General features: G+C 68.4%; 125 protein-coding genes, 4 tRNA genes and 1 other RNA gene (2 of these 130 cut by a window edge). 72 read left to right on the top strand and 58 right to left on the bottom strand.

Translation table 11 applies throughout. From position 1 onward, the window contains the following. Positions 1-239: the 3' portion of a hypothetical protein gene (locus tag ABTU82_RS02295; RefSeq protein WP_407171441.1), read on the top strand. Its footprint begins 37 nt before the window's first position; 239 of the gene's 276 nt are visible here — the last part of the coding sequence; its start codon lies off the left edge, out of view; its stop codon occupies positions 237-239. Between the two features lie 4 nt (positions 240-243). Here ABTU82_RS02295 and ABTU82_RS02290 read toward each other — a convergent pair whose 3' ends face one another. The 15 genes from ABTU82_RS02290 to ABTU82_RS02220 form a co-directional block, all read right to left on the bottom strand. Then, entirely contained in the window at positions 244-1,065 is an 822-nt protein-coding gene (locus ABTU82_RS02290; protein WP_407171438.1) for a hypothetical protein, read from the bottom strand. A gap of 223 nt (positions 1,066-1,288) precedes the next feature. Further along, complete coding sequence (locus tag ABTU82_RS02285) at positions 1,289-2,791, bottom strand: hypothetical protein (RefSeq protein WP_407171436.1); 1,503 nt, start codon at positions 2,789-2,791, stop codon at positions 1,289-1,291. After that, entirely contained in the window at positions 2,772-3,092 is a 321-nt protein-coding gene (locus tag ABTU82_RS02280; RefSeq protein WP_407171433.1) for a hypothetical protein, read from the bottom strand. Before ABTU82_RS02280 ends, ABTU82_RS02285 begins: the two co-directional genes overlap by 20 nt. Then, positions 3,089-3,538: a transposase gene (locus ABTU82_RS02275; RefSeq protein WP_407171430.1), complete on the bottom strand. Its 450-nt coding sequence runs from the start codon at positions 3,536-3,538 to the stop codon at positions 3,089-3,091. The genes ABTU82_RS02280 and ABTU82_RS02275 overlap by 4 nt, the downstream gene beginning before the upstream one ends. 108 nt (positions 3,539-3,646) lie before the next feature. Then, positions 3,647-3,910 carry a hypothetical protein gene (locus ABTU82_RS02270; protein WP_407171428.1) on the bottom strand — a complete coding sequence of 88 codons (264 nt, stop codon included), beginning with the start codon at positions 3,908-3,910 and terminating at the stop codon, positions 3,647-3,649. A 1-nt stretch (position 3,911) separates the two neighbouring features. Beyond that, positions 3,912-4,403 carry a hypothetical protein gene (locus ABTU82_RS02265; protein ID WP_407171427.1) on the bottom strand — a complete coding sequence of 164 codons (492 nt, stop codon included), beginning with the start codon at positions 4,401-4,403 and terminating at the stop codon, positions 3,912-3,914. A 14-nt stretch (positions 4,404-4,417) separates the two neighbouring features. Continuing rightward, positions 4,418-4,957, bottom strand: a complete 540-nt coding sequence (locus ABTU82_RS02260) for a hypothetical protein (RefSeq protein WP_407171426.1) — start codon at positions 4,955-4,957, stop codon at positions 4,418-4,420. Positions 4,958-4,967: 10 nt separating this feature from the next. After that, positions 4,968-5,375 (bottom strand): helix-turn-helix domain-containing protein, encoded by a 408-nt coding sequence (locus ABTU82_RS02255; RefSeq protein WP_407171424.1) that lies wholly within the window; start codon positions 5,373-5,375, stop codon positions 4,968-4,970. Next, complete coding sequence (locus tag ABTU82_RS02250; protein ID WP_407171422.1) at positions 5,339-7,270, bottom strand: AAA family ATPase; 1,932 nt, start codon at positions 7,268-7,270, stop codon at positions 5,339-5,341. The genes ABTU82_RS02255 and ABTU82_RS02250 overlap by 37 nt, the downstream gene beginning before the upstream one ends. 537 nt (positions 7,271-7,807) lie before the next feature. Continuing rightward, positions 7,808-8,011: a hypothetical protein gene (locus tag ABTU82_RS02245; RefSeq protein WP_407171420.1), complete on the bottom strand. Its 204-nt coding sequence runs from the start codon at positions 8,009-8,011 to the stop codon at positions 7,808-7,810. Between the two features lie 534 nt (positions 8,012-8,545). Then, positions 8,546-8,617 (bottom strand) — tRNA-Arg (locus ABTU82_RS02240). 34 nt (positions 8,618-8,651) lie between these two features. Continuing rightward, a complete protein-coding gene (locus ABTU82_RS02235) occupies positions 8,652-9,308 on the bottom strand; it encodes a helix-turn-helix domain-containing protein (RefSeq protein ID WP_407171418.1) in 657 nt (218 codons plus the stop codon). A gap of 355 nt (positions 9,309-9,663) precedes the next feature. After that, a complete protein-coding gene (locus ABTU82_RS02230) occupies positions 9,664-10,011 on the bottom strand; it encodes a hypothetical protein (protein WP_407171415.1) in 348 nt (115 codons plus the stop codon). Continuing rightward, positions 10,008-10,610 carry a hypothetical protein gene (locus ABTU82_RS02225; protein ID WP_407171413.1) on the bottom strand — a complete coding sequence of 201 codons (603 nt, stop codon included), beginning with the start codon at positions 10,608-10,610 and terminating at the stop codon, positions 10,008-10,010. The genes ABTU82_RS02230 and ABTU82_RS02225 overlap by 4 nt, the downstream gene beginning before the upstream one ends. A gap of 90 nt (positions 10,611-10,700) precedes the next feature. Then, positions 10,701-12,095, bottom strand: coding sequence for a recombinase family protein (locus ABTU82_RS02220; protein ID WP_407171411.1), 1,395 nt, complete (start codon positions 12,093-12,095; stop codon positions 10,701-10,703). Between the two features lie 138 nt (positions 12,096-12,233). On the opposite strand from ABTU82_RS02220, the gene ABTU82_RS02215 reads away from it, so the two are divergent. The 5 genes from ABTU82_RS02215 (at position 12,234) to ABTU82_RS02195 (ending at position 14,801) form a co-directional block, all read left to right on the top strand. Beyond that, the gene (locus ABTU82_RS02215) at positions 12,234-12,431 is read left to right on the top strand and encodes a hypothetical protein (protein WP_407171410.1); all 198 of its coding nucleotides are present in this window, start codon (positions 12,234-12,236) and stop codon (positions 12,429-12,431) included. Position 12,432: 1 nt separating this feature from the next. After that, positions 12,433-12,819 (top strand): TadE/TadG family type IV pilus assembly protein, encoded by a 387-nt coding sequence (locus tag ABTU82_RS02210; RefSeq protein ID WP_407171408.1) that lies wholly within the window; start codon positions 12,433-12,435, stop codon positions 12,817-12,819. Further along, positions 12,794-13,276, top strand: coding sequence for a TadE/TadG family type IV pilus assembly protein (locus ABTU82_RS02205; protein WP_407171405.1), 483 nt, complete (start codon positions 12,794-12,796; stop codon positions 13,274-13,276). The genes ABTU82_RS02210 and ABTU82_RS02205 overlap by 26 nt, the downstream gene beginning before the upstream one ends. Further along, complete coding sequence (locus ABTU82_RS02200) at positions 13,276-13,686, top strand: pilus assembly protein TadG-related protein (protein WP_407173277.1); 411 nt, start codon at positions 13,276-13,278, stop codon at positions 13,684-13,686. The genes ABTU82_RS02205 and ABTU82_RS02200 overlap by 1 nt, the downstream gene beginning before the upstream one ends. A gap of 95 nt (positions 13,687-13,781) precedes the next feature. Continuing rightward, positions 13,782-14,801 (top strand): CPBP family intramembrane glutamic endopeptidase, encoded by a 1,020-nt coding sequence (locus ABTU82_RS02195; RefSeq protein ID WP_407171403.1) that lies wholly within the window; start codon positions 13,782-13,784, stop codon positions 14,799-14,801. A gap of 9 nt (positions 14,802-14,810) precedes the next feature. Here the strand turns inward: ABTU82_RS02195 and ABTU82_RS02190 are convergent, their stop codons facing one another. Then, the gene (locus ABTU82_RS02190; protein ID WP_407171401.1) at positions 14,811-16,097 is read right to left on the bottom strand and encodes an MFS transporter; all 1,287 of its coding nucleotides are present in this window, start codon (positions 16,095-16,097) and stop codon (positions 14,811-14,813) included. Positions 16,098-16,188: 91 nt separating this feature from the next. On the opposite strand from ABTU82_RS02190, the gene prfB reads away from it, so the two are divergent. The 4 genes from prfB to smpB all read left to right on the top strand — a co-directional run bounded on the left by prfB (position 16,189) and on the right by smpB (position 19,885). Beyond that, a complete protein-coding gene (gene prfB / locus ABTU82_RS02185) occupies positions 16,189-17,301 on the top strand; it encodes a peptide chain release factor 2 (RefSeq protein WP_116646284.1) in 1,113 nt (370 codons plus the stop codon). A gap of 141 nt (positions 17,302-17,442) precedes the next feature. Beyond that, the gene (gene ftsE, locus ABTU82_RS02180) at positions 17,443-18,438 is read left to right on the top strand and encodes a cell division ATP-binding protein FtsE (RefSeq protein WP_121149175.1); all 996 of its coding nucleotides are present in this window, start codon (positions 17,443-17,445) and stop codon (positions 18,436-18,438) included. Then, on the top strand, positions 18,435-19,346 hold the full coding sequence (gene ftsX / locus ABTU82_RS02175) for a permease-like cell division protein FtsX (RefSeq protein ID WP_116646286.1): 912 nt from the start codon (positions 18,435-18,437) through the stop codon (positions 19,344-19,346). Before ftsE ends, ftsX begins: the two co-directional genes overlap by 4 nt. 62 nt (positions 19,347-19,408) lie before the next feature. Beyond that, positions 19,409-19,885 carry an SsrA-binding protein SmpB gene (smpB, locus tag ABTU82_RS02170; RefSeq protein WP_116646287.1) on the top strand — a complete coding sequence of 159 codons (477 nt, stop codon included), beginning with the start codon at positions 19,409-19,411 and terminating at the stop codon, positions 19,883-19,885. A 3-nt stretch (positions 19,886-19,888) separates the two neighbouring features. Here the strand turns inward: smpB and ABTU82_RS02165 are convergent, their stop codons facing one another. Then, positions 19,889-20,548 (bottom strand): SIMPL domain-containing protein, encoded by a 660-nt coding sequence (locus ABTU82_RS02165; RefSeq protein ID WP_407171399.1) that lies wholly within the window; start codon positions 20,546-20,548, stop codon positions 19,889-19,891. A 54-nt stretch (positions 20,549-20,602) separates the two neighbouring features. After that, positions 20,603-21,424 (bottom strand): siderophore-interacting protein, encoded by an 822-nt coding sequence (locus ABTU82_RS02160; protein WP_116646289.1) that lies wholly within the window; start codon positions 21,422-21,424, stop codon positions 20,603-20,605. A gap of 155 nt (positions 21,425-21,579) precedes the next feature. Between ABTU82_RS02160 and ssrA the strand changes: the two genes are divergently transcribed. Both ssrA and ABTU82_RS02150 read left to right on the top strand, forming a co-directional pair. After that, positions 21,580-21,949, top strand: a transfer-messenger RNA (tmRNA) gene (gene ssrA, locus ABTU82_RS02155). 140 nt (positions 21,950-22,089) lie between these two features. After that, complete coding sequence (locus tag ABTU82_RS02150) at positions 22,090-22,323, top strand: hypothetical protein (protein ID WP_407171396.1); 234 nt, start codon at positions 22,090-22,092, stop codon at positions 22,321-22,323. 9 nt (positions 22,324-22,332) lie between these two features. Here ABTU82_RS02150 and ABTU82_RS02145 read toward each other — a convergent pair whose 3' ends face one another. Together ABTU82_RS02145 and ABTU82_RS02140 are read right to left on the bottom strand one after the other, a co-directional pair. Then, complete coding sequence (locus ABTU82_RS02145; protein ID WP_407173276.1) at positions 22,333-22,692, bottom strand: hypothetical protein; 360 nt, start codon at positions 22,690-22,692, stop codon at positions 22,333-22,335. A 64-nt stretch (positions 22,693-22,756) separates the two neighbouring features. Beyond that, the gene (locus ABTU82_RS02140; protein ID WP_407171393.1) at positions 22,757-23,368 is read right to left on the bottom strand and encodes a DUF433 domain-containing protein; all 612 of its coding nucleotides are present in this window, start codon (positions 23,366-23,368) and stop codon (positions 22,757-22,759) included. Between the two features lie 147 nt (positions 23,369-23,515). Between ABTU82_RS02140 and ABTU82_RS02135 the strand changes: the two genes are divergently transcribed. Continuing rightward, positions 23,516-24,175, top strand: a complete 660-nt coding sequence (locus tag ABTU82_RS02135) for a DUF4145 domain-containing protein (protein WP_407171391.1) — start codon at positions 23,516-23,518, stop codon at positions 24,173-24,175. Here the strand turns inward: ABTU82_RS02135 and ABTU82_RS02130 are convergent. The 3 genes from ABTU82_RS02130 to ABTU82_RS02120 form a co-directional block, all read right to left on the bottom strand. Next, entirely contained in the window at positions 24,172-24,498 is a 327-nt protein-coding gene (locus ABTU82_RS02130) for a hypothetical protein (protein ID WP_407171389.1), read from the bottom strand. The genes ABTU82_RS02135 and ABTU82_RS02130 overlap by 4 nt on opposite strands. Positions 24,499-24,535: 37 nt before the next feature. Next, entirely contained in the window at positions 24,536-27,169 is a 2,634-nt protein-coding gene (locus tag ABTU82_RS02125; RefSeq protein WP_407171388.1) for a phage tail tape measure protein, read from the bottom strand. A gap of 102 nt (positions 27,170-27,271) precedes the next feature. After that, positions 27,272-27,688 carry a hypothetical protein gene (locus ABTU82_RS02120; RefSeq protein WP_407171386.1) on the bottom strand — a complete coding sequence of 139 codons (417 nt, stop codon included), beginning with the start codon at positions 27,686-27,688 and terminating at the stop codon, positions 27,272-27,274. A 266-nt stretch (positions 27,689-27,954) separates the two neighbouring features. Between ABTU82_RS02120 and ABTU82_RS02115 the strand changes: the two genes are divergently transcribed. After that, positions 27,955-28,149: a YegP family protein gene (locus ABTU82_RS02115; RefSeq protein ID WP_407171384.1), complete on the top strand. Its 195-nt coding sequence runs from the start codon at positions 27,955-27,957 to the stop codon at positions 28,147-28,149. A gap of 104 nt (positions 28,150-28,253) precedes the next feature. Here the strand turns inward: ABTU82_RS02115 and ABTU82_RS02110 are convergent, their stop codons facing one another. From ABTU82_RS02110 to ABTU82_RS02080, 7 genes are all read right to left on the bottom strand, one after another. Beyond that, positions 28,254-28,508 carry a hypothetical protein gene (locus tag ABTU82_RS02110; protein WP_407171382.1) on the bottom strand — a complete coding sequence of 85 codons (255 nt, stop codon included), beginning with the start codon at positions 28,506-28,508 and terminating at the stop codon, positions 28,254-28,256. Position 28,509: 1 nt separating this feature from the next. Further along, the gene (locus ABTU82_RS02105) at positions 28,510-28,686 is read right to left on the bottom strand and encodes a hypothetical protein (RefSeq protein WP_407171380.1); all 177 of its coding nucleotides are present in this window, start codon (positions 28,684-28,686) and stop codon (positions 28,510-28,512) included. Beyond that, complete coding sequence (locus ABTU82_RS02100; RefSeq protein ID WP_407171379.1) at positions 28,683-29,672, bottom strand: hypothetical protein; 990 nt, start codon at positions 29,670-29,672, stop codon at positions 28,683-28,685. The genes ABTU82_RS02105 and ABTU82_RS02100 overlap by 4 nt, the downstream gene beginning before the upstream one ends. After that, positions 29,669-30,022: a hypothetical protein gene (locus ABTU82_RS02095; RefSeq protein ID WP_407171377.1), complete on the bottom strand. Its 354-nt coding sequence runs from the start codon at positions 30,020-30,022 to the stop codon at positions 29,669-29,671. Before ABTU82_RS02095 ends, ABTU82_RS02100 begins: the two co-directional genes overlap by 4 nt. A gap of 85 nt (positions 30,023-30,107) precedes the next feature. Next, entirely contained in the window at positions 30,108-30,653 is a 546-nt protein-coding gene (locus tag ABTU82_RS02090; protein ID WP_407171375.1) for a hypothetical protein, read from the bottom strand. A 288-nt stretch (positions 30,654-30,941) separates the two neighbouring features. Then, positions 30,942-31,463 (bottom strand): helix-turn-helix domain-containing protein, encoded by a 522-nt coding sequence (locus ABTU82_RS02085; RefSeq protein ID WP_407171373.1) that lies wholly within the window; start codon positions 31,461-31,463, stop codon positions 30,942-30,944. Then, complete coding sequence (locus ABTU82_RS02080) at positions 31,460-31,645, bottom strand: DNA-binding protein (RefSeq protein ID WP_407171371.1); 186 nt, start codon at positions 31,643-31,645, stop codon at positions 31,460-31,462. The genes ABTU82_RS02085 and ABTU82_RS02080 overlap by 4 nt, the downstream gene beginning before the upstream one ends. Before the next feature lie 291 nt (positions 31,646-31,936). Between ABTU82_RS02080 and ABTU82_RS02075 the strand changes: the two genes are divergently transcribed. From ABTU82_RS02075 to ABTU82_RS02065, 3 genes are all read left to right on the top strand, one after another. Further along, positions 31,937-32,185 (top strand): hypothetical protein, encoded by a 249-nt coding sequence (locus tag ABTU82_RS02075; RefSeq protein WP_407171369.1) that lies wholly within the window; start codon positions 31,937-31,939, stop codon positions 32,183-32,185. Next, positions 32,160-33,347: a tyrosine-type recombinase/integrase gene (locus ABTU82_RS02070; protein ID WP_407171368.1), complete on the top strand. Its 1,188-nt coding sequence runs from the start codon at positions 32,160-32,162 to the stop codon at positions 33,345-33,347. The genes ABTU82_RS02075 and ABTU82_RS02070 overlap by 26 nt, the downstream gene beginning before the upstream one ends. 502 nt (positions 33,348-33,849) lie before the next feature. Beyond that, a complete protein-coding gene (locus ABTU82_RS02065; protein ID WP_407171366.1) occupies positions 33,850-34,092 on the top strand; it encodes a hypothetical protein in 243 nt (80 codons plus the stop codon). Between the two features lie 57 nt (positions 34,093-34,149). Here the strand turns inward: ABTU82_RS02065 and ABTU82_RS02060 are convergent, their stop codons facing one another. Next, positions 34,150-34,977, bottom strand: coding sequence for a MarR family winged helix-turn-helix transcriptional regulator (locus ABTU82_RS02060; RefSeq protein WP_407171365.1), 828 nt, complete (start codon positions 34,975-34,977; stop codon positions 34,150-34,152). A gap of 193 nt (positions 34,978-35,170) precedes the next feature. Here ABTU82_RS02060 and ABTU82_RS02055 point away from each other — a divergent pair, with 193 nt between their 5' ends. The 5 genes from ABTU82_RS02055 to ABTU82_RS02035 all read left to right on the top strand — a co-directional run bounded on the left by ABTU82_RS02055 (position 35,171) and on the right by ABTU82_RS02035 (position 37,822). Continuing rightward, positions 35,171-35,683 (top strand): hypothetical protein, encoded by a 513-nt coding sequence (locus tag ABTU82_RS02055; RefSeq protein ID WP_407171363.1) that lies wholly within the window; start codon positions 35,171-35,173, stop codon positions 35,681-35,683. Further along, positions 35,683-36,054 carry a hypothetical protein gene (locus tag ABTU82_RS02050; protein ID WP_407171360.1) on the top strand — a complete coding sequence of 124 codons (372 nt, stop codon included), beginning with the start codon at positions 35,683-35,685 and terminating at the stop codon, positions 36,052-36,054. The genes ABTU82_RS02055 and ABTU82_RS02050 overlap by 1 nt, the downstream gene beginning before the upstream one ends. Before the next feature lie 79 nt (positions 36,055-36,133). Next, positions 36,134-36,928 (top strand): CPBP family intramembrane glutamic endopeptidase, encoded by a 795-nt coding sequence (locus tag ABTU82_RS02045; RefSeq protein ID WP_116646294.1) that lies wholly within the window; start codon positions 36,134-36,136, stop codon positions 36,926-36,928. Next, positions 36,925-37,374 carry a DoxX family protein gene (locus ABTU82_RS02040; RefSeq protein ID WP_116646295.1) on the top strand — a complete coding sequence of 150 codons (450 nt, stop codon included), beginning with the start codon at positions 36,925-36,927 and terminating at the stop codon, positions 37,372-37,374. The genes ABTU82_RS02045 and ABTU82_RS02040 overlap by 4 nt, the downstream gene beginning before the upstream one ends. A 10-nt stretch (positions 37,375-37,384) precedes the next feature. After that, complete coding sequence (locus ABTU82_RS02035; protein ID WP_116646296.1) at positions 37,385-37,822, top strand: VOC family protein; 438 nt, start codon at positions 37,385-37,387, stop codon at positions 37,820-37,822. Between the two features lie 11 nt (positions 37,823-37,833). Here ABTU82_RS02035 and ABTU82_RS02030 read toward each other — a convergent pair whose 3' ends face one another. Beyond that, a complete protein-coding gene (locus tag ABTU82_RS02030; protein ID WP_407171357.1) occupies positions 37,834-38,223 on the bottom strand; it encodes a barstar family protein in 390 nt (129 codons plus the stop codon). Positions 38,224-38,484: 261 nt separating this feature from the next. On the opposite strand from ABTU82_RS02030, the gene ABTU82_RS02025 reads away from it, so the two are divergent. The 4 genes from ABTU82_RS02025 (at position 38,485) to ABTU82_RS02010 (ending at position 41,530) form a co-directional block, all read left to right on the top strand. After that, positions 38,485-39,141 (top strand): SatD family protein, encoded by a 657-nt coding sequence (locus ABTU82_RS02025; RefSeq protein WP_116646298.1) that lies wholly within the window; start codon positions 38,485-38,487, stop codon positions 39,139-39,141. Then, on the top strand, positions 39,138-39,929 hold the full coding sequence (locus tag ABTU82_RS02020; protein WP_407171353.1) for a hypothetical protein: 792 nt from the start codon (positions 39,138-39,140) through the stop codon (positions 39,927-39,929). The genes ABTU82_RS02025 and ABTU82_RS02020 overlap by 4 nt, the downstream gene beginning before the upstream one ends. A gap of 59 nt (positions 39,930-39,988) precedes the next feature. Further along, complete coding sequence (locus tag ABTU82_RS02015; RefSeq protein WP_407171351.1) at positions 39,989-40,255, top strand: hypothetical protein; 267 nt, start codon at positions 39,989-39,991, stop codon at positions 40,253-40,255. A gap of 180 nt (positions 40,256-40,435) precedes the next feature. After that, on the top strand, positions 40,436-41,530 hold the full coding sequence (locus ABTU82_RS02010) for an acyltransferase family protein (protein ID WP_407171348.1): 1,095 nt from the start codon (positions 40,436-40,438) through the stop codon (positions 41,528-41,530). Here the strand turns inward: ABTU82_RS02010 and ABTU82_RS02005 are convergent. Then, positions 41,508-42,083 (bottom strand): hypothetical protein, encoded by a 576-nt coding sequence (locus ABTU82_RS02005; RefSeq protein WP_407171346.1) that lies wholly within the window; start codon positions 42,081-42,083, stop codon positions 41,508-41,510. The two genes, ABTU82_RS02010 and ABTU82_RS02005, sit on opposite strands and share 23 nt — an antisense overlap. After that, positions 42,080-42,889: an inositol monophosphatase family protein gene (locus tag ABTU82_RS02000; protein ID WP_407171344.1), complete on the bottom strand. Its 810-nt coding sequence runs from the start codon at positions 42,887-42,889 to the stop codon at positions 42,080-42,082. Before ABTU82_RS02000 ends, ABTU82_RS02005 begins: the two co-directional genes overlap by 4 nt. Positions 42,890-43,015: 126 nt before the next feature. Here ABTU82_RS02000 and ABTU82_RS01995 point away from each other — a divergent pair. Then, a tRNA-Lys gene (locus tag ABTU82_RS01995) sits at positions 43,016-43,088 on the top strand. Between the two features lie 166 nt (positions 43,089-43,254). On the opposite strand, the gene ABTU82_RS01990 is transcribed toward ABTU82_RS01995, so the two are convergent. From ABTU82_RS01990 to ABTU82_RS01980, 3 genes are read right to left on the bottom strand one after another with little or no spacing between them, the layout of a single operon-like run. Next, positions 43,255-44,481 (bottom strand): MFS transporter, encoded by a 1,227-nt coding sequence (locus ABTU82_RS01990; RefSeq protein ID WP_407171343.1) that lies wholly within the window; start codon positions 44,479-44,481, stop codon positions 43,255-43,257. Then, positions 44,478-44,909, bottom strand: a complete 432-nt coding sequence (locus tag ABTU82_RS01985; RefSeq protein WP_407171340.1) for a MarR family winged helix-turn-helix transcriptional regulator — start codon at positions 44,907-44,909, stop codon at positions 44,478-44,480. Before ABTU82_RS01985 ends, ABTU82_RS01990 begins: the two co-directional genes overlap by 4 nt. A gap of 38 nt (positions 44,910-44,947) precedes the next feature. Further along, entirely contained in the window at positions 44,948-45,205 is a 258-nt protein-coding gene (locus ABTU82_RS01980) for a cytochrome c-type biogenesis protein (protein WP_116646304.1), read from the bottom strand. A gap of 114 nt (positions 45,206-45,319) precedes the next feature. On the opposite strand from ABTU82_RS01980, the gene otsA reads away from it, so the two are divergent. From otsA to serA, 10 genes are all read left to right on the top strand, one after another. Further along, the gene (otsA, locus tag ABTU82_RS01975) at positions 45,320-46,735 is read left to right on the top strand and encodes an alpha,alpha-trehalose-phosphate synthase (UDP-forming) (RefSeq protein WP_116646305.1); all 1,416 of its coding nucleotides are present in this window, start codon (positions 45,320-45,322) and stop codon (positions 46,733-46,735) included. Positions 46,736-46,740: 5 nt separating this feature from the next. Further along, the gene (otsB, locus tag ABTU82_RS01970) at positions 46,741-47,523 is read left to right on the top strand and encodes a trehalose-phosphatase (RefSeq protein ID WP_407171335.1); all 783 of its coding nucleotides are present in this window, start codon (positions 46,741-46,743) and stop codon (positions 47,521-47,523) included. A 9-nt stretch (positions 47,524-47,532) separates the two neighbouring features. After that, positions 47,533-49,239 (top strand): dihydroxy-acid dehydratase, encoded by a 1,707-nt coding sequence (gene ilvD / locus ABTU82_RS01965; RefSeq protein WP_116646307.1) that lies wholly within the window; start codon positions 47,533-47,535, stop codon positions 49,237-49,239. A 37-nt stretch (positions 49,240-49,276) separates the two neighbouring features. Then, a complete protein-coding gene (locus tag ABTU82_RS01960; RefSeq protein ID WP_116646308.1) occupies positions 49,277-51,085 on the top strand; it encodes an acetolactate synthase large subunit in 1,809 nt (602 codons plus the stop codon). Positions 51,086-51,096: 11 nt separating this feature from the next. After that, the gene (gene ilvN, locus ABTU82_RS01955) at positions 51,097-51,606 is read left to right on the top strand and encodes an acetolactate synthase small subunit (RefSeq protein ID WP_116646309.1); all 510 of its coding nucleotides are present in this window, start codon (positions 51,097-51,099) and stop codon (positions 51,604-51,606) included. Positions 51,607-51,713: 107 nt separating this feature from the next. Then, positions 51,714-52,739, top strand: a complete 1,026-nt coding sequence (gene ilvC / locus ABTU82_RS01950; protein WP_116646310.1) for a ketol-acid reductoisomerase — start codon at positions 51,714-51,716, stop codon at positions 52,737-52,739. Between the two features lie 100 nt (positions 52,740-52,839). Then, complete coding sequence (locus ABTU82_RS01945) at positions 52,840-53,457, top strand: cyclodeaminase/cyclohydrolase family protein (protein WP_407171332.1); 618 nt, start codon at positions 52,840-52,842, stop codon at positions 53,455-53,457. A 27-nt stretch (positions 53,458-53,484) separates the two neighbouring features. Beyond that, a complete protein-coding gene (locus tag ABTU82_RS01940) occupies positions 53,485-53,991 on the top strand; it encodes a DNA polymerase III subunit gamma/tau (RefSeq protein WP_116646312.1) in 507 nt (168 codons plus the stop codon). Next, positions 53,988-54,335: a bacitracin resistance protein gene (locus ABTU82_RS01935; protein WP_116646313.1), complete on the top strand. Its 348-nt coding sequence runs from the start codon at positions 53,988-53,990 to the stop codon at positions 54,333-54,335. Before ABTU82_RS01940 ends, ABTU82_RS01935 begins: the two co-directional genes overlap by 4 nt. 154 nt (positions 54,336-54,489) lie before the next feature. Continuing rightward, complete coding sequence (gene serA / locus ABTU82_RS01930; RefSeq protein WP_116646314.1) at positions 54,490-56,094, top strand: phosphoglycerate dehydrogenase; 1,605 nt, start codon at positions 54,490-54,492, stop codon at positions 56,092-56,094. A 42-nt stretch (positions 56,095-56,136) separates the two neighbouring features. Here the strand turns inward: serA and ABTU82_RS01925 are convergent, their stop codons facing one another. Next, positions 56,137-56,697: a TetR/AcrR family transcriptional regulator gene (locus ABTU82_RS01925; RefSeq protein WP_116646315.1), complete on the bottom strand. Its 561-nt coding sequence runs from the start codon at positions 56,695-56,697 to the stop codon at positions 56,137-56,139. A gap of 80 nt (positions 56,698-56,777) precedes the next feature. Here ABTU82_RS01925 and ABTU82_RS01920 point away from each other — a divergent pair, with 80 nt between their 5' ends. The 12 genes from ABTU82_RS01920 (at position 56,778) to ABTU82_RS01865 (ending at position 69,890) form a co-directional block, all read left to right on the top strand. Further along, the gene (locus ABTU82_RS01920; RefSeq protein WP_116646316.1) at positions 56,778-58,331 is read left to right on the top strand and encodes an MFS transporter; all 1,554 of its coding nucleotides are present in this window, start codon (positions 56,778-56,780) and stop codon (positions 58,329-58,331) included. A gap of 34 nt (positions 58,332-58,365) precedes the next feature. Next, the gene (locus ABTU82_RS01915; protein WP_407171329.1) at positions 58,366-59,430 is read left to right on the top strand and encodes a 3-isopropylmalate dehydrogenase; all 1,065 of its coding nucleotides are present in this window, start codon (positions 58,366-58,368) and stop codon (positions 59,428-59,430) included. A gap of 64 nt (positions 59,431-59,494) precedes the next feature. Next, positions 59,495-60,601, top strand: coding sequence for a branched-chain amino acid aminotransferase (locus tag ABTU82_RS01910; RefSeq protein ID WP_116646318.1), 1,107 nt, complete (start codon positions 59,495-59,497; stop codon positions 60,599-60,601). Between the two features lie 134 nt (positions 60,602-60,735). Beyond that, positions 60,736-61,500 (top strand): fumarylacetoacetate hydrolase family protein, encoded by a 765-nt coding sequence (locus ABTU82_RS01905; protein WP_116646319.1) that lies wholly within the window; start codon positions 60,736-60,738, stop codon positions 61,498-61,500. Further along, positions 61,497-62,741: an MFS transporter gene (locus ABTU82_RS01900; RefSeq protein WP_407171326.1), complete on the top strand. Its 1,245-nt coding sequence runs from the start codon at positions 61,497-61,499 to the stop codon at positions 62,739-62,741. The genes ABTU82_RS01905 and ABTU82_RS01900 overlap by 4 nt, the downstream gene beginning before the upstream one ends. 11 nt (positions 62,742-62,752) lie before the next feature. After that, on the top strand, positions 62,753-64,267 hold the full coding sequence (gene gltX / locus ABTU82_RS01895; RefSeq protein WP_407171324.1) for a glutamate--tRNA ligase: 1,515 nt from the start codon (positions 62,753-62,755) through the stop codon (positions 64,265-64,267). Positions 64,268-64,337: 70 nt separating this feature from the next. Beyond that, positions 64,338-64,409: transfer RNA gene (locus ABTU82_RS01890), tRNA-Gln, on the top strand. 178 nt (positions 64,410-64,587) lie between these two features. Beyond that, positions 64,588-65,688: a fatty acid desaturase family protein gene (locus tag ABTU82_RS01885; RefSeq protein ID WP_116646322.1), complete on the top strand. Its 1,101-nt coding sequence runs from the start codon at positions 64,588-64,590 to the stop codon at positions 65,686-65,688. 91 nt (positions 65,689-65,779) lie between these two features. After that, complete coding sequence (locus ABTU82_RS01880) at positions 65,780-66,562, top strand: DeoR/GlpR family DNA-binding transcription regulator (protein ID WP_116646323.1); 783 nt, start codon at positions 65,780-65,782, stop codon at positions 66,560-66,562. Beyond that, positions 66,559-67,515: a 1-phosphofructokinase family hexose kinase gene (locus tag ABTU82_RS01875; RefSeq protein ID WP_407171321.1), complete on the top strand. Its 957-nt coding sequence runs from the start codon at positions 66,559-66,561 to the stop codon at positions 67,513-67,515. The genes ABTU82_RS01880 and ABTU82_RS01875 overlap by 4 nt, the downstream gene beginning before the upstream one ends. A 27-nt stretch (positions 67,516-67,542) precedes the next feature. After that, the gene (locus ABTU82_RS01870) at positions 67,543-69,591 is read left to right on the top strand and encodes a PTS fructose transporter subunit IIABC (RefSeq protein ID WP_407171320.1); all 2,049 of its coding nucleotides are present in this window, start codon (positions 67,543-67,545) and stop codon (positions 69,589-69,591) included. Positions 69,592-69,620: 29 nt separating this feature from the next. Next, the gene (locus ABTU82_RS01865; protein WP_116646326.1) at positions 69,621-69,890 is read left to right on the top strand and encodes an HPr family phosphocarrier protein; all 270 of its coding nucleotides are present in this window, start codon (positions 69,621-69,623) and stop codon (positions 69,888-69,890) included. A 59-nt stretch (positions 69,891-69,949) separates the two neighbouring features. Here ABTU82_RS01865 and ABTU82_RS01860 read toward each other — a convergent pair whose 3' ends face one another. Continuing rightward, positions 69,950-70,600, bottom strand: a complete 651-nt coding sequence (locus ABTU82_RS01860; RefSeq protein ID WP_407171317.1) for a class F sortase — start codon at positions 70,598-70,600, stop codon at positions 69,950-69,952. Continuing rightward, on the bottom strand, positions 70,597-71,307 hold the full coding sequence (locus ABTU82_RS01855) for a CHRD domain-containing protein (RefSeq protein ID WP_407171315.1): 711 nt from the start codon (positions 71,305-71,307) through the stop codon (positions 70,597-70,599). Before ABTU82_RS01855 ends, ABTU82_RS01860 begins: the two co-directional genes overlap by 4 nt. Positions 71,308-71,493: 186 nt before the next feature. Between ABTU82_RS01855 and ABTU82_RS01850 the strand changes: the two genes are divergently transcribed. Further along, positions 71,494-72,042: an RNA polymerase sigma factor gene (locus ABTU82_RS01850; protein ID WP_407171312.1), complete on the top strand. Its 549-nt coding sequence runs from the start codon at positions 71,494-71,496 to the stop codon at positions 72,040-72,042. After that, positions 72,029-72,712, top strand: a complete 684-nt coding sequence (locus tag ABTU82_RS01845; protein WP_407171309.1) for an anti-sigma factor — start codon at positions 72,029-72,031, stop codon at positions 72,710-72,712. Before ABTU82_RS01850 ends, ABTU82_RS01845 begins: the two co-directional genes overlap by 14 nt. 167 nt (positions 72,713-72,879) lie before the next feature. Here ABTU82_RS01845 and ABTU82_RS01840 read toward each other — a convergent pair whose 3' ends face one another. Beyond that, positions 72,880-73,518, bottom strand: coding sequence for an MBL fold metallo-hydrolase (locus ABTU82_RS01840; protein ID WP_407171307.1), 639 nt, complete (start codon positions 73,516-73,518; stop codon positions 72,880-72,882). A 107-nt stretch (positions 73,519-73,625) separates the two neighbouring features. Here ABTU82_RS01840 and ABTU82_RS01835 point away from each other — a divergent pair. Beyond that, positions 73,626-73,698: transfer RNA gene (locus tag ABTU82_RS01835), tRNA-Glu, on the top strand. A gap of 88 nt (positions 73,699-73,786) precedes the next feature. On the opposite strand, the gene ABTU82_RS01830 is transcribed toward ABTU82_RS01835, so the two are convergent. The 6 genes from ABTU82_RS01830 to ABTU82_RS01805 all read right to left on the bottom strand — a co-directional run bounded on the left by ABTU82_RS01830 (position 73,787) and on the right by ABTU82_RS01805 (position 75,900). Next, positions 73,787-73,975 carry a hypothetical protein gene (locus ABTU82_RS01830; RefSeq protein ID WP_116646330.1) on the bottom strand — a complete coding sequence of 63 codons (189 nt, stop codon included), beginning with the start codon at positions 73,973-73,975 and terminating at the stop codon, positions 73,787-73,789. 30 nt (positions 73,976-74,005) lie between these two features. After that, on the bottom strand, positions 74,006-74,173 hold the full coding sequence (locus ABTU82_RS01825) for a hypothetical protein (protein WP_165817902.1): 168 nt from the start codon (positions 74,171-74,173) through the stop codon (positions 74,006-74,008). 92 nt (positions 74,174-74,265) lie between these two features. After that, complete coding sequence (locus ABTU82_RS01820) at positions 74,266-74,742, bottom strand: DUF1990 family protein (protein WP_407171305.1); 477 nt, start codon at positions 74,740-74,742, stop codon at positions 74,266-74,268. Continuing rightward, positions 74,735-75,199 carry an SRPBCC family protein gene (locus ABTU82_RS01815; RefSeq protein WP_407171303.1) on the bottom strand — a complete coding sequence of 155 codons (465 nt, stop codon included), beginning with the start codon at positions 75,197-75,199 and terminating at the stop codon, positions 74,735-74,737. Before ABTU82_RS01815 ends, ABTU82_RS01820 begins: the two co-directional genes overlap by 8 nt. Next, a complete protein-coding gene (locus ABTU82_RS01810) occupies positions 75,196-75,618 on the bottom strand; it encodes a RidA family protein (protein WP_407171302.1) in 423 nt (140 codons plus the stop codon). The genes ABTU82_RS01815 and ABTU82_RS01810 overlap by 4 nt, the downstream gene beginning before the upstream one ends. Positions 75,619-75,642: 24 nt before the next feature. Next, the gene (locus ABTU82_RS01805) at positions 75,643-75,900 is read right to left on the bottom strand and encodes a hypothetical protein (RefSeq protein ID WP_240606773.1); all 258 of its coding nucleotides are present in this window, start codon (positions 75,898-75,900) and stop codon (positions 75,643-75,645) included. Between the two features lie 139 nt (positions 75,901-76,039). Here ABTU82_RS01805 and ABTU82_RS01800 point away from each other — a divergent pair, with 139 nt between their 5' ends. Further along, the gene (locus ABTU82_RS01800; RefSeq protein ID WP_407171299.1) at positions 76,040-76,432 is read left to right on the top strand and encodes a glucose-6-phosphate dehydrogenase; all 393 of its coding nucleotides are present in this window, start codon (positions 76,040-76,042) and stop codon (positions 76,430-76,432) included. Positions 76,433-76,457: 25 nt separating this feature from the next. On the opposite strand, the gene ABTU82_RS01795 is transcribed toward ABTU82_RS01800, so the two are convergent. Both ABTU82_RS01795 and ABTU82_RS01790 read right to left on the bottom strand, forming a co-directional pair. Beyond that, on the bottom strand, positions 76,458-77,573 hold the full coding sequence (locus tag ABTU82_RS01795) for a DUF4349 domain-containing protein (protein ID WP_407171298.1): 1,116 nt from the start codon (positions 77,571-77,573) through the stop codon (positions 76,458-76,460). Then, positions 77,570-78,124 (bottom strand): RNA polymerase sigma factor, encoded by a 555-nt coding sequence (locus ABTU82_RS01790; protein ID WP_116646797.1) that lies wholly within the window; start codon positions 78,122-78,124, stop codon positions 77,570-77,572. Before ABTU82_RS01790 ends, ABTU82_RS01795 begins: the two co-directional genes overlap by 4 nt. A 159-nt stretch (positions 78,125-78,283) precedes the next feature. Between ABTU82_RS01790 and ABTU82_RS01785 the strand changes: the two genes are divergently transcribed. Further along, positions 78,284-79,363 carry a TerC family protein gene (locus ABTU82_RS01785; protein WP_407171296.1) on the top strand — a complete coding sequence of 360 codons (1,080 nt, stop codon included), beginning with the start codon at positions 78,284-78,286 and terminating at the stop codon, positions 79,361-79,363. Between the two features lie 32 nt (positions 79,364-79,395). Here the strand turns inward: ABTU82_RS01785 and ABTU82_RS01780 are convergent, their stop codons facing one another. The 3 genes from ABTU82_RS01780 to ABTU82_RS01770 all read right to left on the bottom strand — a co-directional run bounded on the left by ABTU82_RS01780 (position 79,396) and on the right by ABTU82_RS01770 (position 82,417). Then, complete coding sequence (locus ABTU82_RS01780; RefSeq protein WP_407171293.1) at positions 79,396-80,709, bottom strand: LLM class flavin-dependent oxidoreductase; 1,314 nt, start codon at positions 80,707-80,709, stop codon at positions 79,396-79,398. Beyond that, positions 80,706-82,016, bottom strand: coding sequence for an O-acetylhomoserine aminocarboxypropyltransferase/cysteine synthase family protein (locus ABTU82_RS01775; protein ID WP_407171291.1), 1,311 nt, complete (start codon positions 82,014-82,016; stop codon positions 80,706-80,708). Before ABTU82_RS01775 ends, ABTU82_RS01780 begins: the two co-directional genes overlap by 4 nt. A 137-nt stretch (positions 82,017-82,153) precedes the next feature. Next, the gene (locus ABTU82_RS01770) at positions 82,154-82,417 is read right to left on the bottom strand and encodes a GlsB/YeaQ/YmgE family stress response membrane protein (protein WP_116646338.1); all 264 of its coding nucleotides are present in this window, start codon (positions 82,415-82,417) and stop codon (positions 82,154-82,156) included. A gap of 350 nt (positions 82,418-82,767) precedes the next feature. Here ABTU82_RS01770 and leuC point away from each other — a divergent pair, with 350 nt between their 5' ends. The 6 genes from leuC (at position 82,768) to ABTU82_RS01740 (ending at position 89,165) form a co-directional block, all read left to right on the top strand. Further along, positions 82,768-84,261 carry a 3-isopropylmalate dehydratase large subunit gene (gene leuC, locus ABTU82_RS01765; RefSeq protein WP_116646339.1) on the top strand — a complete coding sequence of 498 codons (1,494 nt, stop codon included), beginning with the start codon at positions 82,768-82,770 and terminating at the stop codon, positions 84,259-84,261. Between the two features lies 1 nt (position 84,262). Next, entirely contained in the window at positions 84,263-84,859 is a 597-nt protein-coding gene (leuD, locus tag ABTU82_RS01760; RefSeq protein ID WP_116646340.1) for a 3-isopropylmalate dehydratase small subunit, read from the top strand. Positions 84,860-84,922: 63 nt separating this feature from the next. Beyond that, positions 84,923-86,287, top strand: a complete 1,365-nt coding sequence (murA, locus tag ABTU82_RS01755) for a UDP-N-acetylglucosamine 1-carboxyvinyltransferase (RefSeq protein ID WP_116646341.1) — start codon at positions 84,923-84,925, stop codon at positions 86,285-86,287. Further along, positions 86,284-87,054, top strand: coding sequence for a lysophospholipid acyltransferase family protein (locus ABTU82_RS01750; protein WP_407173274.1), 771 nt, complete (start codon positions 86,284-86,286; stop codon positions 87,052-87,054). Before murA ends, ABTU82_RS01750 begins: the two co-directional genes overlap by 4 nt. Further along, positions 87,044-88,174 (top strand): NAD(P)H-dependent glycerol-3-phosphate dehydrogenase, encoded by a 1,131-nt coding sequence (locus ABTU82_RS01745; RefSeq protein ID WP_116646798.1) that lies wholly within the window; start codon positions 87,044-87,046, stop codon positions 88,172-88,174. The genes ABTU82_RS01750 and ABTU82_RS01745 overlap by 11 nt, the downstream gene beginning before the upstream one ends. Then, positions 88,080-89,165 carry a D-alanine--D-alanine ligase family protein gene (locus tag ABTU82_RS01740; RefSeq protein ID WP_116646342.1) on the top strand — a complete coding sequence of 362 codons (1,086 nt, stop codon included), beginning with the start codon at positions 88,080-88,082 and terminating at the stop codon, positions 89,163-89,165. Before ABTU82_RS01745 ends, ABTU82_RS01740 begins: the two co-directional genes overlap by 95 nt. 95 nt (positions 89,166-89,260) lie before the next feature. Here ABTU82_RS01740 and ABTU82_RS01735 read toward each other — a convergent pair whose 3' ends face one another. Beyond that, complete coding sequence (locus tag ABTU82_RS01735; protein ID WP_116646343.1) at positions 89,261-89,740, bottom strand: DUF3515 family protein; 480 nt, start codon at positions 89,738-89,740, stop codon at positions 89,261-89,263. Between the two features lie 57 nt (positions 89,741-89,797). Here ABTU82_RS01735 and thiL point away from each other — a divergent pair, with 57 nt between their 5' ends. Beyond that, positions 89,798-90,790, top strand: a complete 993-nt coding sequence (thiL, locus tag ABTU82_RS01730) for a thiamine-phosphate kinase (protein ID WP_407171288.1) — start codon at positions 89,798-89,800, stop codon at positions 90,788-90,790. Here thiL and ABTU82_RS01725 read toward each other — a convergent pair. Continuing rightward, a complete protein-coding gene (locus tag ABTU82_RS01725; protein WP_116646345.1) occupies positions 90,760-91,341 on the bottom strand; it encodes an RsmD family RNA methyltransferase in 582 nt (193 codons plus the stop codon). The two genes, thiL and ABTU82_RS01725, sit on opposite strands and share 31 nt — an antisense overlap. Positions 91,342-91,421: 80 nt before the next feature. Between ABTU82_RS01725 and ABTU82_RS01720 the strand changes: the two genes are divergently transcribed. From ABTU82_RS01720 to mutM, 6 genes are all read left to right on the top strand, one after another. Further along, the gene (locus ABTU82_RS01720; RefSeq protein WP_407171285.1) at positions 91,422-93,590 is read left to right on the top strand and encodes an ATP-dependent DNA helicase RecG; all 2,169 of its coding nucleotides are present in this window, start codon (positions 91,422-91,424) and stop codon (positions 93,588-93,590) included. A gap of 55 nt (positions 93,591-93,645) precedes the next feature. Beyond that, positions 93,646-94,143 carry a pantetheine-phosphate adenylyltransferase gene (gene coaD, locus ABTU82_RS01715; protein ID WP_116646347.1) on the top strand — a complete coding sequence of 166 codons (498 nt, stop codon included), beginning with the start codon at positions 93,646-93,648 and terminating at the stop codon, positions 94,141-94,143. Between the two features lie 66 nt (positions 94,144-94,209). After that, positions 94,210-94,764: a YceD family protein gene (locus ABTU82_RS01710; RefSeq protein WP_407171284.1), complete on the top strand. Its 555-nt coding sequence runs from the start codon at positions 94,210-94,212 to the stop codon at positions 94,762-94,764. Between the two features lie 2 nt (positions 94,765-94,766). Then, positions 94,767-94,976, top strand: a complete 210-nt coding sequence (gene rpmF / locus ABTU82_RS01705; RefSeq protein ID WP_028495421.1) for a 50S ribosomal protein L32 — start codon at positions 94,767-94,769, stop codon at positions 94,974-94,976. A gap of 17 nt (positions 94,977-94,993) precedes the next feature. Further along, positions 94,994-95,686: a ribonuclease III gene (rnc, locus tag ABTU82_RS01700; protein ID WP_116646348.1), complete on the top strand. Its 693-nt coding sequence runs from the start codon at positions 94,994-94,996 to the stop codon at positions 95,684-95,686. After that, positions 95,679-96,596 (top strand): bifunctional DNA-formamidopyrimidine glycosylase/DNA-(apurinic or apyrimidinic site) lyase, encoded by a 918-nt coding sequence (gene mutM, locus ABTU82_RS01695; protein WP_116646349.1) that lies wholly within the window; start codon positions 95,679-95,681, stop codon positions 96,594-96,596. The genes rnc and mutM overlap by 8 nt, the downstream gene beginning before the upstream one ends. Here the strand turns inward: mutM and ABTU82_RS01690 are convergent. Both ABTU82_RS01690 and ABTU82_RS01685 read right to left on the bottom strand, forming a co-directional pair. Next, entirely contained in the window at positions 96,532-97,671 is a 1,140-nt protein-coding gene (locus tag ABTU82_RS01690; RefSeq protein WP_407171282.1) for a GNAT family N-acetyltransferase, read from the bottom strand. The genes mutM and ABTU82_RS01690 overlap by 65 nt on opposite strands. 57 nt (positions 97,672-97,728) lie before the next feature. Continuing rightward, positions 97,729-97,995, bottom strand: a complete 267-nt coding sequence (locus ABTU82_RS01685) for a hypothetical protein (protein ID WP_116646351.1) — start codon at positions 97,993-97,995, stop codon at positions 97,729-97,731. A 431-nt stretch (positions 97,996-98,426) separates the two neighbouring features. Here ABTU82_RS01685 and smc point away from each other — a divergent pair, with 431 nt between their 5' ends. From smc to ABTU82_RS01670, 3 genes are all read left to right on the top strand, one after another. Continuing rightward, on the top strand, positions 98,427-101,954 hold the full coding sequence (gene smc, locus ABTU82_RS01680) for a chromosome segregation protein SMC (RefSeq protein ID WP_407171279.1): 3,528 nt from the start codon (positions 98,427-98,429) through the stop codon (positions 101,952-101,954). A gap of 15 nt (positions 101,955-101,969) precedes the next feature. Next, complete coding sequence (gene ftsY / locus ABTU82_RS01675) at positions 101,970-102,842, top strand: signal recognition particle-docking protein FtsY (RefSeq protein WP_116646353.1); 873 nt, start codon at positions 101,970-101,972, stop codon at positions 102,840-102,842. A gap of 78 nt (positions 102,843-102,920) precedes the next feature. Then, positions 102,921-103,421: a DUF2004 domain-containing protein gene (locus ABTU82_RS01670; RefSeq protein WP_116646354.1), complete on the top strand. Its 501-nt coding sequence runs from the start codon at positions 102,921-102,923 to the stop codon at positions 103,419-103,421. Between the two features lie 64 nt (positions 103,422-103,485). Here ABTU82_RS01670 and lipA read toward each other — a convergent pair whose 3' ends face one another. Both lipA and lipB read right to left on the bottom strand, forming a co-directional pair. Continuing rightward, positions 103,486-104,457 carry a lipoyl synthase gene (gene lipA, locus ABTU82_RS01665; RefSeq protein ID WP_407173273.1) on the bottom strand — a complete coding sequence of 324 codons (972 nt, stop codon included), beginning with the start codon at positions 104,455-104,457 and terminating at the stop codon, positions 103,486-103,488. 26 nt (positions 104,458-104,483) lie between these two features. Further along, a complete protein-coding gene (lipB, locus tag ABTU82_RS01660) occupies positions 104,484-105,122 on the bottom strand; it encodes a lipoyl(octanoyl) transferase LipB (protein ID WP_116646356.1) in 639 nt (212 codons plus the stop codon). Positions 105,123-105,208: 86 nt separating this feature from the next. Between lipB and ABTU82_RS01655 the strand changes: the two genes are divergently transcribed. Then, the gene (locus tag ABTU82_RS01655; protein ID WP_407171275.1) at positions 105,209-106,189 is read left to right on the top strand and encodes a TetR family transcriptional regulator; all 981 of its coding nucleotides are present in this window, start codon (positions 105,209-105,211) and stop codon (positions 106,187-106,189) included. A 63-nt stretch (positions 106,190-106,252) separates the two neighbouring features. Then, positions 106,253-106,861: the start of a signal recognition particle protein gene (gene ffh, locus ABTU82_RS01650; protein ID WP_407171273.1), read on the top strand. Its footprint extends 954 nt past the window's final position; only the first 609 of its 1,563 coding nucleotides appear in the window; the start codon lies at positions 106,253-106,255; its stop codon lies beyond the right edge, outside the window.

Genomic DNA, 106,861 nt, shown 5'->3' with positions numbered 1-106,861 from the left:
CCTTCGACGTCGAAGGCAAGTCCCTCGACGACATCCAGGAGAAGCTCGAGGCGCTGCGCCCCGAGGGGTTCGACCTCGTGAAGTCCACCGCGCACCCGGTGAAGGGGACCATGCTCCTGTCATCCGTGGGCACGTTCGCTCGCCGCGACGGTGCCCGCGAGATCGAAGCCGACAACCGTGCCACGCTCGACGCGAAGGTGCCCGACGGCTACGAGCTCCTTACCCTCAGAGCTCTCTGAACCCTCACGGTGTTGGCGCAGGGCCAGGGGCGAAGTCTCCCGTGAAGTACGCGGTCAAGTAGGCGCCGAGGAACGTTGTCGGGATAGTCGCTACCGCGGTCCAGAAGATTGTGCGAGCGGTCGCGCCGCGAGCAGCACGGTCGCGCCAAGTCTCCTCGCGGGATTGGCCGCGGAAATGGAAGGAGTTCTGTTTGACGCGCGACTGCCGGGCGAGGCCCATCGACCACTTGCGAACGCCGACCACGGCCGCGATGAAGACGACACCGGCGAGCAGGTGTGCGGGAGCCGGCATGGTCACAAGACTGCTCAGCCACACCCATAGAGCTAACGCCGCTGCCGGAAACAGCCACACTGCCAGGGAGCTCACCCGCACCCACGACGTGCGTGGACTACCCGAGCTGATAAGTCGCCGGATCGCTGTCTCCCGCATCTGACTGGCGAACATCGCCGCCATGTCATCGCCGTACGGGAAAGCGCTCACAGCGGCTTCCTGACACTGAATCTGCAGGGTTACCGGACCGTCCGCATCAGGCCCCGACCCGTTCACCACCATGGCGAAGTCGATTCTGTCCCGGTCGAGGATGCCCAGCTTGAAGGCCTTCTCCTCGGCCATCTGACGTCCGCCGACGCTGTACGTCACCGAAGTAGCTGTCGCCCCGCCGAGGAACGCGCCACCCATCTGCTTCGCCTGGTGCTCGATGTCCTCGCGGATGTCGCGGAGAACTTCAACGTCCAGCGTCATCGAGCGCAGGAAGTCCCGGCGCACGTTCGCGTCCGCCTTACCGGTCTCAGTTCGCTCTGGGCCGTACAGCCAATCCATCCCCATGTCACTGATCCTGGCAGATGCCTTTGTGCGCGGGGCGATGGTGTCCCGTACCAACGAAACGCCCCCTCGAACCCGCCGTGGCGAGCCCGAGGGGGAGGACCCCCACCCGCGGAATGACGGCAACCTCCGGGTATTGGGCCTTTTCACACACGGATCGCGTCAGGTTCGCGGAGGCGGTGATTTGCGTTGGCCCGAGTGGCCGCCTCCGCGGCAGCGCGCCATGTCAGAACACCTGATTTCCAGCGCGAGTGTTCACCATTACGGTGACCGCACCACGGTTCGCACGGTCACGAATGGCGGCCAGCGTGCGGTCCATAGCGCCCTGGTCGAAATAGGGACGGATGGCAACATCAAAGGCCGGGGGCCTGAAACTATTGACGCCTGCGTTCGCGGCGTTAACAAAGCCCTGCGCAGCCCGGTTACCCGCTGCCTGCCCCTGGGCCCCGGCGAGGCCTTCCAGCTTCGCCTTCGTCGTACCGTCAGCGCTCTGGTAGCCATCCACGTAAGCGTCGGCAGCGGCGACCCCCTGCTCGTTCCAGATGCGCTCAGCTTCGGCTTGGATGGAAGGCGGGACGAGGAGGAGGTCCGCTTGTATCTCGTTCGCCTGGGCTACCTGCGCCTCCATATCGGCGATGTACTGACCGACATCGAAGGTCGTGAGCCCGTCTTCGCCCTTGGTGAAGTAGTCCTCAACCTGAACGCCGGCGTTAGCCCAAGCGGTAGCCAGGTCGTTCACGCGCTGGTCGTTCAGCATGTCGGGAGTGACAAGCTGATCGATCAACTCGAACTGGGTGATGATGCCTTCGAGCTCAGTCTTCGCAGTCGAAAGAGCCTGATACTCCGGAGCCCACACGGGCGTGAACTCGGCAAGCCCGTCAAGCTGTTCCGTGACATCCGCGAGGATCTCGCGGGTCTGCTCAATGTCGCCGCCCGAGAGAGCATCGGTCATCTCCTCAAGAGGACGACCGGTAAGAGAAGCCGCCCGCTCAAGCTGCTCCAGGACGGTGCCGAAGTCGGCCCACTGGTCTATGTAACCCTGGAGCTGCGTCCCAGTCTTCGCCTCACGGCCCAGGATCTCGAAGAGGTTGGTGGCTTTCTCGGCGAGAGGCAGCACGCCCTTGTTTTCGTACAGTTGCTCGGCGAGATCGATCGCTGCCGAACGGGCGTCATTCAGTCGTTCTTGCGCCTGCTCCGCCCCCGACATCGCGATACCGATCGCCGCGGCGACAGCGATACCCGCGGCTGCACCGATCGGCCCGAACCCCGCGAACGCGTTCGCCGCGGTCTCCTGGACGAAGTCGACAACACCATCAAAACCACCGGAGAATGACGCTGCGGCCTCACGCCCAGACTGTCCAGCTTCGCTACCAGCCTCGTCGAGACCGCCCTTGATCTTCCGCTTCAGCTCATCGCCGGTGCTGTTCGCCTTCCGCGAGACCTCCTCAAGGGCGTCCTCAATTTGCTCCCCAGACGTGCCGCCTTCGCGACCTGCAGCGTCGAGAGCATCCTCAAGGTTCCTCACGGCCGTGCGCGCACGATCGATCGGTGTACCGAATGCCCGGGAAATGTCGCGCGCCATCTCCTCCGACGACTTCCCTGCACGCCGGCCTGCATCGACGATCGTGAGGATCTCGGAGCCGACCTCCTCGAAGGTGCGCCCGAGACCTTCAACCTGGGACTGCGCCTGACGCGTGTTCGCGGTGATATCAACGGAAAGTGCAGGCATTGTCGTCTTCCTTCTTGTCAGGGTTGAAGCGTGGGTCGTACGGGGGGAGCTCGACGCCCTCGTTGCGAGCAATTCGTGCCGCGCGGAGGTAGTTGATCTCGTCTTGGAGTGGGGTCGACTCTGCGTAGACCTCCCGCGTGTGATTCATGAGGGCCTCAAGCGCGGCTGTCGCCGGAACGAGATGCACAGGCATGTCCGGAGCAACACACAACTGCGCGAGGGAGACTGCCACGCGCCGCAGATCACCCTCCGCTACTCCCAACCTGTCCAGCTCTCGGCTGACCAGCGCAACGATGTTCATATCGCCCCCGCGTCGAACGGTTCGTCGTCGACGCCGGCGAGAACGCCCATCTCTGACTCGCGGGTCCGCGCCTCGTCGATCTCAAGCAACGTTTCTTTGAGCAGGCGAGCGTTCGCAGGCAGATCGCGTGCCGCGATCCCGTTCTCGATCTGAGAAGCGATCTCGTCGCGCAGAGCCACCAAGACAGCGAGACGCGAACCCGAGGTAGCCGCCGCCGCGATCCCGGTCTGCGGCGATCGCGAAGCGGAAGAATCGACGGTCCCCATCCACGACTTCAATGTGTTCCGCGCCAGGCCCAAGTCGCGGGCAACTTGCGCAACGGGCTGACCACCTCGAACGCGCATCACCGCCGCGAGGCGAAACGCATCACCGTACGGAGGACGACTCGTTTTCACCTGATCCTCCCTGGACTCCACCACGTGCAGATAGGGCGTCTCAGCGACCATCAGGCGCCCCCAGGGTGGTCAATGGCTCCCGCGGGGGGAGAGATAACGGCAATACCCGGAGGTCTTGGTGACGTTGGGGTGGGGGTCCTCCCCCTGGGGTGGTCGCGTTCACAGCGTGATTCCGTTTCGTCCTGATCGCCATGCGTTGATGCCGCCGTCTGAGATGAAGGCGGCGTGTTCTTCGGCGAAGGTTCCGTTGGTGGTGATGCTGATGGGTGTTTGCGGGCCGACAGCGATGACGGTGTCGGGCGACACGGGCGCGAGTCCACCCTTCTTGGCGGTGGCCGTGATGGCGGAGAAGAGTGCCTTGGCTTGTGGTTCGGGTAGTTCGATGGTGTGCTCGCCGACTCGGACCGTTGCGGTGGCGGTCACGTCAGTAGGTTCCGTTGCTGGACTGAAGAGCGTCGAGGAACTCGCGCATCTCTCTGTCCATCGAGCGGCCCGTAGTGCGGGTGAAGCCTTCCCGAGGTGCCACGTTGCCCTCCACCAAGTGCATGGCACGCAGCCGTTCTGCTTGCATCGTGACGGTCGCTTCATCTGCACCACTCAGGAGAATGCGATCTTCGGGCGCGAGTCCGCGTTCCTCCATCAGCTGGACAATGAACTCCGCGTCGGCGGGCCGGGCATCGGGGATGGGCACCGCTGTCCCCGTAGGAGTGCCCGCTTCGAGCTGTGCTTCGATCTCTGCGATACGCGCCTGCGCCTGCTCTGCTCTCTGCGCCTGCGCACGCACGTCTTCGTACTCGGCGTGCTGTTGCCTGGCGATCCGGTCCGCGCGATCCTTGATGATTCCGTCCACTTCGCCTTGCGTGAACGTTCGGGGGGCGGTGAGGGCGGCGACATCTGCGGGCGTTGGGGTGCTCATGTTCTGCTCCTCGTTCATCGGGCCGGTGCGTAGGCGAGCGTTCGCTCGAGGAAGTCGTCCCTGAACCGTTCGAGGGTCGCGATCTCGTCGACGGCTGTGCGGACCTCCGGCTTCTCGGCCGTGAAGGTGCTGATGACGTTCTGGTAGCGGCGTTCGACTCCGACGCGGAAGATCGCGTGGGCGAGGGAAGTGTCGTTCTGGCGCAGGGACCGCTCGAGCACACGGTTCGCTTCGTCGGCGTCTTTGATGCGTTCGGCGCGGTCCTGCGCATCGCGGAAGGCAATGATGCTGTCCGGCGTCGCGCCGGCGGGGGATTCGATTTCAGCGCGTCGGCGACTGATGGCGTCCTTGATGAGCTTCTTCTCCTGCTCTCGAAGCTCGGCGAGCTTCGGCAGGTAGGTTTCCTCTGCCTTTTTCTTAGCGGCGGTCTTGCCTTCGGGGCTGAGGTTCGCGTCCGCGTCGATGTCCGCCGTTGTGTTGGCGTGTGCGCGGTGGGCGGTCGCGACGTCCGCCCTTACGCGGTCTACTTCCCGCTCGAAGATGTCGAGTGACATGGTGTGCCTTTCAGTTCTTGCGCTTGCTGGCGATGTAGGTGGTGGCTGCGTCCCGGTGAATGACCCAGGGTCGACCGATCTTCTTGGCGTTCAGTTGTTTGCTTTCGCAGTCGTTCCGAACCGTGCGTTCAGAGACATTGGCTGCTCTAGCGACTTGTGAAACCGTCCAGTACTCACGTTCGTCGGTTTCCGATAGTTGCCGCGGGTCGATGCCGCTATCGGCAGGCAGGTGGAACGCGCACTGAGTTATCGCGTTCAGTACCTGCCAGCCCTGGGTCTGCGAGCTCAGTCGGGTGCGCGTCTCCTTCACCGGCAGCATCTGGTAGATGATCCGGGCTGCGTGAGGTGTGAGGACGATCGATCCTTCAGGTATCCCCGTGATCATGAGGTCGCCGCCCGACCGCCGCACTTCGTGCATCGAGCTCCGAGGGTCGTTCCGTGGGTGCAGTAGCCAGGGTCGGTTTTGTCTTGGCGGGGTTCGCTTTCAACTACCTCTAACCCCAACCCCGTCTTATATACGGGGGTTGGCGGGGTTAGAACCTCGCCCTGGCTGGGTTGGGGCGGGGTTGGCGGGGTTGAGGGGAAGTAAGCGAACCCTCCGCCCTTCCCTGCCCGGTTCCGCTTCTCGACACGTCCCTCGGCGACTAGGGCATCGCGAGCCACGCGCGTCACTTGCTTGCCTCCAGGTACCCCCGCCTGAATCTGCTCCCCGCTCGAACCAGGGTTGGCGGTGACAAACGTGAGCACGGCGGCCTTCGCTTCGTCGACCGCTTCGAAGTCGCGGGCTTCCTTGCGCGAGCCCTCACCGTAGGTCAGCGCTCGAGTGGGGTGGTCGTAGCTCAGTCGGCCCTCCTTGACCTCGACGTCGCGACCGAAGGCGGAGAAGTAGCGTGGTGAGGAGGGTTCGTCGTTCTCTCGGACGATGCGCCATGACACGTCAGGCCAGTCGAGGATGCGGGAGTCGCCTCGCGATCGTTCCCCGCTGTGCCCCATGTGGTGGACGACAACCGCTTCGTCGATCTGCGCTTCCGCTTTCAGTGCATCAAAGGCGACGAGGAACCGACCTGCGTCCTTGTTCTCGTCGAGTCCGAGAGCGTCGAGAACGGGTCGCAGGCAGTCGAGGATCAGTACGTCGCATGCCCCGATAACGTCGGCCCACGCAGCCCTCGTGGCGGGGTCGAGGATGTTGAACGTCGACAGGTGCCCCCGAAGCGAAACGAGCTCGACCCTTTCGGGGTGGTCGATAGTGTGGTCGCGGAGCCACCGACGCATCGTCCTCGGGTCCAGCTCGTCATCGATCAGAACGACACGGCCGGCCGCGTTCGCAGGAAACTGCCCGAGGAAGTCCCCACCATCCGCCAACGACCCGAGAAGGTTGCCGATCAGCGTCGACTTGCCAGCCTTGAACTGAGCCGCGACGATCACGTTCCCGCCCGTGGGCATGAGGCCTTCGACGCGGTATTCGGCGTCCTCATCGGGCTCAGCGAGGAACTCGTCGAGCCGCCGTAGCGGCGGGGGGATCGTGGGCGGTGCCGCCTCGTCGGCGAGCCGTTTACGGGCGTCCTGCTGTGCGCGAAGCCTTGCGAGTTCGCGTTCAACGTTCTGCTCGTGCTCGATGGTCGCGGAGTTCACGAACGCGTCGAGCCCGTGTCCGGACGCAACGTGGTCGGCGGCGTCGTTCCCTGTCCTGGACAGAAGCGTGCCGGCATAACGAACACCCATCTGGCGAAGGTGCTCGGCGAGGTCGCGAGCTCGTGCGGCGCCCGCTTCGTCACGATCGGCGACGACATAGACGTTTCCTGCGCCCAGGACGGGGGAGTAGTCGACCTTATCCCAGTTCTTCGCGCCCATCGGGTTGGTGGTCGCGGTGACGCCGAGCGCTTCAAGCGCGCGCACGTCCTCCTCTCCCTCGCAGATGTAGATATCGGACCCGGCTGCCGACGCTTGACGCACCTTGGCGAGCTTGAACAGCTCGACGGGCCTGTCGGTGTGCTGCTGCCGGAAGTCCTTCTTTCCGTCAGCGGTGTACTGGCGGATGACGGTGCGTCCGCTGTCGTAGTGGTACTCGCGGTCCCGCGGGGTGTCCCAGAGGTCTGCCATCTTCAGTCCCAGAGCCGCCATGACGACATCAGTGGGGTCACTATGGCTGTAGACGAGCGCTTTGCCGTCCACAGCCTTCAGGGAGACGCTGAGATCCTTTGCGGAGTGCCCGGGGGCTTGAGCTGACGCAGTGTCCCGGCCCGTTTCCATCACCTTGAGCCCCTGGTCGCGGAACTTGTCCAGAACGCGCTGGTACGCGATCCCGGCGGTCACTTATCGCTCACCTTCTCGAGCCGACCGCACGTGAAGCACAGAGATCCGGCAAGGATGAGAGTTCCTGCCTGCGCCTTAATCTCCATCACGAGCGGCTCGCTCGCGTAGGCCCCACACCGAGCGCATCGCGCCGGGTCGTCTCCCATCCTCGCCATGATGCGAGGGGGGAAGCCGTGCTCGCGCCACAACTCGACGGCTTCAGCCATTCGCCCTCGAAGCCATGAGGAATGTTCCTGCTGTCCGGTGGAGATGGTCACAGAGCGTCACCTCCGTCGAAGTGGCGAGCATCGACGGGGACGAGCTTGACGAGGACCATCTCCGCGTTGTCGCCCCGGTTGCGTGCTCTGGCTACGGTCCGGGTCGCGGCCGGCAGGTTGAAGTACAGGTGCCGGCGAACAGTCTTGCCGCGGACGAGGACAGCGAACGACTCGCGGAAAAACTCTTCGGCGGAGGCGGTGTCGGAGGTAGAATCGGGGTTAGATCTGCTGGCCGGCTGATCCCCGATCCCCTCGCTTCGGCGGGGGGTTTCGTTTGCGGTCACTCGGCGCCACCTGCTCGCATGATGGCGGCGAGGCGGTCGCGTTGTTCCTGAGCAAGGGGTGGGGCGGAATCGACAATCCGTTGGATGTACTCGGCGAGACGTTCCTCCTTGAGCTGAAGCTTCAGGTCGGTGACGTCGGCATTTGGGTCGGCGCGCTTGGCGTGGGCAATGCGGGAACGAGTCTTCGTCCAAGAAGACATCTGCTACCTCCGGGCATGAGTAACTCACGCTCCGGTGGGAGTGTCTTATCGCTAGGTCCGTTATCGGCCCTCTAGCTGGACCGGCGTTCCGCCCGGGGGCGGTGCTATTACTAACGAAGTTTAGCGTCCGGCGCTGACAGGTCAAGGAAGGACACGCCGCCCGCGTAGGCGCGCCCGAACAGCTCCGCATCTCGATCAGCGCGTACGGGGCGATCCAGGCCGCACAACGGGCACCGGTAGGAGTAGGTCGAGAATTCGGAGGCTGGGGTAAGGACGTCTACTCCGCCGAGCCGCTCCCGGCGTACCGGACTGCGCTCGTCGGGCACCTGTACTTCATTTTGCTCGGAGCCCCTGTGGTGCGCGTTATGCCGAACCCGCACATATTGCTCGCCCCGGGTGTCTGTGCCGACGGACAGCTCGACCGTGTCGAAGACCAGACGAGTGTGCTGGCTGCGCCCGGTGCATCCCACCTTCAACAGCCACTCGCTGGTTGGCTTCCTTCTGCGGCTCATTCTGCCTCCATCTTGCAGCACGTCCTGGTGGCTGGATTCGAACCAGCGGCATCCGACTTAGAAGGTCGTTGCTCTTCCTCTGAGCTACACCAGGGGGAGGGGTACTCACTGGGCGAGTACCCCTGCATTCAGTTGTCGTTCTCCTCGAGCCAACGCTCCACTTCGTCCCGCCGATACATCGTCTCCCTACTTGCCTTGACGAAGGGTGGCCCCACCCGACGACGCCGCATCTCGGCGAGCACATCTACCGGTCGGCCAGTGAACCGCGCGGTCTGCTCCGGGGTGAGCCACTCGGCGTGGTTCTCGCTCGTCAAGGCGCTTCGGCCAATCTGTGCTAGCCGCGCGAACTCCTCGGCGGGATCGTCCGAGATGGCTTCGGCGATCTTGTAGAGGTCGGTCACCGTCCAGCGTGTCTGCCCGCACACGAGGTTCCCAAAGCGTCCCAGCTCGATACCGAACTCGGCGGCGGCCTGGCGGAACGTCCATTCCCGGTCTGCCAACAGAACACGTATCTCGTCGGAGAACGCTTGGTCTGCTGTGACGGTCTTGGTGGGCTTGTTTAGGAGCGTCACCGCGTCCGCAGCTTTCCTCACCGCGGCAGCAATTTCGTCTTGTGCGTGACGCGGTATCTCGGCGTCGGTGATATCGACCTGGATGTGCCACCACTTGTCGCCGGTGATCCGGCTCACGGTCGCCGTGACCCATTCGTTCGAGAAATCATGGATCTCTAGGCGGGTACCTGGCCCCTCCTTGACGGTCGGGGGGTTCTCGGTTAGGTCTGACATGCGCAGTGGAGGTGCCCAGACCATCAGGCCACCTCGATCCGTCGAGCGAGATCCAGCCGTCCAGCCCGGTAGAGCGCTTTTTGTACCGCGCTGGGAGACATCTGCAGGGCCACGCACATGTGACCAGTCGTCTCACCCATCGCGAGGAGAAACTCGATCTCCTCGACCACTACCGCTGACGGCTGCTGCGACCTAACCCTTGTATCCCTCAGCTCGTGCAGTCCACCGCTGTAAACCCATTCCCGGGCGATCTCTCGGCTGGGGAACCGTCGCTCATTGTGCCGGCCCGCCATGCGGAACTGCACTCGCCATGTCGTCTTCCCGCTGGGGAGTGTGCGGGATGTGATGCTGACCATCAGTTCTCCACCTCCGCAAGTTCCCGTGTGACGTTGTGGTCGCGCCGCAGGGTAGGGGTGACGTCGCGCACGAACGCGTCGTATATGTCAGCGGCCCGCCGGTAGAGATCGCTCAAGTTGCGAAGAGTGTTGGTCGACTCATCTGGCTCGAGCCATACCTCGCCGACGTCGAGCACTGCTTCAAGTCGGGGTCGTCCCTTGTCGTCGATCTCGAGCATGAACTCCTGCGCCGAGTCGCCGACGGTCAGGGTCACATGACGCTCGTGCACGTTCGGAAACTCGGCGTTGGCAGGATCGAAGTGGTCATACTCGCACCACATGAACTTGGCGCACGTTGAGGCAGTCATCGCGCCGTCTCCACGTCCGAAACAGCCGAGAGCTTCGCCATGAACTCTGAGAAGTCCATACCGATAGCGTCGGCGATGAAAGAGGCGTCGCCCGCCGTAAGCTTCTTCGCGATGCTGGCCTTCGTGCCGGAGCCAATCATCAGGTTGACGGCGTCCATCATGGCCGAAACCATTATCGACACGTCGCCCTCATCGGTGACTGCCAGCGCCGTTGCCTGTCCGAGTACGCTCGCTGCGGCTTCCCAGTCGCGGGGCTCTAGCCAGATCTCGTCGTCAGTGTTTGCCATGACGAGCGTCGGGCCGTCGACGCGCTCAAGTTGTGAGCTGGCGATATCGATAAGCCACCGCTGCTCGACCCGAGCGCGCACGGGGCCTTCCGAGAACGATGCGGACCTGGCTGTGACGCAGACCGTCACCCGGTCTCCGACTGCCTCGTCGTTTCTGATCTCATAGGTCGCCATCCACGACGGGTAGCGCAGCGGAGGCCGGCCCTCCCACTCCAGCTCCTCCGAGGAGCGGCTCGCGTCGTACTCCTGGGAGCACCACGCGTTGAATGCGTCGTTGTCTGTAATTACGGACGGTACGGTGGAACTGATCATTTTCAGCGCTTTCCTTGTTGTAATGATCCCGCCCTCGTCGAGTTGCCGCTCGACGGGGGCTTCTTTCTTGCCGGCGGGTGCCGGAAGTGGTTAGGTAGCTCGCCACTCAATCGCGACCAATTGGGGGTCGAACGATTTACCGCGGCCGCTGGGCTGGATGGTGATGGTCATTAACGTCTCGACGACCTCGCGCTTCGCTGCAAGAGGGAGCTTGTCCCACCGCTCGCCAGCTTTGGGTCCAGCGAGGCTTGTGAACGCGGTTCGGGGCTGAGCGGCCTCAAGCCGTCGCGTTGCCTGTTCTCGGCGCTCACGAAGCTGTGCGGAGATTCGTTTCAGTTGGGGTGCGGTGATCTCGTCGCTTGCGAACTGTCCCGCGGCAAGATCGAGCTTCGCGTCGATGCCAGCGATCTCCTTGCGACATTCGTCTGCGACGCCAGAGTCGCCCGAGGCGAACAGTTCCGCAGCGTCGGGTTTCGAGAGTCGACCCACTATGGACCGCACTACGACCTCGTCAACAAGGTCTTGCCGGCGGCGAACCCGGAAGCATGTCGAGCATTGGTATGCAGGCGGCTGACGTTTCTGGGCTCCGGTACGAGCGTTGGTCTCCAGCCTTCCCACTGTTCGACGCATGCGGCTACCGCATAGGCCGCAGAGCACAATCCCAGCGAGTAGGTACTTCGGTGTTGGACCGTCTCCGTTGCTCTTGCGAGAAGGATCGGTGAGTAGTGCCGTGAGCTCGCTGTGCGTGTCCTCCGTCAAGATCGGGACGGTCGTGGCCTTGCCGATGATCTTGCCGCGGTGCTGGCGAAGCCCAGCGTTCGAAGGGCGGAGAAGCATCTGACGAATGATGGTCGTGTTCCAGCGGTCGGATTTCGGGCCCGGGACGCCTCGCCTGTTGAGGTCGGCGGCGATGGAGCGCAGGGACTCGAAAGCGAGCGTGCGGCGTGCACACTCCTGGACGATGCTTGCTTGCGCCTCAACGGGGATGTCACGACCATCCACTCGGGTGTATCCGTACGGGGAGTACCCGTGAGGCTCGCCCTTCTCCGCCTTCTCCTGGAACTTCCGGCGCAGACGCTTCGCGGAATTCTCCACCTCCAGGCGAGCGAACGTGCCCATCTGCCGTGCCATGGCTCGGCCCTCAGGTGTTCCGAGGTCGATGGTGCCGCCTACATTCGCGAAGACGAGCCCATGCCGGTCGGCGAGGTCGATGACATCCTCTAGCTCGCGCGGGGTGCGAGTGAGGCGATCAACTGCCCAGACGACGATGGCTTGCAGGTAACCGGATCGGATGTCCTGCAACATGCGCTCATATGCTGGACGGCTCTTCGATCGTGTGGCGCTCACGTCGTTGTCGGTATAGACCTGGGCAACATCCCATCCGCGACGCTCCGCTTCCTTGCGGCAGTCGTCTTCTTGGCGTTTAACGCCCAGTTGGTCGCCCTCGCTGTCTTTCGAGATCCGGGTGTAGATGCCTGCGCGCATATTAGGAGGTTACAACTAGCTCCCGACACCGCTGGTGTTCCTGATCCTCCCGCTGAGCGTGCTGTTCGCGGTGTTCCCGGGGATCTTCATGCTGCGGCTCGGAATCGGCTGATCGCCCACGCTCGGAAGGAGAACGACATGGATGCTGCGAAGGTGCTCGCGCGCAGACTGCGCACCGCCTGGGGAAACGCCCTCGACGACGAGGTCGGAGACGTGCCCGGGTGGGTGCTGATCACGCTCATGACCGCGGGGCTCGTGGTGGTGATCTGGGCGCTCGCCGGGCCTGCGCTGGCCCAGCTGTTCGAGCAGGCGATCTCGCGCGTCTCGGGTCTCTGAGATGCAAAGGCTCCGCCAGGCCCTCGACGACGAGGAGGGGTCGAGCCCCGTCGAGTTCGTGCTGGTCGGCGGCCTCTTGACGCTTCTGACGGTCGCCGTGCTGCAGTTGGCCCTCGCCGTGTACGTGCGCAACGTGGTGCACGACGCCGCGGTCGAGGGGGCTTTCCACGCGGCGCTCGCCGACACGACTCTCGCGGAGGGCGCCGCCCGCACGCGCGATCTCATCGGTCGCGCGGTGGCGACGTCGTACGCCGAAGATGTGACAGCGGTCGAGCAGGGCGAGACGGTTCGCGTCACGGTGCGCACGACGCTGCCCCTCCTCGGGCTATGGGGGAGTCCGCGAGCACTGGAGGTGACCGCTCATGCACCGAGCGAGTCGCTGGGGTGAGGCGTTTCGGCGAGCACTCGGCGACGACGACGAGGGATCGGCGGCGATCGAGTTCATCTTCGTCGGCCTCCTGCTGCTGGTCCCGACGGTCTACCTGGTGATCGCGCTCGGCATGGTGCAGCACCAGTCGCTCGGGGCCGAGGCGGGAGCCCGGCACATCGCCCGCGCGATCTCGACGGCGACCGATGCCGCCGACGCCGATGCGCGCGCTCGGGAGGTGCTGGCGACGGTCGTCGAAGAATACGGGCTCGATGCAGATGCGGTGGATATCGAGATCGACTGTCCGGGCGCAGCATCCGGGTGTCCGTCTGCCGGCGCGAACGTGGTGGTGACGGTGCGCACAGCCGTAGCGCTGCCGCTGGCTCCGCCGGTGCTCGGTCTCGACCGGTTGGCGCGCCTCCCCGTCGAGGCGGTCGCGGTGCAGAAGGTCTCCCGGTTCTGGGGTGCGACATCATGATGCGGCGACTCGACGACGACGGGAGCGTGCTGTTGCTCACGCTGGGCTACGCGCTGCTCGCCCTGGCGCTCGTGCTCGTCTGCGCCAACGCCACATCGCTCTATCTGGCGCAGAAGCGCCTCGACAGTGCGGCGGATGCTGCGGCGCTCGCCGGTGCCGACGGATTCACCCTCACGGTGACCGACGGTCGAGCGATGGCCGTGCTGACCGACGACGACGTCCGCGCGCAGGCGGAGGAGGTCGTCGACGCGATGGGGGAGACCGTCACGGTGGTCGAGGCCTCGACTCCCGACGGCGTCTCGGCCCGAGTGACCGTGACAGGGGTGTGGCACCCGCCGATCGTGTCGCTGTTCGTGCCCGACGGGGTGCCGCTGGGCGCGACCGCGACCAGCCGCACCGCGCTGCTGTAGGTCGGCGACCAGCCGCGCAGCGCTGCCTCTCAATGAGGCGCGCGCGCACCGCATGGCCGAGCGAACGTGAGCGAGGCGCTCGTTACGCTCGAAGCATGGCCGAAGAACCTCGCGATGACATCCCTGCGCCCGTCGTCCCTCCCGCGCAGGCGTGGCCGACAGGTGCGCCCGGCGCCTACATTCCGGCGAGGGCGCCGATGCCCGACCCGCGCAGCCCGCTGCCGGGTCTGCCGTTCGGGTCGAGCTACCGCACACCCCGCACCCGGTGGTGGAAGGGGCTGCTCAGCATCCTCATCGTGATCGTCGGCATCCTGCTGTTCACCACGATCGGTGGCCTCGTCGCGACGATCGTCGATCTCGTGATCGGCGCGCAGGACGCCGACGCCCTCATGTCGGGCCTGATCGTCATGACCCCGGTCGTGCTGCTCGCGACGAACCTCAGCATCGTCGCGGCCGCGGCGCTGTCGATCATCGCCCACCGCTTCGTCAGCGGGGTGCGGATGGGCTTCTTCCACTCGCTGCGCCCCGGCTTCCGGTGGCGGTGGCTGTGGATCTCGACCGCCATCGCCGCGCCGTTCTACCTGGCCTTCGCCGCACTCAACCTGCTCGACCCCGCGTACCGCATCGAGATGTCGTCAACGGCCCTCGCCTTCCTCGCCGTGATCGTGCTCACCACACCCCTGCAGGCGGCTGCCGAAGAGTACATGTTCCGCGGCGTGGTGCAGCGGGCGGCCGGTTCGTGGCTGCGCTCGCCGCGCTGGGCGCTCATCGTAGGAACGATCGTGAGCGCGTCGATCTTCTCGGCTGTGCACTTCGCCGCCGACCCGTGGCTGATCGCCTACTACTTCCTGTTCGGCGTCGGCCTGTCGATCCTCGCCCAGCTCACGGGCGGTCTCGAGAGTGGCATCGCGATCCACACCGCGAACAACCTCTTCCTGCTCGCCGTCTCGGCGTTCACGGGCTCGATGGATGCGGGCTTCGACCGTTCTGCCGGAGTCGGAAGCCCGGTGCTGCTGCTGCCGATCGTCATGCTCGCGATCGTGATCGCCATCCTGGCGGCGGTCGCGCGCCGGAGGCGTCTCGCGCGGGTCACACCCGAGCCTCCGCTCGTCTGAGCGTCGTTTCTACTTCGCCCGCGGCACGAACCGCGGCACCCAGCGCACGAACCCGAGCGCGCCCAGCAGCCCGATGACGCCCATCGCCCCGGCGGCGAACGACAATGACAGCACGGCGGCGATCCCCGAGATCAGGAGCGGGGCCGTCGCGCCCCCGGCGTCGGTCAGGGTTCGCCACGACCCGAGGAAGGGCGCCGGGTCGGTCGGGGGCGCCACGTCGGCGCCGAGGGTGAGAAGGATGCCGCTCGAGAGCCCGTTGCCGACTCCGAGAACCGCGGCGAACATCGCGAACCACATGCTCGCGTTCGTCAGGTCATGGGTGATCGAGAGCGCGAAGAACCCCGCACCCATGAGCACCATCGCGGGCAGGGCCGCCCACAGCCGGCCGAACCTGTCCATGACCTGACCGCTGGCGTAGAACAGCGCGAAGTCGATCGCCCCCGAGATGCCGACGACGAGCGCGATGGTCTGCGCGTCGAGACCGATCGAGACGCCCCACAGGGGCAGCATCACCTGACGCGCCGACCGCAGGGCCGACAGCGACGCGGCCGCGAGCCCCAGGCGTGCGAGCACGTCGCGGTGCCGCCACATGGTGCGGAACACGCCCGCGCGCACCGCTCCCGAGCCGGGTGCGGGCAGCGGAATCGAGCCGGTCACGGGCTCGCCGGTGTCTTCGCGCGGCTCGGGGGCCGCAGCATCCGCCCCGTTCTTCGTCAGCGCCAGTTCAGGATCGGGTCCCAGCAGCACGAGCAGCACCGTCGCCACCAGGCAGACGCCGAAGAACCAGATCGCCGCGCTCTCGCTACCGAAGACGGTGAGGAGCACCGCCGCGATGAACGGTCCGACGAACATGCCCAGGCGGAACGTGCCGCCGAGCAGAGACAGTGCCCGCGCGCGGAACGACAGGGGCACGCGCGTCGTCATGAACGAGTGACGCGCGAGTCCGAAGGCGGCCGCGCACAGCCCGATCACGAAGACGGCTGCGGCGAACAGCACCAGGGTCGGGGCGAGGGCGAGACAGATCGTCGCGACGAGGGCCACCACCCCGGCGACGCCCATCGTGATGCGCTCACCGAAGCGGGCGACCGCCCAGCCGGCCGGAATGTTGCCGCAGAGCTGACCGACGACGAGGGCGGAGGCGACGAGTGCGGCGACGGCGATATCGGCGCCCAGGCGCGACGCGATGATGGGGATGAGCGGGATGACCGCCCCCTCGCCGATGGCGAACAACAGCGTCGGGCCGTAGATCATCGGGGCGAAGCGGACGAGGATGCGGCGGGGGGAGTCGTCAGCCATGTCGCCTCCAACATACGCCCGGCGTTCGTGGCGCCGGTCGGTCCGCCCGGCGCCGGATACCGGCGGACGGAGGACGGTAGGCTGGGGAGCCATGCTTGAACTCGATCTGACCGCCGATATCCAGGCGCTGCGCTCCACCTTCGGCGACATCCGCGCCGTGGTGGACGTCGACGCGCTCACCGCCGACATCGCACGCCTCAGCGAGGAGGCCGGCGCCCCCGACCTCTGGGACGACGTCGACAAGGCGCAGAAGGTGACGAGCGCGCTGAGTCACCGGCAGTCCGAGCTCAAGCGCATCTCCGACGTGGAGGCGCGCCTCGACGACCTCGAGGTGCTCGTCGAGCTCGCCCTCGAGGCGGAGGACGAGGAGTCGGCGGCCGAGGCCCGCAAGGAGCTCGCCGACCTGACGAAGGTGATCAACTCGCTCGAGGTGCAGACGCTCCTCGACGGTGAGTACGACCCGCGGTCCGCGGTCGTGACGATCCGTTCCGGTGCCGGCGGCGACGACGCGACCGATTTCGCCGAGATGCTGCTGCGCATGTACCTGCGCTGGGCCGAGCGCCACAAGTACCCCGTGAAGGTCATGGACACCTCCTACGCCGAAGGTGCGGGCATCAAGTCGGCCACCTTCGAGGTCGACGTGCCGTACGCCTTCGGAACCCTGAGCGTCGAGGCCGGTACGCACCGTCTCGCCCGCATCAGCCCCTTCGGCTCCGCCGACAAGCGGCAGACGAGCTTCGCCGCGGTCGAGGTCATCCCCGTGATGGAAGAGGCGCAGGAGGTCGAGGTGCCCGAGGGCGACATCCGCGTCGACGTCTTCCGCTCTTCGGGTCCTGGTGGCCAGTCGGTCAACACGACCGACTCCGCGGTGCGCATCACCCACCTCCCGACCGGCCTCGTCGTGTCGATGCAGAACGAGAAGTCGCAGATCCAGAACCGCGCCGCCGCGATGCGCGTTCTGCAGACGCGCCTGATGCTGCTGCAGCGCGAGGAAGAGGCTGCGAAGAAGAAGGAGCTCGCTGGCACGATCACCGCGAGCTGGGGCGACCAGATGCGCTCGTACTTCCTCTACGGACAGCAGCTCGTCAAAGACCTGCGCACCGGCTACGAGGTCGGCAACCCCGCATCCGTCTTCGACGGCGACCTCGACGGCCTGATCGCCGCGGGAATCCGCTGGCGCAAGCGCAAGACCGAAGACGACTGACCGCGAGACCCGTTCTGCGTGTCGAGACCACCGCCTGATGTGGCGGTCTCGTCGGCCAGGCGCGGTTTCGTCGAACGGATGCTGCGCGGCGGGCGCGTCACGACCGGATGCGGCGGGGGAGCCGCTTAGGCTTCTTGCGCCATGATCCGGTTCGAGAACGTCAGCAAGCGGTATCGCGGCACCTCCAAGCCCGCCCTCAACGAGGTCGACTTCGAGGTGCAGCGCGGAGAGTTCGTCTTCCTCGTCGGTCAGTCGGGTTCGGGAAAATCCTCGTGCCTTCGTCTGATCCTGCGTGAAGAGACGCCGAGCAAGGGGCGCGTCGTCGTCCTCGGCAGAGACCTCCGCACTCTCTCGAATCGCAAGGTGCCCTACTTCCGTCGGCACGTGGGTGCGGTCTTCCAGGACTTCCGGCTGCTGCCGACGAAGACGGTGTTCCAGAACGTCGCGTTCACCCTGCAGGTGACCGGCGCCTCGCGCGGCTTCATCTCGCAGGCCGTGCCCGAGGCCCTCGCCCTCGTCGGCCTCGCCGGCAAGGAGAAGCGCCTGCCCCACGAGCTCTCGGGTGGTGAGCAGCAACGCGTCGCCATCGCGCGTGCTCTCGTCAACCGCCCGCAGGTGCTGCTCGCCGACGAGCCCACCGGAAACCTCGACCCGGCAACCTCGATCGACATCATGCAGTTGCTCGCACGCATCAACGCCGGAGGCACCACGGTCGTCATGGCCACGCACGAGGCCGGCTTCGTCGACCAGATGCAGCGTCGCGTGATCGAGCTGCAGAACGGCGAGATGGTGCGCGACGAGCGTCACGGCGGCTACGGCGACACGTCGGGTCTTCCCCGCCTCGCCCCCCAGGTCGAGAAGGGCGCGGCAGCGGTCGCGGCCCTCACCGCGGTGCTCGAGGTGCAGCGAGAGGTCGCACAGGTCAACCCCGCCGCCGGTGCCGCGCTGGAGGAAGCCGCGGAGCGGCTCACGCCGGCCGCCGAAGAAGCCATGGCTCCCGTCATCGCCGAGCAGACGCCGGAACCGGCATACACCCAGCGGGCCGAGGGCTCCGGCGAGATCGACGAACTCGGACTCGCCGACCGCCTCGGCCTCAGCGGCAACCGTCGCGACGATGAAGTGGGGCCCACCTCGTGAGGATCGGACTCATCCTCGGCGAGGCCTTCACCGGTCTTCGCCGCAACGCCTCGATGGTCATCTCCGTCGTGCTGGTGACCTTCGTCTCGCTGACCTTTGTCGGCGCCGCGATGCTCATGCAGATGCAGATCGGCAAGATGCAGGAGTTCTGGGCGGATCGCGCCCAGGTCGCGGTCTACATGTGCTCCTCGGTCTCCGATACCGCCACGTGTTCGGATGGTCTGGCGACGCAGGATCAGATCGACGCGGTGACGGCGTCGCTCGAGGGTGGTGCGCTTGCGCCGCTCATTCGCGACTACACCTACGAGAACAACCAGCAGGTGTACGACCGCACGATCGCGCAGCTGCCGGAATACGCCGACGTGCTCACCCCCGACCAGGTCGGTGCGACGTTCTCTATCAACCTCGTCGACCAAAGCCAGTCAGACGTCATCGCCGAGGCCTTCGGCGGCCTCGAAGGCGTGGAAGACGTCGCCGACCAGCTGCAGTACCTCGACCCGCTCTTTGACGCTCTGCGAATCGCGAGCTACGTCGCGATCGGAATCGCTGCGTTGATGCTCATCGCTGCCGTCCTGCTCATCGCCACGACCATCCGCCTGTCGGCCTTCGCCCGCAGGCGCGAGATCGGCATCATGCGCCTCGTCGGAGCATCCAACCGCTTCATCCAGACCCCCTTCGTGCTGGAGGGCGTGCTCGCCGCGCTCATCGGGTCGGCGCTGGCGAGCGTCACGATGTGGGGCATCGTGACCTTCGGGGTCGAAGACTACCTGCGCGACAGAGTCGCCTTCATCACCGCATGGGTCGGGCCCGGCGACCTCGGCGTGGTGATTCCGGTGATCGTCGCGCTGGGCGTGGTGCTATCGGCTCTGTCGGCCGGCTTCGCCATCAGGCGCTGGCTGCGCACCTGAGGTCGGCGTCGGCCTTGTAGACTGATGGGCTTGCATGAGCCCGACAGCCGGAGGAGGTTGCCATGCCCCGCGAACAAGGCGAGAAGGTCGTCGCGACCAACCGTCGCGCGCGTCACGAGTACGCCATCGAGAAGACGTACGAGGCGGGCCTCGTGCTCACCGGCACCGAGGTGAAGTCGCTCCGGCAGGGGCGGGCGAACCTCAGCGACGGCTACGCCTACATCAACGGGGGAGAGGCGTTCCTCGACGCCGTCAACATCCCCGAGTACTCGCAGGGGCACTGGACCAACCACTCCGCCAAGCGCATCCGCAAGCTCCTCCTGCACAAGGAGGAGATCGTGAAGCTCTCGCACGCGATCTCGGCGGGCGGCTACACGCTGGTGCCGCTGAAGCTCTACTTCCTCGACGGACGTGCCAAGGTCGAGATCGCGGTCGCCAAGGGCAAGCGCGAGTTCGAGAAGCGTCAGACGATCCGCGAGCGCGAAGACAAGCGCGAGGCCGAGCGCGCGATGCGCACGCGCAACCGCACGGGCGAGTAGGCCCTACGACGCGCGGAACCGCGCCTCCACCGCCGCGCCGACCACGATGTCGGCCGGCTGGAGCGCGAGTGCCGGGCCCGCAGCATCCGACGCGGCCATCCGCATCATGCGAGGAGCGGATGCTGCAGCCTCCGTCTGTCCGGCGAGAAGCCCCACGTCGGCGATCTCGATCGGCGCCACCGTGCCGAGCCCGATGGCCTCCGCATAGGCCTCGGCGCGGGTGACGGCTACGCGCACAGCGTCGGAGGCGACGTCGCGCTCGACGATCGCGCGGGTGCCGGGGGTGAGCTGCCACGAGATCGACGCGACCTGAACCTCGTCGGCGTCGGCGGTCTCGCCGAGCCACCACGACAGCGCGGTGAAGTCGGCGAACGACGCCGAGATGTCGACGGAGGCGTGGTGCACCGGCGGCAGCTGTCGTCCCTCGTTGTTCCAGGGGCGTTCCGACCAGACCGAGACGCGTCCGCTCGACCACTCGGCGACCTCGCCGGAGCGCTGGTGGGCGTCGAGACCATCGCGTATCGGTGCCGCGGCCGCGTTCACACGCTCGACCACGGGTCCGCGTTCGGGCCCGTCCGCTCTCACGGACAGCTGCACGACGGCCCGCTCAGGAGCGACCCGGCGCTCCGACTCGCCTCGGACGGTGATGACGACCTCGCTCATGCGCCGAGCCTACGGGCTCTGCCTGAGCGGGCGCGCGGTGCGTCGGTCGGAGAGTCAGGCGGGGAAGATCTGCCCCACGGGCAGGCGCTTCTCAGCCTGGAACGCGTCTTCGGTGCGGCCGGCCGCCCAGTACGCCGAGAGCGACAGGTCGGAGCGCTCGACGCCTCGCTCGACGAGGATCGGACGCAGGGCCTTCATCGCCCCTCGCTCACCATGCGCGAAGACCTGCACGCGACCCGCGGGCCAGTCGAGCGCGGCCACCGCGTCGACGAGACGCGCGCCCGGAGCATCGTGATCTTCGTCGATCCAGGTCACCTTTGCGGGAGAGGCGGGCAGCTCGGCGCGATGCTCGGCCGACCGGGCCTCGAGCAGCACGGTGACCTGAGCATCATCGTGCAGCGACTCGAGCGCGGCGGAGATCGCGGGAATCGCCGATTCGTCGCCGATGAGCAGGATGCTGTCGACCTCCGGGTCGGGGGAGAAACCCCCGCCGGGGGCGGACATCGTGAGTTCGTCGCCGGGCTGCGCGTTCGCCGCCCACGGGCCTGCGACTCCGGTGTCACCGTGCACGACGAAGTCGATCTCCATCACGCCACGGTCGAGGTCGACGCGGCGGATCGTGTAAGTGCGGACCGTGGGCAGCTCGTCGAAAGCGACCTCGTCGCGCAGAGCCGCGAGGTCGTACGGCGGGCGCAGAGCGCTGCCGGCCGGGGGGAAGAACAGCTTCGCGTACGCGTCGGTCTCGGGGCGGTCGGGGAAATCGACCAGCTCCGCACCTCCGAGCACCACCCGCACCAGTCCGGGCGTGAGCCGGATCGTCTCGACCACCTGGAGGGTGGTCTGCGTGGGGGCGGGTCGACGAGAAGGTGAGGGCACCCTTACATCGTACGGGGCGGTCCGAGGGGCGAGCTGGTCCGCGGAGCCGGGAATGCGCCGAGGCGAGAACCGTTATAGTCTGTAGGGCTCGGGTGCTTCGGCAGCCGGGTTGGCAACTCCACAGTGTGACAGCGGTCCCTCCGACGGAGGACCACGGGGATGATCGGTTTCGACATCGCTTGTGATTCTGCGTGAAGCGGGCCGAGGATGCAGGGTTATCTCGTTAACGATCTCTGCAAAACAATAAGTGCCGAAACCAAGCGCACTGACTTCGCCCTCGCTGCATAAGCGAGCCCGATAGTCCGTCGGACCGTAGGTGTTCCCGCTACGGATCCCGGCGTCATTTAGGGGACTAGCTGCGTGACGGCGCCTCGACGTCACGCGGGACTCTTCCGGGGCTGGGCTCGTCGACTTAGGTGTCTGTGACAAAGGTCGGAGCCGAGCAGAACGTCTGCACAGACTGCGCCCGGAGAAACCGCACTTTCCCAGTGATGGACGGGGGTTCGATTCCCCCCATCTCCACTATGGCTGCTGTCACTTCACGTACAGTGCGGGAACCGCGAGATTTCAACGGTTTCCGCACTGTGCGTTAAGGCCAGTTCGAGTTTGTTCGTGGCCGTTCTGCGGACTGTGCGCGGACTCAGGACCTCTGGCACACTCCTCGCATGGAACCGACCTGGCACACCTACACGAGCGCTGCAAAGAGGGTCGGCCGATCGCGCCGCACCATCCGTCACTGGGGCGCGCAGGGCATGCCGATGAGCTGGCACACGATCGATGGTCAGCCCACGCGCGTGGTCCTCGAGCAGGTGCTCCTGAAGTGGTACCGGGAGCGATTGAAGAACGACCCGGTTCACCAGCAACGGATGCGTGTCAGGCGACGCGCCCAGGCAACCTGAGCGCACGACTCAAATGGGCTCGGCGACGACGGTTCGCAAGGCCTTGCTGTGGTCCGGAGTCACGTAGAAAGCGTGGGGTGTCGCGAGGGTGGATCCGATGAGATCCGGCAACACGGTCGCGAGAGCACTGAGCGCCTGGGAATGGAACCGAATCCCTTTGCCCTTCACGTCGACGAGCCCGACCCAGTGCAGGCCGGCCTCGCGGAGACCGCGGCGCTCTTCTTCGTAGAACAGCTGGTTGCGGTCCTGCGTAATGATGGCGGTGAATCCTCGCTGCTGCAGGACCGGGAAGATGTCGACATCGTCCGTACGTCGCAGATCCTCGTCGATGTACGACCGGTAGAGGCCCGCTTTGAAGGGTCGGCGCAGCGATGCGGCGTAGTCGGCGGGCAGGTTCTCGTCGATGAAGAACTTCGGTCGCGTATTCAGGTCCTCACACTGCCTCTAGCGATCGGCTGAACGCGACCGCATCGCGCGCGGCCTCGACCGATACGCGGGGAAACATCTCGGGGATGTCCTCTGCGAACACCGTCTCGTCGTCGACAAGCTGTGCGATCGTGTCGAACGGCACACGGGTGCCAGCGATCACGGGATACCCGCCGAGAGTGCGTGGGCTGACGAAGAGATACGGTGCCGGTCGCTCGAACGGCACCACGGCGTTCCCGCGGAAGTTGTTGAACTCGGCGAACAGCTCCTCGAACGAGTACTCGCCGACGAGGTGGCCCGGCTTGCGGGTGAGGTCGACCACGTCGCCGTCCGGCGTCTTCACGAAGATCCGCTTGCCGTCTGTGCCGAAGATGAACTCCGAGGGGTGATCAGCGACCGCCACCATGTCGAGGTTTCCCCACGCGGCGCGGAGCTTCTGAGCGGACGTCTTCGCGCGAAGGAAGACCATGGCGCGCAGGGCGACGACATCCCGGAACGAATAGATCGGCGGGCGGCCGCTGTGTACCTCGGGAACGAGCAGGCCTGTACGGCGCCACTTCGCCAGTTGGAACGGTGTCGCGCCGGACAGCTTCACGGCAAGCTCGGGCGTATACGTCACCCTCTGACCCCCCGATCCATGATCACAGCATAGGGGCGGCGCCGACATTCTCCGGGAGATGCCCGTCCCCGGCCGCGTGCGCCTCGCCGATGTGCGCACCAGGGGGGGCGAGGGTGGATACCCGGCACGGCCGCTAGCATCCCGTCTATGGCATCCACCACCTGCGGACACTGCGGTCATCTCACACACATGACGATCATCACCGCGGACACCCAGGAGAAGGAGATCGTGTTCCGGGGCGCCCCGACGAGCGTGTGGATCTCCGACGCGGCCTACCGATGTGACGGGTGCAAGCGCCTGAGCGTCGCTGAAACCTGGACCAAGAGCCATCCGGGCCACAACGATCACCACATCGACGAGGCAATCGACGCGGCTGGGACCGTTCGATGGGAACCGAAGTCAGTAAACCGCGTCTCTTACGCCGACGTACCTCCCGAGACAGCATCGGCGGCCAGCGAGGCCCACGCATGCGCGAGCATCTCGGCACGGCGAGGGGCGATCATCCTCGCTCGGGCTGTCGTTGAGGCCGCAGCGAAAACGCAGAAGGCGCAGGGGTCGGATCTGTACAAGAAGCTCGACTGGCTCCGCGAGCAGCGACTCCTACTCCCCGGCATCGTCGATGCGGCGCACGAAGTCCGCCACTTCGGCAACGACATGGCACATGGTGACTTCGGCGATGAGGTGACGGCCGAGGATGTCGAGGAGATCCTCGGAATCATGGACGACGTCCTCGACGCCCTCTTCATCCAGCCCGCGCGAACTCTCCGTCGCGCCGAGGCGCGCGCGGCGAGGAAAACCGGAAGCTAGTCGGTAGTTGCCTGCTCGTCGGCGAACGCCGCGAGGCCCAGTTCCATCCGCGTGTCCTTGATGAACTGGGCAATCCGGGTAGCGGGGGGCCCGACGATGGAGATCGCCAACTCGTCGCTCAGAAGGTAGCTCGCAGCACGCGCGATAGTGCGCTCCGCGATGATGCGCGTGTACATCGCCGATCCCGACTCCCGTCGAATCCGACGAATCTCGGCCCTCGGGTTGGCCGTCGGATCGGCGAAAGCGATCAACATTCCGGCGAGATTGTTGACCTCCCGCTCGGCAGTGTCTTCGTCGATCGCGAACAGCTCGTCGTCGGTCATGCGCTCATCCTGGCACCAGGTACCGACGCTTGAGAGTTCATCGCGAGGCCGATCCGCTCGACAGTGTCACGGCGGAGGACTGACGAGACATCGTGATCCGGCCATCGATGATCCGGCCGAGACCGTCCCCGCCGATCCGAAGCTCACCGGTGATCGATGCGCCCTCGAGCGTCATCGCAGGCTGAGGCGAGGACACCTGACCGTACGCAGCGGGAGCAGCCCGACCGGCTCCGAACCGGCGGCCGACCTCGCTCCAGATATCCCAGGACCGCTGCCGGTACTTCGGGTCCATCGTGATGTAGGCCTCGTCGTGGCCAGCTTCCGCGAACTTGTGGATCCCGCCCGGGGTTGCCGGGTAGATACCCGACGCGAACCCGCCGGCGGCGAAGGCCTTGACCTTCCCCTTCTCGTAGAAGTTGCCCATCTCGTTGAAGCGGACTGTCGTTCCGGCGACCTGGTACGAGGTCTGCCCGAACATCTCCACGCCGACCCGGATCGACCGCTGCTGCTCGGTGAACCTGCGCAGACGCTCCTCCGCCGCGTCGACGCCGACCAGGCCCACCGCGGTCGGGATGTTCCCCGGGATGAGCCCGAGCGTGTCGGCGTACTCCTCGGCCGCCTGGCCCGTGATGCCGAACTGGCCGAGCATCTCGATCAGCCGCTGGCGCCCCTCCGCCAGCACCCGGGTCGCTTCCGCTTCACTACCGGTCCGGATCCCGGTGGCAGCGGCCAGATCCAGCGCGCCCTGCGCGAGGTCGTCGATGGCGGACTCGTTCGCGCGACCGGCTTCAGTGCTGCGGTCCAGCGTCGACCCGTTCTCCGAGACCGACGCCGACAGGTCATCGAGAGCCGCCTCGAATTCGCGCGACGCAGCTCGAACATCGAACTCGGCGGACCCGAACCCTCGGATGGTGTCAGCCAGCTCGTCGATGCTGCCCATGGTGTCGTTCGCCTGGCCAGCGAGCGACGCGAGCGCGCGTTCCTGGTCGGAGGTCGCCGACTCGGCAACACCGCTCGCATCCGCACCCTCGAGCTCAGCCGCCGCCAGATCGCTGTGTCGCTGGCCGGCGTCCTGCAGCTGAACGTTCATGTCCTTCACCGCGTTGATGCCGTTTCCGATCGTGAAGTTGAACCCGAGGGACGCGTCATGAGCGTCCCGCAGCTTCCCCATCACCGCTTCGTAGGCATCGCCGCCGGCGTACAGCGCGTCGGTAAGTTCCTTCTGGCTCACACCCGCCTGACGGGCGGCCTCGAACGCTCCCGTGTCGGCGAGCTTCTTCGCGATCATCTCGCGCGTGTTCCGGGTGACGGCTCCGGTCGTCGCATCGAGGGTGTCGGCGAACTCAGCCGCCGACGCGGCCATGCTGGCCTGCTTCGCCGCGAGCTCGCCCACCACGGCCATCAGCACACCGAGCGCGACCCCGACGCCGGCGCCCTGCAGCGCGATCCGCCCCATCGACAGACCCGACGCGGTGATGGCTGAGCGCATCTCCAGCCACTTCGGAACCGCGATGAGCGCGGCGCCGCCGGCGAGAGCCACGGCGGCCGCGGCGGCACCGATCAGGAGCGTCGCGGACTGCACCGGCTGCGGGAGGTCGTTGTACATCCCGACGAGACCGGTGAGCATCTGCACCATGTCGCGGAGCACGTCGTTCGCGGCCGACCCGGTCTGGATGAGCGCGGTATCGAACGCGCCGCTCAGCCCCTCCAGATCGCCGGCGAGGTTGTCGAGCCGGTCCCGGGCGGTCTGCGCCGCATACCCGCTGTCATCGACCGCCTGCGTCCACTGAGCCACTCCCTGCGCACCCGCCTGGTAGAGCGCCGTCGCCGCAGTGACCGTCTCGCGGCCGAAGATGACACCGAGCGACGCATCACGGGATGCGCCGTCCATGGTCTTGTACGCCCCGGAGAGCTGAGCTGCAGCGTTCTCCAGTCCGAGGAACTCGCCCTGCGAGTCGTACAGGGTGAGACCGAGCCGCTCGATCTCCTTCCGCGCGGTCGCGGATGGCGAGGTGAGAGAAGCGAGCACACCACGCAGCGAGGTACCGGCCTGCTCGCCGATGATGCCCTGCTGAGCGAACAACGCGAGCACACCCGTGGTTTCCTCGAGCGAGACGCCCATCGACGCCGCGACCGGGCCCACGAACTTCAGACCCTGGGCAAGGTCATCGACCGACCCCATTGCCTTCCCGGCGCCGGCCGCGAGGACGTCCGCGACGTGCGCCGCTTCATCGCCCTGGAGGCCAAACTGGTTCAGCGCGGTCGAGGTGATCTCCGCCGCGCGCGCCACGCCGAGCTGCCCGGCGGCCGCCAGATCGAGCGCGCCGGCAAGACCGCCCGAGAGGATGTCCTTCGTCGAGACGCCCGCCTTCGCGAGCTCCTCGATCGCACCAGCCGCCTCCGTCGCCGAGTAGACGGTCGAGGCGCCGGCGTCGAGCGCCGCATCGCGCAGGAGACCCATGTTGGTCGCTGATTCGTGCGTGGAGGCCTGCACGTTCGACATCGCCTGGTCGAAGTCCGCGAACTTCGAGATCGCCAGCCCCACGCCGGCGACCGCCGCTGCACCGAACCCCAGCGCGAGGCCGCCGAGAGCGGTGAACGCCTGCCGCTTCTGGTTGAGCTTCTCGATCTCCGAGCCAGCCGAGGCAGTCTTCTGAGCGACCGAGTCCATGCCGGACATGTAGCCCTGCGCGGCCAGGATCAGGCTGACTTTGACAGTCCTGTCAGTGATGGTTCCTTCTCACGATCTTCACGGGTTGGGCGGGTGGGTGGACTAGTCGTCGAGCGGCGCTGCGCCGCGCAGTGGAACAACCGGGCGAGGCGCCGGGCGAAGTCGGCTTTTCGACGACGGGATGTTCCTCCGCTGCGCCTGGACGCTCTGGCCTCCGACGGCAGGCTGAGCCGGCAGCTGGCTCGAGATCCGGTAGCCAGCCCTCAGCAGCGACCCGAGCTCGAGAAGCAGCGTGCGCTCCTGATCGAGAACTGTCTTGACCTTCGCTGCGGGCGCATCAGCCGCGTCGACAGCGACCGACATGCGCACGTACCGCGCCACGGCTCGCTCTACGCGCTGCTCTTCCCAGACGATCGCCTGCGGGAGCTTCCACAGCTCCGACCACAGCGAACGCTCCTTCGCCGTCGCCGGGCTGGACAGCGGCCACGCCGGCGCACGGCCCGAACGCTCCTTTGGCAACGTCCGGATCGTGCCTGCCTCGATGCGCGCAAGCTCACGCAGCGAGTTCGGATCGGGAGCCGGACCAGCACCAGACCGACGCATCAGACGCACCCCTCAGGAAAAATGCTTAACCCGCTGAACCGGGCAGCCACCTCCCCGGCGGTCCGGCCAAGTTGGGTGCCGAGGGGGGGACCCCCTGGGGTGCTGGCGCGCCGCTCGTCCGGCGTGCGAGCATTTGCGAATGCATCGCGCGGAGTTGCGCGAGCGGAACTGGGGGTTCGGTCATGGCAGCAGAGCGGAACATCTACGAGCGCGAGGACGGGACGTGGGGATGGCGCCTGAAGTCTGGTGGCAGCGTGATCGCGACAGATGGGAATCAGGGCTACGAGAGCGAGAGCTTCTGTCGCAAGATGGCCGACTCGATCATTGGCGGTGACTACGCGGACGCGAAGAAGACCATCACCCGTCGCAAGAAGTGAGGGGAAGGGGGCAGCGGTCGTCACTGCTGCCCCCTTGGGGATGGACCGTGGGTGCGTGTGAGGGCGAACGGATGACACCCGTGCGCGGTCCGCGGTCCGGTCTGTCACCGTGCTGCTCGCAGTGCGTGGAGGTGTGCGAGCTGCAGGGTGCGCCGGCGGAGGCCGACGGGCTTGGTCTCGGCCTGCGTGAGGAGGTCGTCGGCGGTGGTGTACGCCGTGCCCGTCCCCGCGGCGGTGCTGAGCTGCGCATGGATCTCTGCTGCGATGTACTCGTCGTCGAGCGGGGGCGTGAGCTGGGTGTTGCTCGCGCGGGTGAGGAACGTGTCGACGGCGGTGCCGTGCTGGGTGGGTGTGGGCATCTCAGGCTCCTGATGCGTAGTCGGGTGCGAACTTGCCGCGGTTGTCGTAGAGCGCTCGGCCAGCGGCGACAGACTTCTCTCCGCGCTTCGGCTGTGGCTGGTTGGCCCGCTGTTCTTCTCGCTGCTCAGGGGTCGGGTGCTTGATCGCGTAGAGGTCGCGCCCGTCCTGCACGCTCACTCGAAGCTCCCGCCGACGATGCGGCCACGGGCGTCCTGGAAGCTCGGTTGCGGCTCCGCGGGCGTCAGAACTCGGTCGTCGTAGTACGCGGTCTTCGCGTCCTGACGAGCCTTCAGGTGGGCGGCGCCGTTGATGAACGTCTCCGCGAGATCGTCGACGCGCATGAGCTCTTCGACGTCGGGTACCCACGCCTTGTCGCCATCCGAGATCCAGCGCAGATACCCGATCGCGTCGTCGGGGAACACTGCCGCGCCGTCGCGGTCGAACTGGGCGAACTGCGGGGTCTTCACCCAGTCGATGAACTCTTGCTCGCCGTTCTCGAGGCCGCGGGAACCGGTCCGGTAGGCGATGAGGCGGCTCTTGGTCCAGAACGCTTCGTAGTCGAATGCCTGCTTCAGGTGCCCGGACCGTCCGAGGACGTGGGATCGCCACTGGCGGCCATCCTCGGTCGACAGGCGGATCGTGATGCTCCGCTGCACACGCCGGATCTCCTCGTACCGTTCGGCCTGGTACTCGAGCTCCGCCCACGCGTCCTGCGCGGCGCCGCCCGCGCGGTGAGCAGATCGCGCATCGGTGACTCCGGTGAGCGCCGGCTTCTGGTCGCGGACGATGCGCATGACGTCCCGCAGTTGCTCGTCGAGGAACTCGAGCGCGGGGCGAGTGTCGTCCTCGCTGTACGTCGACTTGAAGACGCGAGCCAGTTCGACGTGACGGTTGAGCTCGACGTCGATCTTCTCCGCGGCCGCGCGCATTCTCTCCGAATCGACCGCTGCGAGGGCGGCCTGCAGGATCGCGTCGTAGTCGTCGGAGAACTGTACAAGGTGCTCGAAGTCCACGTTCACGGCTCGAGTCGACTGGTACGTCGCGACGTTGCGAGCCTTGAGCGCGTTCGAGCGGGTGTTCACACCCATGGGGTCCACGTAGTCGCGGATGCGGGTCAGCGCCTCGGTGTTGAGGTCTCCGACCGCTACTTCAGTGATCGTCATGCTCGTCTCCCTGCTCGTGCTGCCTTGAAGTGCTCGAGCTCCTCACGGCTGACCATCCATCGACCCGATGACCATTCCGCCGACAACCGCTTCTCACCGATCGCCAGCACTACCGCCCGGGTGGTGAGTCCCACACGGGACGCCACCTCGCTCGTCGACAGCCACTCTGGAGTCGCTTCCGGGGCTTCCGCCTCGACGCTTCCCCGATCGGCAGACGCCCACCGTTCACCAGCCGCACGCAGCGCCTCGAGCAAGGCATCGAGATCCGGGCGCCGGCCACGCACGCGATGACGGAAGTCATCGAGCCCACCGTTGTGCCACAAGATGCGCGCCATCTCGGGCGGCACCATTACGTCACCTCCCGGAGCGATGTACCCAGCCGGCGGCCGCGGCATCAGCAGGGTACCTCGCACTCGATCAGCTCGCCGTCCTCATTCACGCCGCTCCCCGACCCATCGGCACGAACTCGCCCGCATCGTTCTCGACCCACGACTCAGGCTGACCCGGCACCCGCGACGGCCACGAGACCTCACCGGTTCGCTGATCCACCCTCTCGTCGTGTTCTTGGCCTGTCTCTTGCCTGTCCTTGCCTTGCCTGTCCTTGCCTGTGTCGTCCCCGGGGACAGATCCCTGGGACTGTCCTTCGGGACGAGCCCGCTGACGCTGCTTCTTCTCACGCTCCCGCCGGCGAGCAGCCTCGAGCACCTCGAAGTCGTGTCGGCTGGTCTGATCGCGTTGGTAGTCGGCGATCACCCACGCATCGCTCCCGTCCTCGATCCAGAGCTCGGCTGACACGAGCGCTGGTATCGCTGCCGCAGCGAAGGTGGGGATCAGAGACAGGTCGGCGCGATCGATTCGCCCGTCGGTCCGGTTCGACACGCTCCATACCGTCGCCATGAACAGGCTCGACCGCTCGGAGTCAGCGAGCCGCAGGACTCTTCTGTCGATGAGGTAGCGCTCGGGAAGCCGGGCGTCAGCCATCTCGCCCCGGTCCCGTGCGCCCCACTGCCGTGAACGGGAGCCAGGTCGCGGGACGAGACAGGGTGCCCTCCGGAGATCGCCACCCGTTCGGGCGAACCCTCGGCCAGGCCAGCATGACCACCGTGCACGCCGAACACGGTGGCCTCACCGTTGCGAACCCACCCCCGCCGCCAGAGACACCCCAAGCGAACTGGGAAGCGCAGCGCGAACAGAGCCCAGCGGACTCCGCCAGCCGGCACACCCGATCCCAGGTCTGCGCCTGCGAGATCGATTCGGGCTTCGGGACGCTCACGGCTCGAGCACCTCGACGGGCGCGTAGGCCGAGAGCGAGCCGAGGAGGTCGTCGTACCACCGTTCGACAGCGGCGCACAGCGCCGGATGCACATACACCTTCGAACCCCTGGGCCTATCCTCTTCGACGACGATCAGCTTCGGGCCTCCGCGCGACTGAACGATTGCGGCGAGCGTCTCCGCTACTGCGTCCGTCGTGATGAGCTTGCTCTTACCTGTGCGGATAGAGCGAACGTCCGGCCACGCCTCGTGGCCAGCTGGAGCGTCTGCGATAGTGGTCATGAAATTGGTCCCTTCGGGGGTCTGGCCTTCGACGCCCTGGCCGGCGTCGGAGGCTCTCTTCATCTGCGCCGCGTAGACCGCGGATAGGTCCGCGACGAAACCGCGGGTTGGGGCGAGCGCGTCTGTCTCGAGCTTCGCGAGGTAGCTGGGCGAGATTCCGGCAGCCTCTGCCGCGGTCTCAACCGACATCCCCGCCAGAGCGCGGAGAGTGGCGAGGCTCGCGCCTACGCGTCTCATTTCGCTTCCGCAAAGAACGCGGCGAGGTCCTCGGCGGTGCTCACGCGACGCCCGCCAACGACGCGGGACTTCAGGGCGCCGCTCTGCCATAGCCACCGCACGGCGGCCTCGGTGCGTCGAAGCTCGGCAGCCACCTCGTGGCAGAAGTAGAACCGCGGGATCGCGGGGGCGGTCTGGGTCATCAGGGCTCCTTACCTTGTAACGCAAGTTGCGTTGGAAGGTAACCGTAGGTGCACCTGCGTTAGAAGTCAACTAGTCTCCTCAACGTGAGTGAAAGAGAAATCCGCGAGCGAGGTAATCCCGCAGGGCCGACGGCGCAGATCGTCGGCGAGAACGTGCGCAGAGTGCGGGGCGTTCTCGCCATCACTCAGGCGGACCTCTCAAACCGGCTAGCCATGATCGGCCGGCCGATCCCCGTAGCGAGCATCGGCCGGCTCGAGAGCGGCATCCGGAGAGTGGAGGTAGACGATCTGATGGCACTTGCGGGCGCTCTCGGCGTGTCGCCCATCGGTCTACTCATGCCCTACGCAGACGGCCCCGACGATCTCGTCGAGATGACCGGCCTTGGGGAACTCACCGCCGACGACGCGTGGGGCTGGATGCTCGCCGACCACGATCTCGCGAAGGGCTTCGAGGACGTGCCCGGTTCGATGTTCGCGCGCTCCTTCCCTCGTTGGGTGGAGGAGAGGCAGCCTCGTGGCAAGCGTCAAGCAGCGCCCTGATGGGATCTGGCGAGCGCGATATCGCGACGCCGACGGCAAGGAACACGCCCGCCACTTCAAGCTGAAGCGCGACGCGCAAGCGTGGCTCGACGAGGTGACCACGTCTGTCGTGACCGGGCAGTACGTCGACCCCGGCCGCGGGAAGATCCTGCTCGGCGCCTACTTCGACGAGTGGGCATCCCGGAAGGACTGGACGACATCCACGCACCGCCAGATGCGGCTCGTCGTCGACGACAGCGGCATGCGCGAACGCCGTCTCGACTCGATCAAACGCGCCGACGTCGAAAAGTACATGCGCGCCATGGTCGACCGGAAGCTCGCGCCCCGGACGATCAAGACCCGCCTCATGCACCTCGGCGCCATCCTCAACGGCGCAACGGGCGACAAGCGCATCGCGGCCAACCCGGCCACGGGGGTGAAGGGCCCCGCTCTGTCCAGGAACCGCTCCACGGTCGCTGGGGCTGAACACGGGCATGGGCCGGTGTTCCCGTCAGGGAGAGACGTCGCCGCGCTGATGACAGCCGCACAAGGCTCCCCGTTCGCCATCGCCATCGCGATCGCCGCCTTCGCCGGGCTCCGACTCGGCGAGATCTGCGGGCTCACGCTTGCGGACATCGACATGACCGGGGGAGTGATCCGCGTCAGACGTCAGGTGCAGCGCAACGCATCGATGTCGAGGATGATCGAGATCCGCCCACCGAAGTACGGATCCGCTCGAGACGTCCTCATACCGCCCGAGCTCGTCGCCCGGATCCGCGAGCACGTCGCACAGCACGGCACCCACGGCGACGCCGGCTGGCTCCTGCCCGGCCGCATCCTCCCAACCGCGCTCGATGACGTCGCGTTCCCCATAGCTGCGGGCGGCATGGGACCGATGTGGCCGCGGGCGTTCGAGGCGGAGTGGACGAAGACCCGCGCCGCGGCCGGCGTCGACACGAAGTTCCACAATCTGCGCCACTACGCTGCCGGCGGGATGATCAGCGCCGGATGCGACGTCGTGACCGTTCAGAGGCAGCTCGGGCACAAGGACCCCAGCCTCACGCTGGACGTCTACGCGGCACAGTTCAGGGGGCCGGACGAGCGCGCGAAGACCGCGCTCTCGAAGCTGATGGCTGACACTTTCGCGGACTCCCGGCGGACTCGGAAGGCGCCTGCCCAGTAGGGAGTAGGGCTCGCCGGGAGATGCTGGATATTCCCCCCATCTCCACTGCACCGCTGTCACCAGATGAAGGCCTTCGATCCCGTGGAAACACAAGGATCGGGGGCCTTCGTCGTTCCTGAGAGCCGTCGCGCTCCCGTTCAGGTCTCGCGCGTGCGGCCCGCTCGTGCCCGGGGAGGACGGACATGCGCGCGATGGGGCCGGCGGCTCGCCGTTAGATTTGTGACGGCGTGACCGCTGGGGTGGCGCAGGCCGGCGGCTCAGGCCCCGGCGATGCTCGGACGAGAGCGGGGCGCACGTGGGGTTCTCGCCGATCGGGCTGTTGGTTGCGATCTTGGTTTTCGCGCCCAGCCTCCTGCTGTTGTGGCTGCCGCCGCGGGATGGGTTGCCATCAGCTCGACTGCCGGTGCCTCTCACGGTCACGGAGCGTGCGGGGCAGGCGTTGTGTCTCACCGTTCCCGCAATCACCGAGGCGGGCCCTCCCCGATGGCTGTGGATGGTAGCGGTGAGCGCCGGCCTGATCGCGTACTACACGCTCTGGGCGCGGTACCTCGTGCAGGGGCGTCGAAGCGTGGCGTTGTATGGTCGCGTCTGGAAGGTGCCCGTTCCGATGGCGATCCTGCCTGTGGTCGTGTTCCTCGCCACAGGTGCGTGGTTGGGAAACCCCTGGATCAGTGCATCAGCGCTCGTGCTCGCGGCGGGCCATATCCCGGCCTCCCTCATCCTGGCCCGAGCGGTTGCGCCCTGAAGGGGTGCGCCAGCGCACTTGCGCGCCGTCGAGTTTGCGCGCCGTCGAGGTCAGGATTCAGCCGCCCGCGTTCGCGGGCAGGCCGGCCCGTGCGGCCTCGTCCACGGGCTGGTGCCAGTTCGCGACTTCGGCGAACAGGTTCGCCAGGCTCTCTCGTTGACGTTCGATCCCGTCCATGACCGCCTGGACGGCGTGTACGCCATCCGTGGTGGCCTCGAGCACGACGGCGCGACGGTCTTCGGGCACGGCGCCTCGGCGGCGCGACACGAACCCCTTCGCGCAGAGCTGGTCGACGATATAGGCCACGCCCGCCCGCGACACCCCGAGGGCGGGAGAGAGGTCGTTCGGCCGCACGCCGCCCTGCGACACGATCTGCACGAGCGCCGCCCGTTGGCGAGCGGCCAGCTGTCCCTCGGTCGCCGTACCGGGCATCGTGTTCACGAGCGCGACACCCGCCTCGCAGACGCGTCGGAGGAGATCGACCGCGTCGGCGGGTTCGCGGGGGAGCGGCGAGGTCGAGGCGGGTTGCAGCCCCTCGCTGATCTCGTGGGCGATGTCGGCGCTCGCTAGGAAGAAGCCGTCTAGAGAGGTGCGCAGAACGTCCGCTCGCCGCTCGCCGCGGTCGGTGAGGACGACCTCGACGGCGCGCTTGTCGGCCTCCGACGGTCGGGTCGTGACCAATTCGTCCGACCGTAAGCGGACGACCATGCGCGAGATAGCGCGTCGGTCCAGTCCGCTGCTGTCGGCGAGGCGCCGGGTGGTCACGGATCGTGCTCGCAAAAGCTCGGCGATCGCGAGGATGTCCTCGATCTCGGCCCACCTCGTGCCGAAGGCGTCGTCGAAGAGGTGGGTCAACTCGTCGCTGAATCTCCCCAACAGATCCATAGCCCGGTTCCGTGCGCTCGCATCCATGATCGTCCCCCTCCGTCTCATTGAAGCAGGCGAACTTTGGTGCAACCCGCGCGAGGAGTCAAGCCCGGAAAGTTTGCTCAGGATTGTCCTGATTTCTATTAGCCTCGGTTCACGACCACATGTCCGGCCATCCGGGTCGGCCGTCGATTGGATGGGAAGCACGCGGATGTCGAGAGAAGACCATGCCCGTGAGGGCGCACAGGCAGTAATTCCAGACGATGAGGTGCTCGATGTCGCCGTGGTCATGCCTCGAGGCTCGACCTTCGCCGGGGTGCTCGGCGCGGCAGCCGGAGTCGCCGGTGGTGGGAGCAACACCACGGCGTGGGGCGTGGCGGGCGGCATGATCGGCGAGAGGGTTAACGCCGCCTCGAAGGGCAGCTACCCCTCCCTCGTCTTGGCGCTTTCGCCGAAGCGCCTGTACGTCCTCGGTCGCACGAGCACCGGATTGGTCGGCGGCTGGAAGCATCTGCACCCCGTCGCCCACATCGAGCGCGAACACCTCGAGGTCACAAAGCATCGGCGAGGCACTGTTCTGGTCATCGGTCTGACCGACACGACGACGGGGACGACGCTCGAGGTCGAAGCGCAGAACATCGGGGGTCTCGGCTTGAAGGATCTGCTCGGCGAGGTCGAGGCCGACGGATCGACGGCCGTCGACGCGGATGGAGAGAAGTCATGATGGCCGGTCAGCGCCCCGGTGGCGTCGTCCTCATCGCCGTGCTGGCGTGGATCGGAGCGGCGGCGCAGATCATTTCCGGGATCCTCGTCTTGACGCGCGTTCTGAGCCCGAACGGCGTCGGCACGGAAGCGGCGTGGATCGCGATCGTGGTCGGACTGGTCGCCTTCGTCGTCACCTTCTTCCTCTTCAGCGGAAGCAACGTCGCGCGCATCCTGGTCACCATCTCGTTCGTCCTGTCGTTGCTCACGGCGATCTTCGCCCTGGCGGCGAACCCGGCGAACCTCGTCGCGCCGATCATTTCGGGTCTGGTCGCCCTTGTCGGCATCGCGCTGCTCTACACGAAGCGGGCGAACGAGTTCTTCCGGCACTGATCGTCACCGGCCGTCGCACCAGTGAGCACGCTCGTGCGACGGCCGACTCGCCTTCCACCGCACTCTCAGAGAGATTCGCATGACCCTCCACTCGACAGATCGATACCGAGTCCACCCCCGCGTGTGGATCGGGCTCGTCGTCTATCTCGTCTACGTCGCCGTCGTCTTCGGCGTCCAGCAGGCCACGGGGATTGCCTACACAGACCTCGGCGACAGCGGCAGCAACCTGTTCCTCGGCGCCGGGCTCTCGCTCATCGTCGGTGCGATCCTCCTCGCGATCACCACGACGCTGCTCGGGTGGTGGCGCCCGGCGCTTCGAGACCGGCATCGTGCGGCTCACAGGTGGCCGATCATCGCGCCGGTCATCATGGCGGTGGCCCTCGTCGCCAATCTCGCCTCGACGGACTGGGGCTCGTACGACGCCGCATTCTTCGCAGCATCCGTGGTTCTGCTGCTCGTCGGTTTCACGGAGGAGCTCACCACGCGGGGTCTGCTGCTCGTGGGTCTGCGCAGCCGACTCTCCGAGGCGTGGGTGTGGTTTCTCACGTCGGCCCTGTTCGGGCTCATGCACCTCGTCAACGCGTTCAGCGGTCAGGATTCCGTGTCGACGCTGCGGCAGGTCATCTTCGCCTTCGGAGCCGGCACGATCTTCTACATCCTCCGGCGCGTGACGGGCAGCCTGCTCTGGGCCATGGTTCTGCACGGCCTGTGGGACTTCTCGACGTTCGGCGTCGGGCGCGGCACCCCGGGGCCGCTGGCGGCCCTCAGCGGTGTGCTCGAGATCGCAGCCATCGTCATCGCCCTCGTCGCTGTCGCCTTCGTGATCCGCGGGGCGGACGAACGGATCCTCCGGGCGCCTACGCTCGGCACATGAGTCTTATCCGCACCCTCGCTCGCTGGCTGCTGGGGGCGGGTCTGGTCTTCGCCGGCGTCGGGCACCTCACCTTCGCTCGTCAGTCGTTCGTCGCGCAGGTGCCGTCATGGCTTCCGTTGCCCGTCGACCTCGTGGTCGTCGCGTCGGGTGTCGTGGAGATCGTGCTGGGTCTCGCGGTGGCGCTGCTGTCGCGGTGGCGCGTGCCGATCGGGTGGATCGTGGCGGCGTTCTTCGTCGCCGTCTTCCCCGGCAACATCGAGCAGTTCGTGCGCGGCACCGACGCGTTCGGGCTCGACACCGATCTCGCGCGCGGTATCCGGCTGGTCTTCCAGCCGCTGCTCGTCATCTGGGCGCTCTGGTCGACCGGGGCGTGGAAGGCGTGGCGAGATGGCCGGCGTGTCAGGGCGCAGCATCCGCCCCTTCGCCCCGGCGGCGAGACTCGGTAGCATCCGCTGCATGGGCATCGCATGGGAGAACGTGGGGATCGCCGTTCGCGACCTCGACGCGACGATCGCTTTCTTCACCGACCTCGGGCTCGCTGTCGTCGGCCGCGACACGGTGAGCGGTGAGTGGGCGGATACGGCTGTCGGGCTCGACGGCAACCACGTGCGCATCGCGATGCTGCAGACACCCGACGGCCTCGGACGCCTCGAGCTCTTCGAGTACATCCATCCCGAAGCGATCGAGACGGACCCCACCCTCCCGAATGAGATCGGCATGCACCGGGTCGCGTTCTCGGTGGACGACATCGACGAGTCGCTCGCCATCGCCGCGCAGCACGGCTGCTACCCACTGCGAGGCGTCGCCAACTATCAGGACGTCTACAAGCTCACGTATCTGCGGGGGCCGAGCGGCATAATCGTGATGCTCGCCCAGGATCTCACCAAGAGCTGACGTCGTCGCCGTCAGTCGAGCACGAGGTCGATGCCGGGATGGTGAGCGAAGATCTCGAGGATGATGTCGAAGTAGGTCTGGCCGGTGCCCGTCTTGAGCTGCGCGAGAAGCTCGCTGAAGTGCTCCCGCGAGTACGTCTCGGGATGGCGGAGCTTCTCTCGGTAGTACGCGGCGGTGGTCTCGCGCCCGAGCGCTTCGCGGCTGACGGCATGATCCGACCAGACCACCCGAACCGCGTCGTCGCCCTGGAGCGCGCCGTATCCGCCGTAGAGCAGATCGTCGAGCGCGTCGAGGCTGGGGCCGAGTTTCCAGTCTTCGCCCGTCATGAACAGGCGGTTGAGCTCGTCGTAGAACGAGGGGATGCTGCGCACCACCGCCCCGCGGATCGTGAACGTGGCCATGCCCCCATCTTTCCCAAGACAGCGCCGCCCTCCCGACCGTATTCAGGATGAACGCGGTGCCAGTCCCCGGCCGAGCCCGAAAAGACGGGGGTCACGACGCTCGCCCGATCGGTTCATCCTGAGTACGGTCATCAGGCGGCCCGAGAGGACGGCGCGGAAGAGCGAATGACCAGCCGGTCGTGCGCGAGGAAGACGGGTGGCACCTGGCGGCGCATTAGACCATTTCTTATATTTCCAAAGAATCAGCTATATGCTTATGGCATGCAGTTCGCCGTCATCGCCGACATCGTCGGCTCGAGGAAGCTGGCCGACCGCGGTCGTGCGCAGCTGACGATCGAGGATGCGGTGCGCGAGGTCGAGGAGTTCGCCCCGGCCGTGCGCGCACTGGTTCCCACCGTGGGCGATGAGTTCCAGGGCGTGTACGCCGATCTCGCCACGGCCCTGCTCGCGCTCTCGCTGCTGCAGCTGCGTCTTCCGATCGATGCCGAGCTGCGGTTCGGGATCGGCGCCGGCGACGTGCGCGCCGTCACCTCCCGCGCCGATCACGCGATCGAGGACGGCCCAGGGTGGTGGGCTGCGCGCCGGGCGATCGAGACGGTGCACCGGTGGGAGGAGTCGAGGGTTCCTCGCGCGCGCACGTGGATCGCGAGCGGTGACGCGGAATCCGTGGAGACGACCGCGTATCTCTCGTCGGTGAACGCCTACCTCGTCACGAAAGATCACATCGTCGGGGGCATGGGGGAGAGGGCGCGCCGCCTGACCTACGGCACCTGGCTCGGCCGCTCGCAAGAGTCGCTCGCGGCGGATGAGGGGATCACCCAGTCGGCCGTCTCGCAGGCCCTCGCGCGCGCGGGCTCGTCGGCGCTGTCGCTCGGACTCCAGGAACTGACCTCGAACCTCCCGGAGGCACTGCGATGATCACGGCCGGCCTTCTTCTCCTCACCGTCGGCGTCGCCGATCTCGCGCGACAGTTCCTCGGCCGCGGCTCTCGCTCCGCCCGCATCGGCGCCAGCGTCGCCGTGGTGCTTCTCGGCGCGGTGCTGGGCACCGCCGTCGTCGCGTGGCCTCTGGCGATCGTCTTCGCGGTGATCGCCCTGGCCTGGTTGGCGCTCATGCCGAGTACGAAAGATGCGGCGATCGCGAGCTTCTGGCCCGTCATCGGTCTTGCGGTCGCGGTTGTCGCGTTGGTCGTGTGGGCTCCCGGAGTCGCCGAGGGCTGGATGGTGGTGGATGCAGCGGGGCCGGCCGCGTTCGGCAAGGCCGTGCTCGCGCTCGGGGTCGCGTGCTTCCTGCTCGAGTCGGCCAACATCGTCGTGCGGGTCGCTCTCCAGAGCGAGCGCTCCGACGCCGCGGGCGTCGTCGCGACGGCTCCCGTCATCCGGCGGGGGCTCATGGCGCGGCTGCGTCGCCCGGCGCCGCCTGAGCCGGCCGTTCCGACCAAGCAACTGCGCGGGGGCCGTCTCATCGGACCCCTCGAGCGCTTGTTCGTCGTCGGCTTGATCTTCACGAGCGCCGTCGCCCTGCTGGCCGCTTTCATCGCCGCCAAGGGAATCGTGCGCTTCCCCGAGATCCAGAAAGACAACGCCGGCGGCACGCAGGCCGAGTACTTCCTCGTCGGCAGCATGGCGAGCTGGGCCATCGCACTGGCCGCGGCGGGCCTGCTGTGGGCCGTGGGTGCCACCCCCGAGGATCTTCGTATCAGTTGACAGCTGATATTCACGGGTTATCAGCGTGAGGCTGATAGTCGTACCAGAAAGGTCGTGCCATGTCCGATCCGCGTCGTGACCGTCTCAGCATCGGCGGGCTCTCCATCGCGCCCAGCGCCGCCCCGGAGAAGTGGGAGGTGCGAGCGCAGCTCGATGGTGCGGCCGTCGAGGCGCACTGGGGGGAGTGGGTTCGCCTAGCCCGCCGCATCCTCGACACCGACGCCCTCTCGCGCGACCGGGAGGCTCGCGGAGACGCGTGGGATCAGGGCCACGCGGCGGGCGCCGATCCGGAGGCCGCGAGCGAGGCTGTGAACCCCTACCGCTGAGCTGCACGCCCTCGGAGGAGGGGGAGCGAGCGCGGCTGCGGGTCGACGGTGACCGCGCTGTGTGTGAACTATGGGAAAATTGTGAGTGACCGTCCCCCCGGTCGTTCTTCTTCGCGTGTCGTCGCCGCCGCGCTCCATCCGACGTGTGGCCCCGCTGTGGCTGCAACAGGAACGAGACGCATGATCTTCTCCGCGCGCCGCGAACTCTGGGCCGACAGCGCCCGGGGGCTCGCGATCCTCGCCGTGGTGCTCGGCCATGTCTTCCTCCAGGAGGGGCCGGAGGCCACCTGGACGATGTGGGGCCCGGCGCAGAGCGCATGGATCGATCTGCGTGACCTTCTGCTTCCGGTGCGTATGCCCTTGTTCTTCCTCATCGCCGGCTACTTCGCCGCGAGTGCCATCGCGCGACCATGGGGCACGGTGCTGCGCACCCGCACGCTGAGCCTGTACTACCTGTACGCCGTGTGGCTGCTGGCGCAGACCGTGTTCTTCCTGATGGTCCCTCACGCCGGCACAGCGGCCGCCTCGACCGTGCGCGAGCTCGCCGCGCAGCTGACGTACGCTCCGAACAACCTGTGGTTCCTCGTCGCTCTCGCCGCGTACTTCACCATCGCGAAGGCCGGCGCGCGCATCGCCCCGGTGGCCCTCGCCGGCGCGGCGTGGGTGTCGTGGACGGCCTTCACCGACCGCCTGCCCGACGTCTTCGACCGCACGCCGATGCCGGAGTACCTGGTGTTCTTCCTGCTCGGCGCCTACGCGCCGGGTCTGCTGCGCAGCATCCGTGGCAGCGCCCCGCTCGTGCTCGCGGGCGCGCTCGGCCTCATGGCCGGTGTGAACGCGATGCACGAGGCCGAGAGTCGGATGCTGTGGACCACCTACCTGCTGCTGTCGACCGTGGCCGGGGTCACGGCGGTGGTGTCACTGCTGAAGCTCCTGGAGGCGCAGGGGCTGCTTCCCCGATCGACCGTGTGGGTCGGCCGTCGCACCCTGCCGATCTACGTGGTGCAGCTGCCTCTGGCGATCGCTGTCGACGCTCTGATCGGACTGCTCCCGCGGGAGATCGCTCAAGCGGTCTTCGGCAATCCGCTCGTGTCGTCGGTGTATCCGATCGCGGTCACCGTGGTCGTCGTAGCCACCGCCCTGGCTCTGCACCGTGTGGTGCACCGAGTGGCTCCGTGGATGTACCGAGCGCCGTGGCTGCACCGGGCACCGGGAGCGCGCAGGCCCACCCAGCTGCCCGGATCCGCCCTGCTCAGCTCGCCGGGCGCTCGATGAGCAGCAGGCCCTGCTTCGTGTCGGAGATCGTGACCCATCCGTCGCCGAAGAGATAGGTGATGCCGTACCCCTCGTCGTCGGTCGCGATGGCCGTGTCGGTGCTCTCGGTGATGTACAGGCCGTCGGAGCTCTCTTCGCTGCGCCATCCACCCGACAGCAGCTCGTTCTTCGCCGTGGAGGCGGCTGCGTCGGTGATCGGAGCCCAGCCGTAGATCTGCACGTGATCGGTCGCGACCGAATAGTCGCCCCAGGTGCACTGGATGCCGTCGGCGAGCTCGACACCGCCGGCGTAGAAGGGTCCTTCCTGGGAGGTCCAGCCGAGCTCCTCGAAGTCGGCGACGGTCGATGCGGGGAGGAGCGACGCGCACGTCGCTTCGGCGTCCGACGTCGCGCTCACGCTCGGTTCGGGCGAGGCCACGGGGGGAGCGCTCGACGCACTCGAGGGCGGAGGGGTGGTCGGAGTGGCTGCGGGAGCCGCGACGCACGCCGCGAGTGCAACGGAGGCAACCCCCAGCGAGAGCGTTGCGAGGATGCTGCGCCGGAGGGCGGTCACGAAGCGGCGTCCGATCCGTCGGCGTGGATCAGGTCGAGGAAGTCCGCGTGCAGGACGCCGTTCGTCGCGAGCGACGAACGCGCCGCGAGGGTGTCCTCTCCGTCGAAGGAGGTGAATCTCCCGCCGGCCTCGTGGACCACCGGAACGAGCGCGGCGAGGTCGTACTCCTTCACGCCGAACTCGGCGACGAACTCGAGGCGTCCTTCGGCGAGCCACATGTAGGGCAGGGCATCGCCGTAGCCGCGGTCGCGCCAGACGGCGCGCGAGAGCCGCAGCAACGCGGGGAGCTTGCCCGCCGCATCCCACTGCTCGATGCTCTGGAAGCTGACGCTCGCCTTCTCGACCGTGTCGACCGTCGAGACGTGGATGCGTCGGCTGTCGCCCTCCGGGGTGTTCGTCCATGCTCCGCCGCCCTCAGCGGCCCACCAGCGGCGTCCGAGCGACGGTGCGCTCACGACACCCACCCGGGGCACGCCGTCGACGGCAAGGGCGATGAGCGTCGCCCACACGGGAATGCCCTTGAGGTAGTTCGAGGTGCCGTCGATGGGATCGATGATCCACTGACGGGTCGCGCTGCCCGAGACGCCGAACTCTTCGCCGAACACCCCGTCGTCCGGACGCTCCGCGGACAACAGGTCTCGGATGACGCGCTCGGTCGCGAGGTCTGCCTCGGTGACCGCGGAATCGTCTGCTTTGGTCTGCACGTCGAGGTCGGCCGCGTCGAAGCGGCTCATCGACACCGCGTCGGCGGCATCCGCGATCCGGAGGGCCAGAGAGAGGTCGTCTGCGAAGGTACTGCCGGGCACGGGGGAAGAAACCTCGGTGGGGGACACAGGCTCCACGATACCGGCGAGCCGACCTCGATTCGCGGGGAGCGGTAAGGACTGGTAATGTAAACCCTCGGTTCGCCGGGCTCCACCCCGGCGGTCCACGCACCTCTAGCTCAATCGGCAGAGCAACTGACTCTTAATCAGTGGGTTCTCGGTTCAAGTCCGAGGGGGTGCACGGATCAGCCTCGGAAACTCTCGCCAGTTTCCGGGGCTTTTTCGCTTTTCCGCGCCCGTGGTGGCGCGGCGCCTGCCCCCTGGATCGCTGCGAAAAGGCTCCGATCCACCTCGGAATGCCGCAGCAGGAGGTGGACCGGAGCCCTTGTGTGGTGATCGGGTGAGCGTCAGGCGGCGTCGCCGACGAGGATGGCGGCGCCCTCCTCCGCAGCATCCGCTTCGCGTTCGTCGATCCGTGCCAGAGCGCGGCGCCCGATGAGCAGGGTGACGACGGCGAGGGCGACGGATGCGGCGGCGAACCAGTACGGCACGCTGACGGTGAATGCGTGCCACAAGAGGGCTGCGAGCGGGGGAGCGGCGGCTCCTCCGAGGAAGCGCACGGCCGAGTACGCCGAGCTGGCGACCGAGCGGGGGAGGTCGGTCGCCTCCATCACCGACTCGGTGAGGACCGTGTTCATGAGGCCGAGCAAGAGGCCGCCCACGATGATGCAGGTCACGAGCGCGGCGGGCGAGCCGGCGACGAATCCCGCGACGACGAGGTCGACGGCGAGAAGCGGCAGCACGATCAGCATCGCGGTCGTGCGGCGCATCGTGCGCAGGAGAAGCGGGGCGACCCAGACGCTGGTGATCGCGAGGGCCACGCCCCACCCGAAGAACGTGAAGCCGATCCCCATGGCGCCGAAGCCCAGCGGGAACGGTGAGAAGGCCAACAGCACGAAGAAGGCGATGTTGTAGAACAGCGCCGTGACCGCCAGCACGGCGAGAGGCGGTTGCCGCAGCGCCCGGATCGGTGCCGACAGGCGCGTCGGTGCGGGTGTGGCCTCCTTGCCGCGGAGCAGAAGCAGCACGGCGATGAACGCGATGGCCATGAGGGCGACGACACCGAAGAACGGTCCGCGCCAGCTGACCTCGCCGAGGAGACCGCCCAGGAGGGGTCCGATCGCGATGCCCAGCCCGAGGGCTGCCTCGTACAGGATGATCGCCGCGGCGCTGCCACCGCTCGCCGAGCCGACGATCGTCGCGAGCGCCGTCGAGATGAACAGCGCATTGCCCAAGCCCCAGCCGGCCCGGAACCCGATCACCGCGTCGACGCTGCCGCTCACCGCGCACAGGAGGGCGAAGACGACGATGAGGGCGAGCCCCACGAGCAGGGTGCGCTTCGCGCCGATACGGCTCGACACCCAGCTCGTGACGAGCATCGCGAGCCCGGTGACGAGGAGGTAGCTCGTGAAGAGCAGCTCGGTCTCGACGGGGCTCGCCTGAAGCGAATCGGCGATCGCCGGGAGGATCGGATCGACGAGACCGATCCCCATGAACGCGACGACGCAGGCGAATGCGACAGCCCAGACCTGGGCGGGCTGGCGCCAGACACTCGTGGCGGAGGCACCGCTCATCGCACGGCCTCCGTCATTGCGGTCTTGCGTGAGATGAGATCCGCCGTCCGTCGGACCGCCTCCCAGTCGTCGTCGTCGAGGTCGGAGAAGAAGGGCAGGAGCGCGTCCTGCAGCCGTATGAGCCACGTGTCGAGCGCGGCGTCGCCGGCCTCGGTCACGGAGACGACGGATGCGCGGGAGTCCGCAGCATCCGGTGCCCGTTCGAGGAGTCCTGCCTCGACCATCTGGCCGACCAGGCGGGTCATCCCGGGCTGCGAGATGCGGCTGAGCACCGCGAGCTCGCCCACCCGCAGAGGACCGTGGTCGCGAAGGAGCTTGAGGGTGCGCCACTGCGCCGACGGGGTCTCGTTGTCGAGCGTGAGCGCCGCCATGCGGGTGAGTGCGTTCGCGGCGATGATCAGCCGCTGGATGTCTTCTGCACGCGTCATGCAAGAAGCATAACGCGGATATATACCCTAGGTATGGGTTAGCGCTTCACGCGTTCCTTGAGAAGGCGCTTCTGCTCGCCCTTCGACAGGGGCGAGTCGCCCGCGATGAGCTTGCCGCGGGACGAGCGGCGGGTATCGACGACAGCGCCGATCGCCAGGGCGAGAGTGATTCCCCAGCTCAGCCAGCCCAGCGCCGTCCGCCACGTGAACGGCTCGTTGCTGCGCAGGCTCCGAAGGAGCGTGAGGCCGCTCGTGATGGCGCTCAGGAGACCGGTTCCGAAGATGTACTTGCGCATGCCTCACACGCTACCGGGGCCGGCAGCGTACCCGACGCAGGCTTGACAGGCACCCGCCGGGGCCGTCCGCCGCCCGCTGTTAGCCTGGGATTCCGCCCAGCGAGGAGAATTTCCGTGACCAAGGCCGATTTCGTCGTCGTCGCAAACCGACTTCCCGTCGATCGGTCGGGTGATGACGAGCCGTGGCGCCGGTCGCCCGGAGGTCTCGTCACCGCTCTCGAGCCGGTGATGCGCAAGGCGGACGGCGCCTGGGTCGGGTGGGCCGGGCAGCCCGACGTCGAGTTGGAGCCCTTCGAGTTCGAGGGATCGCACCTCGTGCCGGTCATGCTGACCGCCGAAGATATCGAGAACTACTACGAGGGCTTCTCGAACGACACGATCTGGCCGCTGTACCACGACGTGATCGCGGCGCCCCGATACCGGCGGCAGTGGTGGGACGCCTACGTGCGGGTGAACCGGCGCTTCGCCGAGGCCGCAGCCGCCGCGGCCGACGAGAACGCGATCGTGTGGGTGCAGGACTACCAGCTGCAGCTCGTGCCACGGATGCTGCGCGAAGCACGCCCCGATCTCACCATCGGGTACTTCCACCACATCCCGTTCCCCGCCTATGGCCTGTACTCGCAGTTGCCGTGGCGTCGGCAAGTGCTCGAGGGTCTGCTCGGTGCCGACGTCATCGGCTTCCAGAGGGTGGCCGATGCGGGCAACTTCGCCCGTGCCGTCCGCCGTCAGCTCCGGTATGAGACGAAGGCGTCGGGCATCACGGTGCCCGACGGTCAGGGCGGCACACGACGGGCTCTCGCGAAGGCGTTCCCGATCTCGATCGACGCCGATTCGTACATCGAACTCGCCCAGCGGCCCGAGATCCAGGCGCGTGCGGCCGAGATCCGCGAGAGTCTCGGAAACCCGAAGAAGATCCTTCTCGGGGTCGACCGCCTCGATTACACCAAGGGCATCCGGCACCGCCTGAAGGCTTTCGGAGAGCTGCTCGAAGACGGGCGCGTGTCGGTCGACGACGTGACGCTCGTGCAGGTCGCGAGCCCGAGCCGCGAGCGGGTCGAGGCGTACGTGCAGCTGCGCGACGAGATCGAGCTGGCGGTCGGCCGCGTCAACGGCGACTACGACACCATGGGCCACACCGCCATCCGCTACCTGCACCAGGCGTATCCCCGCGAGGAGATGGTCGCGCTGTACCTCGCCGCCGACGTGATGCTCGTCACGGCGTTGCGCGACGGGATGAACCTCGTCGCGAAGGAGTACGTCGCCAGCCGCGTCGACAACCGCGGGGTGCTCGTGCTGAGCGAGTTCGCGGGTGCCGCCGACGAGCTCGGCAGCGCGATCCACATCAACCCGCACGACATCGGCGGGCTGAAGGACGCCATCATGCGCGCCATCGAGATGCCCGCGGCCGAGCAGGGGCGGCGCATGAGAGCGCTGCGGCGCCGCGTGCGCGAGCACGACGTCGAAGACTGGTCGCGCGAGTTCCTCGAGGCGCTGTCGGTCTTCCACGGACCCGGATCGGTGGTGGAGTGATGACCATGCCGAACTCCGACGCGCTGCTCGACGCCCTCGCGGCGACGCCCCGTCTGCTCGTCGCCCTCGACTTCGACGGCACGATCTCGCCGCACGCCGATGACCCGATGCAGTCGCGGATGCTGCCCGCCGCCCGCGCGGCACTGCAGTCGCTGGCCGCGCTGCCCGACACGACGGTCGCGCTCGTCTCCGGTCGCAGTCTGTCCGACCTCCGCGTCATCGCGGAGCACGGCGACGACTCGCCGTGGCTGCTCGCCGGGTCGCACGGTGCGGAGTACTGGCGCCCCGGGGAGGGGATGATCGAGCCGCAGGAGGAGTCGGACGACGTCCGCCTCCGCGACCGGCTGTTCGCCGAGGCCGAGGCGGCGGTCGCCGATCATCCGGGCGTCTGGATCGAGCCGAAGACCTTCGGCTTCGCGGTTCACACCCGGATGGTGAAGGATGCTGCGTCGCGGACGGCGGCGAACGATGCCGTCGACGCGATCGTGGCGGCCGAGGCCCCGTCATGGCGTCGCCGGACGGGCCAGAACATCGTCGAGTTCGCCTTCCGCCACGAGGGCAAAGACACGGCGGTCGCTGCGCTCCGGGAGCAGACGGCATCGACGGCCGTGCTCTTCGCGGGGGACGACGTCACCGACGAAGACGCGCTGCGCAGTCTCTCGGACGGCGATCTCGGCGTGCACGTGGGCACCAAGGAAACAGCCGCGACCGTGTCGGTCTCCGACATCCCCGCATTCGCCGCGCTGCTGGACGACCTGGCGCGTCGGCGAGCCGCGCGCCCGGAATAGACTGCCGATATGGCCCACCCCGACAACTCCATCGACATCAAACCCCGCAGCCGCGTGGTGACCGACGGCATCGAAGCCACCACGTCGCGCGGAATGCTCCGTGCCGTGGGCATGGGCGACGCCGACTGGGACAAGCCCCAGATCGGCATCGCGTCGAGCTGGAACGAGATCACCCCCTGCAACCTGAGCCTCGACCGGCTCGCCCAGGGCGCCAAGGAAGGCGTCCACGCCGGGGGCGGCTACCCGCTCCAGTTCGGAACCATCTCGGTCTCGGACGGCATCTCGATGGGCCACGAGGGCATGCACTTCTCGCTCGTCTCGCGCGAGGTCATCGCCGATTCGGTCGAGACCGTGATGATGGCCGAGCGCCTCGACGGGTCGGTGCTGCTCGCCGGCTGCGACAAGTCGATCCCCGGCATGCTCATGGCCAGCGCCCGTCTCGACCTCTCGAGCGTCTTCCTCTACGCGGGCTCCATCGCCCCGGGTTGGGTGAAGCTCAGCGACGGCACCGAGAAGGACGTCACGATCATCGACTCGTTCGAGGCGGTCGGTGCGTGTCTGGCGGGCAAGATGAGCGAAGCGGACCTCAAGCGCATCGAGTGCGCGATCGCTCCGGGCGAAGGCGCCTGCGGCGGCATGTACACCGCCAACACGATGGCCTCGGTGGCCGAGGCGCTCGGTCTGAGCCTCCCCGGATCGGCCGCCCCGCCGTCGGCCGACCGTCGCCGCGACTACTTCGCGCACCGATCGGGCGAGGCAGTCGTCAACCTGCTGCGCCAGGGGATCACCACGCGCGACATCCTGACGAAGGAAGCCTTCGAGAACGCGATCGCCCTGGCGATGGCGCTCGGCGGATCGACGAACGTCGTGCTCCACCTCCTCGCGATCGCGAACGAGGCCGAGGTCGAGCTCTCGCTCCACGACTTCAACCGCATCGGCGACAAGACGCCCCATGTGGCCGACATGAAGCCGTTCGGCAAGTACGTCATGAACGACGTCGACCGGCATGGCGGCATCCCCGTGATCATGAAGGCGATGCTCGACGAGGGCCTGCTGCACGGCGACGCGCTGACGGTGACGGGCAAGACGCTCGCCGAGAACCTGCGCGATCTCGACCCCGACCCGATCGACGGCACCGTCATCCACACGTTCGACAACCCGATCCACGAGAGCGGCGGGATCACGATCCTGCACGGCTCGATCGCGCCCGAGGGCGCGGTCGTGAAGTCGGCCGGGTTCGACGCGGACGTGTTCGAAGGACCCGCTCGCGTCTTCGAGCGCGAGCGCGGCGCGATGGACGCGCTGGAGGCCGGCGAGATCCACGCCGGCGACGTCGTGGTCATCCGCTACGAGGGCCCCAAGGGCGGCCCCGGCATGCGCGAGATGCTCGCCATCACCGCCGCCATCAAGGGGGCCGGGCTCGGCAAGGATGTACTACTCTTGACGGACGGACGATTCTCAGGCGGCACAACCGGCCTGTGCATCGGCCACATAGCACCCGAAGCGGTGGACGCTGGTCCCATCGCCTTCGTGCGCGATGGTGATCTGATACGGGTCGATATCGCGGCTCGCACTCTCGACCTACTCGTCGACGAGACCGAGCTGAGCTCCCGCCGCTCTGGCTGGGAGCCGCTTCCCCCGCGCTATACCCGTGGCGTCCTGGCCAAGTACTCGAAGCTCGTGCAGTCCGCCGCCCGCGGCGCCGTTACGGGCTGACGGCCCGCCCCCCATCACCGCTCCAAGGAGCTTCACCATGTCTGCCGACTCAACCACGGCCGTACCCCGGCCACCCGCCCGCTCCGCCGCAGCCGCCGCGCCGATCATGACGGGCGCGCAGGCCGTCGTCCGATCGCTCGAGCTGCTCGGCGTCACCGACGTGTTCGGTCTGCCCGGCGGCGCCATCCTGCCCGTCTACGACCCGCTCATGGACACGTCCGAGATCCGCCACATCCTCGTGCGTCACGAGCAGGGCGCCGGTCACGCCGCCGAGGGCTACGCCTCAGCATCCGGCCGCATCGGTGTCGCGATCGCGACGTCCGGTCCGGGTGCGACGAACCTCGTCACCGCGATCGCCGACGCCTACATGGACTCGGTGCCGATCGTCTGCATCACCGGGCAGGTGTTCTCGACCCTGATGGGTACCGACGCCTTCCAGGAGGCCGACATCGTCGGCATCACGATGCCGATCACCAAGCACTCGATCCTGGTGAAGGATGCGTCCGAGATCCCGGGCGCGATCGCGTCGGCCTTCGAGATCGCCGGCACCGGCCGCCCCGGACCGGTGCTCGTCGACATCACGAAAGACGCCCAGCAGGCTGAGGCGCCGTTCGTCTGGCCGCCGAAGATCGACCTTCCGGGCTACCGTCCCGTGACCAAGGCGCACGGAAAGCAGATCCAGGCCGCGGCCCAGCTGCTCGCCACCGCCAAGAAGCCCGTCCTGTACGTGGGCGGCGGCGTGATCCGCTCCCGCGCGTCGGCGGAGCTGCTCGCTCTCGCCGAGGCCACGGGTGCGCCCGTCGTCACGACCCTGATGGCGCGCGGGGCGTTCCCCGACTCCCACCCGCAGCAGCTCGGCATGCCCGGCATGCACGGAACGGTTCCCGCGGTGCTCGCGCTGCAGGAGGCCGACCTGCTCGTCTCGCTCGGTGCGCGGTTCGATGACCGCGTGACAGGCAAGGCCGCGCTCTTCGCACCCCACGCCCAGGTCGTGCACGTCGACATCGACCCCGCCGAGATCGGAAAGATCCGCGCCGCGGAGGTGCCCATCGTGGGTGACCTCAAAGACGTGCTGGTCGACCTCGAGGCCGCGTACCGTGCGGTCGCCGGTGATACGAAGCCCGACACCGAGGAATGGTGGTCGTTCCTAGATGGGCTGCGGGCGGAGTTCCCGCTCGGGTACGCACCGACGACCGACGGCCTCCTCGCCCCGCAGCACGTGATCCAGCGCATCGGCGAGCTGACCGGACCCGAGGGCATCTTCGCCTCGGGCGTCGGACAGCACCAGATGTGGTCGGCGCAGTTCATCAAGTACGAGCGGCCCAACTCCTGGCTCAACTCCGGCGGGGCCGGAACGATGGGCTACTCCGTGCCGGCGGCGATGGGCGCGAAGGTCGCCGAACCCGACCGCGTGGTGTGGGCGATCGACGGCGACGGATGCTTCCAGATGACCAATCAGGAGCTCGCCACCTGCACGATCAACAACATCCCGATCAAGGTCGCGATCATCAACAACTCGTCTCTCGGCATGGTGCGCCAGTGGCAGACGCTGTTCTATGACGGCCGCTACTCGAACACCGACCTGAACACCGGTCACGGCAGCGTGCGCATCCCCGACTTCCTCAAGCTCGCCGAGGCCTATGGCTGCCTGGCCATCCGCGTCGAGCGTGAAGACGAGGTGGATGCGGCGATCAAGCTCGCCCTCGAGACGAACGATCGTCCGGTCGTGATCGACTTCGTCGTGAGCGCCGACTCGATGGTGTGGCCGATGGTGCCGCAGGGCGTCAGCAACAGCTACGTCCAATACGCCCGCGAACACGCTCCGGCGTTCGACCAGGAAGACTGAGGGGGATCGTCATGGCAAGACACGTGCTGAGCCTCCTCGTCGAGGACAAGCCGGGCCTGCTCACCCGCGTGGCGGGGCTGTTCGCCCGTCGCGGGTTCAACATCGAGTCGCTCGCGGTGGGTGTGACCGAGGTCGACGGCCTCTCACGCATCACCGTCGTCGTCGACGTCGAAGGGCTCCCGCTCGAGCAGGTGACGAAGCAGCTGAACAAGCTGATCAACGTCATCAAGATCGTCGAGCTCGACCCCGCAGCATCCGTGCAGCGCGAGCACATGCTCGTGAAGGTGCGGGCCGACAACGCCACCCGTTCGAACGTGCTCGAGGTCGTCGCGCTCTTCCGCGCCTCGGTCGTCGACTACGCCCCCGACGCGATCGTGGCCGAGATCACCGGCGACCACGGCAAGGTCGAGGCCTTCCTGCGCGCGCTCGAACCGTTCGGCATCAAGGAGCAGGCCCAGTCCGGGCTCCTCGCCATCGGTCGGGGAGGCAAGAGCATCACCGAACGCGTGCTGCGCGGCTGACCCATCGCACACCGTTCGGACCCTTCGACACGCTCAGGGGCCGAACTCCCAGAACCCGGTCCCTGAGCTTGTCGAAGGGACCACACCTCACAAGGAGAAACACCGAAATGGCAGAGATCTTCTACGACGACGACGCCGACCTGTCGCTCATCCAGAGCAAGAAGGTCGCGGTCGTCGGCTACGGCTCGCAGGGCCACGCCCACGCGCAGAACCTGCGCGACTCGGGCGTCGACGTCGTCATCGCCCTCAAGGACGGCTCGAAGTCCGCTCCGAAGGCCCAGGAGGACGGCTTCGAGGTCAAGTCGGTCGCCGATGCGGCCGAGTGGGCCGACCTGATCATGATCCTCGCGCCCGACCAGCACCAGCGGTCGATCTTCAGCGAGTCGATCAAAGACAAGCTGACCCCGGGCAAGACCCTCGCGTTCGCGCACGGGTTCAACATCCGCTTCGGCTACATCGACGCGCCCGAGGGCGTCGACGTCATCCTCGTCGCACCGAAGGCGCCCGGTCACACCGTGCGCCGCGAGTTCGTCGCCGGCCGCGGCATCCCCGACATCATCGCCGTCGAGAACGACGCGTCGGGCCAGGCGTGGGACACCGCCAAGTCGTACGCGAAGGCGATCGGCGGCACCCGTGCCGGCGTCATCAAGACCACCTTCACCGAAGAGACCGAGACCGACCTCTTCGGCGAGCAGGCCGTTCTCTGCGGCGGTGTGTCGCAGCTCGTCCAGTACGGGTTCGAGACCCTCAGCGAGGCCGGCTACCAGCCCGAGATCGCGTACTTCGAGGTGCTCCACGAGCTCAAGCTCATCGTCGACCTCATGTGGGAGGGCGGCATCGCCAAGCAGCGCTGGTCGGTCTCCGACACGGCCGAGTACGGCGACTACGTCTCGGGCCCCCGCGTGATCGACGCGCACGTCAAGGAGAACATGCAGGCCGTTCTCGCCGACATCCAGTCGGGTGCGTTCGCGAAGCGCTTCATCGACGACCAGGACGCCGGAGCCCCCGAGTTCCTCGCCCTGCGCGAGAAGGCCGCCGGGCACCCGATCGAGGCCACGGGCAAGGAGCTGCGTTCGCTCTTCGCCTGGAAGCAGACCGACACCGACTACACCGAGGGGTCTGCTGCGCGCTGACCCCGCCGGTCGACCACGAGACCCGTTCCCACCGGCGAGACCCCGACATTGTGTCGGGGTCTCGCTGCGGGGGACGGGTCTCGCCGTTTAGGGTGGCCGGATGAACGCCGACGGAGACGTACCCACCTCGATCGCGCTCGACACCTGGCTGGCGAAGCTCGCCGAGCCCACCGGGGCTCCGGGCGGCGGATCGGCCGCCGGGGTGATGATGGGGCTCGCCGCGGCGCTCCTGCACATGGTGTGCGGCTACACGCCCGACGAGCCGGCTGCCGTCGCCGCGGGCGGTCGCGTCGGCGAGCTGCGCGAGAGAGCCCTGCGCGCGGCGAACGAAGACGGCATCCGCTCCCGCGCGCTCGGTGCCGCCCTGGCCTCCCGCGATCCCGACCGCAGCATCCCGTTGCATCGTGAAGCCGTCGCGGCGTCGCTGTCGTCGGCCGAGCTCGCCGAGGTCGGCATCGCCCTCGCCGCGGAGCTGCGGACGGTCGCAGACGTCGGCAACCCGAGCGTGGTCGCCGACACGGGCGTGGCCGCCGAGGCGCTGGCCGCCGGGCTCGGCGCGGCGCTGATCAACCTCCACGCGAACGTCCGTCTGGCGCGCAAGCATGCATCCGAGGGCGACGACGACGCACCGCTCGTCGGCGTCGACGAGGTCGGCGAGCGAGGCGGGCGGGTGCGGGACGAGATCGACGCCATCCGCGTGGCGGTATCGGGCACCTGACGCGACCCCGCGCATTACGCTGGGGGAGTGACCACCCGCCGCGACGATGACGCCCTGAGCTGGGACGGAGACGACGACCCCACGCTCGACGTCGGCGCCGACACGTCCCGCGCGACGATCGACGAGCCGGTCCCGGATGCTGCGCCCGCCGCTGTCGAGCAACGACCCGCGCGAGCAGCGGCCGAACCCGAGCCGGCGGACCTCGTCGAGCGCGAGCCCGAGCAGGCCGCCGAACCGGCCGCCATGGGCAATGCCGCGCTCGTATCGATCGGTCTGATCGCGGGCGCCTACATCTTCTTCGCCATCGGGTGGGTCATCGCGGGGCTCCGGCTCCAGGCGGTCTCGGGACTCCTCGTCGACCCCGTGATGTACGCCGCGGGAACCTGGGGCGCCACCCTGGCAGGACCGATCTGGTTCCTCACCGCGTTCGTGCTGACCCGCCGGTCGCGTACCTGGGTGCGCTTCGTCGCCCTTCTCGTCGGGCTCGTGCTCGTCGTGCCGTGGCCTTTCCTGCAGACGGGAGTCGGCGTATGACCGCTGTCGAAGAGTCTCCGACCACGCGGCGGAACCCCACGTGGATGGTGGTGGCCATCGCGGGCGGATTCGGTCTCTTCTACGCGTACATCGTGTGGAACTCCGTCGGGCTGCTGGTGTCGCAGGCGACCGGGCCTCTGGGGATCAACGCCGCGGGGTGGGCGCTGCTGCTCTCGGCAGCTGTCTTCCCGCTCCTCGCCTTCGGGGCCGCGTTCGCCGTCGGTTACCGCCGCCGGGCCGGGCAGTTCGCGCTCGTCCTCCTGACGGGGCTCGGTCTCTCGGCGGTGTTCTGGTTCAACGTCTTGGCCTACGCGGCGACGAAGGGCGCGGAGCTGCTGGGCTGAGTCACTCCGCCTCTGGCGACCGCACGTGAGCGGCCCGTCACACGATCGGGCGTGGGTGTCGGGCCGCGATAGGCTGGCCCAACCCGTGCCCTCGGTCGTGTGACCGTCGGTCCGCCGCATCCACCGCTCTCGCGTACCGCCGAAGGATCTGTCTGTGACGAAGCCCGTCGTCCTCATCGCCGAAGAACTCTCTCCCGCCACGGTCGAGGCCCTCGGGCCCGACTTCGACGTCCGCAACGTCGACGGCACCGACCGCCCCGCGCTTCTCGCCGCTCTGGCCGATGCGCACGCGATCCTGGTGCGCTCCGCGACGAAGGTCGACGCCGAGGCTCTCGCCGCGGCGCCGAAGCTGAAGGTCGTCGCCCGAGCCGGCGTCGGACTCGACAACGTCGACATCAAGGCGGCGACCACCGCCGGCGTCATGGTCGTCAACGCCCCGACCTCGAACATCATCTCGGCGGCAGAGCTGACGGTCGGCCACATCCTGAGCCTTGCCCGTCACATTCCCGCGGCCCACGCCTCGCTCGCGGCAGGAGCCTGGAAGCGCAGCTCGTTCACGGGCACGGAGCTGTACGAGAAGACGGTCGGCATCATCGGGCTCGGCCGCATCGGTGCGCTCATCGCCGCGCGTCTTCAGGCGTTCGACGTGCGCGTCGTCGCCTACGACCCCTACGTCACCAGTGCCCGCGCGCAGCAGCTGGACGTCGAGCTGCTGAGCCTCGACGATCTGCTCGACCAGAGCGATTTCGTCTCCATCCACATGCCGAAGACGGCCGAGACGACCGGCATGATCAGCACCGAGCAGCTGCGTCGCATGAAGCCGACCGCCTACGTCGTGAACGTCGCGCGCGGTGGTCTCATCGACGAGGAGGCGCTGTTCGACGCTCTGACGACGGGCGAGATCGCCGGCGCGGGCCTCGACGTCTTCACCACCGAACCTCCCGTCGCGGGCGGCACCGCGGCGCGTCTGCTCGACCTGCCGAACGTCGTGGTGACGCCCCACCTCGGAGCGTCGACCGACGAGGCCCAGGAGAAGGCGGGCGTGTCGGTCGCCAAGTCGGTCAAGCTCGCGCTCGAGGGCGACCTCGTGCCCGACGCGGTGAACGTCGCCGGCGGCGTCATCGACCCGTTCGTGCGCCCCGGCATCGCTCTGGTCGAGTCGCTCGGACAGTTCTTCACCGGCCTCGCGCAGGGCGCGCTGACGAACCTCGAGATCGAGGTGCGCGGCGAGCTCGCCGGTTACGACGTGAGCGTCTACCGTCTCGCAGCTCTCAAGGGGATCCTCACGAACATCGTGAGTGAGACCGTCTCCTACGTGAACGCGCCGCTGTTCGCAGAGCAGCGCGGCATCGAGACCCGTCTGGTCGTCGAGGCCGAGAGCCCGCTCTACCGCAACCTCACGACCCTGCGCGGCACGCTGTCCGACGGCTCTGTGCTCACCGTGTCGGGCACGCTCGCCGGCACCCGCATGGTGCCGAAGATCGTCGGGATCAACGGTTACGAGATCGAGGTGCCGATCGAGCGCCACCACGTGGTGATGCGCTACGCCGACCGCCCGGGGATCGTCGCGATCTACGCTCGCGCGCTCGGCGACGTCGACATCAACATCGAAGGACTCCAGGTCGCCCACGCCGACGCCGGCGGGCGCGCCCTCTCGGTGCTCACCGTCGACTCGCCCGTGCCCGACGAGCTGCTCGCCGAGATGGGCGAGGCCGTGGGTGCCGACCTGTTCCGTCAGATCGAGATCACCGAGGCCTGAGCCCCGCGCTGCGCACGCAGCATCCGCCCCTCGGCGTCGTCGCTACGGTGCGGCGGCGTCGGGGATGGTGGATGCTTCGACCAGCCGGATCAGCGCGGCGATGTCGTCGGCGTCGAGCTGCGGTCCGGGCACCGATCCGACCGTGAGCGCGTTGTTGAAGTAGAGGCCGTCGCTCACCAGCAGGATCAGCTGCAGCGCGGTCTCATCCTTCGCCAGAGGCCGGAGGGCCTCCTCCCAGAGCACTCGAACGCGCCGCAGCGCCTCGACGGCGGGAGCGCTGCCGTTCTGCGCCAGTCGTGAGACGGCCACGATCGCCTGGTCGAGCACCGATCCGGTGTGAATCGACGTGCGCATGAATGCGGCCACCGGGCCTTCGGGGGCGCGCTTGATCTCTTCGATGTCGTCGACAGCGAGCGCCTCCATGCGCTCCATGAGCCCGGCCTCGAGGGCCTCCTTCGACCCGAAGTGATACAGCAGTCCGCCCTTGGAGACCCCGGCTTCACGCGCCGTGGCGTCCATGGTGGCCGCTCGCTCGCCGTCGTCGGCGAGGATGCGGGCGAATGCGTCGAGCACGCTTTCGCGGGCACGGGGTGGGCGGCTCATAGGTCCGATCGTATCGAGGGGAGGCGGGCGATCCTCTGATACTATACCGGCTAGACGGTTTAGAAACGGAACGAACACTCATGGCCAGCTCCACCCTCACCCAGCCCACCTCCACAGTGGACGTGCCCCGTGCCAGTTGGCGCGGATGGCTCGCTCTGGCGGTGCTGATGCTGCCGGTGATCCTGGTCTCCGTCGACAACACGGTGCTGAGCTTCGCGCTGCCGTCGATCGCCTCCGACCTCGCCCCGACGAGCATCGAGCAGCTCTGGATCGTCGATTCGTACGCGCTCGTGCTCGCGGCGCTGCTGGTGACCATGGGCACGCTCGGTGACCGCTTCGGTCGACGCCGGATGCTGCTGATCGGCGCCACCGGCTTCGGAGTCGTCTCGGTGCTCGCCGCCTTCGCCCCCAGCGCGGCGCTGCTCATCGCCGCTCGCGCAGGCATGGGCGTCTTCGGTGCCATGCTCATGCCCTCGACCCTGTCGCTGCTGCGCACGATCTTCGCGAACCGCGATCAGCGGCGCATCGCCATCGCCATCTGGGCGGCGGGCTTCTCCGCCGGGTCGGCCCTCGGCCCGATCGTCGGCGGGTTCCTCCTCGAGCACTTCGAGTGGGGGTCGGTGTTCCTGCTGTCGGTGCCGGTGCTGATCCCGCTCCTCGTCCTCGCGCCGATCCTCGTGCCCGAGAGCCGCGACCCCCACCCGGGCCGGTTCGATCTGCTGAGCGTGCTGCTGTCGCTGGCGACGATGATCCCGATCGTGTACGGCATCAAGGAGTTCGCGGTCGAGGGACTGGTGCCCGCGATCCCGGTCCTCTTCCTCGTCGGCCTGGGGTTCGGCGCTCTGTTCGTCCGACGGCAGAAGCGCCTGACGACGCCGATGCTCGACATGTCGCTCTTCCGACGCGGCACCTTCAGCGGCGCGATCGTGGTCAACCTCCTCAGCGTCGTCGGCCTCGTCGGTTTCCTCTACTTCGTCGCGCAGCATCTGCAGCTGATCGTCGGCCTCAGCCCGATGGAGTCGGGTTTCGCGCTGGTCCCCGGACTCGCGGCGATGATCGTGTCGGGCCTGGTGGTCGTGCCGATCGCTCAGCGATTCCCGCCGCGCATCATCGTTCCGGTCGCGCTGTCCTTCTCGGCGCTCGGATACGTGCTCGTCGCCGTGTCCACGGCAGAGCTCGGCCTGTTGATCGCCGCGTTCGCCGCGCTCGGGCTCGGCATCGGCGCGGCCGAGACCGTCAGCAACGAGCTGATCCTCGCCAGCGCGCCGGGGGAGAAGGCCGGAGCTGCGAGCGCCGTGTCTGAGACGGCGTACGAACTCGGAGCGGTGCTCGGTACGGCGGTGCTCGGCGGCATCCTCACCGCCGCCTACCGCGCACAGCTGGTCCTTCCGGCTGGGGTTCCCGCCGAGGCCGGCGACGCGGCGCGCGAGACGCTCGCCGGCGCCATCCGCGCCTCGGAAGGGCTCTCTCCCGAGCTCGCCGAGGCGCTCCGCCAGGCCGCAGCGCATGCGTTCGATTCCGGCGTGGTCGTCACGTCGATCATCGGGGCTGCGCTCATCGTCGTGGCGGGCGTCGTGGCGGCTACTACTCTGAAGGGGTCGAAAGCCGCACCGTCCCGCAGCCGCAAGGGCTGAGGGGCGCGGCTCCCTGTCGAAGGAGCACACCCCCGTGGAAACTACGCCGTCGCGTGTCGTGAAGCTCGCCGTGATCCCCGGTGACGGAATCGGTCCCGAGGTCATCGCCGAGGCGGAGAAGGTGCTGGATGCGGTGACCGCAGGCACGGGCGTCACGTTCGAACGCACGCGGTTCGCTCTGGGCGCGGGGCGTTTCCTCGAGACCGGCGACACCCTCACCGATGCAGACCTCGCCGAGATCGCATCGCACGACGCGATCCTGCTGGGCGCGGTGGGGGGCACCCCCGGAGACCCGCGTCTGAAAGACGCGAACATCGAGCGCGGCCTGCTGCTGCGTCTGCGCTTCGCGCTCGACCACTACGTCAACCTCCGTCCGTCCAAGCTCTACCCCGGGGCTCCCGGGCCGCTGGCCGCGCGCGGCGACATCGACTTCGTGGTCGTCCGTGAGGGGACCGAGGGGCCGTACGTGGGCAACGGCGGCTCGATCCGCGTCGGCACGCCGCACGAGATCGCGAATGAGACCTCCGTCAACACCGCCTTCGGGGTGGAGCGGGTGGTGAGGTACGCGTTCGAGCTCGCCGAGCGTCGCCGCAAGAAGCTGACGCTCGTGCACAAGACGAATGTGCTGGTGAACTCGGGTGGCCTCTGGAAGCGCCTGGTCGACGCCGTCGGGGCCGAGCATCCGGACGTGGCCGTAGACTACCTGCACGTCGACGCGGCGACGATCTTCCTGGTCACGAACCCGGGCCGCTTCGACGTGATCGTCACCGACAACCTCTTCGGAGACATCCTCACCGACCTGGCCGGCGCCGTCACCGGTGGCATCGGTCTCGCCGCATCCGGGAACATCAATCCCGACGGCGCGTTCCCTTCGATGTTCGAGCCCGTTCACGGATCAGCGCCCGATATCGCAGGACAGAACAAGGCCGACCCCACGGCCGCGATCCTCTCCGTCTCGCTTCTGCTCGATCACCTCGGGCTCTCCGACGAGGCCGCCCGCGTGACCCGCGCGGCCGAAGACGATATCGCGGCGAGGGACGACTCTCCTCGCACCACGATGCAGATCGGCGACGCCATCGTCGAACGCCTCCGGGCGTAATCTGAATGCGCGGGTCCGCCCGCCGATCTCCGCCGCGGTACCCCGGCATGAAAGCAGACGTCACATGACTACCATCGACACCGATCCCGACACCGGACTCGACCCGCTCGAGTTCCTCGTCCGCCGCAACCTGAACGCGAAGAGCGCGTCGGAGCGGGAGGCGATCCTCGCCGACCCCGGCTTCGGCAAGAGCTTCACCGATCACATGGTCGACATCTGCTGGTCGGTCGGCGGCGGATGGCACCGCCCGCGCGTCTCGCCGTACGGCCCGATCGCGCTCGACCCGGCCGCGGCCGTGCTCCACTACGGCCAGGAGGTCTTCGAGGGCATCAAGGCCTACCGCCACGCCGACGGATCGATCCACACCTTCCGCCCCGACCAGAACGCCCGCCGCCTTCAGCGCAGCGCTCGTCGTCTCGCACTTCCCGAGCTGCCCGCGCCGTACTTCATCCAGTCGCTGCGTGAACTCATCGCCGCCGACGGCGCGTGGGTGCCTTCCGGCGACGACCAGAGCCTGTACCTGCGCCCGTTCATGTTCGCCAAGGAGGCGTTCCTCGGCGTGCGCCCCGCGCACAAGGTGAACTACTACGTCATCGCGAGCCCCGCCGGTGCGTACTTCACCGGCGGTGTGAAGCCGGTCTCGATCTGGCTCAGCGAAGACTACGCCCGTGCCGGTAAGGGTGGCACGGGTGCGGCGAAGACGGGCGGCAACTACGCCGCCAGCCTGCTGCCGCAGGCGGAGGCCTACGAGCACGAGTGCGACCAGGTCGTCTTCCTCGACGAGGCTCGCAACGTCGAGGAGCTCGGCGGCATGAACATCGTCTTCGTCTACAAGGACGGCCGCATCGTCACGCCGCAGTCCGAGTCGATCCTTGAGGGCATCACGCGCGACTCGATCCTGCAGCTCGCCATCGATCGCGGCCACAAGGTCGAGGGGCGCGCCGTTTCGCTCACCGAGTGGCGCGAGGGCGTCGCCTCCGGTGAGATCGCCGAGGTGTTCGCCTGCGGCACCGCCGCCGTCGTCACCCCGATCGGGGTGCTCAAGGGCCGCGACTTCTTCGACGAGCAGCCGACGGGCACACTCGCCCTCGAGCTCCGCCAGGAGCTCACCGACATCCAGTACGGCCGCGCCGAAGACAAGCACGGCTGGATGCTGCGTCTCGACGCCTGACCTTCCGAGCGCAGCCTGCCCCTTCGACGAGCTCAGGGGCCGGCTGCGCTCGGTGCCCGGCCGCCCACCCGGTCGCTGAGCCTGTGGAAGCGTCCGGGCGGGCGGCCGTGGTGCCGCCTGAGTAGGCTGGGCGGGTGAGAATCGCACGCTTCAGCCACCAGGACGCCATCCGCTACGGCATCGTCGACGGAACGGAGCTCGTCGTGCTCGCGGGCGATCCGATGTTCGCCGGGTACGAGACAACGGGGGAGCGCGTGCCCGTCGCCGACGTAGCCCTTCTCGCACCGGTGATCCCTCGGTCGAAGGTCGTCTGCGTCGGCAAGAACTACGCCGATCATGCCGCCGAGATGGGCGGTGAGGCTCCGAAGGAGCCGTTGCTCTTCTTCAAGCCGAACACCGCGGTCATCGGACCCAACGACTCGATCGTGCGTCCGCCGCAGTCCGAGCGCACCGACTACGAAGGCGAACTCGCCGTGGTCATCGGACGCATCGCGAAGAACGTGCCGGCCGCTCAGGCTCTCGACTACGTCTTCGGGTACACGATCGCCAACGACGTCACCGCCCGCGACCTGCAGAAGAGCGACGGCCAGTGGGCGCGAGCCAAGGGCTTCGACACGTTCTGCCCGTTGGGCCCGGCCATCGAGACGGACTTCGACGCCGCATCCGCCACTCTCACGACACGCCTGAACGGCGACGTCGTGCAGCAGGCGCCGATCTCGGACATGATCCACTCGATCCCCGACGTCATCGCCTACGCCTCGGCGGCATTCACACTGCTGCCCGGCGACGTGATCCTCACCGGAACCCCGGCCGGGATCGGCGCGTTCGGAGCCGGCGACGTGGTCGAGGTCGAGATCACCGGTCTCGGCATCCTCCGAAACCCCGCGCGCGACGCATGAGCGCAGCGGCGGGGACGCCGCTGACGGCAGACATCGAGCGCGCACAGCGCCGCACGGTGCGTGTGCTGGCGGCCGGGCAGGTGCTCGGCGGCGTGGCGTTCGGCGCGACCGTGTCGCTCGGCGCCCTGCTGGCCGCCGATCTCTCGGGCCAGGACGGGCTGTCGGGTTTCGCGACGGCGTCGGTGACCTTGGGCGCGGCTCTCGCCGCAATCCCGCTGGCGCGTCTGGCGGCTCGGCGCGGCCGGCGGCTCGCGCTCACCCTCGGCAACACCCTCGCGCTGGTCGGTATTGCGATCGTCGTCGCGTCGGCGGTGGTCAGATCATTCCCGCTGCTGCTGGCGGGCGTCGTTCTCATCGGAATGGGTAACGCCGGGAACCTTCAATCCCGGTTCGCAGCGACCGACCTCGCCACCGACCGAAGACGCGCGCGCGACCTCTCCGTCGTGGTCTGGGCGACGACCGTCGGCGGCGTCGCCGGTCCGTTGCTGGTCGGTCCGGGCGAGAGTCTCGGTCGGATGGTCGGCATGCCCGCGCTCACCGGCTCGTACCTGTTCTCGTTCGCCGCGCAGGGAGCCGCCCTCGCGCTGTACCTCGTCGCGCTCCGCCCCGACCCGTTGCTGTGGGCGCAGAGGTTGGAGCGCTCGGGAGGAGCGGGGGCCAGCCGGATCGACGCGGTCGACCGTCCCCGCGTTGCGCGATACGCGATCTTCGCCGTGTCGGGCAGCCACGTGGTGATGGCGTCGGTCATGGCGATGACCCCGGTGCACCTGGCGCATCTGTCTTCGGGCGGCGAGGTGACCGCCACCGTCGGCATCACCATCGCCGTCCACGTCTTCGGGATGTACGGCCTCTCGCCGCTGTTCGGGTGGCTCGCCGATCGCATCGGAAGATTGCCCGTGGTTCTCCTCGGGCAGGCGATCCTCGCCGCCTCCCTCGTGTGCGCGGCGCTCTTCACCCATTCGCAGGTGGGAGTGACGCTTGCCCTCCTCCTTCTCGGCCTCGGCTGGAGCGCCGCGACGGTCGCCGGCGCCGCCCTGCTGACCGAATCGACACCGACCGAACGACGTCCGCGCCGTCAGGGGCTCAGCGATACCGTCATGACTCTCAGCGCCGCCGTCGGCTCGGTGCTCGCCGGCGTCGCTCTGGCTGCGATCGGCTATGACGGACTGGCGTGGTGCGCGCTGGTGCTCGTCGCTCTGGTGACGATGCTCGCTCGATGGGGGCGCCCCTCCCGCGACTAGGCTGGAGCGCGATGTCTACACCCGATCCCCGCACCACGACCGCTACGGGAGCCGACGTCCGCGTCCGCTTCTGTCCGAGCCCCACCGGCCTGCCGCACGTCGGCCTCGTCCGCACGGCTCTGTTCAACTGGGCGTACGCCCGGCACCACGGCGGCAAGCTCATCTTCCGCATCGAAGACACCGACGCCGCGCGCGACAGCGAGGAGAGCTACGCGCAGCTCCTCGACGCGCTCCGTTGGCTGCGGATCGACTGGGACGAGGGTGTCGAGGTCGGCGGCCCGCATGCCCCCTACCGGCAGTCGCAGCGCCACGAGATCTACCGCGACGTGCTGGCGAAGCTCGTCGAAGCCGGCGTCGTGTACGAGAGCTATTCGACCGCCGAGGAGATCGACGAGCGCAACGTCGCCAACGGGCGGGCCACGCAGCTCGGATACGACAACTTCGATCGCACCCTCACCGACGAGCAGAAGGCGGCCTTCCGCGCCGAGGGCCGTGAGCCGGCCTGGCGTCTGCGCGTGCCCGATGAGGACCTCACCTACGTCGACCTGATCCGTGGTGAGGTGACCTTCCCCGCGGGGTCGTTCCCCGACTTCGTGATCGTCCGTGCCGGGGGAGTGCCGCTCTACACCTTCGTGAACCCCGTCGATGACGCGCTCATGGGCATCACCCACGTGATTCGCGGTGAAGACCTCATGCCGTCGACCGCACGGCAGCTGTCCCTCTACCGCGCACTCGTCGATGCCGGTGTCACCGACTTCGTGCCGCGCTTCGGGCATATGCCCCTCGTGCTCGGCGAGGTCGGCAACAAGAAGCTCTCCAAGCGCGACCCGAAGGCTGACCTCTTCCTTCAGCGCGAGAAGGGCTTCATCCACGAGGGTCTGCTGAACTACCTGGCCCTCCTCGGGTGGTCGATCGCCGCCGACCGCGACGTCTTCTCGCTCGACGAGCTCGTCGCGGCCTTCGACATCGCAGACGTGAATCCGAATCCGGCGCGCTTCGACCAGAAGAAGGCCGAGTCCATCAACGGCGACCACATCCGCATGTTGGATGCTGCGGACTTTGCCGAGCGGATCGTGCCCTACCTCGCCCAGGATGGTGTAATCGAGGCGATTCCGACCCCCGAAGAGACTGCGATGATCGCGGCGTCCGCTCCGCTGGTGCAGGAGCGCGTGCAGATGCTCGGTGACGTGCCGGGCATGCTCGGCTTCCTCTTCACCGACGAGATCACCTACCAGGAGGACGCACTCAAGGGTCTGCCCGCGAACGCCGGTGAGGTGCTCGTCGCGTGCGTCGGTGCGCTCGAGCTCGTGCCGGCGGAGGAGTTCACCGCCGCGGGCGTGCAGGATGCCCTCTCGCGGGCACTGGTGGACGAGCTGGGGCTGAAGCCGCGTGTGGCCTACGGACCGCCGCGCGTCGCGCTGACGGGCCGGCGAATCTCGCCTCCGCTCTTCGAGTCGATGGAGCTGCTCGGCAAGGCGGAATCGATCCGACGCCTGGGCGCACTCGTGGATCATCTGGCGCAGTAGCGTCTCGGTTTGGCGCGACCGCCGCCGTCGGCTAGAGTTGATCCTCGGCACGGCTTCGGTCGCAGCCCGGTGGGGTATGGTGTAATTGGCAACACGGCGGTTTCTGGTACCGTTGTTCTTGGTTCGAGTCCAGGTACCCCAGCTGGAAGAAAATCCCCGCTCCGGCGGGGTTTTTTCGTTGGTGCCGACGGCGGGTGTCGCCCAGCCTGTGAGGCGCCCAGGCTGGGGGCGTACTGTGCCGTCATGAAAACTTCGTACATCTCCCCAGAGAGGCTGCGCCCGACGCGCTTCGCGGCCGCCTGACGCTCCCGGGATCACTCATGACCGGCATGAGAACGGTCAGCCCCTCCCCGCTCCGTGATCGCGCGGGCCGAGGAACCAGCGAGTTCACCGAACTCGCGCAGCGGGTCCGCGAGAGCGGGCTCCTCCGGCGCCGCTACGGCTACTACTGGACGAAGCTCGTGCTCGCACCAGTCGTCCTCGCCGGGTGCATCGTGGCCTTCTTCTTCATCGGCGACACGTGGTGGCAGCTGTTCACCGCTGCCGGCTTCGCCATCGTCTTCACCCAGATCGCTTTCCTCGGGCATGATGCCGCGCATCGCCAGATCTTCGTCTCGGGCAAGTGGAACGACTGGATCTGCCTCATCCTCGGCGACCTGTTCGTGGGGATGAGCTACGGCTGGTGGCAGCACAAGCACACGCGCCACCATGCGAATCCGAACAAGATCGACGCCGACCCCGATATCGACCTTCCCGTCATCGCCGTCACTGCGGAGGAGGCCGCGACTCCCCGGGGTCCGATCCTGCGCTGGCTCCGATCGCATCAGGGGATCTTCTTCTTCCCGATCCTGTTGCTCGAGGGCGTCGCGCTCCACGCGTCCGGCCTGCGCCGGGTGGTGACCCGCGAGCATCTTGCTCGTCGCTGGGTCGAGATCGCCTTCCTCCTCGTACGGCTCGGGGGCTTCGCGGTGATCGTCTTCCTCGTGCTCTCGCCCGGCATCGCGGCGGTGTTCCTCGTCGTGCAGCTCGGACTGTTCGGTTTCTACATGGGTGTGTCGTTCGCGCCCAACCACAAGGGCATGCCGGTGGTGCCGCGCGACGCGACCTTCGACTTCCTGCGCCGCCAGGTGCTGATGAGCCGCAACGTCCGTGGCGGGAGAATCATCGACGTGCTCCTCGGCGGTCTCAACTACCAGATCGAGCACCATCTGTTCCCCTCGATGCCGCGCCCCCATCTGCGAAAAGCCGCCCCGTTGATCGCGGCGTATTGCGCAGAGAAGGGCGTGCCGTACACGAGCGTGGGTCTGTTCACTTCGTACGCGATCGTCACGCGCTACATCAATCGCGTGGGGCTGGGGGAGCGGGATGCCTTCGCCTGTCCTCTCGTGCAGCAACGAGCGGCGATCGGAGCGCAGGGCTGAGGGCGAACGCCGTTTCACCGCGTCCGTGGGTGCGTGTGGCTTTATCTGCGTATCTGTTGTACTGTGTGGGAATTCCATCGGGAGGACCACGATGTACGCAATGGAGCGACAAGAGCTCGTCGAGCGACTGCTGCGCGAAGAGGGCCGCGTCGGCGTCGTCGACCTGTCGACCCGCTTCGGCGTGACGACCGAGACGATCCGTCGCGACCTCGCGCTTCTCGAAGAGGCGGGCACGCTCCGTCGTGTCCACGGCGGCGCCGTCGCGACAGACCGAGGGAGCACCGTCGAAACACCGGTGTCTGAGCGCGCGCTGCGCAAGGGCGACGCGAAGCAGGCCATCGGCCGGCGTGCGGCTGCACTCCTCGACGCCGGATTCCGCGGATCGGTCTACCTCGACGCGGGAACGACCGTGGCGGCCGTCGCCGCCGCCCTCCCGCTCCACCTCGCAAACTCCCGTGGGGGCGCCGAGATCGTCACGCACTCGATGACGATCGCCCACGATCTCGCCGGGTCCGACCTCGGGTTGACCGTCATCGGCGGGCGCATCCGTGGCCTGACGGCCGCCGCGGTCGGCGCAGAGACGGTCGCCGCGATCTCCCATCTGCGACCGGACGTCGCCTTCGTCGGTACGAACGGCCTCAGCGAGGGCTTCGGACTGAGCACCCCTGATCCCGATGAGGCGGCCGTGAAGGCCGCGATCATCGCGGCGGCGCGGCGAGTGGTCGTCGTCACCGACGCGGAGAAGTTCGGAGCGGAGCTGCTCGTTCGTTTCGGTGGGCTCACCGACATCGACGACCTCGTCTCCGATGCGGCTCCCGAAAGCGGTCTGTCGAACGCGCTCGGCGACGCCGGGGCGGAGGTGTGGGTCGCATGATCGTCACCCTCACCGCGAATCCGTCGATCGATCGCGCCGTCACGCTGTCTGCTCCGCTCGCGGTCGGCGAAGTGCAGTCCGCGACCGACGCGCGGGAGGACGCCGGGGGCAAGGGCGTCAACGTCGCCAGGGTCATCGCCGCCGCGGGGAGGGCCACGCTCGCCGTCGTTCCGGTCGGCGACCACGATCCGTACCGCGAGTTGCTGGCGGCCACCGGTATCCCCGTGCGGGCGGTCGCCTCTGCGGGGCGCGTGCGTGCGAATCTGACCGTGACCGACCCGGCGGGCACGACCACCAAGATCAACCTCCCCGGACCGGTGATGGACGCAGGAGGCGCCGCCGAGCTCACCGCGGCGGTCGTCGAGGCCTGCGCCGACGCCGACTGGCTCGTGCTGGCCGGGTCGGTTCCTCCGGGGGCGGGGGAGACCTTCTACACCGACGTCATCCGCGCCGTGCGCGATGCGTGGGGTGATCGTGCGCCCCGCGTCGCGGTGGACGCCTCCGGAGCCGCGCTCGAGGCTGTCGTGCGCGATGGGCGCCCCGACCTCATCAAGCCCAACGACGAGGAACTCGCCGCGCTCGTGCGAGAAGATCCGTCGGGCGACGTCGATCTGGTCTCGGAGGCCGTGCGGCGGGCACGCACGGTCGTCCCCTCCCACGTCGCCGCCGCACTCGTCACCCTCGGCGGTGCGGGGGCCCTTCTGGTCACCGGCGACGAGGTGCTGCGCGCCGTCGCTCCGAAGATCGCTGTGGTGAGCACCGTCGGTGCGGGCGACAGCTCGCTGGCGGGCTATCTCCTCGCCGATGTCGCCGGCGCGGCGCCCGCCGAGCGTCTCGCCAACGCGGTCGCGTACGGCGCTGCCGCAGCCATGCTGCCCGGAACCCAGGCCCCCACCCCCGCAGACCTTCCTCCCGGAAGCATCCGCGTTCTCCCGTTCGTCCCCGCACACTGATCCACCCCTGACCACGGAGGTCATGACATGTCCCGCATCATCACACCTGAGCTCGTCAGCCTTGACGTGCCGCTGGGCGACGGCAAAGCCGACGTCATCCGGGCCCTCGCCGAACGCGTCGTCGCGAACGGTCGGGCGCGTGACGCCGATGAGCTGTTCGCCGACGCCTGGGCGCGCGAGGAGAAGGACGAGACCGGTCTCCCCGGCGGAATCGGCATCCCGCACGCACGCAGCGCATCGGTGACCGAGCCCACGCTCGCCTTCGCCCGGCTGAGCCCCGGGGTCGACTTCGGCGCACCGGACGGCCCGGCCGACATCGTGTTCCTCATCGCCGCCCCTGCGGGGGCCGACGAGGCGCACCTCGCCGTGCTGTCGCAGCTGGCGCGCAGCCTCATGAACCCCGACTTCATGGCGGGTCTGCGATCGGCGTCGACCCCCGCGCAGGCGGTCGGTATCGTGAGCGCCGCGATCGAGCCCGCGCCCGCTTCGGCGGCGGAGCCGGCTCCGGCACCGACCCGCGCGGAAGCCCGCGCCCAAGCGTCGCCGGAATCCTCGCCCACCCGTATCGTCGCCGTGACCGCGTGCGCCACGGGTATCGCGCACACCTTCATGGCGGCCGACGCGCTGACGGCTGCAGGTAAAGAGGAGGGCGTCGATCTCATCGTCGAGCCCCAGGGCTCGAGCGGCTACAAGGCTCTTCCGCAGAGCGTGATCGACAATGCCGACGCGGTCATCTTCGCCACCGACGTCGACGTTCGCGAACCCCAGCGTTTCGCCGGCAAGCCGGTCGTGCGTTCGGGCGTGAAACGGGGTATCGAGCAGCCGAGGCAGCTCATCGCCGAGGCCATCGCCGCAGCGAAGAACCCGAACGCTGCACGCGTCACGGGGGAGGCGACCTCGGCCGCCGCCGAGACGGCCCCGGTGTCGTGGGGCGCGCGCATCCAGCGCATCCTGCTGACCGGTGTGAGCTACATGATCCCGTTCGTCGCCGGTGGCGGTCTGCTCATCGCGCTCGGCTTCCTGCTCGGCGGCTTTGAGGTCACCACCAATGCCGCGACGGTCATCACCCAGAACTCGCTGTGGGATCTCCCGACGACCGACATCACCTCGCCCATCGGACCCCTCGGGCAGTACCTCGGGTCGGTGGCGTTCATGATCGGTGCGACGTCGATGGGCTTCCTCGTCTCCGCCCTCGCCGGCTACATCGCGTTCGCGATAGCCGATCGTCCGGGTATCGCCCCCGGATTCGTCGCGGGTGCGGTCGCCGTGCTGATGAACGCCGGGTTCATCGGCGGCATCATCGGTGGTCTGCTCGCGGGTTTCATCGCGTGGTGGCTCGGACGCCTCGACGTGCCCCGCTTCCTTCGGGGTCTCATGCCGGTCGTCATCATCCCGCTGCTCGGATCGATCTTCGCTTCGGGACTCATGGTGCTCTTCCTCGGTCGCCCGATCGCCGCGCTCATGACAGTGCTGACCGACTGGCTCACCTCGATGTCGCAGAGCGGCGTCGGCGCCGTGCTGCTCGGAGTCATCCTCGGGCTCATGATGTGCTTCGACCTCGGCGGACCGGTCAACAAGGTCGCCTACGCGTTCGCGACGGCCGGACTCGCCGCCGCCACGGTGGACAACACCGCGCCGTACCTGATCATGGCCGCCGTGATGTCGGCGGGCATGGTTCCGCCGCTCGCCATGGCGCTGGCCTCCACGGTGCTCGCACGCAAGTCGTTCACCCCGGTCGAGCGCGAGAACGGTGTCGCGGCCTGGCTGCTGGGCGCGTCGTTCATCAGCGAGGGTGCGATCCCGTTCGCTGCTGCCGACCCGCTGCGCGTCATCCCCGCCTCGATGGTGGGCGGCGCGGTCACGGGTGCACTCAGCATGGCCTTCGCGGTGCAGTCGTACGCCCCCCACGGCGGGCTCTTCGTGTTCTTCGCGATCAACCCGTTCTGGGGCTTCCTCATCTCGATCGTGGCGGGCACCGTCGTGTCGGCCCTCATCGTGGTCGCGCTGAAGAAGTGGGTCGGCCGCAAGGAGCTGAACGACGCCGAAGCGCCGCAGCTCGCCGCCGTTCCGGCATGATCGATATACACCCATCGGAAGGAAGCACCATGGCAGAACGTCAGGCCACCATCGCCAGCAGCTCCGGGCTGCACGCGCGTCCCGCGAAGCTCTTCGTCCAGGCCGTCCAGGAGAAGAAGATTCCCGTGACGATCGCCGTCGCCGGTGGCGCCGACCTGAACGCCGGCAGCATCCTGTCGCTCATGGGCCTCGGCGCTGCCAAGGGCACCGTGGTGACGCTCAAGGCCGAGGGCGAGGGCGCCGACCAGGCGCTCGACGAGCTGGTGACCCTGCTCGAGACCGACCTCGACGCTCAGTAGCACGAACGGATCGGATGCTGCGGACCCACGTGGGTCCGCAGCATCCGTCGTTTGCGGGGTCAGGCGGTGCGCTCGGCGTAGACCACGCGGTTGTCGACGTAGGAGGCCGCCGCCGTGTCGAAGACGCCGCCGCACGTGATGAGTCGGAGTTCGTCGTCGGCGACCGCCCCGAAGACGCGGCTGGTGGGGAACGCCGACTTCGGATAATCAGCCACCTCGGTGACGACGTAGGAGAACGTCGTTCCCGCCGTGTCGGTGACCTCCACGGTGTCGCCCGGCGCCAGCTGCTCAAGGCGCAGGAAGACGGCGGGGCCGGTGGGGGAGTCGACGTGCGCGGCGATCACCGTGGGGCCTCGGCCCCCGGGGCGACCGCCTCCGGTGAACCAGCCGACGTCGTCGAAGTCCTCCGGCACCTCCATGTCGCCTTTGTCGGTGATGCCGAGGTCGATCAGCGGCTCGTCGAGCTCGATCGCGGGGATCCGCACGCTCGCGGGTGCGAGCGCCTCGACGGTTGCGGCGGTCGGCGGCGCCTCAGGCGCCGTGCGCGTGGGCTCGGCGACGGCCGGCCCCGACGGAGCGGATTCGACGCGGGGCGCAGACGAGCAGCCGCCGAGCGCGAGGGCGGTCGCGAGAACCGCGGCGCACACGGAACCGAGCACCGCCGTGCGGACACGGCGGCGCTCGGTGATGCGGGAAGGAGCCGCGATCACGCGCTCGCGTGGAGACGACGCCGCGACGTGACACCCAGGGCCGCGAGGAGGCCCACCACGCCGGCGCCGGCGAGCGTCAGGCCGAGAGCGTCGACGCTCGACGTCGCGGTGCCGCCGGCACCGGTGCTGACTCCGCCGACAGGCACGGCCGAGAGCTGTCCGCGCACGACACCGGCGGCGAAGTCCACCGTGTGCGAGTCGCCGGTGAACCCGGCGGGGTTCGCCTCGACCTCAGCGAGAGAGAAGCCCTCGCCGCTGTCGACGCCGTCGGTCACGATGCCCGTGGTGAACGGGCCCTGCAGGCAGCCGGAGCTCGTGCGAGGACCGTCGCCGACCGGTGCGGGGTTGGGGAACGCAATGCGCGGCGGGCCGGGCTTGCCGACCGCGGCTTCGTGGATGTGCGTCGCCGTCTTGGCGGGGCTCTGGTAGTCGCCCGAGACGCCGTTGAGGGTGATGTCGTAGCAGATGATCTCTTCGTCGCTGTTGATGCGGAAGGTGAACGAACCGGTCGCTCCCTCCTGGCCCGGAGCGACGACCCCGTCGCTGTTGATGACCTGGTCGGGCGTGGCCATCACGGTGAAAGCGCTCGTGAACGACGAGGGCTCGGCCACCTCGGTCTCGGCGTGGGCCGGCGAGGCCAGGGCCACCAGGCCCACGGCAGCGACGGCACCGAGCGCGATCGTGCGGGGGAGTGTGTTGTTCGACATGTCTCGACCTTTCGACGCGGACGCGGGATGCCTCCGTTGGAGGGGGATACGCGGCAGAGGCCGCTGGCGTTCACGCCGGCTGCGATCTTTTCTCGGCCCGAATGAACACGGCGGCGACGATCGCGGTATCACCCGCAGGACCTCGGTCGGAGGTGCGGTCGTCTAGCCTGTGAGGAGCGTGAGCCCGTGGCGGCAGTCGTCGAGATGCGCGCGGGGAGCGTGATGGAGCAGCCGAACGACTTCGATACGTCGCGGGCATTCGACGACCACGGATCGGTGCTCCTCGGGTTCGCCGTCAACGCGTTGCGCGACCGCGCCCTCGCGGAGGACTGCGTGCAGGAGACGTTCCTGCGCGCGTGGCGATCGCGCGATCGGTTCGACCCGCACCGGGCGAGTGAGCGCACCTGGCTGTTCGCGATCGCGAGGAACGTCGTGGCCGATGCCCTCCGGGCGCGCGCCCGACTCGGGCGGATCGGCTCGGATGCCCTGCTGGAGCAGCAGCCGTCGACCGACCGCGATCCACTCGAGCGGCTCCGCATCGTCGAGGGGCTCTCCCGGCTGAGCGACGCCCACCGCGAGGTCGTCGTCGCGGTGCACCTCGACGGGCGGTCGTATCAAGAGCTCGCCGACGCGACGGGCACGCCCGTCGCGACCCTGCGCACACGCGCCTTCCACGCACTCCGGGCCCTCCGCGGCCACCTCGAAGGATCGGACGAACCCGATGCACAGCCCTGATGACCGCACCGCCGAGTTGATCGCGGGGGCCGTCGCCGGCGAGTTGTCGCCCGACGAGCAGCGCGAGCTCGACGCGCTCCGCGCGCAGCATCCCTGGATCGACGGCGAGATCGCCGAGCTCCGACGACTGACCGCGGACCTCGAGGGGATGACGTGGCGGGAGACCGAGCCGGATGCGGCGCTCCGCGACCGGGTCACGGGCATCCCCCACGCCGCTCCCGTCAACGTCACCCCTCTGCGATCGGCGAGTCGGCGGCGGTGGGTCCTGCCCGCGGTCGGGGCCGCGTGCCTCGCCCTGGGTCTGGCCGTCGGTGTGGCCCTCCCGCCCGCCGGTACGACCCCGACCGGGCCTCCCGGAACCCTCGGCGCGCTCGAGACGGTCGACCTGCGCGACGAACCGTCGGGTGCGGCCATCGATGCCGACCTGGTCGCGCACACGTGGGGCACGGAGGCGATCCTCGACGCCACCGGACTCGACGTCGGGGTGACGTACGCCATCGTGCTCGTCGGTTCGGACGGTACGGAGTTCTCGGCGGGCGCGATGCTGGGCTCGAACGTGCCGATCCATTGCAGCGTCAACGCGGCGGTGCTGCGGGAAGACGTCGTGCGTCTCGAGATCCGCGACTCCCGTACCGGGGCGGTGGCATCCGCGGATCTTCCCGAGGTGTGACGGGCGCCGCAGCCGAGTCGTCGCCCCGCTGATCTCGTCCGAACTCAGGATGGAAGGTGTGAGGCGACCGCGGGCGTCCCGGAATCCTGCGGATGCGCGGGAGCCGGCAGGCATCCATCCTGAGTTCGTGCGAGGCGAGCTCGCTCAGGGGTGGCGATGAAGAGGTGTCAGAGGTCGGTGGAGTCGCCCGGGTCGAGCGCGAGGAACTCGCCGCCGTTCTCCTCGACCGCCCAGGTGAGGCGAGCGCGGTGCATATCGCGGCCGATCTGCGAGACCGTCATGTCGTGGGTGCCGAACGCGCGCCGGGGCTTCACCGCGAGAACGAAGTCCATCGCGTCGCCGACCTTGAGCCACGGGGCTCCGAGCGGCGCGGCGAGCAGGGCGATGTCGTGCCCCTTCGGCAGGGCGTAGGAGTCGCCCGGGTAGTAGAACTGCCCGTTCACAAGAACCCCGACGTTGTCGACCGTGGGGAGGGAGGAGTGGATGACCTCGTGGGTTCCGCCGAAGAACTCGAGTTCGAACGGGTCGAGGGCAACGGTGTCCCCGGGATGCACGACGGTGATGTCGAAGCCCGCAGCCGCCTTCGCGACTCCCTCGGGCGCGTAGATGGGGACGCCCGGCACCGCGGCGAGAACCCGGTCGAGGTGCTCGGCGGTCCAATGATCGGGGTGCTGGTGGGTGATGACGACGCCGACGACGCTCTGCAGGTCGTCGAGCGGACTGGTGAACGCACCGGGATCGATGAGGAGGGCCTTGCCCGCGACCTCGAGGCGGAGGGCGGCATGTTCGTACTTCGTCACTCGCATGGTGCGAGTCAACTCGCCCGCACCGCGGACGGCAACCTCCGGGGGTGGGCCTGCCTCGATTTGGCCGTGCCGTCATCGCCGTGGCATAATTGAACGGTTGTCGCAACGGCCCCATCGTATAGCGGCCTAGTACGCCGCCCTCTCACGGCGGTAACGCGGGTTCGAATCCCGCTGGGGTCACAACACGAGAAATGCCCGTCCGAATGGACGGGCATTTCTCGTTCCGCGACGCAGCATCCGCACGCTGCGTCCGCGGCCGGTGCGGCGTTCAGTCGGTGGGTTCCTCGACGCGTGCCGTCGATTCGCCGTTCTCTTCGGCCGACGTCTCACCGGCCTCCGTCTCGGCGACGACGCTCTCCGCGGAGTCGGCCTTCACCTCGTCGGTGAGTGCATCGGTCGGGGGGCCGTCGTCGGCGTGGGCGTCGTCGGCATCGCGCTGGGGGCTCGTATCCGTCATCGTGTCATTCTCCTGTCGGGTGTCGACGCGTCACGCGTCGGGGTCTGTGGCGGCGAGGCGGTCGGCGTCGGCGCTGTCGATCACGTCGTCGTTCGCATCGGCGTCGAGCACTTCGTCGCCCTCGACCTCTCTCGTCGCGTTCGTCGCGGCGTCGTCGTCAGGGCCGGGCACGATCGGCGGGAGGGAGTTGGTCGTCATCGTTGTCTCCTCTGTCGGGGTTCACGAACCTACGCCGCGGCCCTCGCTGCCCGCGCGGGGTTGACGAGCGCCGCGTGCGAGTGCGGGCCGTGTCAGGAGAGCGCGCGAAGGTAGCGGCGACGAGCGACGCCTTGCGCCAGGCGGAGGAGGGGGTGCACCGCGCGCCATCCCGCGACATCGGAGGGCGCGGTGAGCGATCGCACGGTGATACGCACGACGTCGTCGTCGTCTCTGTGGACGATGAACGCCTCCTCGCCGTGCACGGGATGCCCGGGGAGGGTGCGGTAGGCGAAAGCGACGCGATTGTGCTCCTCCACCACCTCGACCACCTCTACGGGCTCGATCACCGTGACGCCGAGCACACGCGCGTGGATCAGCGGACGATCGCCGACCGAGACCGGCGTCGGTCCTTTCACGGCGAAGCCGCTGCGCGTCTTGACGCGCCACCGGAGCAGGTCTGCCGAGGCCCGCACCCACACGTCCTCGCCCGCGCCGATCGCCGATGACACCTCGGAACGGCGGAAGGCCGCGTCGCCGGTGCGCCAGACGGTCGCGGAGGGGTCAGTCATCGGCGCACCGCGCGTCGAGCGTCTCCAGAAGGAATGCGTTGCGCTGCTGGATCAACCGTCGCAGGTAGGGCACGAGGATCGCCCGGTCGATGACGAAGCCCAGCACGGGGGAGGCGAGGGTGATCCTGTCCACCATCACAGTTCCGCCCTCGGGGCGTTCGCGAAAGGTGTGTTCGTGCCGGAACGTTCGGAACGGCCCGCGAGTCTGCTCGTCCGCGAACAGGCGAGGCCTCTCGAGCGCCGTGATCTTCGTCGTGAGGCGGAACCAGATTCCGAAGTGGCGAGCGCGCCAGGTCACGGATTCGCCGAGTCCGATCCGCCCGTGCGTGACGCCCTCGACGGCGGACTCCGCCGACTGCCGCATGGAGCCCACGTGCGCGTCGATGTCGAGCGACAGGTCGAACAGGGCCTCGACAGGATGCTGCGAACTCGTCTCGACCGAGAACGAACGTGTCACACCGGTGCCCTCTCATCGAGCACGGCGGCGACCGATTCGATCTCTACGAGCTGGTCGGTGTACCCGAGGACGGTGACTCCGAGCAGGGTGCTGGGAACGTCGTGATCGCCGAAGGCGTCGCGCACGACCTCCCACGCCGCGACCAGGTCGCTCTGTCTCGCGGAGGCGACCAGCACACGCGTGGTGATCACGTCGTTCATCGTGGCGCCGGCGGCATCCAGGGCGAGCTTCAGCGTGCCCACGCACGCCTCGGCCTGGGCGGCGACGTCTCCGCGGCCGACGATCGCGCCGTCAGCATCCAGCGGGCACGCTCCGGCCAGGAAGATCAGGCGCGCATCCTTCGGGGCGGTGGCGGCGTAAGCGTATTCCGCGACGTTCGAGAGGGCGGAGGATCGGATCAGCTGGACGGCGCGCGGCATACTCCGATCCTCCCACGGGGGGTTTCAGGCCTTCCAGGGCAGATTCAGATCGCCGGGGTCGACCTCGATCTCTCCGACGTCGTCGGGGCCTCCGGTGCCGGGGGCCACCTCGACCTGGTCGGAATCGATGTCGGAGTCGACGTTGTCGGAGAGTGTTTCGCCCTGCTTCTGCTCGGTCTCGCTTTCGCTTGCCGGGCTGTACGTGCGATCCTTGCGCACCGATTCGGGATCGGTGAGGCCCTCGGTCTCGGTCGTCGCGGGCGTGCCGTTGTCTGCGTTCATGGGAGCGACGCTACGAGCGTTCCGTCCTCGTGAGGCCCGGGTTGACAGGTCTGCCACCCGCGCCGGTGCGGGTCGACTAGCCTCGGTAGGAGAGACCCGCGTTCACCCGCACGCGCATCTCGCAACGAAGGGCCACCCCATGAGAGTTGTCTCCTCAGCCGATTGGCGCGACAGCATCCCGTTCGAGACGCCGATGATCGTCGCAGACGTCGCCCCGGGCGAACCGACCCGGTGCTTCACGTGCGGCTCCACGGCCGAACCGAAGCCGCGCACCGAGCTGTGGGTCGTGAAGCACCGCCACCCGAACGACCACGGCGGGTTCGTCCGCTTCTACTGCGCGGACCACCGTCCGGTGTTCGCCGCTCCCGTGACCGAGACGGTGGGTCGCTCGCGACCGGCACCGATCCGCGAACGCCGAGCGCCCGCCGCTCGTCGCGAGCCGATCGTGGAGAAGCAGCGAGAGACCTGTCCGAACTGCTTCGTCGAGGTCACCGCGACCGGCGAGTGCGGAATGTGCGGCTGGGCGGCCTGAGCTCACGCCGGATTCGGCGAGCGAGTCACTCGCTCGGCCGCCCTGCCGCTGCACCCTTCCGCACGCGCGCGCCGCGCACGAGTCGCACCACGCCCCATGCCACGATCGCGATGACGCCGACGACTGCGATCCACGGCAGCAGGAATCCGATCGCCACCACGATGCCGTTGAGGGTGGCGACGAGTCCGTTCCACCCCGCGACGATGCCGTCGCCGAAGCCGGCGGGATCCGCCGTGACGGTCGGCGTCACCGGGGTCAGCTGCACCGTCAGCGTCGAGAGCGACACCTGATCCTCCAGCGACTCCAGCTGTTGCCGGTCGGAGTCCAGCGTGGCCTGGCGATCGGCGAGCGCCGACTCGGCCGCGATGAGATCGGCGACCGACTGGGCCTGACCGATGAGCTCCGTGAGGCGTGCGATGGAGGCCTCGGATGCGGCGACACGTGCCCGCAGGTCGATCGCCTGGTCGGTGACGTCCTGCCGCGCGATGCTCGACGACGTGACCTCCCCGAGCGCGTCGAGCGCCTCGACGGCGTCGGTCAGCTGATCCGACGGCACGCGCACGCTGATCCACCCACCGTCCGCGGGGTACGGGTAAGGCGCGACCATCGTGTCCGAGGCGCCGCCGGAAGACCCGCGCGTATTCGGGGCGGAGTCGATGCTCGCCGTCTCCACGTAGCCTCCCCGCGCCTCCGCGTCGTCGCCGATGGCGCGGGCGGCGTCGGCCACGTCGTCGACGACGACGTTCGCCGAGGCGGTCGTGGCGATCTCCCGTGCGCCGTCCGCGGCTCCTGAGCCCGGCTCCGCCCCCGGAACGGCCGCACCGTCGAGCGACACCCACCCCTCCTCGGTGGCACCCGACACTCCGCGCCCGGGGACCACGGCCGTCGCGTCGGCAGCGCTCGACCCTGCGCTGCTGGTCGCCGTGGTGCCCACCGAGATGTAGGGCGCGATCACGGCGGCGAGCACCACAACGGCCGCGGCGGCCGCTCCGCCCGCCCACCATCGGCGACGAACCGTCCGTCGGGCCACCTGCATCTTCCGCTCGGCACCGATACGCGCGAACACGCGCTTCTCCATCGCCTCGACACGCTCGTCGGGGAGATCGGGGAGCGCGGATTCGGTGGGGGGAGTGGTGTTCATGAGCTCTCCGTCTCGGTGACAGCGCCGCGCACCCGGGTGCGGATGCGGGAGAGACGGTTGCGGACCACTCCGTGCGCGACCCCGAGATGGTCTGCCGCGGCCTGATAGCCGTAGCCCTCCTCCGTGCACAACCGGAAGATCTCGCGGTCGAGCGGGGTGAGCGCCGACACTTCCCGGAGGATCGCCTCGACGGTCGCTGCATCGATCACCTGCTTCTCGACGTCGACGGTGTCGGGGATGCCGTCGTGGACTTCCGTCGTGCGCGCGCGGTCTCGGGCTCTCGAGCGCAGTCGGTTCGACGCCTGCAGGCGGCAGATCGTCGCGAGCCACGGCAGAGCCGAGGTTCCCTCGAGGCGCAGAGCGGGCAGCTTCCGCCACGCGACGACGAACGTCTCCTGGGTGACGTCCTCGGCGTCGGTGGCGTTGCCGAGCAGCCGATGCGCGATCCAGTAGACCGGCCGCACGTGGGCGCGGTAGAGCGTGCGGAACGCCACCTCCGACCCGCCGGCGGCGCGCGCGATGAGCGTGGCATCGTCGATCGCGTCGATCATCAGCATCCCGTCCCCGAAGCATCCGTCAGCCTTCGGTGCATTGTCTCTCACCTAGAGGTGTCGCCTCCGGCGGGATCGTCTCAGACCATTTCGACACGGGGGTAGACTCGCCCGGCAACACTTTCGGCCTCCGTCACACCCCCGCTTCGAAAGGCCGTCATGGACCTGGAACTCCCGCTCGCTTTCGAGATCGGCTCGCTCGTCGTGCTGACGCTGATCCTCGTCGCCGACCTGCTGATCATCCTCAAGCGCCCGCACATCCCGTCCACGCGCGAATCCACTCTCTGGGTGGTGTTCTACGTCACGCTCGCCCTCATCTTCGCGGGCATCATGTGGATCGTCGCCGGTGGCGAGTTCGCCGGGCAGTTCGTCGCCGGTTGGTTGACGGAATACAGCCTCTCGATCGACAACCTGTTCGTCTTCGTGCTGATCATGTCGCAGTTCTCGGTGCCGCGTCGGTATCAGCAGGAAGTGCTGATGGTCGGCATCATCATCGCGCTGCTGCTGCGTGGCGCGTTCATCCTCGTCGGTGCGACCGTCATCGAGAACTTCAGCCCGATTTTCTACGTCTTCGGTGCGTTCCTCGTGTACACGGCGATCCGTCAGGCTTTCCCCGGCGACGACGCGCACGACGACGACGCGAAGCGCGAGAACTTCATCGTCCGCCTCATCCGACGCACCGTGAACATCAGCGACGACTACGACGGCGCCAAGGTGCGCACGGTCGTGAACGGCAAGAAGATGTTCACCCCGATGATCATCGTGTTCGTCGCGATCGGCGTGACCGATCTGCTGTTCGCGATCGACTCGATCCCCGCCATCTTCGGGATAACGACCAGCCCGTTCATCGTCTTCACCGCGAACATCTTCGCCCTCATGGGGCTGCGCCAGCTCTACTTCCTGCTCGGCGACCTGCTCGATCGACTCCGTTACCTGCACTACGGGATCGCGTTCATCCTGGCCTTCATCGGCGTGAAGCTCGTGCTGCACGCGATGCACGTGAACGAGCTGCCGTTCATCAACGGCGGAGAGCACATCGAGTGGGCTCCCGAGATCTCGACGTGGGTCTCGCTCGCGGTGATCGTGCTGTCGATGGCCGTCGCCACGATCGCCAGCCTCATCGCCTCGTCACGCGAGAAGTCGCCGCAGGCCCCCGAAGATGCCGCCGCTGCGGTCGCTGAGGAGAAGGGCACGCCCGCCACGGTGGAGCAGCCGCCGGCGCCCGACGAACGCCGCTGACCGCGAGACCCGATCGCGCGGGCGATGAGGGGCTAGAACGCCGCCAGGTTCGACCCGAGACCGCCGCCGGTGTACTCCGAGCGGAGGATGCCGCGACGGCGAAGGATCGGCACGAGCTCGTCGAGCATGCGGTGCACCGTGACCGGGTGCAGATCGCCCCAGAGGAGCACGCCGTCGTTGCCCCAGGTGCCGAGTTCCTCGATGCGGTCGGCGAGTTCCACGGCCGTGCCGACGAACCCCGACCCGTCCGACAGGCGCCCCAGCCGCGCGTGCGCGGTGAGCACCTGACGGAGGGGAGCGGAGGCGTCGTGCGCCCCGATGAGGCGGCGGATACTGCCCTGCGAGACGTGGTCGCCGAAGATTGCGACATCGAGCGGTTTGTCGAGATCGAGGGCGGTGAGGTCGGTCTCGAGGTCGCTCGACTGTCGCTGCGCGATCAGAGCCAGTGCGGCATCGTCGGGATGAGCGGATGCGGCGACCAGCCGGTCGGCCTCCTCCGGTGAGGAGACGATCACGGGCTGGATCGCGAACAGCACCTTGACGTCGTCAGGACTGCGGCCGGCGGCTCGCGCGGCGTCGTGGATGCGCCCGCGGTAGGCCGTGATGCTGGCCTCGTCGAGAGGGGCCAGTGCGAGCTGCACGTCGGAGTTGGCGCCGGCGAAAGCCAGACCGCGGCCGGAGCCGCCGGGGGAGACGATCGAAGGTTCGCCATCGGTGAAGGGCACGGCGTTGAGCGGGCCGTCGAAACCGAAGTGCTCCCCGCGGTGGCGCACGGTGCGCAGCCGCGTGCCGTCTGCGTACCGGCCGGTCGCGGTGTCCTCGAGCAGGGCGCCGTCGTCCCAGCTGCGCCAGAGATCGCGGATGCCGGCGAGCCACTCCTCTGCGCGGTCGTAGGCGGCATCGTGGCCGAGCTGGGCAGCGGTGCCGAAGTGGCGCGCACTGCCGGTATCGGTGACGACGTTCAGTCCGAGGCGGTGACCGCTGAGGTGCTGCAGCGTCGCGAACTGCCGGGCGGCGGTGTACGGCAGGTAGGCCGCCGGATTCACCGTGGGCGCGATACCGAGGTGCTGCGTCGCGGCGAACAGGTAGGGCGCGAGCAGCAGGGGGTCGAGTTTGGGTCCTCCGAAGGCGTGGCGCACCCGGAGGTCGATCGTGTCGGCGCTTCCGAGCGACGGAGCGTCCTCGATGATGACGAGATCGAATCCTGCCTGCTCGAGTGCGCGCGCAGACTCCTGGTAGAGGTCGGGGCTCGTCCACCGGTAGTTCCAGTCCAGGTAGGGATGACCCCACCCGTGCGGTCCGAAGCCGCGTGCGAGGAACCATCCGAAGTGCTGCAGCTGCGTCACAGCACGACCACCTCGCGCTGAGAGGCCGAGGCCGGCAGGCTGTCGAATGCGCGACCGAGGTCGCGCAACAGGTCGTCGATGTCTTCGATACCGATCGAGACGCGGAGCGTGCCGGGGAATACACCGGCCTCCGCTCGCTCGGCCTCCGTTCGACCCGCGTGGCTCGTGCTGGCCGGGTGCAGGATCAGCGACCGCACGTCGCCGAGATGGGTCATGTGCGTGATGATCTCGACCGACTCGGCGATGTGGCTGGCCGCCACCTTGCCCCCGACGAGGGTGAAGGTGAACACCGACCCGCTGCCGCGGGGCAGGTAGCGCTCGGCGAGTGCGTGATGCGGATGCGACGGCAATCCGACGTAGTCCACTCCGACGACCTCCGGCCGGGCCGCGAGCCACCGGGCCACCGCGAGGGCGTTGGCGCTCTGGCGTTCGACCCGCAGGCTGAGGGTCTCGATCCCCTGCCCGATGAAGAAGGCGTTGAGGGGCGAGGGGGTGGGGCCCAGACGTGGCACAACGCTCTCGCGGATGTACTGGCCGCGAGCTCGCCGACCGTACTTCTCGGCGTAGCTCGGGCCACCGAGGCGGTCGGCCGTGGTCAGGTGGGGATAGAGGTGGCCCGACTTCGCCGCATCGAACCGCCCGTCGTCGACGATCACACCGCCGAGGACCGAGCCTTGACCGGCGAGGAATTTGCTCGCGGAGTGGACGACGATGGCCGCGCCGTGCTCGATCGGGCGGAGGAGGTAGGGGGTGGTGAAGGTGCTGTCGACGATCAGCGGCACTCCACGCTCGTCTCCGATGCCCGAGACCGCGGCGACATCCAGCACGTCATTGCGGGCATTCGAGAGCGACTCGGCGAAGAGCGCCTTCGTGTTCGGCCTGATCGCTGCCCGCCAGTCGTCGAGCGAGGTGGCATCGACGAACGTCGTCTCGATGCCGAGGCGTTCGAGGTTGTGGATGATGGCCCCGCGGGTGCCCTCGTAGATCTGCGTCGCGGCGACGAGGTGATCACCGGCGCTGAGCAGAGACAGCAGTGCCGAGACGACGGCGGCCTGCCCGCTGGCGACGAGGATGGCCTGGTCGCCGCCCTCGAGCGATGCCAGGCGCCGCTCGACGGCGTCGACCGTGGGGTTGCCGGTGCGCGAATACCCGAAGCCGGCCCCCGTGCCGAAATGGTCGGCGGAGTGCTCGACATCGCTGAACCGGAAACCGGCTGTCAGATAGATGGGGAGCGCACGGGGCTCGGCCGACACCGTCTCGTCTGCGACATGCACCTGGCGCGTGGTGAATCCGGTCGACTCGGTCATGCGTCGCTCTCCTGCCTGGTCATCGGAACAGGCTGACACGGGCCCTGTCCTCAGACGAAAGTCTGGGGCGCCGTGTTACGGCGGAAACCACGAAGGAGCCGCCCCCGAGGGGACGACTCCTTCGTGGAAACGAGTGGTCAGGCCTTGCGGCGTCCCACGATGAGGCCGTAGATCAGCAGAACGATGATCGAACCACCGATAGCCAGCAGCCAGCTGCTGATCTCGAAGAAGCTGTCGACACCGACACCGAAGATGGCGCTGCCGATCCATCCGCCGAGGAGTGCGCCCACGACGCCGAGCAGCAGCGTGATGAGCCAGCCGCCGCCCTGCTTGCCGGGGAGGATCAGTTTGGCGATGGCGCCGGCGATGAGGCCGAGGAGGAGGAATCCGAGGAAGCCCATGGCGAGAAGTCCTTTCACTGAATACGAGCGACGCGACTTCCGGGTGAGAAGCCGCTGACCGGCGCTGGTGGTGGTCACCTGCGGACACCGGTCGTGTCTTCGTACGCGTCCCTCACTGTAGAAGCGGTGAGAGTTTCGCGAAGAGACCTTGACACATCACTCGTCTTGTGATCCGGCAGTTCCGAGGAGCGCAGGTTCCGCGAGCGGGCGATGGGCGGTGGTATTCTGACGCCGTGCGGATCGCTCGTCTCCTTCTTAGCGGCCGCGGCGAGACCTCGTTCATCTAGGCCTCTCTCGTCGCGGAGTTCATCGCGGGCCGAAATCCCCACCCGAGGAGAACGACAGAGTTCATGAGCACAGCATCCTTCGACGACATCGTCGTGCCCGATCGTCCGCGCACCCTGGCCGAGAAGGTCTGGGACGACCATCTGGTGGTCAAAGGCGAGAACGGCGAGCCCGATCTCATCTACATCGACCTCCACCTGGTGCACGAGGTCACCAGCCCGCAGGCCTTCGATGGTCTGCGCACGGAGGGTCGACCGGTTCGCCGCCTCGATCTGACGATCGCGACCGAGGACCACAACACCCCGACGCTCGACATCGACAAGCCGATCGCCGATCTGACGAGTCGTACCCAGATCGAGACCCTGCGGCGCAACGCCGCCGAGTTCGGGGTGCGCATCCACTCGCTCGGAGACGCCGAGCAGGGGATCGTCCACGTCGTCGGTCCGCAGCTCGGTCTGACCATGCCCGGAGTCACGGTCGTCTGCGGCGACTCCCACACGTCGACCCACGGTGCGTTCGGCGCGATGGCCTTCGGCATCGGCACGAGCGAGGTCGAGCACGTGCTGGCGACCCAGACGCTGCCGCTGAAGCCGTTCAAGACGATGGCCATCACGGTCGAGGGCGACCTCAAGCCCGGAGTCACCGCGAAAGACATCATCCTCGCGGTCATCGCCAAGATCGGCACGAACGGCGGGCAGGGCTACGTGCTCGAGTTCCGCGGCAGTGCGATCCGCGCCCTCTCGATGGAGGGGCGCATGACGATGTGCAACATGTCGATCGAGGCCGGTGCTCGCGCCGGAATGGTCGCGCCCGACGACATCACCTTCGAGTACGTGCGCGGTCGCGATCACGCGCCCACGGGGCAGGACTGGGACGACGCGGTCGCCTACTGGCGCACGCTCCCGAGCGACGAGGGTGCGGTCTACGACGCCGAGGTGTTCCTCGACGCGAACGAGCTCGAGCCCTTTGTGACCTGGGGCACGAACCCCGGACAGGGTGTCTCGCTCAGTGACGTCGTGCCGACCCCGTCGCAGTTCGCCGACGCGAACGAACGCGCCGCGGCCGAGCGTGCGATCGAGTACATGGATCTCACTCCGGGTATGCCGCTCAAGGAGGTCGCGGTCGACGCGGTGTTCATGGGCTCCTGCACCAACAGCCGCATCGAGGATCTCCGCGCCTTCGCATCGGTGATCGAGGGTCGCACGAAGGCTGACGGCGTCAGGGTGATGGTCGTTCCGGGTTCCGCGCGCGTTCGTCTCGAGGCGGAGGCCGAGGGGCTCGACAAGATCTTCACCGATTTCGGTGCCGAATGGCGGTTCGCCGGCTGCTCGATGTGTCTGGGCATGAACCCCGACCAGCTCGCACCCGGCGAGCGGTGCGCGTCGACGTCGAACCGCAATTTCGAAGGGCGCCAGGGCAAGGGCGGACGAACGCACCTCGTGTCGCCGCTGGTCGCTGCGGCGACGGCCGTGCGCGGCACGCTGTCCAGCCCGAGCGACCTCGCCCCGCTCTCCGATGAGCCGAGTACGCAGAACCAGGGAACGGAGGTGGAGGTCTGACATGGATGCTTTCACCACGCACACAGGAGTCGTCGCGCCGCTGAAGCGCTCGGCCGTCGACACCGACCAGATCATCCCCGCCGTGTATCTGAAGCGGGTCACGAAGACCGGTTTCGAAGACGCCCTCTTCTCGAGCTGGCGTCAGGATCCGGAGTTCGTGCTCAACCAGCCCGCCTTCGCCGGCGCGTCGATCCTCGTCGCCGGTCCGGATTTCGGCACCGGTTCCAGTCGCGAACACGCGGTCTGGGCGCTGCGCGATTACGGCTTCCGGGTCGTGCTGAGTTCGCGATTCGCCGACATCTTCCGCGGCAATTCGGGCAAGCAGGGCCTCGTGGCCGGCGTCGTGACAGAGGACGACATCGAGCGGATCTGGGCCGCGGTCGACGCGCAGCCGGGTGTCGAGATGACCGTGGATCTGCGTGAGCGGCGCGCGAGCATCGGCGACCTCCAGGTCGCCTTCGACATCGACGATTACACTAGGTGGCGGCTTCTCGAAGGGCTCGACGACATCGGGCTCACCCTGCGCAACGAAGACAAGATCGCGCAGTTCGAGGCTCGTCGCGAGGCATGGCGGCCGCGGACACTTCCTGTTCCGTAAGCCAGATCGACCCCACCCGGGCCGGTTCTTCCGCCCCTCGTCCATACAAGTGAGGTCCATCGAATGAGTTCAGTCGTCACGGGCGCGGTCGCGCCGGCATCTTCTTCCGAAGAGGGCGAGACGCTTCGCATCCGCGGCGGCAGGCCGCTCACCGGGCGCGTGGAGGTCAAGGGCGCGAAGAACCTCGCGACGAAGGCCATGGTCGCGGTGCTGCTCGGCAACTCGACGAGCATCCTGCGCGACGTTCCCGACATCAGCGACGTCGGGGTCGTCCGCTCGCTCCTCGAGGTGCACGGCGTTCACGTCACGGACGGCGAGAACCCCGGCGAACTCGTGTTCGATCCGAGCGGCGCCGTGTCGGCGAACTTCGAGCAGATCGACGCGTACGCGGGGGCTTCCCGCATCCCGATCCTGTTCTGCGGACCGCTCCTGCACCTCCTCGGCGAGGCGCTCATCCCCGACCTCGGTGGCTGCCGCATCGGCGATCGCCCGATCAACTTCCACATGGACGCCCTCCGGGCGTTCGGTGCGGTCGTCGACAAGACGTACGAGGGCATCCGCATCACCGCCCCCGACGGCCTCCACGGCGCCCAGATCGAGTTGCCGTACCCGAGCGTCGGCGCGACCGAGCAGGTGCTGCTCACGGCCGTGCGGGCGAAGGGCGTCACCGAGCTGCGCAACGCCGCCATCGAACCCGAGATCATGGACCTGATCGCTGTGCTGCAGAAGATGGGCGCGATCATCTCCTACGAGCCCAACCGCGTCATCCTCATCGAGGGTGTCGACCAGCTCCGCGGCTACGACCACCGGTGCATCTTCGACCGCAACGAGGCCGCGTCGTGGGCCGCCGCCGCGCTCGCGACCGACGGCGACATCTTCGTCGGCGGTGCCCGCCAGCAGGAGATGCTCACGTTCCTCAACGTCTTCCGCAAGGTCGGGGGCGAGTTCGACATCCACGAGGACGGCATCCGCTTCTTCCGCGGAGGCGAACTGCGTCCGGTCGTGGTCGAGACCGACGTGCACCCCGGGTTCATGACCGACTGGCAGCAGCCCCTCGTCGTCGCTCTGACCCAGGCGAACGGCGTGTCGACCGTCCACGAGACCGTGTACGAGAACCGTCTCGGCTTCACCCGCGCCCTCGTGCAGATGGGTGCCGACATCGTCGTGCACCCGAACGGGATCGCCGATCCCGCACGCCGGGTTCCGCGGCGAGCGCTCGAGCAGGCCGCGGTCATCACCGGACCCACCCCGCTCCGGGGTGCCGATGTCGTCGTCCCCGACCTGCGGGGCGGTTACAGCTACCTCATCGCCGCTCTCGCGGCCGAGGGGGAGTCCGTCGTGCGCAACGTGGGCATCCTCCGTCGCGGGTACGAGAAGCTCTTCGCCAAGCTCGACACCCTCGGCGCCGACTTCGACGTCATCGGATAGCCGTGGCGTCCGGTCGTCGCGCCGCATCGCGCGAGAAATCCCGCCCGAGCGTCTTCTGGCCGCTCGCGGCCGTCGTCGTGCCCCTCACGGGCATCTTCGCCAAGATCGAGATCGAGGACGCCGACAAGCTGCCGCGCGAGGGAGCGTTCGTTCTCGCCCCGAACCACTACTCGAACTTCGATCCGCTGGTCGTCGCCGTCGTGGTCTGGCGGCTCGGCCGGGCACCGAGCTTCATGGCGAAGGAGAGCCTCTTCCGCGTGCCCGTCCTGGGCGCGGCGCTCCGCGCCACCGGGATGGTGCCGGTGTCGCGCAGTTCGTCGGCGTCGGCCGCCCGCGACACGATCCGCGGCTCGGAGCAGCTCGTCGAGCACGGGCGCGGCGTCATCGTGTACCCCGAAGGCACTCTCACCCGCGACCCCGACCTCTGGCCGATGCGCGGGAAGACCGGGGCCGTCCGCCTCTCGATCGCCGGCGACATCCCCCTGGTGCCGATGGCGCACTGGGGTGTGCAGGAGATCATGCCGCGCTACGGCAAGATCAGGCTCTGGCCGCTGCGTCGCCGCGTGCGCGTGGTGCTGGGCGAACCGATCCTGCCGTCCGAGCACGGTGCCGACGTGTCGCGCCCGTCCACGCTCGTTGCGGCCACCGACGTGCTGATGGACCGGATCTCGGGACTCCTGGCGCGGCTGCGCGGCGGCACTCCGCCCGAGCAGCGCTGGAACCCGTCCGCTCACGGCCAGACCGAGACGGGCCGCCTTGAGTCGTAGATCGGATGCTGCACTGCCGCGCGTCGCCGTCGTCGGAGCCGGGAGCTGGGGCACGACCTTCGGCAAGATCCTCGCGGACGGCGGGGCGCACGTCACCATGTGGGCACGTCGCGCCGAGATCGCGCAGGAGATCACCGAGGCCAAGCGCAATAGCCAGTACCTCTCGGGTATCAACCTTCCCCGGGAGATGTCGGCGAGCGTCCACCTGGCGGAGGCTGTCGAGGGGGCGACCCAGATCTACCTGTCCGTGCCGAGCCAGGCGCTGCGCGAGAATCTGAAGGCGCTCCGACCGCTCGTCGACGCCACCGACGTGCCGATCGTGTCGCTCATGAAGGGCGTCGAGAAGCGCACCGGCCTGCGGATGAGCGAGGTGATCGCCCAGGAGCTGCAGTGCGACCCGGAGCGCATCGCCGTGGCGTCGGGGCCCAACCTCGCCCTCGAGATCGCGCGCGAGCAGCCCACGGCCGCCGTGATCTCCTCCATCAGCAGGGAGACCGCCGAGGCTGTGGCACGGCGGGCTCGCAACCGCTACTTCCGCTCCTTCGTGAACACCGACGTCATCGGCACCGAGTTCGGGGGCGTGCTGAAGAACCTCATCGCCGTCGCGATCGGCATCGTCGACGGCGTCGGATACGGCGAGAACACCAAGGCCTCGATCATCACGCGGGGGCTGGTCGAGATGACCGACTTCGCGGTGGCGCAGGGTGCGCAGCCCGAGACCCTTCAAGGACTCGCGGGCCTGGGCGACCTCATCGCGACGTGCCAGTCGCCGCTGAGCCGGAACAACACAGCCGGACGCCTGCTGGGTCAGGGCTACAGCCTGCAGGACGTGGTGAAGCAGATGCAGCAGACCGCCGAGGGTCTGTCATCGGTGACGCCCGTGCTCGAACTCGCCCGCAAGGCGGGGGTCGAGATGCCGATCGTGGCTCAGGTCAAGCGCGTGCTGGACGGCACCATGAACCCGCGCGACATCGCGCCACACTTGACGACCGACGACGATACGCCCAAGGGTGAGAGGACGCAGAATGGTTCGGACAGCGGTAGCGGTGCTCTTTGGCGGTCGATCCAGCGAGCACTCGATCAGCTCCGCCACGGCGGGCGGGGTGCTGCGGGCGATTGATCGCGATCGCTACCGGGTGTTCCCCGTCGGGATCACCCGCGACGGGGTGTTCGTGCTCGAGGACGACGACCCCGACAAGTTCGCGCTCGACGCGCACGCTCTGCCGGAGGTCGTAGACAACGGCACCCGGGTCTTCTGGCCGCACGCCGGCGAACGCACGCTCGTCGTGCGCCGTGCCGACGGCACGGAGGAAGAGCTGGGCGAGATCGATGTCGTTCTGCCGATCCTCCACGGAACGCACGGGGAGGACGGCACCGTCCAGGGCTTCTTCGACACCCTCGGCATTCCGTACGCCGGGGGAGCGGTGCTCGATTCCGCGCTGTGCATGGACAAGCACTTCATGAAGATCGTGCTGCGCGACTCGGGAATCGCGGTCTCGCCGTGGATCACGGTGCGACGCGCGGAGTGGACCGGCGACGCCGCGGCGATCGCCGAGCGCGCGTCCGAGCTGTCCTTCCCCTGGTTCGTGAAGCCCGCCCGGGCGGGCTCATCGGTGGGGGTGTCGAAGGTGCACGACCTCGGAGAGCTCGCCGGAGCGCTCGACATCGCCTTCGCCGAGGACGACAAGGTGCTGGTGGAGCAGGGCATCGCCGGGCGCGAGATCGAGGTGGGTGTGCTCGGAGCGCGCGCGGGCGGGGAGCCGCGGGTGTCGCTGCCCGGCGAGATCGTGCTCACGAGCCGCGAGTTCTACGACTTCGAGGGCAAGTACCTCGGCGGCGACGGCGTCGACGTCGTCTGCCCCGCCGCCATGAGCGATGCCGAGACGGCGGCGGTGCAGGATGCTGCGCTGCGCGCCTTCGCGGCCGTCGAAGGTCGCGGACTCGCGCGCGTGGACTTCTTCCTCGGTGAGGACGGCCCGGTCGTCAACGAGCTGAACACGATGCCGGGCTTCACGCCGATCTCGATGTTCCCCAAGTGCTGGATCGCGTCCGGCCTGTCGTACGAGGCACTCATCACCGATCTCATCGAACAGGCTCTCGAGCGCGCGTGACGTCGGTCGACGCTGAGACCCAGCATCCGGGGTGAGGAACACCGGCAGGCGTGCTGTCTCGGCCGACCGACGTGTTCTGCCGAGCCGGCGGCCCGTCAGCCGTCGGTAGCGGGCCGGTCGGTGCAGACGCTGCCGGTCTCGGCCAACTGACGCGCGAGCATCGGCGAGACGGCGCGGAGGGTGTCGGCGCTGCCGACGACGTCGAAGTCGAGGTAGACCTCGACGGCGGGGGTGCGTCCGAACGTGGTGAAACGGTAGAACGGGGCGTCGGTCCCGTCGACGAGCCAGTCGACGCCCTCGACGGTCTCGCACGAGAGCGTGGAGGGCCCGGGCACGGCGACCCCGCACGTGAGGAGGATCGTCGACGGGTCGCCCCAGGCCCCCGTCGCCTGAGCGTCGGTCCACCGGCGGGACTCGCCCGCGATGGTCTGGGGAAGCCTCACCGACACGTCGGCGCACGCTGGGTCGTTCGCGTTCGGTGCGGCGTCCATCGAGACGGTGCCGGCGCACGCGGAGAGCCCGGTGACGGCAGCGAGCACCACGCCCGCGGCGAGGAGGCGGGGCAGGCGGATCACCTCTCCAGGGTACCCGCCGCGCGATCGGGTGGCGGCGCCGAGCGCTAGCGTGGAACCGTGCAGGAGCAGACCGTGGGCGACCTCAGCGAAGGGGCGATCCTCCGCCGCATCCTCGACCGTCTTCCCACGAGCCGGGCGATCGTCGGGCCGGGCGACGACGCGGCCGTGCTCGACGCGGCCGACGGGCGGGTCGTCGCGACGACCGACACCCTCGTGCACGGCCCCGACTTCCGGCTGGCGTGGTCGAGCCCGTTCGACCTGGGGTGGAAGGCCGCCGCGGTGAACCTCGCCGACGTCGCCGCGATGGGCGCGCGCCCCACCGCCCTGCTCGTGGCCCTCGCCATGCCCGACGACCTCCCCGTGTCGTTCGTCGACGGGCTCGCCGCGGGGCTCGCCGCCGCGTGTGCGGAGCTCGCCCCCGGGTGCGCGGTCGAGGGCGGCGACCTCACGGTCTCCGACACGCTCACGATCGCCGTGACCGCCCTGGGGTCGCTCGACGGGCGGGAGCCCGTTCGTCGCTCGGGGGCGGCCGTCGGCGACACGGTGGCCGTCGTGGGCGACCTCGGCGTCGCGGCCCTGGGCCTGTCGGTGCTGTTCCGCAGCTTCGTCGACGCCGCCGGTTCGCCCGTCGCGATCGATCCGCGCGCGTGGGCGGGGCTGACCGCCGCCGAGACCGAGGGGCTGAAGCGGCAGCTGGCGCCGCGTCCCCCGATCGCCGGGGGAGCGATCGCGGCGGTCGCCGGAGCCACGGCGATGATGGACGTCTCCGACGGACTCGCCCTCGATGCACGACGCATGGCCAACGCCTCCGGCGTGACCCTCGACATCGCCAGAGCGCTGCTCGGCGATTCCCCCGACGCGGCGCTCGAGGGCGGGGAGGACCACGCGCTGCTCGCGACCTTCCCCCGGGGCGCAGCCCTGCCGGAAGGGTTCCGTGCGATCGGCGAGGTTCGCTCCCGCGTGGATGCGCCGGTGACGGTGGACGGCGTCCCGTACGAAAAGCCCGGCGGGTGGGATCCCTACAGGGACTGGGACGCGGGAAGAGGCTGACCCCACCACATCGCCGTATCCCCGTAGACGCGGTCGCGGAGGGGCTCCAGGCCCGCGTCGACCCAGCGCGGACCGGGGGACCGCTTGGCGCGCTCGACCACCACGACGGCGTCCGGCGACAGGTGCGGGGCGAGGGCGGTCAGGGCCTCGGTCAGGTCGGCGTCCGAGACGTCGTAGGGCGGGTCGACGAAGACGAGGTCGTAGGGTCCCGCCGCGTCTCGGAGGAATCCGGCGACCGTCGCGCGGTGCGCTCGGATCGGCGGCGGGCTTCCGAGCGCCTTCGCGACCCGCTCGGCGTTGCGTCGGATCAGCGACACCGCCTGCGCAGCGTGCTCCACGAGGTCGACGGATGCTGCGCCCCGGCTCGCGGCCTCGAGTCCGAGCGCGCCCGATCCGGCATAGAGGTCGATCACTCTCGCGCCGTCGACGAGCCCGGCGGCGTCGAGCGCGCCGAAGAGCGACTCGCGGACGCGTTCGCTCGTGGGGCGGGTGCCCCTCGGAGGCACGTCGAGCACGGTGCCTCCGGCCGAGCCGGAGATGATGCGGGTCACCGTTTCACCCTACAAACACCCGCGAGGCGCTGAGGGCGGCGTCCGCCGGCGATGTCGGTGATCCTGCCTAGACTCTCCCCATGCCCGCCCTGACTCTCGCGTCGCGTCTCGACGGCGTGGTCGGCGGCAAGACGGCTGCCGCCTTCGACCGTGCCTTCGGCATGGCGACCGTCGGTGAACTGCTCGGGCACTACCCGCGTCGGTACGCCAAGCGCGGTGAGCTGACACCGATCGCCTCCCTTCCCCTCGGCGAGCCCGTGACGATCGTCGCCGAGGTCGTGCGCGCGGGGGAGCGTCGCATGCAGAACAGACGCGGGTCGCTCGTCGAGGTCGTCATCACCGACGGCGACGGGCACATGAGCCTCACGTTCTTCAACCAGCCGTGGCGCATCACAGAGCTCTACCCGGGGCGCCGGGGCATCTTCTCGGGCAAGGTGGGCGAGTATCGGGGCGCGACGCAGCTGACCAATCCCGACTACGAGCTGTTCGAAGACGTCGAGCAGGCGCGCATGACGGCCGAGGCCAACGCGAATCTGCCCATCCCCATCTATCCGGCCACCAGCACGGTGACCAGCCGCATGATCTCCGACGCCATCGCCCTCGTCTTCGCCGGGCTCGGCCCGATCGATGATCCGCTCCCCGAGACTCTTCGCGCGCGGCACGGTCTGCTCGAAGCGCGGACGGCCTTCGAGAGAGTGCACCGGCCCGACGTCGAGGAACAGGTCGGACCAGCCGTCGCGACGCTTCGCATGCACGAGGCGCTCGTCCTGCAGTCCGCGCTCCTGCAGCAGCGGCAGTTCGTGCGTGCCATGTCGGCGACGCGGCGCCCCGCCGCGCCCGGCGGGCTCCTCGAACGCTTCGACGCACTGCTTCCCTTCGATCGAACCCCCGACCAGGTCACGGTGGGCGATGCCGTCGCGGCGGATCTGGTCGGCGAGTGGCCGATGAACCGCCTGATTCAGGGCGAGGTCGGATCGGGCAAGACCCTCGTGGCGCTGCGGGCCATGTTGCAGGTCGCCGAGTCGGGGGGCCAGTCGGCGTTGATCGCGCCGACCGAGGTGCTCGCCGCGCAGCACGTGCGTTCGATCGCCCGCATGCTCGGTCCTCAGCTCGCCCCCGAGTTGATGCCGACGCTTCTCACGGGGCAGTTGCCGGCCGCCGAGCGACGCAAGGCCGCGCTGCGCGCCGCATCCGGTCAAGCGCGCATCATCGTCGGAACCCATGCCCTGCTGAGCGCGTCGACCACGTTCGCCGATCTCGGTCTCGTGGTGGTGGACGAGCAGCACCGGTTCGGCGTCGAGCAGCGCGAGGCGCTCCGCGCGAAGGGCTCCACCCCGCACACCGTCGTTCTGACGGCGACACCCATTCCGCGCACCGTGGCCATGACGGTGTTCGGCGACCTCGACGTCTCCACGATTCGCACGATGCCCGCGGGACGCGCGGGAATCTCGTCGTTCGTCGCACCCGTCGCCGAGAAGCCGGGGTGGTTCGCCCGGGTGTGGGACCGCGTCGCCGAAGAGGTCGCCGAGGGGCGACAGGCTTTCGTCGTGTGCCCCGCGATCGACGCGGAAGCCTCGACGAAAGACGACACCGCCGACGACATGGTGGCCGAGGCGGAGGCCGCGGCTCCGCGCATTCGGTGGGGCGTGGTGCAGGTCGCCGACGTGCTCTCGCGTCACCCCGCCTTCGCGCAGCTGCGCGTGGAGATCCTGCACGGCAAGATGCCGTCCGACGAGAAGGACGCCGTCATGCAGGCGTTCTCGCGGGGCGACATCGACGTGCTGGTCGCGACGACCGTCGTGGAGGTCGGTGTCGACGTGCCGAACGCGTCGGCGATGGTGATCCTCGAGGCCGACCGCTTCGGTGTCTCGCAGTTGCACCAGCTGCGAGGCCGAGTCGGGCGAGGCGGCCTCCCCGGCATCTGCCTGCTCGTGACCGAAGCGTCGACGGGCACGTCGGCGCGCGCGCGGGTGGAGGCGGTGGCCAGCACCCTCGACGGCTTCGAGCTGGCCGAGGTCGACCTCGAGCTGCGCGGGGAGGGCGACGTGCTCGGTGCGGTCCAGTCGGGTGCTCGCTCGTCGCTGCGCCTGCTGCGCGTGGTCACAGACGCCGACGTGATCGCAGAGGCGCGTGCTGCGGCCGAGCGCATCTTCGCCGATGACCCGACCCTCGCCCAGCATCCCGCTCTCGCCGCCGCGATCGATCGACGAGTCGGTGCGCTGGAGCGGGCAGCCCTCGCTCGTTCCTGACCCATCGGGTCGCGAGGTTCAGGTTTGTGCCGTCGTCCCTCGATAGGCTGACGACATGGACAGCCGGATCGCCGTCGTACCGGGGTCGTTCGACCCGCCGACGCTGGGACACATCGACGTCATCCGCCGAGCCGCAGCGCTCTACGACCAGCTGCACGTGCTGGTGGTGCACAACCCCGGCAAGGAGGCACTGCTCCCCATCGCGCAGCGTCAGGCGCTCCTCGAGCAGTCGATCGCCGAGGACGGCATCGAGGGCGACGTCGTCGTGGCCGCGTGGAGCATGGGCCTCCTCGTCGACTACGCCACCGATGTCGGGGCGGGTGTGCTCGTGAAAGGCATCCGGTCGCAGATCGACGTGGCGTACGAATCGCCGATGGCGATCGTCAATCGCCACCTCGCGCACATCGAGACCGTCTTCCTCCTGCCCGATCCGGCCCACGCGCTCGTCTCGAGTTCGCTCGTGCGCCAGGTCGCCGCCCTCGGCGGAGACGTCTCGCCGTTCGTTCCACCGGCCGTCGCGCGGTTCCTCGATACCGGTACCAGCGCCCGCTGACGGAGCCGCGGCCGCTCCCGGCGGGTAGCATGGACGACCGTGAGAACTCGCCGACCCGGACCCTTCATGCTGCACGTCCGCGACATCGTCCACCACCCGGGGGAGATGCGCGAGTTCGAGCTCGATCTCGACACGCCCGAGAAGTGGGGCGAGGGCCTCGTGTCCATCCCGGCGGGTGAACCGCTCGACCTCGACGTGCGCCTCGAATCGGTGCACGAGGGCATCCTCGTCACCGGTACCGCCGACACGCGACTGACCGGGGTGTGCGGGCGCTGCCTGCAAGACATCGCCGAGCCTGTCGAAGTCGAGTTTCAGGAGCTTTTCACGTATCCTGGAAACGAAGCGGTTGATTTCGAGGTTCAAGACGATTACGTAGATCTTGAAACTCTGATCAGGGACGCCATTGTCCTCTCGCTTCCGTTCCAGCCGGTGTGTCAGCCGGATTGCCTCGGGCTCGACCCGGAAACAGGCGAGCGACTGACCGAGAGCACCGGCGAAAGTGAGCGAACGCCTGTCGATCCTCGATGGGCTGCGCTCCAGCAGTACCCCTCAGACCCTGACGGCGAAGCGCCCCGTAGCGCCACGCCCGAATCCGAAGACACCGTCACAGAGAAGAGCTAGTCATGGCAGGTAACCCCCCGAAGCGGAAGGTCTCCCGCTCCAACACGCGCTCGCGTCGTGCCCAGTGGAAGGCTGCCCCCATCACGCTGACCACCACGGTCGAGAACGGCAAGGTCGTGTACAGCCGTCCGCACCAGGCCAAGGTCGTCACCGACTCGCAGGGCACCGAGCTGTTCCTGGAGTACAAGGGACGCAAGGTCGCCGACGTCTGACGTCCGCGGCAGGTGCCGTGACAGTCGCTTCTGCTGAGCGCCAGACGCTCATCGACAGGCTCGGGGTCGATATCGACCCCGAGCTTCTGTCGCTTGCCCTCACTCATCGTTCGTTCGCGTACGAGAACGGCCACATCCCGCACAACGAGCGCCTCGAGTTCCTCGGCGACTCCGTGCTGGGGCAGGCCGTGACCGTGCGTCTGTTCACGCGGCATCCCGACCTCGACGAAGGCTCGCTCGCCAAGCGTCGTGCCAGCGTCGTATCGACCGTGGCTCTCGCCGAGGTCGCGCGACGCATCGGTCTCGGCGACCACGTGCTCCTGGGCCGGGGAGAGATGCTCACCGGGGGACGCGACAAGGACTCGATCCTCGCCGACACGACCGAGGCCGTGATCGGTGCGGTCTACCTGTCGGCGGGCCAGGACGAGGCGACGGCTCTGGTCTTGCGGCTGGTCGAACCCCTCCTCGACGATCCCGAGCGCTACGGTGCGGCGATGGATCCGAAGACGAGTCTTCAGGAACTCGCAGCTCAGCAGGGGGCGTCCGCGCCGAGTTACGAGGTAGACGCGACCGGCCCCGATCACGACCGGCGGTTCACCGCCACGGTTCGTGTCGGCGACGTCGTCACCCACGGCCAGGGCACGAGCAAGAAGCAGGCCGAGATGGTGGCTGCGCTGGCCGCGTGGCGCGAACTCGGCGGACGTGCCTGAGCTTCCCGAAGTCGAGGTCGTCCGCACCGGCCTCGCGCCCGCCGTCTCCGGCGCGCGCATCGCGGCGGTGACCGTGCTCGACGAGCGCGCGCTCACCCGCCACGGTGACAGCGGCCCGTCATTCGAGCGTGCTCTGACGGGTCGTTCGTTCACCGCCGCGGTGCGTCGGGGGAAGTTCCTCTGGCTGCCCCTCGACGTCACCGGTCCCGAGCGGAACGCGATGATCGCGCACCTCGGCATGAGCGGGCAGATGCTGCTTCGTACGTCGGGGGCACCCGTGGAGCGCCACGAACGCGTGCGGCTCGATCTGCAGCATCCGACGCACGGCGAGATCGCCGTGGTCTTCGCGGATCAACGCACGTTCGGTTCGCTCGCGATCGACTCTCTCGAGCCGACACCCGACGGTGCCGCCGGGGGCAGGGGCGATGAGTCCGCCCTCGCTCCGCGTCAGGTCGCGCACATCGCGCGCGATCCGCTCGACCCCGCCTTCCGCGACGGTGCGTTCCGCACGGTGCTCGCCCGCAAGGCATCAGGGATCAAACGTGTGCTCCTCGACCAGACCGTCGTGAGCGGCATCGGCAACATCTACGCCGACGAGGCCCTCTGGGCGGCGCGCATCCATCCGGAGACCCGCGCGCTCGATCTGTCGACGCGGGCCGTGAACCGCTTGCTCGCGGAAGTGCGAGCGGTGCTGCAGAAGGCCCTGGCCGAAGGCGGCACGAGCTTCGACGCCCAGTACGTCAATGTGAACGGGCAGGCAGGCTACTTCGCGCACTCGCTGAACGCGTACGGGCGCACGGGGGAACCGTGCGCCCGGTGCGGGCGACCGATCATGCGCGTGTCGTTCACGAACCGCTCGAGCCACTACTGCCCGCGGTGTCAGCGGCTGCCGCTGTCGACGGGTCGCTGAGCACCTTCTTCCAGGCGCCCTCGTATCCGATCGGTTCGAACCCGATGGCTTCGTTGATGTCGAGCATCGGCCGGTTCTCCTCCGCGTTGTACGTGAGGACCCGCGGCGAGCGCGGTGCGATGTCGAGCCAGGCGAGCAGGCCCGCGCACTTGACCAGCATCCCGAGTTTGTGACCTCGGTGCGACGAGAGCACGAGAGTGTCGTATTGGGAGGTGGCCTCGGTCAGGTCGTTGTTGATGACGAGCTCGTTGAACGCGACGAGATCGCCCGTCTCGAGGTGCTGCGCAGCCGTGACCAGGGCGGTGCGTCCGGCATCGACGATCTTCGCGTCGGCGCGAGCGACGCGGGCGGCGTCCCAGGTCTCCTCGTCGAACTCGAGACCGGCCGCGGGAGCGTCGGTGTTCATGCGCGACTTCATCCAGGCGTATCCCGCGACGAACTCGGGCGGAGTCGGGAGGCGCCACTGCACGGTGCGGTAGCCGGCCGCAGCCTCGGTGGCACGCTCACACAACTCGCGCACCCGGGGGAGTCCGTCACGGAGGTCGAGGGCGCTGATGCGCTCGACCTGCTCGAGCTGATGACCGCGATGCTGAAGGAACCGTGCGACGTGGTCGAGCGGGATGCTGCCGAAACCTGTGGGTGGCTGCAGGCGTTCGCCGGGCGCGGGCGGATGCTCTGCCCATGCCTGCAGCACGCGACGACCATGCTGGCGAGCAGTCGATTCGACGAGCGCGTAGCAGGCGGTGCCGATGCCGCGGCCCCAGACGCAGCGGCGCAGTTCGATGAGCCAGTAGACGACGCGCGAGCCCTCCTCCTGGGGAACGTCGACACCGATGCGTCCGACGGGTTCGCCGTCGAGAAGGACGAGCCAGCAGTGACGGATCTCCGCTGGGTCCGGCGCATAGTTCGGCAGGAGTTCGGCGGGGGTCATCCGGCCGTCGTCGTGCCCGGAGATCTCCGCGTAGACCAGGTTGCGCACCTGCGTCATGGCGATGAAGTCGGCGGCGTCGGTGTCGCCGATGGCGCGAGGGATGGCGATGGGCCGGATCTCGAGTCCGACGGGAGGGGTGTTCATCGGTGTTCCTTCGAGAGGGGTGCGCCGGCCGCCGCGTGAGCGGCCGGCAGGTAGGGGTCAGAAGGGACGTCGTCGGTCGAACTGCGTCCACGCGTCAGCACGCGCGCGCTCCTGCTCGGCGCGGTGCAGAGCGAGGAGACGGGCGTGATCGGCGTGATCGCGCACGCGATGGATGCGGCGGGTGCTTCTCAGCAACAGCCACAGCCCGAGACGCAGGGAGAGTCGGTCGACGAGAGAGATGCGGACGCCGGGGTGGACGACCGCCCGGAGGAGGTCGTGCTCGGCGCGGTCGGTCGACCGAACGGGCGAGACCAGATCGTTCATGGCAGTCACTTTCGAAGTGGTGCGCGCTCGAGAGGTCGACGCGCGCGAAGGGCGAGGGTGGTCGCCGGAGGGAGGGGACGCCGGATGCGTCGGAGAGCTCGAACGCGGAGCGCGAGCGTGCGCCCGGGGAGGGCGACGGAGAGACCGAGGCGTCAGCCGGCGGTCGGGCGGAGGGCGACGAAGGAACGGGTCACCCCAGCGCGGACGCGGAACGCGCTATCCATAAATGTGGGCTGGATCATGGTGACCTCCTTTCGACCTCGTAGCAGGGTGAGACGATACTCGCGTGGCACAGCGAACGTCAAGCGTATTCCCAGAAATGCCGGGAGTTCGGGCGTGTCATCGATCAGCATCGGTGGGTCGGCGGGACGCCGAGGAGGGGAGCGGCGCTCTTTCCGGTACCGTGATGCGTTGATCCGAAGGACGACGCCATGCATCTGAAGAGCCTCACGCTCAAGGGCTTCAAGTCGTTCGCCCAGCCGACGACGTTCGCCCTCGAGCCCGGCGTCACCTGCATCGTCGGTCCGAACGGGTCGGGCAAATCGAATGTCGTCGACGCCCTTGCCTGGGTCATGGGGGAGCAGGGCGCGAAGACCCTCCGCGGCGGAAAAATGGAGGACGTCATCTTCGCCGGCACCTCCACGCGCGGCCCGCTCGGTCGCGCGGAGGTGCAGCTCACGATCGACAACTCCGACGGGGCGCTTCCCATCGAGTACTCCGAGGTATCGATCAGCCGGACCCTCTTCCGAACCGGATCGAGCGAGTACGCGATCAACGGCGAAAGTTGCCGCCTCCTCGACGTGCAGGAGCTGCTGAGCGACTCGGGCCTCGGGCGCGAGATGCACGTGATCATCGGGCAGGGCCGCCTCGACAGCGTGCTGCAGGCCACGCCCGAAGACCGCCGCGGATTCATCGAGGAAGCGGCGGGCATCCTCAAGCACCGCCGCCGCAAAGAGAAGACGCTTCGCAAGCTCGAGGCGATGGAAGCCAACCTCACGCGGCTGAGCGATCTCGCCGGCGAGCTGCGCCGGCAGCTCAAGCCCCTCGGGCGCCAGGCCGAGATCGCACGGGAGGCCGCCACGATCGCAGCCGTCGTGCGCGATGCCAAGGCGCGGCTGTTCGCGGACGAGCTGGTCGCGCTCCGTCGCGAGCTCGCGGACCACGCCCGCACCGAGCACGAGCGCCATACAGAGAGACTCGTGCTCCAGGATCAGGCGGAGAACATCCGTGCCCGGGTCGACCGACTGGAGGCGGAGCAGCGCTCCGAGGCCGTCGACGCCGCGCGCCGCGTCGCGTTCTCCCTCGAACAGGTCCAGGAGCGACTGCGCGGGCTCTACTCGCTCGCCGGTCAGCGTCTGTCGCTTCTCGGTTCCGACGACGTCGACCCGTCGGCGATGGCGACGACAGTGTCGCAGGCCTCGATCGACGACGTGCGGACCGAGATCGACGAGCTGGCCGAAGGACTCGGCGATGCGCAGGACGCGGCGTCGGCCGCGACCCGCGAGGTCTCGCGCGCTCGAGCCGAGTTGGACGCCCTCGACACCGACATCGCCGCGCAGAGCGCCCTCGTCTCCGAGCACGACATGCGGCTGACCGCCCTCCGCGGCCGCGCAGAGGCGGCGACGTCGGCGTTGACCGCGATGCTCGCCGGTGTCGAGCGACAGCAGCGCGCCCTCGATGCGGCGACCGTTCGACGGGACGAGGCCGCACAGGCGCTCGAGGCACTCGAGCCCGTGGTCGTGCCCGAGGAATCGGTGGCCGAGCACGCGGCCGCGTATGAGCGCGCGCAACGCGATGCGGCGGAGGCCGAGAGCACGGTGGAGTCGCTGCGCGAGAGGCTGCATGCGGCGGAGCGCGAGGTCGAGTCGCTGACCGCGCAGACGACGGCTCTCGGGAGAGCCCTCGACGTGCGCAATGCCGCCGCGGGACTCGCCGCGCGGGGTGGGCGCGGGGTGCGGGGACTGCTCGCCGACAGCGTCAAGGTCACCGCCGGCTTCGAGGCCGCCATCGCGGCGGCGCTCGGCACGCTCGCGGAAGGACTGCTCGTCGACGCGTGGGACGACGCGTTCTCGGCAGCCTCGTCGGCCCGTGACGACGACCTCGGCGTCGTGGACATCACCGTGGCCGAGCCCGTGGTCGCCGCGGCGTCGAACACCGCGCCCGCCGGACTCGTCGCCGCCCGCGAGGTGGTCACGGCGCCGGCGGGTGTGCTCGGGATCCTCGCCGACGTGTTCGTGGCCGAAGACCTCGACGCGGCGCGTGCTGCGGCGGCGGCGCTGCCCGCCGAGCTCGTGCACGCGACGATCGTCACGCGCACCGGCGAGACCGTCACCGCATACACGATCAGGGCCGGTTCGGGCGAAGGCCGCTCGCGCCTGGAACTCGCGGCCGAACGGGATGCTGCGGCCGCTCGGCTGTCGGAGATCGTCGTCGTCGCCGACTCGCTCCGCGAGGCCCTCGCCGATGCGACCGTCGTGCACCGGGAGTCCCGCCAGAAGACCAAGGACACGCTCGCCGCCCTGCGGGAGCATGACGCCAATGTCGCGTCACAGGCCGAGAAGGTCAACCGCGCGACCGTACGTTTCGAGGCGGCTGCCGCGGAGTGCGAGCGACTCGCCGCGGGGCTGGCGCAAGCCGCCGCCGCGGTGACCGGCGCCGAGGATGCGGCCCGGGTTGCGCAGCAGGCCCTCGAGGCGGCGCAGGAGGCGCCGCGTCCGATCCTCGACGCATCCGCTCGTGACGGGATGCTCGCCGAGCTGGAGGCCGCGCGCGACGGCGAGATGCGCGCGAGGCTCGACGTGGAGACGCTCCGCGAGCGGGTGCGTGCCGGGGAGGCCCGCATCGTCCAGCTCGAGAGCCAGCGCGAACGCGAACGCGCCGCTGCCGAGGCGGCCGCACGGCGCGCCGTCATCCGACGTGCGCAGCGCGAGATCGCGGCAGACGTCGCGCAGCAGCTCCCCGCCCTCCTCGACTCCGTCGACCGTTCCGTCAGCCGTGCGCGCGTCGAACTCGCCGAGGCCGAATCGGCGCGCACCGCGGTCACCGCGGAGCTCGCGGGGGTGCGCGCCCAGGAGACGGCCGTGAGGGAGCGTCTCGCCGGATTGACCGAGAGCGTCCACGGCCTCGAGCTGCAGATCCACGAGAAGCGTCTGCACGCCGGCAGCCTCCTCGAGCGGGTGGGTTCGGAGCTGGGGCTCAGCGAGGATATTCTCATCGCCGAATACGGCCCCGATCAGCCCATCCCGACCGACGGCCGAGACAGCGACGACGCCGCGGACGAAGCATCCGTTCCCTTCGACCGCGCGGCGCAGCGTCGGAGACTGCAGGAAGCCGAGCGCAAACTGGGTCAGCTGGGGCGCGTGAATCCGCTCGCGCTCGAAGAGTTCGCCGCGCTCGAGCAGCGTCACTCCTTCCTCACCGAGCAGCTGACCGACCTGACCCAGACGCGCGCCGACCTCATGACGATCATCGACGAGCTCGACGAGCGCATGCAGACGATCTTCATCGCGGCGTTCGACGACATGAAGGTCGCGTTCGGCGAGATCTTCCCGATCCTCTTCCCCGGCGGAACGGGCAGCGTCGCCTTGACCGATCCCGACGCACCGTTGACGACCGGCATCGAGGTGACCGTGCGCCCCGCGGGTAAGAAGATCGAGCGGCTCTCACTGCTCTCGGGCGGCGAACGGTCGCTGGCCGCCGTGGCGTTCCTCGTGGCGATCTTCACCGCGCGGCCCAGCCCCTTCTACATCCTCGACGAGGTGGAAGCCGCTCTCGACGACGCGAACCTCGGGCGTCTCCTGGGCGTCTTCGAGCGTCTCCGCGAGAGCAGCCAGCTCATCGTGATCACGCACCAGAAGCGCACGATGGAGATCGCCGATGCGCTGTACGGTGTGTCGATGCGCCAAGACGGCGTTTCCGCCGTGGTCGGTCAGCGCGTCGGCGACCGCGCCGCTCGCTGACCGTAGGCTGGATGCATGGCTGAGAATCCCTGGTCGCTCGGCCGTGCTCTGCGCGGCATGTTCGTCAAACCCACGATCGACGAGACCACGTGGGACGACCTCGAGACGGCGCTCATCACCGCCGACTTCGGTCCAGACGTCACCGAGCGCATCATCGACGAGCTCCGCGAGAAGGTCGAGCGCTTCCGCACGACCGACCCGAAGGATCTTCAGCGGATGCTTCGCGAGACGATCGAGGAGCACTTCGCGAAGTTCGACACGACCCTCCGCCTCACCGAGCGCCCCGCGGTGGTGCTCGTGGTGGGGGTGAACGGCGTCGGTAAGACGACGACCATCGGCAAGTTCGCCAAGTTCCTGCAGCGGTACGGGCGCTCGGTCGTCGTCGGAGCCGCCGATACCTTCCGGGCGGCCGCCGTCGACCAGCTCGCGACCTGGGCGGAGCGCGGGGGCGCCGCCATCGTGCGCCCGCAGCACGAGGGCCAGGATCCTGCATCCGTCGCGTTCCAGACCATCACCTACGCGAAGGAGACCGGCACGGAGATCGTGCTCGTCGACACCGCGGGACGCCTGCACACCAAGGGCGGGCTGATGGACGAGCTCGGCAAGATCAAGCGTGTCATCGAGAAGCAGGCGCCGATCAGCGAGGTGCTGCTCGTGCTCGACGCGACGACCGGGCAGAACGGTCTCATGCAGGCGCAGGCCTTCCTCGACAGCGCCGGGGTCACCGGCCTCGTGCTCACGAAGCTCGACGGGTCGGCCCGCGGGGGCTTCGTCCTCGCTGTTCAGGAGCTCACCGGCATCCCCGTCAAACTGCTCGGACAGGGCGAGGGGATCGGAGATCTCACGGGCTTCACGCCGCACGTCTTCGCCTCGGCGCTGGTCGATTGATGACGGGCATCGGGGCGGGCCCGGCCGTGTGCGGTGCGGCGACTACCGTCGTGACCGCCGGACTGGTTTCATAGGGCCATGGCGATCGAGCACGACTTCTTCGGACTCCTCGAGTCGGGTCCGGACGGATCGATCTTCTGGTCCGAGAACGTGGAGTTCGGTGACCAGACGGTGACGGTCGACCTGACGGCTCCCGACCAGGACGACGTCTCGCAGGAGGCGCTCGACGCCGCCGCCGGGATGGTCTCCTCCCTGGAGGGCATCGACCGTACGGCGCGCGACGCGATGGTCTCCGAGCTGGACGACCGCACGAGCGAGGTGATCGAGTACATCCTCCAGCAGCAGCAGCTCCTGGGCGAAGAACTGGACGACCTGCTCGTGGACGTCTCCGGTGACACGCAGATCGACGTGATCCGCTCGCTGCAGCTCATGAGCATGACGATCCTCGCCGACGAGCACGGGGGAGACGATCCCTTCGCCGTGCTCGAGTACGCGCTGGACCCCGAGGCCACCGACGACGTGCTGCTGGTCAACCTCGGCTCGGACGGCATCGTGCAGTCGGTCACCAGCGCCGACTGATCGTCCACGCGGGGCGGCGCTCCCCGACCCGCCTCCGCGTCGCAGGTCCGATGCGCGCAGGGACTCAGACCGCCTGGGCGAAGCCCTCGTCGGTGGAGGCGATGTCCTTCGCCAGGTGCGCGAGATGCGGCGGGATGTCACGGCCCAGCGACACCATCGACTGCGCCCAGAGCCGACCCGCGCGGTAGGACGATCGGACGAGCGGGCCGGCCAGCACCCCGAGGAATCCGATCCGCTCCGCCTCTTCCTTGAACTCGACGAACTCGGCGGGCTTCACCCAGCGCGCGACCGGCAGATGGCGGGGAGTGGGTCGCAGATACTGCGTGATGGTGATGATGTCGGTCCCGGCCTCGCGCAGGTCGCGGAGCGCCTGCACGACTTCCGCCGGCTCTTCGCCCATGCCGAGGATGAGGTTCGACTTAGTGATGAGGCCCGCCGCGCGGGCGCGGGTGAGGACGCCGAGCGAGCGGTCGTAGCGGAAGGCCGGACGGATGCGCTTGAAGATCCGCGGCACGGTCTCCACGTTGTGCGCGAAGACCTCGGGACGCGCGTCGAAGACCTCATCGAGAAGAACCGGGTTGCCGGAGAAGTCGGTGGCGAGGATCTCCACGCCCGTGCCCGGGTTGTCGGCGTGGATACGGCGCACGGTCTCGGCGTGGAGCCAGGCGCCCTCGTCGGGGAGGTCGTCACGGGCGACGCCGGTGACGGTCGCGTAGCGCAGGTTCATGCGCTGTACGCTCTCCGCCACGCGGCGCGGCTCGTCGGTGTCGTAATCGGCAGGCTTGCCGGTGTCGATCTGGCAGAAGTCGCATCGTCGGGTGCACTGCGAGCCGCCGATGAGGAACGTCGCCTCGCGGTCTTCCCAGCATTCGAAGATGTTCGGGCAGCCGGCTTCCTGGCAGACGGTGTGCAGGTCCTCCGTCTTCACGAGGGACTGCAGCGCGGTGTACTCGGGCCCCATGCGCGCGGTGGTCTTGATCCACTCCGGCTTGCGCTCGATCGGGGTCTGAGCGTTGCGCACCTCGAGGCGCAGCATCCTGCGCCCTTCCGGCGCGGCGACGCTCACGCGGCCACCGCCGCGAACTCGGACGCGAATGCTGTCGTCACCGTTGCGACGACGTCGCGCGGCGAGACGGCTGCGCCCACCACCTCGCTCACGGTCGTCACGCCCGCATCCGAGATGCCGCACGGGACGATCTGACGGAAGGGCGCGAGCGAATTGTCGCAGTTGAGGGCGAACCCGTGCATCGTGACGCCTTTCTCGACGCGGACTCCGATCGCCGCGATCTTGTTGTCGGACAGCGGCCCACGCACCCAGACGCCGCTGCGTCCCTCGACCTGACGGCCGTCGACGCCGTGGAGGCGCAGCGCGGCGATGAGCGCGCGCTCGAGGCGTCGGACGTGCGCGACGACGTCGATGGGCTCCGGCAGCCGCACGATGGGGTATCCGACGAGTTGCCCCGGGCCGTGCCACGTGATGCGTCCGCCCCGGTCGACATCCACGACGGGAATGCCGTCGCGCGGGCGATCGGCCTCCTGCGTGCGGGTGCCCGCCGTGTAGACGCTCTCGTGCTCCAGCACGATCAGCGTGTCGGCCCTGGTTCCGGCGAGTACGTCGGCGTGGATGCGTCGCTGCAGTGCCCACCCATCGGGGTAGGGCACGTAGTGCGGGGCAAGGCCCGCCTCGAGGATCTCGATCATCTCGACCTCCGCCGGGGTTGTTGCATGGAGTCTAACAACCTCCGCTGGTGCGTGGAGGTCATGCCCACGCGCCTACCCTGGAGAACATGGCACCCGATCAGCGCGGGGGGCGACCTCGCGCGTCGTCTCGAGAGACCCTGGCGGAAGCGGCATCCGAGCTCTTCCTCGAGAAGGGCTTTGCCGAGACCTCGGTCGCCGACATCACGACGCGCGCCGGAGTGAGCCGTTCCAGCTTCTTCAACTACTTCGCGACCAAGAGCGATGTGCTCTGGGCGGGCTTCGATGAGCGCGTCGCGAGCCTGGACGCAGCGCTCGACCACGACCACGACGGCGGCGACGTCGACGCGGTGGTCCGTGGCGCGCTGAGGGATCTGCTCGACGGATTCGATCCCGACACCCTGGCGTTGGCGCTCGCGCAGGCCGACACGATGGGACTCACCGACGAGATCGAGCGCGAGTCGGCGGTGCGGCGCGCGCGCATCGCGAGGGCGGTCGCCGAGAGACTCGTCGCCGGGGGTGTCGATCCCTTGCGCGCCGAGGTGCTGGGTGCGGCGCACGGGGGAGCGGTGCTGGCGGCGTTGTCGCGATGGGCGGGTTCCGGCGCGGGCCGCACTCCGCTCGGCGCGATCCTGTCGCGGGCGCTGGAGGCCGTCGCGCCCGCCGGTGGCGGAGGGGCGGTGCGGCAACTGCGCGTCGTCGTCCGCGCCGACGACTACGAAGCCGCGGTGGCGTTCTACCGCGACGTCGTGGGGATGCCCGAGAGGGCTGCGTACGAGGGCGACGGCGACGCGCGCGTGACGATCCTCGATGCCGGGGTCGCGACCCTCGAACTGGCGAACACCGCTCAGGTCGAGATGATCGATCGCGTCGAGACCGACGGCGACACGAGCGACCGCATCCGCCTGGGCCTCGAGGTGTCGGGCGGTGCGGCGGCGACCGAGCGGCTGGCGGAGGGCGGAGCGAGCGTGATCGCCTCGCCACGCGTCACCCCGTGGGGTTCTCTGAACAGTCGCCTGCGAGGCCCGGCCGATCTGCAGCTGACGCTCTTCGACGAGGATCCGGCGTAGCAGCGGCGGATGCTACGCGCCCACGCCGGCGCGCCGCATCCGCTCGCGTAAACTTGTCGGATCATGGCTACTTTCGGCACGCTCTCCGACCGTCTCACAGAGACGTTCCGCAACCTCCGCACCAAGGGCAAGCTCACGCCCGCGGACGTCGACGGGACCGTGCGCGAGATCCGTCGCGCCCTCCTCGACGCCGACGTCGCTCTGCCCGTGGTCAAGGACTTCACCGCATCCGTGCGTGAACGCGCCCTGGGCGATGAGGTCAACAAGGCGCTGAACCCGGCTCAGCAGGTGGTGCAGATCGTCAACGAGGAGCTCGTGGGCATCCTCGGCGGGCAGCAGCGTCGGCTGCAGTTCGCGAAGAACCCGCCGACCGTGATCATGCTCGCGGGTCTCCAGGGGTCGGGTAAGACGACCTTCGCCGGAAAGCTCGCGAAGCAGCTCGAGAAGGAGGGTCACACCCCGCTCCTCGTCGCCGCCGACCTCCAGCGTCCGAACGCCGTCAACCAGCTGCAGGTCGTCGCGCAGCAGGCCGGTGCGACGATCTTCGCCCCCGAGCCGGGCAACGGCGTCGGCGACCCGGTGAAGGTCGCGAAGGCGGGCGTGGAGCACGCGCGACGCCAGCAGCACGACGTCGTCATCATCGACACGGCCGGCCGCCTCGGCGTCGACGCC

The organism is Microbacterium deferens (assembly GCF_045517775.1).
In the GTDB taxonomy this organism is placed as follows: domain Bacteria; phylum Actinomycetota; class Actinomycetes; order Actinomycetales; family Microbacteriaceae; genus Microbacterium.
Note: the sequence above shows the minus strand (reverse complement) of the source record. Positions and strands in the feature narration are given on the sequence as shown.

What these genes read in the sequence shown, in the direction of transcription:
- ABTU82_RS02290 (WP_407171438.1), bottom strand. Translation starts at nt 1,065, where the DNA reads ATGGGGATGGATTGGCTGTACGGCCCAGAGCGAACTGAGACCGGTAAG.
- ABTU82_RS02285 (WP_407171436.1), bottom strand. Translation starts at nt 2,791, where the DNA reads ATGCCTGCACTTTCCGTTGATATCACCGCGAACACGCGTCAGGCGCAG.
- ABTU82_RS02280 (WP_407171433.1), bottom strand. Translation starts at nt 3,092, where the DNA reads ATGAACATCGTTGCGCTGGTCAGCCGAGAGCTGGACAGGTTGGGAGTA.
- ABTU82_RS02275 (WP_407171430.1), bottom strand. Translation starts at nt 3,538, where the DNA reads ATGGTCGCTGAGACGCCCTATCTGCACGTGGTGGAGTCCAGGGAGGAT.
- ABTU82_RS02265 (WP_407171427.1), bottom strand. Translation starts at nt 4,403, where the DNA reads ATGAGCACCCCAACGCCCGCAGATGTCGCCGCCCTCACCGCCCCCCGA.
- ABTU82_RS02260 (WP_407171426.1), bottom strand. Translation starts at nt 4,957, where the DNA reads ATGTCACTCGACATCTTCGAGCGGGAAGTAGACCGCGTAAGGGCGGAC.
- ABTU82_RS02255 (WP_407171424.1), bottom strand. Translation starts at nt 5,375, where the DNA reads ATGCACGAAGTGCGGCGGTCGGGCGGCGACCTCATGATCACGGGGATA.
- ABTU82_RS02245 (WP_407171420.1), bottom strand. Translation starts at nt 8,011, where the DNA reads ATGTCTTCTTGGACGAAGACTCGTTCCCGCATTGCCCACGCCAAGCGC.
- ABTU82_RS02235 (WP_407171418.1), bottom strand. Translation starts at nt 9,308, where the DNA reads ATGTCAGACCTAACCGAGAACCCCCCGACCGTCAAGGAGGGGCCAGGT.
- ABTU82_RS02230 (WP_407171415.1), bottom strand. Translation starts at nt 10,011, where the DNA reads ATGACTGCCTCAACGTGCGCCAAGTTCATGTGGTGCGAGTATGACCAC.
- ABTU82_RS02225 (WP_407171413.1), bottom strand. Translation starts at nt 10,610, where the DNA reads ATGATCAGTTCCACCGTACCGTCCGTAATTACAGACAACGACGCATTC.
- ABTU82_RS02220 (WP_407171411.1), bottom strand. Translation starts at nt 12,095, where the DNA reads ATGCGCGCAGGCATCTACACCCGGATCTCGAAAGACAGCGAGGGCGAC.
- ABTU82_RS02215 (WP_407171410.1), top strand. Translation starts at nt 12,234, where the DNA reads ATGGATGCTGCGAAGGTGCTCGCGCGCAGACTGCGCACCGCCTGGGGA.
- ABTU82_RS02210 (WP_407171408.1), top strand. Translation starts at nt 12,433, where the DNA reads ATGCAAAGGCTCCGCCAGGCCCTCGACGACGAGGAGGGGTCGAGCCCC.
- ABTU82_RS02205 (WP_407171405.1), top strand. Translation starts at nt 12,794, where the DNA reads ATGCACCGAGCGAGTCGCTGGGGTGAGGCGTTTCGGCGAGCACTCGGC.
- ABTU82_RS02200 (WP_407173277.1), top strand. Translation starts at nt 13,276, where the DNA reads ATGCGGCGACTCGACGACGACGGGAGCGTGCTGTTGCTCACGCTGGGC.
- ABTU82_RS02195 (WP_407171403.1), top strand. Translation starts at nt 13,782, where the DNA reads ATGGCCGAAGAACCTCGCGATGACATCCCTGCGCCCGTCGTCCCTCCC.
- ABTU82_RS02190 (WP_407171401.1), bottom strand. Translation starts at nt 16,097, where the DNA reads ATGGCTGACGACTCCCCCCGCCGCATCCTCGTCCGCTTCGCCCCGATG.
- prfB (WP_116646284.1), top strand. Translation starts at nt 16,189, where the DNA reads ATGCTTGAACTCGATCTGACCGCCGATATCCAGGCGCTGCGCTCCACC.
- ftsE (WP_121149175.1), top strand. Translation starts at nt 17,443, where the DNA reads ATGATCCGGTTCGAGAACGTCAGCAAGCGGTATCGCGGCACCTCCAAG.
- smpB (WP_116646287.1), top strand. Translation starts at nt 19,409, where the DNA reads ATGCCCCGCGAACAAGGCGAGAAGGTCGTCGCGACCAACCGTCGCGCG.
- ABTU82_RS02165 (WP_407171399.1), bottom strand. Translation starts at nt 20,548, where the DNA reads ATGAGCGAGGTCGTCATCACCGTCCGAGGCGAGTCGGAGCGCCGGGTC.
- ABTU82_RS02150 (WP_407171396.1), top strand. Translation starts at nt 22,090, where the DNA reads ATGGAACCGACCTGGCACACCTACACGAGCGCTGCAAAGAGGGTCGGC.
- ABTU82_RS02135 (WP_407171391.1), top strand. Translation starts at nt 23,516, where the DNA reads ATGGCATCCACCACCTGCGGACACTGCGGTCATCTCACACACATGACG.
- ABTU82_RS02130 (WP_407171389.1), bottom strand. Translation starts at nt 24,498, where the DNA reads ATGACCGACGACGAGCTGTTCGCGATCGACGAAGACACTGCCGAGCGG.
- ABTU82_RS02125 (WP_407171388.1), bottom strand. Translation starts at nt 27,169, where the DNA reads ATGGACTCGGTCGCTCAGAAGACTGCCTCGGCTGGCTCGGAGATCGAG.
- ABTU82_RS02115 (WP_407171384.1), top strand. Translation starts at nt 27,955, where the DNA reads ATGGCAGCAGAGCGGAACATCTACGAGCGCGAGGACGGGACGTGGGGA.
- ABTU82_RS02110 (WP_407171382.1), bottom strand. Translation starts at nt 28,508, where the DNA reads ATGCCCACACCCACCCAGCACGGCACCGCCGTCGACACGTTCCTCACC.
- ABTU82_RS02100 (WP_407171379.1), bottom strand. Translation starts at nt 29,672, where the DNA reads ATGACGATCACTGAAGTAGCGGTCGGAGACCTCAACACCGAGGCGCTG.
- ABTU82_RS02095 (WP_407171377.1), bottom strand. Translation starts at nt 30,022, where the DNA reads ATGGTGCCGCCCGAGATGGCGCGCATCTTGTGGCACAACGGTGGGCTC.
- ABTU82_RS02090 (WP_407171375.1), bottom strand. Translation starts at nt 30,653, where the DNA reads ATGGCTGACGCCCGGCTTCCCGAGCGCTACCTCATCGACAGAAGAGTC.
- ABTU82_RS02085 (WP_407171373.1), bottom strand. Translation starts at nt 31,463, where the DNA reads ATGAGACGCGTAGGCGCGAGCCTCGCCACTCTCCGCGCTCTGGCGGGG.
- ABTU82_RS02080 (WP_407171371.1), bottom strand. Translation starts at nt 31,645, where the DNA reads ATGACCCAGACCGCCCCCGCGATCCCGCGGTTCTACTTCTGCCACGAG.
- ABTU82_RS02075 (WP_407171369.1), top strand. Translation starts at nt 31,937, where the DNA reads ATGGCACTTGCGGGCGCTCTCGGCGTGTCGCCCATCGGTCTACTCATG.
- ABTU82_RS02060 (WP_407171365.1), bottom strand. Translation starts at nt 34,977, where the DNA reads ATGGATCTGTTGGGGAGATTCAGCGACGAGTTGACCCACCTCTTCGAC.
- ABTU82_RS02055 (WP_407171363.1), top strand. Translation starts at nt 35,171, where the DNA reads ATGTCGAGAGAAGACCATGCCCGTGAGGGCGCACAGGCAGTAATTCCA.
- ABTU82_RS02050 (WP_407171360.1), top strand. Translation starts at nt 35,683, where the DNA reads ATGGCCGGTCAGCGCCCCGGTGGCGTCGTCCTCATCGCCGTGCTGGCG.
- ABTU82_RS02045 (WP_116646294.1), top strand. Translation starts at nt 36,134, where the DNA reads ATGACCCTCCACTCGACAGATCGATACCGAGTCCACCCCCGCGTGTGG.
- ABTU82_RS02040 (WP_116646295.1), top strand. Translation starts at nt 36,925, where the DNA reads ATGAGTCTTATCCGCACCCTCGCTCGCTGGCTGCTGGGGGCGGGTCTG.
- ABTU82_RS02035 (WP_116646296.1), top strand. Translation starts at nt 37,385, where the DNA reads ATGGGCATCGCATGGGAGAACGTGGGGATCGCCGTTCGCGACCTCGAC.
- ABTU82_RS02030 (WP_407171357.1), bottom strand. Translation starts at nt 38,223, where the DNA reads ATGGCCACGTTCACGATCCGCGGGGCGGTGGTGCGCAGCATCCCCTCG.
- ABTU82_RS02025 (WP_116646298.1), top strand. Translation starts at nt 38,485, where the DNA reads ATGCAGTTCGCCGTCATCGCCGACATCGTCGGCTCGAGGAAGCTGGCC.
- ABTU82_RS02020 (WP_407171353.1), top strand. Translation starts at nt 39,138, where the DNA reads ATGATCACGGCCGGCCTTCTTCTCCTCACCGTCGGCGTCGCCGATCTC.
- ABTU82_RS02015 (WP_407171351.1), top strand. Translation starts at nt 39,989, where the DNA reads ATGTCCGATCCGCGTCGTGACCGTCTCAGCATCGGCGGGCTCTCCATC.
- ABTU82_RS02010 (WP_407171348.1), top strand. Translation starts at nt 40,436, where the DNA reads ATGATCTTCTCCGCGCGCCGCGAACTCTGGGCCGACAGCGCCCGGGGG.
- ABTU82_RS01990 (WP_407171343.1), bottom strand. Translation starts at nt 44,481, where the DNA reads ATGAGCGGTGCCTCCGCCACGAGTGTCTGGCGCCAGCCCGCCCAGGTC.
- ABTU82_RS01985 (WP_407171340.1), bottom strand. Translation starts at nt 44,909, where the DNA reads ATGACGCGTGCAGAAGACATCCAGCGGCTGATCATCGCCGCGAACGCA.
- ABTU82_RS01980 (WP_116646304.1), bottom strand. Translation starts at nt 45,205, where the DNA reads ATGCGCAAGTACATCTTCGGAACCGGTCTCCTGAGCGCCATCACGAGC.
- otsB (WP_407171335.1), top strand. Translation starts at nt 46,741, where the DNA reads ATGCCGAACTCCGACGCGCTGCTCGACGCCCTCGCGGCGACGCCCCGT.
- ilvD (WP_116646307.1), top strand. Translation starts at nt 47,533, where the DNA reads ATGGCCCACCCCGACAACTCCATCGACATCAAACCCCGCAGCCGCGTG.
- ABTU82_RS01960 (WP_116646308.1), top strand. Translation starts at nt 49,277, where the DNA reads ATGTCTGCCGACTCAACCACGGCCGTACCCCGGCCACCCGCCCGCTCC.
- ilvN (WP_116646309.1), top strand. Translation starts at nt 51,097, where the DNA reads ATGGCAAGACACGTGCTGAGCCTCCTCGTCGAGGACAAGCCGGGCCTG.
- ilvC (WP_116646310.1), top strand. Translation starts at nt 51,714, where the DNA reads ATGGCAGAGATCTTCTACGACGACGACGCCGACCTGTCGCTCATCCAG.
- ABTU82_RS01945 (WP_407171332.1), top strand. Translation starts at nt 52,840, where the DNA reads ATGAACGCCGACGGAGACGTACCCACCTCGATCGCGCTCGACACCTGG.
- ABTU82_RS01935 (WP_116646313.1), top strand. Translation starts at nt 53,988, where the DNA reads ATGACCGCTGTCGAAGAGTCTCCGACCACGCGGCGGAACCCCACGTGG.
- ABTU82_RS01925 (WP_116646315.1), bottom strand. Translation starts at nt 56,697, where the DNA reads ATGAGCCGCCCACCCCGTGCCCGCGAAAGCGTGCTCGACGCATTCGCC.
- ABTU82_RS01920 (WP_116646316.1), top strand. Translation starts at nt 56,778, where the DNA reads ATGGCCAGCTCCACCCTCACCCAGCCCACCTCCACAGTGGACGTGCCC.
- ABTU82_RS01910 (WP_116646318.1), top strand. Translation starts at nt 59,495, where the DNA reads ATGACTACCATCGACACCGATCCCGACACCGGACTCGACCCGCTCGAG.
- ABTU82_RS01900 (WP_407171326.1), top strand. Translation starts at nt 61,497, where the DNA reads ATGAGCGCAGCGGCGGGGACGCCGCTGACGGCAGACATCGAGCGCGCA.
- gltX (WP_407171324.1), top strand. Translation starts at nt 62,753, where the DNA reads ATGTCTACACCCGATCCCCGCACCACGACCGCTACGGGAGCCGACGTC.
- ABTU82_RS01885 (WP_116646322.1), top strand. Translation starts at nt 64,588, where the DNA reads ATGACCGGCATGAGAACGGTCAGCCCCTCCCCGCTCCGTGATCGCGCG.
- ABTU82_RS01880 (WP_116646323.1), top strand. Translation starts at nt 65,780, where the DNA reads ATGTACGCAATGGAGCGACAAGAGCTCGTCGAGCGACTGCTGCGCGAA.
- ABTU82_RS01875 (WP_407171321.1), top strand. Translation starts at nt 66,559, where the DNA reads ATGATCGTCACCCTCACCGCGAATCCGTCGATCGATCGCGCCGTCACG.
- ABTU82_RS01870 (WP_407171320.1), top strand. Translation starts at nt 67,543, where the DNA reads ATGTCCCGCATCATCACACCTGAGCTCGTCAGCCTTGACGTGCCGCTG.
- ABTU82_RS01865 (WP_116646326.1), top strand. Translation starts at nt 69,621, where the DNA reads ATGGCAGAACGTCAGGCCACCATCGCCAGCAGCTCCGGGCTGCACGCG.
- ABTU82_RS01855 (WP_407171315.1), bottom strand. Translation starts at nt 71,307, where the DNA reads ATGTCGAACAACACACTCCCCCGCACGATCGCGCTCGGTGCCGTCGCT.
- ABTU82_RS01845 (WP_407171309.1), top strand. Translation starts at nt 72,029, where the DNA reads ATGCACAGCCCTGATGACCGCACCGCCGAGTTGATCGCGGGGGCCGTC.
- ABTU82_RS01840 (WP_407171307.1), bottom strand. Translation starts at nt 73,518, where the DNA reads ATGCGAGTGACGAAGTACGAACATGCCGCCCTCCGCCTCGAGGTCGCG.
- ABTU82_RS01830 (WP_116646330.1), bottom strand. Translation starts at nt 73,975, where the DNA reads ATGACGGATACGAGCCCCCAGCGCGATGCCGACGACGCCCACGCCGAC.
- ABTU82_RS01825 (WP_165817902.1), bottom strand. Translation starts at nt 74,173, where the DNA reads ATGACGACCAACTCCCTCCCGCCGATCGTGCCCGGCCCTGACGACGAC.
- ABTU82_RS01820 (WP_407171305.1), bottom strand. Translation starts at nt 74,742, where the DNA reads ATGACTGACCCCTCCGCGACCGTCTGGCGCACCGGCGACGCGGCCTTC.
- ABTU82_RS01810 (WP_407171302.1), bottom strand. Translation starts at nt 75,618, where the DNA reads ATGCCGCGCGCCGTCCAGCTGATCCGATCCTCCGCCCTCTCGAACGTC.
- ABTU82_RS01805 (WP_240606773.1), bottom strand. Translation starts at nt 75,900, where the DNA reads ATGAACGCAGACAACGGCACGCCCGCGACGACCGAGACCGAGGGCCTC.
- ABTU82_RS01800 (WP_407171299.1), top strand. Translation starts at nt 76,040, where the DNA reads ATGAGAGTTGTCTCCTCAGCCGATTGGCGCGACAGCATCCCGTTCGAG.
- ABTU82_RS01795 (WP_407171298.1), bottom strand. Translation starts at nt 77,573, where the DNA reads ATGAACACCACTCCCCCCACCGAATCCGCGCTCCCCGATCTCCCCGAC.
- ABTU82_RS01790 (WP_116646797.1), bottom strand. Translation starts at nt 78,124, where the DNA reads ATGATCGACGCGATCGACGATGCCACGCTCATCGCGCGCGCCGCCGGC.
- ABTU82_RS01785 (WP_407171296.1), top strand. Translation starts at nt 78,284, where the DNA reads ATGGACCTGGAACTCCCGCTCGCTTTCGAGATCGGCTCGCTCGTCGTG.
- ABTU82_RS01775 (WP_407171291.1), bottom strand. Translation starts at nt 82,016, where the DNA reads ATGACCGAGTCGACCGGATTCACCACGCGCCAGGTGCATGTCGCAGAC.
- ABTU82_RS01770 (WP_116646338.1), bottom strand. Translation starts at nt 82,417, where the DNA reads ATGGGCTTCCTCGGATTCCTCCTCCTCGGCCTCATCGCCGGCGCCATC.
- leuC (WP_116646339.1), top strand. Translation starts at nt 82,768, where the DNA reads ATGAGCACAGCATCCTTCGACGACATCGTCGTGCCCGATCGTCCGCGC.
- leuD (WP_116646340.1), top strand. Translation starts at nt 84,263, where the DNA reads ATGGATGCTTTCACCACGCACACAGGAGTCGTCGCGCCGCTGAAGCGC.
- murA (WP_116646341.1), top strand. Translation starts at nt 84,923, where the DNA reads ATGAGTTCAGTCGTCACGGGCGCGGTCGCGCCGGCATCTTCTTCCGAA.
- ABTU82_RS01740 (WP_116646342.1), top strand. Translation starts at nt 88,080, where the DNA reads ATGGTTCGGACAGCGGTAGCGGTGCTCTTTGGCGGTCGATCCAGCGAG.
- ABTU82_RS01720 (WP_407171285.1), top strand. Translation starts at nt 91,422, where the DNA reads ATGCCCGCCCTGACTCTCGCGTCGCGTCTCGACGGCGTGGTCGGCGGC.
- coaD (WP_116646347.1), top strand. Translation starts at nt 93,646, where the DNA reads ATGGACAGCCGGATCGCCGTCGTACCGGGGTCGTTCGACCCGCCGACG.
- ABTU82_RS01710 (WP_407171284.1), top strand. Translation starts at nt 94,210, where the DNA reads ATGCTGCACGTCCGCGACATCGTCCACCACCCGGGGGAGATGCGCGAG.
- rpmF (WP_028495421.1), top strand. Translation starts at nt 94,767, where the DNA reads ATGGCAGGTAACCCCCCGAAGCGGAAGGTCTCCCGCTCCAACACGCGC.
- ABTU82_RS01690 (WP_407171282.1), bottom strand. Translation starts at nt 97,671, where the DNA reads ATGAACACCCCTCCCGTCGGACTCGAGATCCGGCCCATCGCCATCCCT.
- ABTU82_RS01685 (WP_116646351.1), bottom strand. Translation starts at nt 97,995, where the DNA reads ATGAACGATCTGGTCTCGCCCGTTCGGTCGACCGACCGCGCCGAGCAC.
- smc (WP_407171279.1), top strand. Translation starts at nt 98,427, where the DNA reads ATGCATCTGAAGAGCCTCACGCTCAAGGGCTTCAAGTCGTTCGCCCAG.
- ftsY (WP_116646353.1), top strand. Translation starts at nt 101,970, where the DNA reads ATGGCTGAGAATCCCTGGTCGCTCGGCCGTGCTCTGCGCGGCATGTTC.
- ABTU82_RS01670 (WP_116646354.1), top strand. Translation starts at nt 102,921, where the DNA reads ATGGCGATCGAGCACGACTTCTTCGGACTCCTCGAGTCGGGTCCGGAC.
- lipA (WP_407173273.1), bottom strand. Translation starts at nt 104,457, where the DNA reads ATGCTGCGCCTCGAGGTGCGCAACGCTCAGACCCCGATCGAGCGCAAG.
- lipB (WP_116646356.1), bottom strand. Translation starts at nt 105,122, where the DNA reads ATGATCGAGATCCTCGAGGCGGGCCTTGCCCCGCACTACGTGCCCTAC.
- ABTU82_RS01655 (WP_407171275.1), top strand. Translation starts at nt 105,209, where the DNA reads ATGGCACCCGATCAGCGCGGGGGGCGACCTCGCGCGTCGTCTCGAGAG.